This window comes from Blastomonas sp. CCH9-A1 (assembly GCF_001557175.1).
Taxonomy (GTDB): domain Bacteria; phylum Pseudomonadota; class Alphaproteobacteria; order Sphingomonadales; family Sphingomonadaceae; genus Blastomonas; species Blastomonas delafieldii_A.
The window spans coordinates 1-115343 of sequence record NZ_LSHM01000030.1 but is presented as its reverse complement, the minus strand read 5'-3'; the positions used below and the strand labels follow the sequence as shown (position 1 = coordinate 115343).

The window sequence follows — 115343 nt, the reverse complement described above, 5'->3', positions numbered from 1 at the left end:
ATATTGCGGACGACCCGCGCACTCCGTGGATTGAAGACGATAATTTCAACCCCGGCTATCTGATGCGCGATATTGCCAAGCTGCCCAAGCGCCTGGGCGATCGGCCCGAATGGCGGCACTCGCAGGACTACTGGACCGAGGCCGAGGACATTCCCTCGATCGATCTGGACGGGCCGGAATTCGTCTATTCGTGACGATCGCGATGCCCGGTGCCGCTACCAGCGGCGGGCACCGGGCAGGGATCGTTCAGTTGGTCCTGGGCATCTGGCCGGCCATGTTCCTGCGATATTCGAGTGCACCCATGCCCGACCAGCGCTTGAATGCGCGCGAAAAGCTGGAAGGCTCGGCAAAACCGATCGCGAAGGCGATGCCTTCCACCGACATCCTGGGGTCGGCCAGCAGCTGGCAGGCGCGGTCATAGCGCGCCTTGTCGACAATCGCGGAAAACCGGGTGCCTTCATCAGCCAGGCGGCGATGGAGCGTGCGCTCGGACAGGGCCAGCCTGCGCGCCGCATCGCCGGCCTGCAACATGGTCGCATCGGAACAGGCGCTCAGCAGAATGGACAGCCGGTGCGAAATCGGCGCATCCGATCGCGCCTTGCCCAGCGTCTGGTCGCAGCGGGTGAGATACAGCGTCTGCAATTCCAGATCGCCTAGCGGCAGGGCCCGGTTGACCGCGTTCGGCAGGAAGATCCACCGGGTCCGGTCGGCATTGAACTCGACCGGGCAATGGAAGCTGCGCCGCAGCTCGCTCCAGTTGCGCGGCGGCGGCGCGGCCACCGTCACCCGCTCGAGCACCTGGTCGCTGCCCATGAGGTCGCGGATCAGCGTATGCACCGCCCCCAGATCGCGCTGTTGGGTGAAATCGTACAAATCCGGCGCTATTCCCTCGTGATCCGCGATCAGCGCGGCAGCGCCGTTTTCCTGCGCCACGAAACGATAGTGCATCAGCGAAAAGGTGAGCGCCTGATATTTGCAGGCGATCTGCAAGGCCTGCCCCAGCGTGCCTGCGGTCATCATAGCGAGTCCCAGCGCGCCATATTTGATCGAGCGATAGCGCTGGCCCATATCGAACCACAAATCGGTCTGGCCCGCGGTCAGCTGGACAAAACCCTGCTGGATGACCAGCTCTTCCTTGGCCAGAACTTCTTTGGGATCATCGTCCAGTTTCAAGGACTTGAGCTGATTGTACTGACAAAAGGAATCCCAGTTCGCGTTGAGCGTCTTGACCACGACCGACTGCATGATGCGCGCGCTGAGATCGGGCAGTGCCGCATAAAGGGCTTGAGGATTCATGGCATCCGGTCTCCCGCCTGGCCGATAATCACATATCGGTCGTTTTCTTTGCACGATAGGACCGCGTGGCGGATTGCGTCAATAACTTGGCGCGCCACGCCATGGCCGACTTTGGCAGATAAAGACACATTCGCCCCAATCATAAAGGGGAGAGACCGTGTCGAAATTCGCACGAATGACCGCTCTGGCGGTCACCACTGTCGCCATTTCCGCCGGCGCGATAGTGTATTTCGGTTCAAAGTCGTCGCCTTCGAACGATGCCGCCTGGCAGACGTTGCTGGCAAGCTCGCACGAGGCCGGAGACTGGGTGACCTATGGCGGCACGTTCGATGAGCAGCGTTTCAGCGGTCTGACCCAGATCAACGCCAAGAGCGTCGCGGATCTGGGACTCGCCTGGTCGTTCGAACTGGACACCAACCGTGCGCAGGAAGGAACGCCGCTGGAAAAGGACGGCGTGCTCTATGTCACGACGGCCTGGTCCAAGGTTTATGCATTCGACGCCGTCACCGGAAAGGAGCTGTGGCGCTTCGACCCGCAGGTGCCCGGCGAATATGCCGCCAAGGGGTGCTGCGATGTCGGCAATCGCGGGGCCGCGCTGTACGATGGCAAGCTGTATTTCGGCACGTTCGACGGGCGCCTGATCGCACTCGATGCGAAGACCGGAAAGCCCGTCTGGTCGGTGGTCACCGTAGACCAATCCAAGACCTATACCATCACCGGAGCGCCGCGCATCGTCAAGGGACGCGTCGTCATCGGCAACGGCGGTGCGGAGCTGGGTGCGCGCGGCTATGTGACCGCCTATGATGCGCAGACCGGTAAGCAGGCCTGGCGCTTCTACACCGTGCCCGGCAACCCGGCCAATGGTCCGGATGGTGCCGCGTCCGACAGCATCCTTGCGCAAAAGGCGCAAGCGACCTGGTCGGGCGAATACTGGAAACAGGGCGGCGGCGGCACGGTCTGGGATTCGATCGTCTATGACGAGGAACTGGACCAGCTCTATATCGGCGTGGGCAATGGCAGCCCCTGGAACTATCGCATCCGCAGCCAGGGCAAGGGCGACAATCTGTTCCTCTCGTCGATCGTCGCGCTCGATCCCGATACCGGCAGCTATCGCTGGCATTATCAGGCGAACCCCGGTGAGACCTGGGACTATACCAACACCCAGCAGATCACGCTGGCCGATCTGACGATCGACGGCAAGCCGCGCAAGGTGCTGATGCAGGCGCCGAAAAACGGTTTCTTCTTCGTCATCGACCGCACCAACGGCAAGCTGCTTTCGGCCAGGAACTTTGTCGATGTGAACTGGGCCACAGGGTATGACATGGCCACCGGCAGGCCGATAGAAATCCCCGCCGCCCGGTTCGAAAAGGCACCCGCCGTGGTCATGCCGGGCGCTCTTGGGGCGCATAACTGGCAGCCGATGGCATTCAACCCTGAGACCGGGCTGACCTATATTCCCGGCAACAAGGCCCTGTTCGCCTATGAACAGCCGTCCGACTATTCGTTCCGTCCGGGCCGGTGGAACCTGGGCCTTGAAACCCAGCGCACCTCCCCGCCGGACGATCCCGCAACGGTAGCCGCGACGCGCGCGCTTCTCGGCGGCCGGCTGATCGCCTGGGACCCCGTGCGCCAGAAGGAGGCCTGGGGATTTGACTATCCCGAACCCTGGAACAGCGGCGTGCTGACGACCGCGGGCGGCCTGGTCTTTCAGGGCGACACGCGCGGCAATTTCCGGGCCTTTGCAGCAAGCGACGGCAAGGTCCTGTGGAATGTGAACCTGGGCATGGCCATCATGGCCGCGCCGATGACCTTCGAGGCGGGCGGCAACCAGTATATCGCCGTGCTGGCCGGCTATGGCGGTGCCTATGCCTTGACCTCCTATTTCAACGACAATCCCGGACCCCGCCCGAATGGCCGTGTCTACGTTTTCCGCATCGGCGGCAAGGCGCCCATGCCCAAGGTCGAAAAGCTCTTCAAGGCACCGGCCAACCCTTCGAGCGAACCGTTCCCGGCATCGCTGGTAGCGCGGGGCGAGGCGCTGTTCCAGAAGGACTGCTGGGCCTGCCACGGTCCTGGCGCGGTATCGAGCGGCGTGGTGCCCGATCTGCGCCGCTCCGGCGTGCTGCCAAGCGCGGATGGGTGGAAGGAAGTGGTCATCGGCGGCGCGCTCAAGGACCGCGGCATGATCAGTTTCGCCAAGACCCTGACCAGCGCCGATGCGGAAGCCCTGCGCGCCTATGTGTCCTCAAGGGCGCTCCTGCTGAAGATTCAGGAACAGGGACGGGGAGCGGGCAAATGACCGAGCCGCTTGTTCTTCCCGAAACCGCCGTCGTGCTGGAGGCCCTGGCCGCCATGGATGGGCCGCATCTGGGCGACCTGCCGGCGGAAGCGGCCCGTGCGGTCTATCACCAACTGGGTGCCGCGTTCGAGGCGGATGCCGACGCTTCCGTTCGCATCGCCGATTTCGTGGGCGATGGCGTGCCGATGCGGGCCTATTTCCCTGGGCAACCCTCAGCTGGACCGGTCATCGTCTTCTTTCACGGCGGCGGCTGGGTCATCGGCGACCTGGACACGCATCATGCGCTCTGCACCCGGCTGGCCGCGGTGGCGGGTCTGCGCGTGGTGGCGGTGGATTACCGGCTTGCGCCAGAACATCCCTATCCGGCCGCGCATGACGATTGCCTGGCGGCGGCGCGCTTCGTGGCCGACGGGCCTGCGGTTCTGGAAGCGCCGGTCGCTGGCATTGCCCTGGCGGGCGACAGTGCCGGAGGTGCCCTGGCGCTTGCCGTCAGTGCGAGGCTGGAGCCCGCCCAACGGCTGGCCCAGTTGCTGATCTACCCGGTCGGCGACTGCACCGAGCCCGAAACAGGCTCTTATGCCGAGTTTGCCGAGGGCTTCCTGCTCGACCGCAAGCTCATGCATCGCTTCATCACCGATTATCTGCCGGTCGCGAACGATCGTCGGAATGTCGATGTCTCGCCCGTCCTGCACGATCTGTCCGCGGACCTGCCGCCGACCGTCATTCTGACAGCCGGGCTTGACCCGCTGCGCGATCAGGGGCGCGCGCTGGCTGCCGCACTCATCCGGCGCGGGATCGAGTGCCATTATCTGGAGGCGGCAGGCCTGATCCACGGGATGGCGACCATGCGCCGTGGCCTGCCCGGCGGCGATGCCCTTATCGCGCGTGCAGCGCGGCTGCTCGCCGCAGTGCTGCGTGAAAACGATCCAGTCCTTGCAGGAGAATTCTGATGCGCAACTATCTCGACTTCTACATCGACGGTGCCTGGGTGCCGCCTGCAGAACCCAGGACCCTGGAGGTGTTCGACCCCGCCACCGAAGGGGTTGCCGGCCGGATCAGCATGGGCGGTGCAGCGGACGTGGACCGTGCCGTGCAGGCGGCGCGGCGCGCTTTCGAAAGCTATGGACGTACGAGCCGGGCCGAGCGCCTTGACCTGCTGGACGCAGTGCTGGCGCAACTGGTTGCGCGCAAGGATGATCTGGCGGCGGCAATCACCGAGGAAATGGGCGCGCCAGCGGGTCTCGCCGCCGCCGCCCATGTGCCTTTCGGTCTCGGTCACTTCCAGCTGGCGCGGCAGATTCTGGCAGGTCTCGAGACCGATCGGACCGTGGGAACCACGCTGATCACCGCCGAGCCCATCGGGGTCGTGGGAATGATCACGCCCTGGAACTGGCCGCTCAACCAGATTGCCTGCAAGGTTGCACCGGCGCTCGCCGTCGGGTGCACGATGGTGCTCAAGCCTTCGGAAGTGGCACCCTTCAGCGCGCAGATCTTTGCCGAGGCGCTTCATGCGGCGGGCGTGCCGCACGGCGTCTTCAACCTCGTCAACGGCGATGGGCCTTCGGTCGGGGCGGCGATTTCATCGCATCCCGGTGTCGACATGGTGTCGTTCACCGGATCGACGCGGGCGGGAGTGCAGGTCGCTTGCGATGCCGCCCCCACCGTCAAGCGGGTGCATCAGGAGCTGGGCGGCAAGTCGGCCAATATCATCCTGCCCGATGCCGATCTTGCCGATGCCGTGGCGCGCGGTGTCGAAGCGATGATGGTGAACAGCGGTCAGAGCTGCAACGCGCCGTCGCGTATGCTGGTCCCGATCAGCCGGATGGAGGAAGCAAAGGCGGTTGCGGCGCAGACCATCGCGCAGCAGTCCGTGGGTTCGCCGCAGGAAGCGGTCGCGCTGGGCCCGGTCGTCTCCCAGACGCAATGGGATCGCATCCAGGCGCTGATCGCTCAAGGCATTGCCGAAGGCGCAACCCTGGTCGCCGGTGGCACCGGTCGGCCCGATGGTCTCGACCTTGGCTATTATGTCAAGCCCACCGTCTTTGCGGATGTGACCAACGACATGGCCATTGCACGCGAGGAGATCTTCGGCCCCGTGGTTGTCCTGATCGGATATTGCAATGTCGATGAAGCGGTCGCGATTGCCAACGACAGCGTCTATGGCCTGGCCGCCTATGTGCAATCGGCCAGCATCGAACAGGCCCGCGCCGTCGCGTCGCGGCTCCGCGCAGGGCAGGTCCTGCTCAATTATGCCGCGCTGGATCTGAACGCGCCGTTCGGCGGCTTCAAGCAGTCCGGCAACGGCCGCGAATGGGGCGAGCTGGCATTTCACGAGTTCATGGAGGTCAAGGCGGTGCTTGGATACGAGGCAGCCTGAACCGTGCCATGGCCAAGTCAATCTGGCACGTGAGGCCAAGAACTTGGCAAGACGTGTCATGGTCGGCTGCCTCCGCCTGGCGCAATATAATCTTCAAAGAACAATCGGCTGTCCACCAGCTCATGAAGAGCGGGGAGCAGCAATAAACGAAAGGGAGAGGCGAACGTGACCCCATACAAGCAGCTGCGAGCATTTTTCTTGTCGGGCGCAACAGGAATCGTACTGTGCACGGCACCAGCTTTTGCGCAAGAGGCGAGCGAGCCTGCAGACGAGGGGGCAATAACGGATATTGTCGTGGTTGCGCAGAAGCGCGCGCAGATCCTGCAGGACGTGCCCCTGGCCGTCTCTGCGCTGACCGGTGACGAACTGCAGTCCCGCGGGGTCAGCGAAACGTCCGACCTGCAGGGCTTCGTTCCCAGCCTGCAGATCACGACCCCCTATGGGCGCACCCAGCCGAACTTCGCGCTGCGCGGCGTTTCCGTGGCCAACGAATTCTCCGCATCGACGGCCTCGCCCGTCGGTGTCTATGTCGACGAAGTCTATCAGAGCTTTCGCGCCAGCCATGGGCAGCAACTCTACGATCTGGAACGGATCGAAGTCCTGCGCGGCCCGCAGGGTACGCTTTACGGGCGCAACACCACCGGCGGCGCGATCAGCTTCTTCACCAACAAGCCCAAGCTGGGTGAGAGCGAAGGCTATGTGACGGTTGGCTATGGCAATTACGACACCTGGACCGCCGAGGGGGCGGTGGAGGCCACGCTGGTTCCCGATGTGCTGGGCATCCGCCTTGCCGGGACATTTGCCAAGGGCGATGGCTGGCAGTTCAACCCCGCGCAGAATCGCGATGCAGGCACGACCAATACCTATGCCGGCCGCGCCAGCCTCCGCTGGAAGCCCGCCGAGTCGATCGACATCAACCTGAAGGGCTATTTCGCGCGCGACAATCCGCTTGCGCCCAATCCCTATGCGATCGGCCAGTTGGCCGGCGACAGGGACGTGCTGGGCTATTCCCGGTCGGATCCGGCCCAGAACGGCGGGCGTCCGCTCCGCCGGAACGAGGTGGCGGCCGATACCGGCGGCAATTACTATACCGCGTCGCGCGGATTTTCGCTGAGCGTCGCGGCGGAGCTGAGCGACAGTCTGACGCTGACCTCGATCACCGGATATGACTGGGGCAGATACAGCAATTCGCCGTTCGATTGCGATGGTTCGCCCAACGACGTTTGCGCGCTGCGCTACAATTCGACCAGCAAGAACTTCAACCAGGATCTACGCCTGACCTTCCAGACCGACCGGCTCAACCTCGTCGCCGGGGGATATTACGGCAAGGACAGGATCAAGACCCGCAACGAAATCGACTTTTTCGGTGTGCTTGAGCCGCTGCTCCGCTCCGCAGGCGCACCCGACAGTTTCTTCAACGCACCGGTTTCCGCGCCTCAGGCTGCCGCCATCGTTCCGGCCTTCGCGGTCAACCCTGCTCTCAACCCGACTGTGCCGGCGGGATGCGCGCCGGTCGCGACAGGCAATCCCAACGGCTTTCTCGACGCCCGCTCGCTGATTGCCCTGCTGACCGACATTCAGCTGAACAATTCTGGCGGCGGTGGTTTCGGTGGCGTCGTTTCGGCGGCTTGCCGTGCGGCGGGTGCGCCGCCGTTCGGGCCGATCAACGGCGAGCAGCGCTTTACGATCAGCCGCCCCTCGTTCGCCCTCTATGCCGATGCGAGCTATGATCTGACCGATGCGCTCACGGTCAGCGTCGGCCTGCGATACACCCGCGACAAGGTCAACTATCTCGATGGGCGCACAGTGCTCTACGATCTGGGCGGCCGCCGCATTGTCGCCAGCACCATCCCCTATTCCTTCCCCTATAATGCCAGCCTGCCCGCACTGGAGCAGCGCGAATCGGCCAATCGGCTGACCGGGCGGGTCAATGTCTCCTATGACTTTACCGATGATGTGATGGGCTATCTCAACTATAGCCGCGGCTATCGGGCGGGCAGCTTCAATGGCCTGGCCTATCAGGGGACCAACCAGGTCTATTTCATCAAGCCCGAGACAATCGACGCGTATGAAGGCGGCCTGAAGCTGAGGCTGTTCGACCGCCGCGTGCAGCTGAACCTTGCGGGCTTCTATTATGACTACATGGGCCACCAGGTCACCCAGGTCATCGGGGCCACCAGTTTCACCCGCAGCGCCGATGGCCGTCTCTATGGTGGAGAGGCGGAGCTGACCTGGCAGGTGACGCCCAGCTTCCGGATCGATGGGTCGGCCAGTCTGCTGCGCAGCAAATACAAGGGCAATGTGGTCGATCCTGCCGATCCCTCCAGCCCGACCCGGAACGTCAATGGCAATCCATTTCCCAATGCCCCGCGCGAGACCTTCTCGATCGGCATGGATTGGGATGCCTATAATGCGGGAGACCTGCGCGTGAACCTGCGCAGCGATGCCGCCTATACCGGCCGCTATTTCTTCGACCCGTTCGGCGATTATGGTCTGGATCCATGCGACCGTCCGGGCGCGCCGGGGGCGGTGCGGCCCGCGGGTGTCGCCATTACATGCGGCAACCCCGGCTATTGGCTGGTGAACAGCCGCTTGACGGTCGAAAAGGGCAATTACTCGGCAAGCCTGTGGGTCAAGAACCTGACCAACAAGTTCTATTACAGCTACGGGCTCAATATCGACATCTTCGGGCTGGACTATCTGAACCGGGGGACGCCGCGAACTTATGGCGTGGAGCTGACCGCACGCTTCTGATCATCCCCCCGATCCTGGGGTGGGCATGTCCCACCCCGTTTTTTCGTGCAGCAAAGGAGCTTCGGATGCGCTTGAAGGGAAAGGTGGCGCTGGTCACAGGGGGCGCGCGCGGGATCGGCAGCGCCATCTGCCTGGCGCTGGCCAGAGAAGGTGCCAGCGTCGCGGTTACGGACATCCGGGAGGACGAGGGCATGGCCCTGGCCGATCTCTTGCGTAGCGGGGGGTCACAGGCCCTGTTCCTGCTGCAGGATGTCACACAGGAGCAAGCCTGGAACGAGGTCGTCGAAAAGGTGCAGCAAGCCTTTGGCGGCATCGACATTCTGGTCAACAATGCCGGCATAGCCTTGCCGGGAACAATCGAGACACAGAGTTTCAGCGACTGGCGGCAGACCATGGCGATCAATCTTGACGCTGTGTTCCTGGGCACCCGCGCAGGCGTGCTGGCAATGCGCGAAAAGGGCGGGTCGATCGTCAACATCTCCTCGATCGAAGGGATTGTCGGCAATGCGCACGTCCCGGCCTATAACGCCTCGAAGGGCGGAGTGCGTCTGCTGACGAAATCCGCCGCCATTCACTGCGCGCGGTCAGGCTATCGCGTCCGGGTCAACAGCGTCCACCCCGGCTATGTCGGAACCGCGCTGGTGCAGGACGCGCTCGCACAGCTGCCGCACGACTTTGCCGCCAGGACGCTCGACCGCATTCCGATGCAGCGCTTCGGCGAGGCGGACGAGGTGGCCGCGACCGTGGTGTTCCTAGCCTCGGATGAATCGAGCTACATGACCGGCAGCGAGCTCGTGGTCGATGGCGGATTGCTGGCATGATTGCGGGCACAGGTCAGGGGGCGATGCAGGACTGGAAACTGCGCGTCACGCATTTGATCGACCATGCTGCGCGCGAACACGCAAGTCGCGAGATCGTCACCCGCTGGGCCGACGGCAGCGAGACACGGACCCATTGGGCAGGCATACGCCACGATGCGCTGCGCATGGCACAGGGCTTGCGCAAACTGGGGGTGCGACCGGGGGACCGCGTTGCCACGCTGGCCATGAACCATCACCGGCACCTCGTTTCCTGGTATGGCGCGGTCGGTGCGGGCGCGGTGTTGCACACGCTCAACCCGCGCCTGTTCGACGATCAGCTCGACTATATCGTCAACCATGCCGAAGACCGGGTGATGCTGTTCGACAAGGTCTGGGCACCGATTGTCGAACGGATGAAGCCGCGCTGGCCGACGGTGGAGCATTATATCTGCTTCGACAGCAGCGAACCTGCGTTGCACTTCGAGGCATGGATCGGCGGCGAAGACGGCCAGACAGCCTGGCACGATGGAGACGAGCGCGACCCGTGCATGCTTTGCTACACCAGCGGCACGACCGGCAATCCCAAGGGCGTGCTGTATGAACACCGCTCGACCATGCTCCACGCCATGGCCGCGATTACGCCATCGGTGTTCAGAATGGATTGCCGTTCGGTCATGCTGCCGATCGTGCCGATGTTCCATGCGGCAAGCTGGGGCCTGCCCTGGGCCGGGGCGGCGGCTGGGGCGAAGTTCGTCTATTGCGCCGTCAACGACGGCGCCGTGCTGTGCGATCTCATGAACCGCGAGAAGGTGACCTGTTCGGCAGGAGTGCCAACCGTCTGGCTGGCCCTGTTGCAGCATGTGGATACGCACGACGGCGGCCGAATACCGCCCAGCCTGCAGACCATCGTCACGGGTGGATCGGCCATGCCGCGCGCGATGATCGACCGCTTCATGCGGGCAGGATGCCGTGTCGCCCATGCCTGGGGAATGACGGAGACGTCACCCATCGGCACGATCGGGGCAGAGACCTGGGACTGGGACGATCTGCCGTTTGACGAGCAGGTCGGCATCAAGGCGATGCAGGGTCGGCCACCCTTCGGGGTCGAGATCCGATGCGTCGATCTGGACGATCCGGAAAAGGTCTTGCCGCGCGATGGCCTGACCGCTGGCGCGTTGCAGGTGCGCGGGCCCTGGGTCATCAGGCGCTATTTCAAGGCCGATGACGATGCGGTGGTCGCAGGCCAGTGGTTCGACACGGGCGATGTCGGCGTGATCCATCCTGACGGCACATTGCAGCTGACCGACCGCGCGAAGGACGTGATCAAGTCGGGTGGCGAGTGGATCAGTTCGGTCGAGCTGGAAAACGCGGCGATCGGTCATCCGGCGGTTGCCGAAGCCGCGGCAATCGGCATCCATCACCCCAAATGGGACGAACGGCCCTTGCTGGTCGTGGTCAGGAAGCCCGGCATGGAGTGCAGCGATGCAGACATCCACAGCTTCCTCGTCGGCAAGATCGCCAAATGGTGGTTGCCCGATGCCATAGCCTTTGTCGATGCCATCCCGCATACCGGCACCGGCAAGATCAGCAAGAAGGATCTGCGTGATCGGTTCCGCGGCTTTGTCTGGAACGAGCGCAGCTCGCAGGATGGCAGCACATGACGAAACCCTCGATTTTCATCACCGGGGCCGCCTCGGGAATTGGCAAGGCCACGGCAGAGCTGTTTGCGGCTCAGGGCTGGCGCATAGCCCTGTGCGACATTGATTCCGCCCGGATCGAAAGCCTGGCTGCAGAGCTTGGCGACGCCGCGACCGCTTGTCAGGCTGATGTGTGCGATCCCGAAGCGTTGGCGTCCGCGCTCCAGGCATTTGCGGGCGACGATGGGCTGGACGTTCTGTTCAACTGCGCCGGCATTCTGGAGATGCGCGAATTTGCAGACTGTTCGCTGGCGGCAATGCACAAGCTGATCGACGTCAATGTGAACGGCGTGATCAACGGCATGCATCTCGCCCTGCCGCTCCTGCGCCAGCGCACCGGAGCGCGCATCATCACGATGTCGTCGGTCGCCGCCATTCATGGCATACCCGAAGAGTCGGTCTATTCGGCCAGCAAGTTTGCAGTCCGGGCGTTGACCGAAGCGCTCAATATCGAACTGGAAGCGGCAGGCATCTGGGTTTGCGACATCATGGTCGCCTATGTCGCCACGCCAATGGTCCTGTCGCCGCAGATCAAGGCGAAATCGGTCGATATCCTGGGCGTGAACGTACTGCCGCAACAAGTTGCGCAAACGGTCTGGCAAGCCACCCAAGACCGCAGGGTCCACTGGTTCGTGACACCGGAAGACGAAGCCGTCGCCCTGCAGGTTGATGGCACCCCACGGGAAGACAGAAGAGACCTGATAAAGCAAATTACCGGCTTTGCATGATCAGGCTGTCTGGGTCGTACCCAGCTTTTTGGGCACAACTGAACTCAATGCCCGAGCAAACGACCTGAGGTCAGCTTTTTGTGGGAGCGGTCGTTCGATTGGTGGACCGTTTACGGCAGGTTTGTCCCAAACTCGGCTATTCGGACCAACTGGCAGCGATGTCCGCTTTCAGGCAATTGCATGGGGCCGTAATGGCTGGAAATCGGAGCGCATCGCTGAATGTCGCTTCACGGATTCCTAGACGCCCTTGCATCCCTCAGCATGCGACGGCTGCCTTCCAAGCTGCCCGTTCAATCGCCGACCTCATAGAACATCGGATTTCGCAGCCATTCTTCGATGGCGGATTCCCGCCAACCGCAGCATCGCTCCGCGATCTTGACCTGCTTTGGGAACGTGCCCGCCTGGATTTTGCGGTAGAGCGTCGCTCTGGAAAGCCCGGTGCGATCGAGCACGGTATTGAGCCTTAAGAACCTGTCGGGTGCATGGGAAGCCATGGCCATTGTCTCCATCCGGTGATGTGATCTGCCCCTGCCTGCGATCAGATTGGCGATGTGCCGCTCCGCGTCAATCGAACGTCATGCGGGTGCTTCGCAGGCTTTGGGGCAGGGGAGCGCTGCCCGTCTGATTTGGGATGCTGCGGCGTAAGCAGATTGTTTCTGCTCACAGCGTCTCTTGATGTTTCAGCGCTTTGGCAGCGCGTCTGCGGTCGCCGCTGCGCGGCGGCGTTTGCCCCGCTCGGGCGGGACACTGGGGGCCGTCAATCGCCTCTGGCCACGCCAGGCCAGCGCGCAACCCGCGTTGCGGGTCCTCCTCTTCGTTGCGGTGCCTTTGGCATGCGCGCTGCCCGTTGCAGCGTGGCCGCCCTGCGATCTCTCGCCGCCCCCCAGCGCCCCTCCCGGGCCGGGTTACGGTGGGAAGGAGACAAGGGTCATGGAACACAGCACTATCCGACAGAGCCTCTACAGCGAGGTCACGTCACGCATCATCGCCGAGCTCGAGGAGGGACGGCTTCCCTGGGTGCAGCCCTGGGACACATCGCTATGCGGTTGCACCATGCCGCACAACGCAGCGACCGACCGGCGCTATTCGGGCATCAACGTCCTGATCCTCTGGGCCGAGGTGGTCTGCAAGGGCTATGGCTCACAGCGCTGGTTGACCTATCGTCAGGCACAGGCCGCAGGCGGCAATGTCCGCAAGGGCGAGAAGGGGACGACCGTCTGCTATGCCGACCGCTTCACGCCGAGGGCCGAGGCCGAGCAGGCGAGGGGTGAGGACCGCGAGGCCCGGACCGTTGCTTTTCTCAAGCGGTTCACCGTGTTCAATATCGACCAGTGCGAGGGTCTGCCAGATGACATGACCGCAGCGCCTCTTGCGAGCGATCCGGTGCTCGCCATCACTTCCGCCGATGCGGTCATCAGGAGGAGTGGCGCGACGTTCAACATCGGTGGCGATGCAGCGTTCTACAGCCCCACCAATGACTTTGTGCAGGTACCGCCGCAGGCTGCCTATCACGAACCCATCAACTGGTACCGTACCGCGCTGCACGAGCTGGGCCACTGGACCGGCCATGCGAGCCGTCTGGATCGCGATCAGAAGGGCAGCTTTGGTTCTGCGCCCTATGCCCGCGAAGAGCTGGTCGCCGAGATGGCTGCTGCGTTTACCTGCGCATCGCTCGGCGTTGCACCCACCGTCCGCCACAGCGACTACATCGCATCCTGGCTTTCGGTTCTGCGCGACGATGAAAAAGCGATCTTCCGTGCAGCCAGCGCAGCCAGCAAGGCGGCAGATTATCTGCTTGCTTTCACGGAGGACGCAGCATGAGCGCGCGTCTTTCCCGAGCCGAGCGGCGGCGGCTGCGCCGCGCCGAGCGTGCCGTCGATTGCATGTCGTCCATGCAGCGCGAGATATTTCTCGCCATCCGTGTCGATGAGCTCAGCTATTCCGAGGTTGCCGTATTGCACAGCATCACCGTCACCGAGGTAGAACAACACTTCGCAGGCGCTCTGCACATACTCGACCGGCACATGCACGAACGCCACCACAAAGCGAGCTCATCTCGAGCGGCTGGCAAACCAGGGAGGCGCTGACGGCGAGCAGGATGTTGTCCTTGCGAACGAACATTGGATAGCGCGGCCGAAGGGTCTGGCTCTGCGGCGGCTCATCGATGTGTTGGCGGGGACAGGCGTGCACATCAAAGCGTCGAGTTTCGACGCGCTTGCGGTACCGCCCGATCTGGACGTCAGCGACATTAGTGCGCTTTGCGCGCGCCTCTCCGAGATCACGTTCATTGAAATAAAAACCGCAAACCAGCCGCGGGTGAAAGCAGGCTTCGACGGATTTTTCTTCGCACTGACGGAGAACGAGATTGCCGCAGCTGACGCCCTCGGCGCGAGGCATCGGGTAGCATTGTATAACAAGATCAGCGGCGAGATTCTCCTCACATCTGTGCCCGAAATCGTGGCACGGGCAAAATCATCGACGTGGCAATTATCTGTGCAGCTCTAACTTCAGTACAGCGGATATCCTCCGAGTTTCCTCACAAGGATGCGTCTGCCCGCCGTGCCCTCGCAGATGACGGCGAACTGACTCGGGCTATTCCGGATCCACGCGGGCGATCCAGTCCGACTGGGCGTGCGCCTTTGCGATCTCGATCCCGGCGCGTAATGGCCTGATCACGCGAAATTGGCCTACCTGCTCCGTCACAACAAGCCCGTCGGCCTCCAGCCGATCGAGGAGGTCGGCCAGATCGCGATGCGAGGGACCGAGCCCAATCTCTCCCAGCCATTGATAGAAGAGTGCATCATTGCTGGGGCCGTGCTCTTCCAGCGCAACGAGAATCTCGCGAGCCTGGAGCGAGCGACGGATGTCGAGGTATGCTTTGGGTGTATTCTGCCGATTGGCGGCGGCCATGGTCACAGCCCTATCGTTCAGCGCCGAGCGCGCGATTCTTGGGGCGATGAACTCCGAACAGCAGCCAGAAGGCTTCGGCGATCGGCATCAACGCTTCATTGTCGATCCGCTCGACGATATGCTGGCCCAGCAGCACATTGTTCCGGAACGCCAGAGCGGTCTGATAGCCGTCGCCCAGGATCATCCGGAAGCCCTTCGCGCCATAGACGCTGACCAGGATCACCCAAGGGCCTTCGATGCCGTGCTGGCGAAGCTGCATCTGCGTGGCATTCGTCATTGCTTGCAGGCCATGCTCGAAGGTGGCTGGCCAGCATGTGCGCCAATCCTCTCCATTATTCCGGCGCACGCCGCCGATGACAAAGGCTGAGTCCGTTCGTCCCGTGCGATAGGTCAGCGCATAAGAGCCGACCCTTCCCGCGTCGTTGAGCGGTGCATGGACCAACACACCGTCGATCGTGTCGAGCGACGAAAAAGCGCCGACCCGGACGGGCACGACAGCATTCTCGCGCGCGACCTCGATCCGCCGCTCCTCGCGGAACAGACCGAGCGGTGCGACCGAAATGACCGCGACCGGTGCCTTCTCGACCGCGAAAGGCATTTCGACTCCCTGCGATGCAGCTATCGCCTCGGCATGGAGCTGGCGGAATTGCTGGGGTAGTTGGGCTGCGTCGGTGAAGGCATGGCGCAGGTCGTGGACGTCGAGCTCATATTTGCCCCGGCTGTTGCGGCCGAAGAAGCGCGCGCCGCCCTTGTAAGTGACGCGGTGCGGGGCATTGAGGCTGCCGGGAATGCGCAGCACCAGTGCACTGCGCCCATTGGCGAGCGGCACCCATTGCGTTCGCGCTCCGATTAGGCGCGGATTGACACCGGTCTGGAGTTTGCCTTCGAGCCGCAGGATGGCGGCATCGTGGTCGTCCGCCTCTACGCCAGGCAGATTGGCCGCAACGCCGTTGGCCTCGTCCAAGCCGTAGATGATATCGCCACCTTGGGCGTTCGCAAAGGCGGTAACATCGGCGAGAAACTCGCGGGTCGCCTCATCATTGCCGCCTGGCAGTTCGCGCTTGAATTCCAGATCGCGGCCTTCCGAGACTTGATTGTCGATCAACCGCTGCAGGGCGGCTTCGTCAATCATCTCGATGGGCTGTTCGATCATATTTGCATGTATCCTTCTTGGGTCGATACGGTTTAGCGATTGATCGGCAGCGCGCCGCCTGGGAGCGGTGTTTGCGACCATTTAGGACCGCCCGTGATTGTGTCGAAGCTTATTCGGTAGGCCTTGGCGGTGGTGATATGGCTACGATCGATGCGCTTAGGCTGCAAGAGCTCCATCAGATCGGTCAAATATACGACGAGCATACGCATCCGGATCAGCCTGAAATCCTGATCGCGCTTCAGGCATTCGAAAAATTGCGCGGCTTGGACGAACCAGCGCGCCGCCTCGGTGCCGTCGGGGTCATGTTCTAGCACTGATGTAAAGCTACCGAAATCTAGGATGCAGAGGTTATCGCTGGGCGGCAACATCGCATGGCCGATCGCGCGCAACTCCTCGCGAAAAATGAGGCAATCGCTCCAATCCTGCCAATCTTTATGCTGATTGATCCAACCATCGGCCAACACGCTCTGGATGTTGCGCAGGCACGCATCAAGCCGCCGGTTGCGGTCCAGCTCGTCAACGTTGAGCGACCCGATATCGCGCCGATAGAGCTCGACCCAGCCGAGAAAGCTGCAAAGCCGATAGACGTTGCTGACGAACCGATAGCGGAGATAATGGTCATTCACCGCCGCGCTCGGTTCGCGCACGATCGGCTTTTTCAGCACCGCGAGCCCGACCTCTAGTTGCTCTCGATCATTATTGTCGCGTGACAGCCCGTAGAGGCGGTTCGACAGTTCCTCTGCGGCGAGGAAGATCGGCATTTGGTAGCGACGATAGGCGCCAAGCAACGTCTGCCGGGCCTTCCAGCGCTCCAGCCAAGTTGCGGCCACGAAATCCTTCAAAAAGAGTGCGATGAGGCTGCCGATCGTTGTGACTAGCGCTCCGAGCACGCTCAGCCCCAGTAGTGTTTGCAATGCCATGATGAATCCCCCCAATCCTTGATCGATTATTTCACAGCCGACGCGTCTTCTCAACAATCGTAAACTGTGGATTGAATTGAGGCGCTGCCGAGGAGAGCTATTGACCTATGGTGGCTGTTTTCCATTCGGGGCCAGAAGAGGGTGCGCGCCGGTCATTTGCCGTCCGTTTTTCACACAACTTGTCATCCCCCTCGCATTGCTTCGACCGCGCTGAAGCGCAAAAGAGCCGCCCGGCTCTCATCCTAGCCGGGGGGCGCGTCACAAGCCGCCGACGCTCAAGTCGATTTGATGAAAAGCCGAGGGTACCATTGCGGTGAGGGCCGCTTTGCGCTGATTTTGCGACATATCGACCAGGCACTGGCGCAGGCGCGGGTGCTTGCACCGGTGTTAGAGACGGTGCGATGGGTCTGGTTTCGGTATTTTCTGGCGTTCAGCGCCGTCGGTACTGGTCGGATGAGCAAAAGCATGCGCTGGTGTCGGCGAATTCAGCGTCTGGGGTGTCCTGACTGACCCGCGCTGTCCAGAAACCCGGCGATGCCTCGACCCGGTGGAGCGAGAGGCCATTGCCGCTTTCATCCTGCGCCAGATCGAACGCAGTGATCTTCACCTGCTTCTGCTCGGCAACGGTGAGGCGATCCAGCGCCTTGGTGAAGGTGGCGGCGTAGAGGAGGGTCATTCCTCTTCCTGGATCGGTTTGCGCTGAAGATACCGCTCGGCGTCCCCAAATCGGCCTCCTTGTTTGTTTAAGGGCGGCTCGCAGGCGGCAATCAGAATTCCCTCGATATGATTGAGCACCGAAGAAAGATCGGTCGAAAAATCTTCGTCGCCGAGAAACCAGCCCTTTTTTTCTGATCCGTCTACGGGGCGCGTGCCGAACCACGAGAAGATCGACCAACGCTCCGCGAGGTGATCCTTTCGGTGTTGTTTCAGCCTGTTGAAAAGCCTGGAGTTTTTGTGCCCGGCTTGGCCTATGTAGATGATCTTGTAGCTGGAGTCATAAAGCACATAGATGCCGCTCTGCTCCCTGAAATCCACCTCACACCATTTGCCGCCGTTCCAATAACCTAACAGCTTTCCACGCCGACTTCCTGCGCCCCAATCGACCCGGTCCTCTCTCCAGAATAGGCCATAGTTCTGGATGAGCATCGCCTAAACCCCCACAACCTTCATCACTTCATCGCCCAGGTGGTTGATGACCTTCACCGCCACCTTGCCGCCCGCAGGCCTCGGGAAGGGGCGTGAGCGGGTGCGTTTGAGGCTTTCCCAGGCGTCGGCGTCGATCTCGGCCTTCAGGGTCGTTTTCAGCGCCTTGTAGGGATCGTTCGCGCCCGGAAAATAGGCGTGGCGGACGAAGAAGCTCTCGTAATTATAATCGGTGTCGATGAACCATACCGCGATGTCGTCGGCATCGCCGCTGACGATCTCGCCGCCCTTGTACATGTCGACGCCCGCCACCTCGATGCTGATGCAGCCGTCGTCCTCCTCGTGCACCTGGATATCGGGTTCGCCGAACACGGTGAACAGATTGCCCGCGCCGGTATTGGCAAGATCGGGCATGTGCAGGTCCGGGTTGATGCGCGCCTGTAGCACGGTGAGCGCGCCCATGCGGTCGAATTCGGAGGCGTGCGCATCGAAGTTGAACGAGGCGGCGATCAGCAGGTCGAAGCCCGCTTCCATCGCCTCGCGCGCGGCGGCGGTCAGGTCGGCGCGGGCGACGGTGCCATATTCGGGGCCGATGAAGATCGCGGCGCGGCGCGTCGGGCTATCGGCCAGGGTGTCGCTTTCCCCCTCACTCGCCTGGCGGACCGCACCCTCGGCGCAGATGAAGCGGCCCGGCCAGGGCTTGAGCGAGGCGAAGACCAGCCGGTCGGCCTTGTGCGCTTGCTGCACGCCCGATCGCTTGAGATTGTCGAGCACCATCGCCGCAAAATCGGCGGTGTCGCTTGCTGCGCCCGGCTGACGCCTGCCGCCTGCTGCCTCCATCTCGTCGAACAGGCTGTCGTCGACATCGATTGCGGGCACGCGGTGGGGCGAAAGGCTTTCCACCGTGAACGGCCCGGCGACGCGGACGCGGGTCTTGTCCTCATAGGGCTGGTCATAGAGATATTCGGTTTCCGCCTTGGCTGCGATCGATGCGTCGATCTCCTTCTGCCGGGCGATGCGCTGCTCCCACCACGCGGCATGCGCGGCGGAGGCGGCGGATTGCTGCGCGGTCAGCTCGCGCGGAATCTGCCATTCCTGCCAGTCGGTGCCCAGCGCCGCGTTGATCTGGGCGCGCAGTGGCTCCAGCCGCTCCTGATATGCCTCCCAGATCGTGTCGATCTCGGCATTGTTGGCGATGGATTTGAGCGTGATGTGCGGCACGCGCTTGTAGACAAAGCCCTGGCGGATGCGGCCATAGGTCGGCGTGTCGGCGGGCAGCGAGCGGGTCACCTCCGCCTCCCTCATCTGTCCTTCTCGGCTGTCGGCGAGCAGATAGGTGAGATAGCTGTGGATACCGTCGGCCCAAACGTCGGTGAACTCGGCAAAGCCCCAGCGGCCGAATTCGCCCAAGGCGTTGACGCCCGGAACCCAAAGGGTGCGCATGGTCTCGGCCTTGTCCTTGTCGTCCTCGTCGCGCGCGCCCTTGATTTCGACGACCAGGTGCAGCGGGTCCTCGGGGCCGCGCCCGTCATTGATGCGCAGGATGAAATCGGGGCGATAGCGCCGCGCCTCTCCGCCGGCGCTATAGGGCACCTCGAAGCCCAGATTGTGGTTCTTCACCCATGCAAGGACGCTGGCGTGCTTGTCGGCGACGCGGCAGAATTCCGCCTCCCAGTCGCTGTCGAGCACGGCATAGTTGATATGGCAGCGGTCACTGGTGGCGTAGCGATCCTTGCTGGTCATGAAGCTGACATGCCGGGTGCTGCCGACCTTGTTATACGGATCGAGCATGGCGAGCACGCGGCCGCCGCCTTCCTGCCCGCGCGTGATCGCCGCCATGATGCGATCGGCGACGCGATCGGCGATGTTGTAATAGAGCAGCTGGGCGGGCTGGGTGCCTCCGGCCAGCACGAGATGCTCGGCCATCCATTGCCGCACGATGGTCTTGGTTTGCAGGATCAGGCCGATATTGGGCCGCTCCCCGGCATTGGTCATCCTGCGCTTCACGATCCATTCGGCGAGCTTGAGGTGAATGGTTGCGGCACGCGTATCGGCCAGATGCTCGATGGTGAGGTCTGCCGTCTCGCCGATAATGCCCGAGTTGATGGTTTCGGTCGCGCCGACCAGCTCGGGCGTCAGTTCCAGCGTCGAATCGGGCGAGAAGCTGGCGGTCAGCCGTTCGCTGGGCAACTCGGTGCGATAACCCTCGACCCTTGGATAGCGGATTTCGGCCTGGTCGCGCGCTGGGCTGATCGCGTGCACACGCTCCATGTTGTCCGGCGGTGACGGCTTGGAGATGACCGGCTGCGCGGTGAAATCGAACGGAATGCCGAGTACGTCGGCATATTCCACGCGGAACTTGCCGTCAGCCTGCAATTGATAGGACTGGCGGCGCAGCGCGCGGCCGATCACCTGCTCGCACAGCAACTGGGTGCCAAAAGCCCTGATGCCGAGGACATGGGTGACGGTGTTGGCGTCCCATCCTTCGGTCAGCATCGACACCGAAACAACGCAGCGAATGCCTTCGCCGAGCTGGCCCTTGCGGCCGACCGTGTTCATCACCTCGCGCAATATGGTGGCATCGTCGATCTTGTCCGCAGCAGCGCGATCTCCGGTGCGCTGGATCAGCTCGTCCTTGAACCGCGTGATCTCGTCCTTGGCCGCGTCACGGAATTCGGCACTGATGGCCTCGCCGCTTTCAAGCTGCTGGCTGTCGATCAGGAGCGTGCGCATGCGGGGCAGGGCAGTGCCGTCAGGATCGAAATTGCGGAACAGCGCACACTTGCCCTTGATCGGGGTCACATTGCCGTCGTCGTCGGTGATCTCATACCCGGCGATGTAATCGTGCACGAGCTTGGAGGTCGCGGTGTTGTTGCACACGACGATGAACACCGGATCGACCCCGATCCCGGCCTCACGCCACAGCGCGTGCGTCTTCTCGTAATGGCCGTACAGCGCATCGATGGCGGTGAGCAGTTCGTTGGGCAGCTTCTGGGGATCCAGTCCCTTGGCGCTGCCGCGTCCCTTTTTGGGGAGCTGCTTGCCAACATGCTCCCAAAGGTTGCGGAACATCGGTGTATCGCCGCCGGTCACATTGTCCATCACCGGCACGCGAGGAAGCTTTACGATCCCGCATTCGATCGCGTCCATCAGGCTGAAATCGCTCATTACCCAGCCGAACAGCGATCCCTCGCGATAACCGGAGCCGCGCAGGAAAAATGGCGTAGCAGACAGGTCGTAGACCATCGAGACGCCCAGTTCGCGCTTCACCGCCTCAATGCCCGAAATCCAGAGGCGAGCCGCTTCATTGGCCTGCTTTGCCTCGGCCAGTTCATCGCCCTTGAGCGCCTTCATTTCCTCATCGGAAAGCGGGCGCTCACGGTAGCAGTGGTGCGCCTCGTCGTTGAGCACCACGATATTCTTGAGGCCCATGAGTTCGCCTGCGACGCGGCGGATCATGGCGCCGTCGCTTTCGGGCTTTGGCGCGGTCCGCAACGCTGCCTGCTGCACCTTGTTGAGAGCGACCTCGTCCTTCTTCTTGAAGGCGTGGAAATTGGTTATCACGATCTTTGCGCGCCCAAGATCGAGCAGCATGTCATCGGGCACGATCTCGCGGCTCTTGTAATAGCTCTCTGGATCGTTGGGTTGCAGCACCCGAAGCCGATCCTTGATCGTGATGCCGGGCGCGATGACCAGAAAGCCCTTGGAGAACCGCTTGGCATTGGGATGGCGGACTGCGTTCAGCGTCTGCCATGCGATCAGCATAGCCATGACCGTGGTCTTGCCCGCACCAGTGGCAAGCTTAAGGGCCATGCGCATCAGCTCGGGGTTGGAGGCTGCATTGGCAGCTTCAAGATGTGTCCAGAATCGCCGACCTTGCGAGGAGGATCTTGGTGCAACTTCGGTCAGCCAGATGACGGTCTCGACAGCTTCGACCTGACAGAAGAAGGGGCGCTGATTGGCAAATTCATGCATGCGCCAATGGCGAAGCAGCCGAGCCGTAGTTGCAGTCACCTGCCATTGGCTTTCCGGCAATCGCCGCCAGCTGTCGACCGCTGAGCGAATGCCGTTGATGACTTCGGTCGGGTTATATTCCTGTCCCGATTCGTCAGCCAGAAGGTCCGGCTGGACGGCCTTGCCACGAACCTTCTTGGCCTTTGGAATAGGCGAAACCAGAGCGCTTTGGCGGCGGCGCGGCACAATTATGCTTGTCGGTTGGCCAGTGTCATCCAGCTCCCAATGCAGAACTGGTTCCTCGTAGGGGCTGTTGAGGATCGGACTATTGAAAAATGCGTCGCTCACTCTGCGTTACCCCGGGAAACGATCATGGACTGGATCGATCTGTGATGGGACGCGATTGATGAGTGCGTCAAGTCTCTTGGCAATCACCAGCGCCTCAACAAGCTCAGAATTACTTCATATTGGGGAGATACTAGGCGCCCTCCTCGTAGGCTTTGGGATGTGCTGAGAATAGAGGTTTGGAAGCCTGCCCCGCCGGGAATGCTTGCTCTGCTGCGGTCGCAGCCAAGCGTTGGTGTTGAATCCATCGATATGGCGAGCGGTTGGCTCGCCTTGATGCGCTATTTGCCCTGCGTCGGCTTTCGATCCTTTAAATCCTCTGGCCACAGGCGCTGTACATGGCGTTTGAGCGCCCTTTGCGCGGTGGCCAGTTTCTCCTGCGGAATGCCCAGATGGTCTGCCAGGGCCTTGCCGCGCAGCCCCATTCCAATGCCGTCGATCAAGGCTGCCTGCAATGGCTGGTCGGCAGCCAGTTGCTTGAGAAGGTCGGCAAAATAGGTGCGAGCCTTTTCGGTCTCGATCACGTCTTCCGGCGTCGGAACGACATAGCCGACCAGCGCCATGCGCTCTGCAACATCGTCGACGGGCAAGTGGACGAAATCCTCTTCGCGACGCTCGGCTCTTTTGCGTGCGCTGGACGCAATGCTGCGCATTACGCCGGAAAAGAACATCGAGAAGGTGAGTTCTTCCCGGCATCGGCGGGTGGTCAGCGCGCGGCATGCCGCCTCGCTCATGAGGTCATCGGCCTCTAGCCGCAGGCCGTCGGTAAAGTGCCTGGCGATCAGCACGGCTTGGTCGATATCGAGCTTTGCCAGCTCTTTCTTGACCTCTTCGCGCGTGAGCGCACGGTATGGCATGGCCTTGGGCCCAGTCTCAGCCGACACCGGGTTCTACCTATCCATGCGCCAAACTGGTTTTTTTCAGACAGCCTGTCCGAATTTTTCTGATTTGGCGCATGAATGTGTAGAACCCCGCTTGAGCTGAAATTGGCGTGATTCGCAGCGTAGGTCGTGATCCTTAAGTATCTCTGAAAGACGAGGGCGCGATAGAGAGTATCCGTGACGACCGTGTCCAACGGTGCTGAAGTCAATCAGCAATATCGTGGTGCAGTTACGGTTAGCAGGCATTTACCATGCAACAGAATGGCGTGAGGCCGCGCCCTGCTCACTGATGGAAGCAGCGACCGGTCCCACGCCACGCATATTTTTATGTCGGAATTTCCAACATGAAAATATATAATAATGCCTCTCGATGGCAGGCTGAACTGGCTGTTCAGGCCGCCAGCGGCTGCTCGTCACCGATCATGAGTTCAAGCCCTGCGCAGGTCCGCCTGAGCTTGTTCTGCATGTCATCGGTCAGATTGGCACTGCGCCGCAGCCATTCCAGCACTGCGAGCGCCGCCGTCCAGGAATCGATGCCCGGATGGCCCTGACTGCGCAGCCATGCCAGATGCGCAATGGAGAGCAACGCGCAGTCCAGCTGGACATGGGCGCAGACATCGTCCCAGCCCTGATCGTTGTGCGGAAATCGCACGTGTTTCTTGCCCGACATGAGAAAGGCGGGCAGCCCGATGCGAACCAGGATTTCGGACATATGGTGCCATGTCTTGCTGCGGCCTTTCATGGCAAGGCCGAGGTCGAAATGGCGGCCCGGACTATCGACGCGTTCGTGCCTTGGGCGCTCGGCCTTGAAGTGCAGCGGCAGCGGCAGCGAATATTCCTGGGCAGCGAGCTGGAGCAGCTGCGCATCGGTGGCGATGCTGCCATAGCCCACGACCGTGCGGTCTGTCCGCGCGTGCAGGTGGCAGAACAGGTCGCGGACCACCTGGCGCTCGTCGCCGTCTTTGTCCGCAGCCCAGCGGGTGATGGACTCGCAGGTAATTGCACCCTCGTCCGAAACGCCGACGTCGAATGCGGCTGCGGCAAAGATGCGGCGACTGGCGATGCGGTGGAAAGGCATGAGGTGCGGATTGATGCGGAGCGAGGCGGCATGCAGCCGTTCGTCCCAAGCGGATTCGGTGTCGATATAGGTAAATTTACGCATGTTGATGTTCCTTGATGCGCCAAAGGCCGCCCTGATCGGACGGCCTTCGGCATGAGTTCAGATGGGTTTGATTGAGTGATGGCCGCGATCGGCCTGCGCGTCAGCGCATGCAGATCACCGGATTGCGGGGTCCCGTCTCGGCCAGGACTGCCGCGTCCGTTTCCATCAAGCCGCAACCTGGGATCGACGCATCGCCCATGGTTGCGACGATCTTGCGCATCCGGGACAACGCCCGCCTGTTGCCCGTGCCAATCTGATCCGGCAGGCCCGGGATTCGCTGCAGGCTGCCGCGCGCATCGATGAAGAACTGCTCCTTCTCGTTGACGCTGACCAGCACGACCGGCGCATCCTCCGATGCCGCATAGGGCAGGCAGCGACGGAAGATGTTCACCTCGCAAAGCTCGCGATAGACAACCGCATAGCCGCCGGGTCGCTTGGCTCCGGCATGGGCAAAGCCGACATGGATACAGTCCTTCTGCACCTCGGCGGCATAGCGTCCGAGCTCGACGCCATATTGCAGGTCCATCATCTTGCCGATGCTGAACGCGATGGCATCGTTGACGGTGCGGTGGAGCGGCAGGCCCATTGCCTGACGCAGGGCGTGCAGCTGGTTTTGCTGACGCTGGTTGGGTGTAGTCATGGAATTTCTGCTTTCTTTTCTGTGGAGTTGGATGAGCTTTTCCCCTCTTTGAGAAGGCTCACCTTCCAAATGTCCGAAGGGTCTGACCGCACCGCCGTTGCGGCGTGGTCGATATGTCCACCGGCTCAGCGATGGCGCTGATGCCAGTTCATGCTGATCAGCCGTGGACTGGGGCCATGCGGGACGACATGGCGAAACAGCCACATTTCCTCATTTTCGACCTGACCGTCGGCAACCTCGGTCCACCAGACCTTGGCAGCAGGGTCCCAGCTGTAACCACGGTCCTTCAGGATGTTGCGCGCCGAGTACGGTGCCCGCGTCGCCTCGACGCGCCAGGTCTCCCGGCTGGCATTATCCAGGAGCGTTCCGAGCACCGGTCTGCCGTCCGGCAGCGGATAGGCCAGCAGATGGATGAGGCTGATGACATCGGCCAGCGCGCGGTGACCGTCATTGTAGAAACCAGCCTGAGCCAGCAGATGGCCGAGCGCCCGTCCATCAAGGCCAGCGTCCATCAGCCAGTCAAAATCGTTCAGGGAGCATGCCCAGGCGGCGTCGGCCGTGGAAGGTAGCAACTGGCGGATGAACGACGCATCGAACCGGGCGTTGTGCGCCACGAACACATCGACCCCACTGAAATCAGCCTCGACCAGATCGAGATCAATGGCCTTGCTCCGCAGGTCAGCGTCTGTCAGCCCGGTCAGCCGGGAGATGCGCTCTGGCAGAGGCGCGCCGGGATCAGCCAGCGCCTCGCGCACGGTCAGGATATCGACAATATCCCCTTCGGCATCGACGAGCAGGATCACATAGCCGAGGTCGATGATCTGATCGCACAGCGCATCCGTGCCGGTGGTCTCCACGTCGATGACCGCGACCTGCAGCAGCGGCTCGACAGGCTGCTTGCTGACGATGAAATGCTCCAGCTTGGCAGCCGGCAGCAGGATACGGATTGCGATTTCGTCATTGGTTGCCGCAGGTGCGGCGGTACTCATATTTTCTGGTCTTCTGTCCATTTTCAGACTCCGTGACCGAGCCTGAAGAAATCCTTTTCCTCCATCCCAACTCGATCACAGGCCCTGCCGACGAGAGATTTTCCTCTTGCCGCCTCATGCGAGGGCGGACTGCGCCCGGGGCGCAGAGCTATGGCTCCGGACAAGCAGCATTGCGCAATATGTTCGCTTTATGTTCTATTACGCGCCCATGCGAATCGACGCCTCCCAAACCACCCGTCAGGATGTGAGCCAGACTGCGTTGCGCACGCTCGAGGATGCGGTTGCGCAGGCCCAGGCAGGCGAAGTTGAACGAACCTGGGGGCAGCGGCTTGCGCTCAAATGGCTGATGCACACAGGTGCTGCGCAATCGTGGCAATGCGGGGCATTCTGGGATGCACTGGTCGATTCCAATGCATGGGCGTGCACGGCCGCGAGCGGTCAGGACCACCGGATCAATACGCTGATGGGCATGCTCGATAGCTGGTATCTCAAGATGGGCCTCAAGCCGCCTGCCCTGAAATTGCGCCAGCGCTGGGCGCGGCGCTATGCCGCTGACATTGACATGGAAGCAGGGACATCTCAGCTTCCCTGCATGTGCAACCGCTATCAGCCCGGTGAACGCCAGCGGATCGAGGATCATTTCAGCGCGAGGGTGCTGAGGGCCTATAACGAGGGGCCGGCAACGGTGCACCCCAAAGAGCCTGGCTGGGTGGTCCGGCAGCGCGATGGCCAGATGGTGCTGGAGCAAATGACATGGGGCTTTCCCGTCGTCCTCAGGGGCAAGCAGGGCCAGCCGCTCAAGCCAAGGCCGGTCAACAATGCGCGGTTCGACAAGCTGGGCGCGTTCTGGAAACGCTGGGCAGCGCAGCCTGAACATCGTTGCCTGATCCCGGCGTCGCGCTATGCCGAAGCCGTCGGCACGCCGGGCAAGATGACCGAGACCTGGCTGTGGGTGCGCAGCGAACCGGTATTTGCCTGGGCAGGGCTTTGGCGGACATCGGACGAATGGGGAGATTGCTATACCGGCGTGATGACCGACAATGCGCCCGAATTTGAGCACATTCACGATCGTTCACCGGTGATCTTGCGCGCCGATCAATGGCAGACCTGGCTGAACGCGCCGCTTGCTGATCTGTACGTGTTCGACAAGCCGTATCCTGCCGATGCCATGGCCGTCGAGGCCACCACGCGCCTCTGGGCGCGGTCCAGCAACAAGGAATAGATCGCATGCCTCCCAGGCCCGATCCGGTGCAGCCCGGCCAGCTCAGCGTCTGGGATTTCCCGCGCCCTGCGATCGCGCAAGCCTCAGATGCGCACATCCGCATCGAGCATCGCGGCATGATCATTGCCGAGACCCGCAATGCGATCTGCACCTATGAGACAAGCCATCCGCCGAGCTATTACATCCCGCCGCAGGACGTTGCGCCGGGATTGTTGCGCAGGGTCAGCGGCAGCTCCTTCTGCGAATGGAAAGGCGCTGCCAGCTATTGGGATGTCGTCATCGGCGATGAGGTCTTGCAGCGCGTCGGCTGGAGCTATGCAAGCCCCACCGCCAGTTTCGCGATACTGCGCAACCACATCGCCTTCTACGCCGGTCCCTTCGACAAATGCACGGTCAATGGCGAAACCGTCATCCCGCAACCCGGCGCGTTTTATGGCGGCTGGATCACGTCCAGCTTTGCAGGGCCATTCAAGGGCGGCCCGGGCACCATGGGTTGGTAGATCGGCGGGTCCGAGGCAGCAGAACGATCGTAAATCCTGCCTGAGACAGCACGCGGCGAATGTCCTCGTCGCGGCCAAACGCGGAAAGAGGCCGCGCCCTGTTCGATGCGAGATGTGTGAAGACCACCACCATCGCTTCACGCAGGGCAGCGCCTGCTTTCGGCAAAGATTCGACGCGCAGACCAACCAGGCCGGTCAGGCCCTCGCAGCTTTGCAAAAAGTCCAGCGCGCAGGCTCCGTCGTCCGAAACCTGCTGTGCAGTGCGAATGATATAATCCAGCGCAGCATCGACGGCGTAATAGGGATATTTTGGAACAGAATAGGCGGGCATAAGTCTGAGGCTCCCTGCGGGCACCACAAAGGGTTTTGGGGTTGTCGATGAAGCGACCTGCAGGGGCGGTCGCTCAGCGGGGCATTTCCTCCCCACGGGTCCAGCCTATGGTCATCGACCATCGACTTGCCGGTGGTCTGTCCCAACCACCGGCAACGGCATCCCAGCGTCAGCCATCCACTCGAAACCGGCTCCACGACGCGGCGTGCGGACTGCCGATCCGACTCGCCAATTCAAGGCGGGGACGATCTGTACTTGATGCAATATTCAAAAGTATGCAAGATATATTGAGCAAATATTATAGTTAACGCAAAGCTGGTGTCTTCAGATTGAGGTGCGCTCAAGTCAAATCCGAGCGCAGGGCCCTCGATCGAGCAAGTCGCCAGAGACGGCTTTGATGCCTTCTCCTGCTGATGTTCTATTCCAGGACATCAACGGCAGCCAATCGGGGCAGTTAGTCTTATCGCCTTGAATATCCGTGCCCCAATCTCAAGATCAGAATCTGATCTCAGGGAGGCTCATATTCTGGTCGAACAAATAAGGGAGGCGAGGTGCCAGTGCGGATGGACCCAGCGTGTGCTGGCTGACCGCGCTGGCGTCTCGCCGCAGGCCATCAAGCGGATGGAGCGCGGCGTTGGTTCGGTCCAGACGCTCGTTGCGGTCATGCAGGCTCTCGATTTCAGGATCACCGGACTTGGCACCGGCAATACCATCGGCGAGCAATTGCGCGCCCGGCGACAGGCGCGGGCATGGTCGATGGATCGGCTCTCCGAACGAACCGGCCTGTCGCGGACCACGATTGCGCAACTTGAACGGGACCAGGGCACAGTCGCCAGCCTCGAACGGCTGCTGGTCGTCCTTGCGCCAAAGGCCAGGCGCAGAGCGCCGGAACGGGCGTATTGGGGTGAAGGGCAGAAAGACGATCGTGACAGCCGCTTCACGCCGCCGGAGTTCATGGCGCACATCTACGAGGCGTTCGGCCCTGTCGATCTCGATCCTTGCGCCCATGAAGCCAGTCAAGTGGTTGCGAGCCGCTATATCAGGCTCAGCGACGGCGGTGACGGTCTTGCCGAACCCTGGACAGGCAATCTCGTCTATGTGAACCCGCCCTATTCCAGGCTGCTCGTATGGCTGCGACGCGCGCACGATCAGTGGCGGGTCGGTAACTCTCGAACCGTTGTGTGCCTGGTGCCTGTACGGACCGATTCGGCGTTGTTTCAGGAGGTTCTCAGCCTTGATGCCGATATCTACCTGCTCAAAGGCCGGGTGCCGTTTCTCGACACGACGGGCAGGGCGCAGCACACGCCATTTTCGTTGATGCTGGTGGCTCTGGGATCAGCACCGGAGCAAAGGGCGAGCTTTGCGCAAATGGTGCCCGGGATCTGGATGGCAAGGTCAGCAGTGGGCAACCTGCATTCCAAGCAGGCGGGGCTAGAAGGCGATGGGTTGTAGCTGAAGAACTGCAGGCAATGGGCTGATTAGGATGACCGGTGGCGACCTAGATTACGCATTGCAAAGCGGTCGCTTGAATGTCGGAACTGGCCGAAACTCGACATTGGAATATGTCAGGCCAACCCGGCAGCAGTTGCCTGAAGAGCGGTCGTTCCCGTTTCAAAATCGATTTAGGGGAAACGGACATTAATTCACTTCCAGATTCCATTTCAATTCGATACCTTTTTTAGATGGCACTACCTGCAAGGGTTGCGCGTCACGTAAATGGCTTGAAACTGATTCGGACAATTGCGCAGGATTACCGCAAGCTTCGGGGGTAACAGTCCGGATGGAATGTCACGCGGTTAATCCGCGAAGCAAGGGCCAGAGTTTCAATCTGGATGACAGACCGAAGCTGAGCGTTGAGCGAGGCGGTTTTCCTGCGGAGGGGTCTCAAGCTACCGAGGTCAGCACCTCTGTACATGTCCGTCGGACAAATTCACTGACATCGCGAAATCCACCCGCCTGTAGCGGCCAATGCGCAGCCAATCTTGATCGGCCAAGGCTATATTGGGTAACATGGTGCGTTGGTTATGCTGCGAGCTTCGTAGACTCATTGGCTGTCGGATCATCAGGCTCTAGGGCCGCGCTCTGCACCAAATGTTTGGCGACCGCCCCGGCTATGGCCCACGCCACCGGCACTGGCACGGCGTTCCCAACCTGCTCATAATGTTTACCCAGACAATTGCCCGCAAATTGAAATGCGTCAGGAAAACCCTGCAACCGCGCAGCCTCGCGCACCGAAATGGTCCTGTGCTCAGTGGGGTGTACATAAGCGCCCCAATGGGGATCACACTTCGTCAGCAGGGTGGAAGCTAAGCCATTTCGAGACAGGCGACCGTAACGTTTGGTATGATCGGACAACTTCGCCCGCTGCATTCCTGCAGGGAGCAGATCCCGTGGGATATCCCGCCAGTTTCCGCCTTCCGGGACATGAACAATACGGTTCAGATTCACCTCGGTCAGCTTGTGGCAGACATGATTGAATACCGTCTGCGTTCCGCTCCGCGCCATGCGCTGAAATTCTGAAAAGGCCCGCGAACCGCCCCGCGGCACTGCACGTTCACCACCGCCATTAGGTATTTGAGGTAAGTCGCCGATCGCTTTATGCACTGTCACCAAATGCTTAAGGCCCTTGCGCTGCCCCGCCTTAATCTTGCGCGGGTCAGCCGACAAGTGGGTCGGCTGGGGAAGCAGCTGAGCCGGTGCACCAATTCGGCTGGCAACGATGAACACCCTACGGCGCACTTGCGGTGTGCCGAATTCCTCCGCCGATAGGATTTTGACAACGGTTTCATAGCCGAGCGACTCGAGCTCGAATTGGATCGTTTTGATCACGCTGCCGTCGCCGATCGTCAGAATGCCCGGCACATTTTCCATGATGAGCGCTTTTGGACGAAGGCCTCGCACAATGCGGAGGTATTGCTCGAACAGCCGGGCGCGTGTGCCGATCTCTGTTCGCTGATGGTTGTTGTAGCTGAAGGATTGGCAGGGCGGGCCACCGATTAGGCAATCCAGCTCTCCTTCCTTCAGGCCGCACTCCCGCAACACCGTTTCGGCGGTAAGCAGAGAAACTGGGCCTTCGAAAAAGACCGACTCCGGAAAGTTCAGCCGGAAGGTTGCGCCGGCATCCTTGTCAATGTCATTTGCGCCGACAACGGCCCATCCGGCATTGCGGAAGCCGACCGCCAGGCCGCCTGCGCCGGCAAAAAGATCCACGCACCTTGGAGCACCGCCACGAGGAGCTTTCGAAGGGGGATAGACCTTTAGTTGTTCAGATTCTTGCACTTTTTTAAATACCACACAGCCCCCGGGAGCCTCTTAATCCGCCAATACCGACGGGCAGGGCGGAGGAACAAACATTGAACATCAGCGCCTAGATACTAGCGCCTGGTGCGCGGCCGTCGAGCAAAATCGTTCGCGCGCTTGACACGCCGTCTGCGATTTGCAATCAGTAATACCAAGATTGCTACAACTTGCTGTAGCAAGTGAACGGTCGGAGGCTGGCATGAGTGATGCACCTAAGAATTTGAAACCGCGTCCACGCAAATATGTCGAGAAGATCGGCGGGCGGGATTGGGAACTGGAAGAGGCCGAACTCGACATTTATGATGGCGTCACGCTGTGGTCCGACAATCCGCGGCTCCAGACCCTGCTGCCAGCCAGCGGCGTCAAATCCGAAGCGCAGCTTGAGGCCGCACTTCAAAATTCGCGTGGCTACGATACACTGCTCAAGTCGATCGACGATATCGGTCAGATGGAGCCCATCTATGTTCAGCGCTTCGACGACACTGCAAAGGCTTTGGTGCTGGAGGGCGCAACACGCCTCACCATCTTCCGCCAACTCGACCGCAAGCACACCAAAGGGCTGAAGGAAGGCAAGTTCCGCCGCATCAAGGTCAAGCTGCTGCCGCCGGAATTCAGCGAGCGCGAACGTACCATTTTGCTCGCCCGCATCCATGTCCGCGGCACGGGCGTCAGGGACTGGGGGCGCTATGTTGAAGCGAAGTTCATCCACGATGCAGTCGTCGGCAACGGCCAGGACGCCGCGATGATGAACGTCACCGAGATGGCCCAGCACATGGAAAAATCGGTGTCCTGGGTCCAGAGGCTTCGCGACGCTTATGCCTTCGCGCATGCCTATGTCGACTATGTCGATGAAGCCGATGGTCAGGGTGAAAAGATCGCAGCCGAAAAGTTTAGTGTGCTCGAGGAGGCCAGCAAAGCACGCGTCATCGGTTCCATGCTACGCGATTATGATAATCCGAATTTCGACGCATTGCGCGCCGATGTCTTCGACATGGTGCGCAACGAAGCCTTCAAGGAATACCGCGACGCCCGCTTTCTGAAAGAATTCTATGATGACCCGGAAAAGTGGGAACAGCTCAAGTCCGGCGAGAAACATGTCGCGAGCCGGCTCGCGCTCGAGATCAAGTCGAACTCGAGCAGCGTCAAGGCGAAAATCGCCGCCCTCGGGCAGCAGATCAGCCGGTCGCTCGATCGGGATGAAGGCGACCTATGCGAGGAGGATGTGGCACTCCTCTATCAGGCCGCGGTTCAGATCGAGCACCGCATCCTGCCCGACGTGCGCCCTTTCCGGGTTGCTTTGCGTAAATTCACGGCATCGCTAAGCGAGGCCAGCATGGCCGATATGAAGGCCCTCGATCCGGGCGAAGTCGCAGAATTCCGCGAAGCGCTGGAGTATTTCGACCAGCTGTACGCGAAGCATGGCAAGGCCGCCTAAGCCATGGATGTAGAACTCATGGAGCATCAGCGCGAAGGCGTTGCCTTTCTAATCAAGGGGCGCCAAGGCCTGCTCGCGTTCGAACAGGGCCTCGGCAAGACCCTTGTGGCGATCGACGCGTTCCGTCAGCTCTTGGAGCAAGGCGGAGCCGACCGGATGCTAGTCATCTGCCCCAATTCGCTCAAGCGCAACTGGGTGGCGGAGATCGAAAAGTTCGCGCCCGGTATTGCCGTCGAGATCGCCGAGGGCACGCCGAAGGAGCGGCGCCGGACGTTCACCAACTCCACCGCTGCCGTCGTCGTGACCAGCTATGAAACGGCGAGGGTCGAGGTTACCGCGGTGCTCTCGTTGGTGGACCGCAGCCGGACCGTTCTCGTGCTCGATGAGTCCCACGCCGCCAAGAACTGGCAGTCGCTGACCTCGACGTCAATGCGCCATTTTTCGCCGCGCTGCGAGTACCGCTGGCTGCTCTCTGGAACCCCTGTGACGAACACGCCGGCCGATCTGCACACGCAGATCGAAATCATAGCGCCAGGCGAACATGCTTTGGGGTCGCTTGAGTCCTTTCTTGCCCGCGCTGAAGAAGATCCATCGGCGGCGTTCGCAAAGCCTGTTCTGGACCGGCTTGTGCTCCGGCGGACGAAGGAGGAATGTCTCGATCTCCCGGACAAGATGTTCACCGATGTCGTAGTCGAGCTGCCAAGCTGGCAGCGTCGCCTATATAACGAAATGCGCACCCAGATGGTCTGTTCCATCGAAGGTATGTCCGGCGATGAGTATCGGGCGTTCGCTTCGACGGCGCTCGCGCAGCTCACGCGGCTTAGCCAGCTCGCGAGCAACCCGGGCCTGCTGTTCCCGGATTCTGCGCAAACGCCGGCCAAATTTGAGGTTCTCGACGGCCTCGTAAGCGACATCCTGTCGGTGCCTGGGCGCAAGATCATCATTTGGTCGACGTATGTGCGTAATATCGAAGCGCTGGTTGCGCGCTTCGCGCAATATGGGGCTGTCGCGATTTACGGCGGCATCGAGACCGGAGAGCGGCAGGATGTCGCCGCAGCGTTTCAGGGTGACCCAAATACACGCGTCCTCATCGCCAACCCGGCGGCCGCTGGGACGGGGTTCACGCTCACGGCAGCAAGCTTCACGATCTATGAATCGATGTCGTGGCGATATGACCACTACGCACAAAGCCAGGACCGGAACCACCGCATCGGGCAGCAACAGGCCGTCAGCTATCTTCGGCTGATAGCATCCGACACGATCGACGAAGCGGTAGCGGGCGCGCTCGAGCGGAAGTCAGGTATGGCCCGCAGCCTGCTTTCTGATCCACAGGCCCAGCACTTGCTTAGCCAGCTCAGCCCTCAGCAGATGTGCAGCCTCATCGCCAGCAACGAGCTGCCGGAGTGACCAGATGGCAGACCGGCTCTCTCCCGCGCAACGTGGCGCGGCACGGCGTCAATAAGCGGTCTGCCAGAAATCAGTCAGAAGCGGGCATACAGGATCGGAAACTGGTCGGTCCGCACCCAGAGGAATTAATTTGGAGGCTGAAGGTCCGAGAAATGTCGGATCCATCTGACATTCACCGTGGGTCAACGGCACTATTCCCTAGTGGACTGCGCGCGGAAATAAAGGGCGCCACGATCGGGTTGCTTCAGCGTGTGATGGCGAGTGCAGGATCGGCAGCGTGTTGTTTGGACAGTTCACGGGGAAGCTGACAAGCAAGCCTTGAGAGCCAAAGCCGAGCGGATTGTGTGGGTAAATTAAGGTGCCGAGATCTTGGCATAGCGCCTTGGCCCGTTCCTTCTCGTCCTGGTTAGTCCAGATGCCGAGTTCGCCGGTAAAGGCTTGATCGCGCGGCCCAACCACATTGACGTACCGCAAGTCGAAATGAAGCCAGTTAAATGCGCTCATGGCTTCCCGGACCATCTCGTCACCCTCAGGCGTGACCACGACAGCCATCGCTATAACGGGTATGCTAAGCTCGCGCAGCAAGGCCTCATTGGCACTTATGAAGCGGCTCAAGTTCTTGGCAAGCGAGCGACCGGTCGCGACCAGGTCGTCTAAAAAGAGCAAGCTCGCAGGCTTAAGCCCGGCACTCATCTTTTCTCGCACTTGTTCGGAGAAATGGTAGGGAGATATAATGCTCTTCGCGGAGAGCCCATTCGTCTCGGCATAGCGGGACGAGTAGAACTGACCGCTCTTGCCTTCACCATCTGCATAGGTAAGCAGCACGTCCGACCGTCGATCAGTTCGTTTGCGAATCACAAAAGTCGGAAGCGATGGCCGAATGAAGCTGTGCAACGTCTTGAGCGCTTCGCGGATCTCTACGTCGCCATAGAAGCGCAGGTGCTGTAGGAGCTTAAACAGCAGGCGCTGCTGGCGATGGCCTTCGACCTGCTCGAACCAGGCGCGTACCTCATCGCTCGTGATCTCCCGCCCCTGATAGGTCGGCCAATTTCTCACCAACGCTGTGATCTCGCTTGACTGGACAAATGCTTCGTCCTCGGCGGCCTGCACGTGGTGTGCTAGCTCCTCGCCAAGCGCGTCTGCAATCAGCCGACTTCCCCCGACCTCGACCAGCCAAGCGCGAAAGATCGGCAGCACAAAGGCATATTGGCCCTGATTCTCGCGCAGTACCGATCGACCAACAAAGTTGTGTAGCACGGGCACGATCTCGGAATCTGGCAGCATCAACCCGTGCTTTTGAGCAAGCAGGTTCTCAATCGTGATTGGCAGGTTGCGCCGTGCAGCACGCGCCACAAGCACCAAGGTTCGGCAACGGCGTAAGATGTCCGGTTCGCGTTCATTCACCGGCTTATGGATGCCGTCTTGCCAGAGATGAGCGAAGGCGTTGGTGTCGAAGGCTGGCACTTGGGCGGCAATGGCCGAACGGACCTCCTGACCAGTGACGTCTGAGTCACGCTCGCGCACGCAGTCCTCGAATACGGCGGCGCACACGATTTTGGCGAAGAAGGGATTGCCATTTGTGACGTTGAATACTTCGGCAATCGCGTCTTCATGCCATTCGAGCACGTCGGTGCTAGGCTTCCGAACGAGAAGCTGAAAGTCCTCCCACTCAGCATCGCGCGAAAAATAATCGAGCGGAACACGGACGAACTTATTCAGCTTCTGACCTTGCCGATCCATTACGAACGGCATGTTTTCGCCGCCGACAAGGATTACGCAGACGTTGTCGCAGGTGGTGAGGGCGCGTATATTGGCGAAAAACGTCTCTGCAAGGTTGCCATGTTGGTAGAGTTCAGGGTGGATCTCGTCGAACTCGTCGATGACAATCACATATTTCAGTCCGGGACGGACTTTTGCCGCGATGTCGGCGAGGCGGGTGAGCGCGGCGATGCTTCCATCAAAACTGAGCGCCGGCGTCTGGACACCTGCGGGGAAACTGTCGATCATGAATTCGGCGATCTGTGTTCCCAATTCGCGTAGTGAGGCCGCCGGATCGGCATTTGCGATGGTACCCCACAGCAGATATTTTGACTCAATCCCGGGCTCTGGAGAGTGCTCTTTGGCGAACGCGACCGCCGCAAGGGCAAGGGATGTTTTCCCGACCCGCTTCTGGCCGGTGACATAGAAAGACTCCATCGGAGTCCGGAGCATCTTGTTGCCGAGCGCCTGGACCTTGTCGACGCGCCCGACGAACGTGTCGCCTTTGGCGACGTCGGTGCTGTAGGGACGCCGGTACGTCTGTGCTTGCCAGTCGATATCACAGCGCTGCGCGCTAGCCGTCACGATGACTTCGACTTGTTGTCGGCCTGCACCTCCCATCTCATCCCATTCAACGGACAGCAGAAACTCGACGGCATCGGCTTCCGTCATCACCTCACCATTGAACACTGCCGAGAAGTCGCCTGCGGCGACGCTTCCGAGCAACAGTTCCTCGGTGGCGAGCAAAAAACGTTCGGGATCAGTTTCGATCCGGACCGTTACGTTCGAGGCGATCCCCGGGCCAAGATTCCGCAGGGGAATCGCGAGCCTGATCTGGCGACCCGTCTCGCGGAAAGGGTAGCGCTTCTGCAATGCGCCGCCTTCGCTTACGCGAGGTACGATCTGAGCCTTGAAGCGCCCGCGCACGGAAGTGAGGAACATCTCAAGTGCCGCATCTGCGATAGCGAGATATTTTGAGAAATAACGCTTGGTCAAAAAGTTGGAATGTGAGGTGCAATAAGCCATCTGATCCGCGATTGCCTGCTTGCAGTCCGTCATGTTCGTCGGCAGGCCAGCGGTGTCCTTGAGCAGGCGCGCCAGCTTGTTGTTAACGACCTCAAAGCCGGCTCGGATCTGAGCTAAGTGTGATGGCGCACAGTAGGTCTTCAACAACGGATCGTTGAGCGTTCGGGCCAGGAGCTGTCGAGCGCCCACAATCGCATCTAAATCGGTCGCCAACGTAACGAAAGGCGCCAGCTTCTCCTCAACTCGCCCGTGAACGGTCCTTAAGACCTCGTACTTCTCAAAGGTCTGCCTTTTCTGCGAGGCTCCAATAAAGTTGGCGAGCTCAGGAAGGGTGCGCTCCACGATCGTCACCACAGGGCGCTCGATGGAACCCTTGCGCGTGCTGCTAACCATTGAATCGCGAGCCAGGCAGCGCAGCAGAGTCGCGGCCTCAAGCGACTGTTGGGCGTCACCTTGCTCTGCCAAGGCCTCTATCGCGTCGGCCAAGCTGCCACTTTCTGGAGGGTTTGGCAACCGCGCGAGCAGAGCCTGTCGAAGGATCGTGCGAGCGTCCTTCTCTTTACCCTCGATGTCGAGCGCATCCTCAAGTTGCGCGACTAGCCGTTCAACCTTTTCCAGCCCTGAACTTACCGCCACAAGCGCTTCCAATCACGTCCGTCAATTACGTTAAACCGCAAAGGTGGCATCGGGTCCAGATAAAACTGTCGCTGATTCATTGTGGACCTGATTATAGCGCTTTTGCTTTTACCTCGACTATTCGACGCACAATAGAGCGCTTGGCGCTGATCGGCATTGGCACCAATCGTTTTGTTTTGTTGCTGGGGCCGTGGGCGATCAAGTTCGCGAGGTCTGCCAAGGGACGCAGAGAGTGCCGACATGAACGAACCGTTTGGAAACGATACGGGGGCAAGCCTGTCAATGGCGATTTGCTCTGCCCGATCATCGCCAGTGACCCTTTCGGCCTCGTCGTAATCATGCGCAAAGCTCAGCGGACACCATGGCCATTTTTGTCGACATGGAATGAGCGGCAACCTCAGTGGGAATACTGGCCGGGATAGGGCGACATGCCGGACCCGGGCGAACCCAAACCGAAAGACTGGGGAGTGATCGACGAGCGTTTCGTTATGGTCGATTACGGCAACGTTCCATGACCCTGTTTCCCGCATAGACCTTGGTGTTGCGCAGGGCCATTTGCCAGCGGGTTCACGCGAGCGTCGATCTGCAAGTCGAAGGTCGCGAGCGCCTGCTCGGAAGAGCATGGCAAGACCCAAGGATGGCTGAGCCATCCGCCCAGAGCAGCCGGAGCGCGACAAGGCGAGGGACGAGCCCGAAGGCATCGGTCCGATGCCGCCATGCCCGGACGCGCAATTGCGTCCGGGGCGCAGCAAAGATTACGTGCGAAGCGCGTAATCTTTGCGGTATTGCGCCTAGAATTATATCCCCTATTTGATGTTCGGGATCGGGTTGTGTTGCGCTTATTTCTCTTTTTTTTATGCCTCAACCACGGATTTTACTCCTGATTAAATGCCAACAAATTTTCGGAAAATTGTTTGTTGGATTTTCGTCAAATTCATTTTGAGGTTCGAAGCAAGGTATCTTGGCAATTGTTGGCATTTCGTAGAATCGTTGTTGTGCAATTGTTGGATTTTTGTAACAATATGGGTTTGCCGATCCATTTGTCACTAGGAGGTAATAGAAAAATCGAGTAAAAACAAATTGTTATGACGGAAAGTCGTGGGTTCGATTTGGTCGTCTTCGGTCGACTATCACCTAAAAAACGACGTCAATTGCCTCATGCGGTAGCAAAAATTTGGACAGACACACGACTGGAATATTTCTAAGAAGGATCGCCAAATATTTTGTGACGAAAATCCGTGAGAAATTTCGTCGAAGATTAAATTCGGTCAAATTCTGTGATGAGATCCAAAGCAGAAGATTTATCGATCACTCTTCAATGTGAGCCCCTTGGCAGGCGTAAACTCGAAAATTGTACAAAAATCCGGAATTTCCAAAAAAATGATTTGATGAAATTCCAACATTTGCAAAAAATGTTTTAATTCAATGGCTTGGGCTAATTATATTTGGCGAGCCTTAAAGCCCGATTCAAAAAGCCCGTTACGTGGCCAAATGTCGTGTAATTTCGCAGGTGAGCATGCGGATCGAGGCGATGTTGGGCAGGCGTGATCAACGTTGGCACCAAGGGAAGCCTTCTGTCTCCAATTCGGCATCGTCCAGTCCCCGTTCCATTAACTGCCTTATCACCTTCTTACGCCAGCCATAAATCTGCCAAGGCTCCAGTGCATGGCGCCGAGCGACAGAACTGACCGGCTCTCCGTCGTCTCGACAGCCGCTCTGAATCACAGCCTACTGATATCGCTTAACCACTTTTCTCTCGGGCTCTGATTAGCGGCGGCTCGTTCGCATCTGGAGACGCGGAGCGTTTTGGCTCGCCACAAACCCGCAATCGAGAAGGTCGAAGACGTGTCGTGCACGTGCTCGACAATGGCATGAAAACTGTCTCGATTGGCGATCATGGAGATCTATGCGGCGGCAAAAATCCGACGCGGGGCGAATATAGTAGACATCGCGGTCATCTGCCAAAGGCGTCCCTCAAACAAGGACTTAAATAAGGGCGAGTTTGCAGCCTTTGGGAATAGCGAAGGGCCTCTAAATCGGGGCATTGACCTTCTCACACAGCCGGCTAAACTGAATTCCGTCATCGAAGAAAACCCAAGGTTTTCTGATGCTTTCGAGGGCGGCAGATTGTGGAGCGGATTCCCGCTACCCGCTCCAGGGCCGCAAGTTTTGGAATGCTTGCGCTACGACGCGCTCATCAGCGTTTTTGATCCTGTCCTTGCGCACCTTCCATCAGCGTAAATCTAAAGCATCATCGTCGCTGCTATGCTCAGCATGGAAGCAGCAACGATGAAATGAGCAAACGCCTGCCCTTCAGAAAGCGGCTCATGGGGCGATGTGTTGCGGCGGCGGCTTCTAACGCTGTCGCGTGCCGGGGGAACGATCTGCCGAGTCCTGCTTATTGCTGCAAGTGCCCGCCGATTTGGCGCAGCAATAAAACAGGATGGAGACAGATATGGAAGCGACCCGCAGCACCTTGAAATCGCTGGTCGAGACGACCTTTGATTCGGTCGAAGGTTATCGCAAGGCGGCTGAGACCGCGAAGTCGCCGCAGCTCAAGGCTGTCCTGACCCAGCAGGCGCAGAAGCGTCAGTCGACGCTCGATACGCTCAACCAGGAGCTAGTGCGGCTCGGTGGTGATCGCGTGACGAGCGGGACGACCGCTGGCGGCCTGCATCGGCTTTGGGTGGACATCACGTCGATGTTCGAAAAAGGCGATGAAGCTGCGGCCGAGCGAGCCGAAGAGGGCGAGGATTATCTCGTCAAGAAGTTCGAGGCAGCCCTGGAGGTGCGCGATCTCGATCCGGCCTCACGGGCCGTGATCGAGAAGGCGTCTCTTGAAGTAAGGGAAGGCGAGCGCCTGACCGATCAGCTGGCGCACCAGTACGACTGATCCCAACCGCCCTTCTACCATCGCACACCCGGCGGTGCCCCGAGCGGGACCGCGGGGTGTGTCGTGTTCTCCCCTGACTGGAGTGCTCACAATGTCGGCACCTGACGCAAAAGACCTTCCTTCGCCCGCTACCCACAATGCTCTTGCCGACCATCAGCCCGGGGCAGGGGCCTCGCCCATTTCCGAAGCCGAGGGCAATGCCGGCGAGCTCCACCAGAATGTTCCCGCAGAGGCTGACCACTCTGCCGGGCAGGCCCATCTGACCGATAATTTCGGCCACCGGATTGCAGACAACCAGAATTCGTTGAAGGCCGGCGAACGCGGGCCGACCTTGCTCGAAGATTTCGTGCTCCGCGAAAAGATATTTCACTTCGATCATGAGCGGATTCCCGAACGTATCGTGCATGCGCGCGGTTCGGGCGCGCACGGTACGTTCGAGGTGACCAAGGCGATTCCCGAATGGACCAAGGCGGCGCTGTTTCAGAAGAAGGGGAATAGCTGCCCTGTTTTTGTACGCTTTTCGACCGTAGCGGGCGGCTCGGGCAGCGTCGACACGCCGCGCGACGTACGCGGATTTGCCGTCAAGCTGTACACCGAAGAAGGCAATTGGGACCTGGTCGGCAACAATATCCCCGTCTTCTTCATCCAGGATGCGATGAAATTTCCCGATCTGGTCCATAGCGTGAAGATGGAGGCCGACCGGGGCTATCCGCAGGCCGCCAGCGCCCATGATACGTTCTGGGACTTTATCAGCCTGATGCCCGAGGCCATGCACATGATCATGTGGGCCATGTCGGACCGGGGCATTCCGCGATCGTTGCGCATGATCGAAGGCTTCGGCGTCCACACCTTCCGCTTCGTCAATGCCAAGGGCGAAGGTAAGTTCGTGAAGTTCCATTGGAAGCCCGTGCTGGGGCTGGAGAGCACCACCTGGGACGAGGCGGTCAAGATTGCGGGCGCCGATCCCGACTTTCATCGTCGCGACCTGTGGGAGGCGATCGATTCCGGCAATTTCCCGCAATGGGACCTCGGCGTTCAGGTGTTCGACGAAGCCTGGGCCTCGCAACAGCCCTATGACGTGCTCGATGCGACCAAGTTGATCCCCGAGGAGGAAATCCCGGTCGAGGTCATCGGTCGGATGACACTGAACCGCAATGTCGACAATTTCTTCGCGGAAACCGAGCAGGCGGCATTCCTGCCGACCAACATTCTGCCGGGAATCGACTTTTCCAACGATCCGCTGCTTCAGGGGCGGCTGTTCAGCTATCTCGACACGCAGAAGTCGCGGCTGGGGACGACCAATTTCCACCAGATTCCGATCAACGCGCCCAAATGCCCGTTCCATAATTTTCAGCGCGATGGCCTGATGCAGACCCTCGTCCCGACCGGCCGCGCCAATTACGAGCCCAACAGCCTTGCCGAGGCAGGCGAGCATGGCGGTCCGCGTGCATGCCCCGAAACCGGGTTCACCTCCTTCAGGGAGAATGCGGAGCGCAACGATCCCACCGAGAAGCTGCGGGTACGCGCGGAAGCCTTTGCCGATCACTACAGCCAGGCGAGGTTGTTCTACCGGTCGCAGACCGAAAACGAGCAGGCGCATATTGCATCCGCGCTCGTTTTCGAGCTCTCGAAGGTGGAGATCGAACATGTTCCGCCGCGGGTGATCGCGCGGCTTCGGAATGTCGACGAGGACCTCGCCAAGCGGGTCGCCGACGGGTTGGGTATCGAGCTTCCCGGACGGGCGGCTGCAGCCAAGGCGCCGGTCGATCTTGGCACTTCCGATGCCCTGTCGATCCAGAAACAGGCCAAGCAGACCTTCAAGGGCCGCAAGATTGGTATCCTGTTCGACGAGGGATCGGATCGCCAGGCGATCACGCAGCTGGTGTCCGACATCCAAACCGCTGGCGGCACGGCGTTTCTGGTGGCGCCGAAAATCGGTCCGCTAAAGTTGAAGGGTGGGGAACTCAAAGCCAATGGCCAGCTCGCAGGTTCCCCTTCGGTGCTCTTTGACGCAGTGGTTGCCATGCTGTTGCCGGAGCGCGCCGAGAAACTGGCGAAGGATGTCGGTGCGGTGGCCTGGTTCGCCGATGCCTGGTATCACTGCAAGACCATCGGTGCCTGTGCAGGTACACGTGCGCACCTGCTGCCCAAGGCCAATATCGAGCCCGATGACGGGGTCGTGGATCCTGAAGGCTTTATGGCGATCGGGCCCGTCCGACACTGGGCGCGAGAGCCGAAGGTTCGCGACCTCGCCTGACTTTCGCTGATGCTGGCGGCAACCTGACGGCCATGGCGGGCTGGAGATCGTCTGGCAGCAGGTCGCCGCAGGAGAAATTTGGCGCATGAGCCCAGCAATGGTTTCATGCGCCAGGCTCTGCCGATTGCGCGTTGCGGCGCAGCCTGAGGGCAAGCGGATTTCCAGAAGAACTGCGCTTGCCCTGTATGTTCTCTCGGCAGCTGCGCAGCACTGTTCCTGCGTACGCATCAGCTTTGCAGGCCGCGCCTTTTGATCGAGTATTATCGAATATCCGCAGATACGTGGATATTAAATTGCACAATAATTGTGGGACTGCAGTCACCTGATAGGTTTTTTCTATGCAGGCCATGGAATGATTTCTAATTTCTTTTTGCCAATTATCATGGAATATAATCCGGTTCCTGCGTGCCGGGAGGGATATCGTGTAGCTTGATATGGCAGCACAGGATCCCGGAGCGCGAATTGGAGCAGATCCATGGTGATGCCCCGGTGTTGCCGGGTCGCAGCTGGAGCAATCCGGGGCATTATCCATCCCTCAGATGCACCTGTCTGCGCCGCATGATTTGGGTCTTCACCGCCGATCACGCCGCCAGGTCGGGGCGAGCGAGGCCGGACACCAGACGTGCCAGGAAAAAGCAAAGGCTGACATGCACATCGAACCAGGCCTGTTCCCCGCTTTTGCCCGCAAACGCCAGATTGCCATCCTGGCCGCCGATTGCTGAGCGGACGCGACATCATGCAGCATCGCATCCTGCTCGTTGCGGGTTTTTTTCCGCCTTATTCTCCGCTGGGTGCGGTGCGTGCCCCCATGCTTGCGCGCTGGTGGTCGCAGCAGGGCCATGACGTGCGGGTCATTGCGCTCGAGAATCCGGCGGTTGCCGGACAGCTTGAGCACTGTCTGGCGCCCGAGGCGGTTCGCTACATTCCGTTCAGCCCCCCCGCGCCGGTGCTGCGCCAGGCTGCAGACAGTGCCAAGGTCCTGCTCGCGAAGCCAGATAGCCGCTTCAAGCCCCATATAGAGAGCTGCAAGACGCTGTATCGTCAGGTGGTCCACTTCCCCGACCGGTACCGCAAATGGATCAAGCCTGCCGTCGAGCACGCGGTGGCGATGGCAGGGCAATGGCAGCCGGACCTGATCTATTCCACTGCTCCGCCCCATTCCGGCCATGTCGTTGCCTGCCAGATTGCCCGGCGGTTGCGGTGCCCATGGGTGGCCGAGCTTCGCGACCTCTGGGCGGACAACCCGTATAATGACGGCCACCCGCTGTTCGAGCCGATCGCGCGTCGCTATGCCTGGACCACGCTGGCGAAGGCGGCAGGGCATGTGGTGCTCACTCGCGGCTCGGCCAAGCGTGTTGGCCGCGCGCTCGGTCGGCCGGTGACGCTCAGCTATAACGGTTTCGGTGCAGACGATTTCGCCTCGCTCGACAGTGTATCTGCGCATGATCCGCACCGGCTGACCCTGGTCCATGCCGGGATAATCTATGCCGGGCAGCGCGAACCGACGATGTTGCTGGCCGCACTTGCAAAGCTTGACGCTTCGGCCCGGGCGCGAATTCGGGTGATCTTCTTTCACGACGAGGAATCGGCCGTGCTGTCGGGCGCTGCGCATCACGGCGTTTCGGACTGTATCGAAATGCGAGACCCCGTTCCGCGGCCCGAAATCCTGAAGCTGGAGCGCGAGGCCGATGCGCTGCTGCTGTGTCGCTGGAACGACCCCGCCGAGGATGCGATCATCCCGGGCAAGCTGTTCGAATATATCGGTGCCCGCCGGCCGATCCTTTCGATCGGCTCGCTCACCGGCGAGGCCGCGGACATCGTGCGTGCAGGTCCCTTTGGCGTGGTGATGACCGATCCGGACGACATCGCGCGCCAACTTCTCGCCTGGCTGGCGCAGAAGGACGCCCATGGCGGCCGACTGCCGGATCTGCTGGAGGAGCCGACCCGCGCCTATCTTCGCGAAACCCAGTTCCAGCAGGTCGACGCGGCCATAGCCGACATCCTGCGTTAGCCCGGCTTTAAGTCGCCCGCCTTATGGACAGGACCATGCTTGCCTCGGTGAAGATCGCTGCCCGTCACGCTCTGGATTGCCGGCCCTGGATGGCCGGGCATGGCGCCTATCTGCTGCATCAGGTGAGCGGCAGAGGTCCGCTCGACGAGGCCGGAGCACTGGACGATGCGGCGCTGCGCGCTGCCGCCGGCTGGCTCGCCGTCGCGCAGGACAGCCAGAGCGATGGTGGCTTTTCCGGGCGGTACAAGCTGGCGAGCGGATGGTCGTCCAGCTATCCCGAAACCACGGGCTATATCATCCCCACGCTGCTCAAGCTGGCAGACCATTGGGGCGAGCCGCAATGGCGTGATCGTGCTGCGCGCGCGATCGATTTTCTGCTCGGCCTGCAACTGGCCGATGGTGCCTTTCCCGGAGGCGAGGTGCTGGAGAACCGTACCAGGCCATCGCCCTTCAACAGCGCGCAGATCCTGCATGGCCTCACCCATTGGGCGCGCAGCACAGGCGACGGCCGGGCTGCTGCCGCCGCTGCCCGCTGCGCGGCGTGGCTGATATCGGTGCAGGATGCGGATGGTGCCTATCGCCGCCATTTCTATCTCGATGTCGCTGCAACCTATGCCGCGCACCTCAGCTGCTGGCTCGCCGAATATGGCGATGCCTTTGGCGACAGCGCGGCGCTGGCCAGCGCGGAACGGCACCTGGACTGGGTGCTCGCACGGCAGGACAAGGCGACCGGCTGGTTCGATCTGGCGGGCTTTACCGAGGACCAGCATCGCGACCGCAACGCCTATACCCACACCATCGCCTATACGGTGGCTGGCGTGCTGACGACCAGCCTGATCCTGAAGCGCCAAGACGGCATCGCCGCGGCGCGACAGGCCGCCGAAGGGATCATGCGCCGGCTGGAACTGTCGCGGCGGCTGCCCGGCGTGCTCGACTGGCGCTGGCGCGAGGTCGAACATCCGCAATGCCTGACCGGCAACGCCCAGATGGCGCTGATCTGGTTTGCGCTGACAAGGGCTGACGGCGACTGGCGCTTTGCCAATGCCGGGTTCAAGGCGCTCGACCTGGTCAAGCATGCGCAGCTTCGCGACAATGTAAACCCTGGCCTTGCCGGTGGGATCGGCGGATCGGACCCGGTCTGGGGCAGCTATATTCCCAAGGCGCTGCCCAATTGGGCCGCGAAATATTTCATCGACGGCCTGCTCGAAAAGCGCAGGCTTCTTCAGGAGGCCGCTTCGAACCCGTGAGGATCGCGCTGCTCACCCACCGGCACTCGCGCAAGGGCGCGGTGGTCGCCTCGGCGCTGGCGGCGCGCGGAATTCGGCCAGCGCTGATCGTCTGCGAGCAGCCCCAGATTGCGCCAGCCACGGCGCGGCTGCGCGCGCTGATCCTGGAGCGCGGGCCCGGGGCGCTGACCGACAAGCTGCTCTCCAGGCTGTGCGGCAAGCCCCAAGCAGAGCAGCCGCAGGCGAGCGCATCGGGCCTAATGCGCGATGCCGCAGGCTATGCGGCGCAGCACGGAATCGTGTGTCTCGACCTGCCCGATCTGGTTTCCGCCGCCTCGCTCGACCGGCTGCGCAGCGAAGCCATCGACCTGATGATCCATGCTGGCGCTGGCATCTTGCGCGCGCCGCTGCTCGGCATCCCGCGCCTCGGCGTGCTCAATGCGCATATGGGGGTGCTGCCGCGCTATCGCGGGATGAATGTCGCCGAATGGGCGGCCTGGGAGGGCGGCCCGCTGGGGGCGACATTGCACTGGATCGACCCGGGCATCGATACCGGGCGGATCATCCGCATCGTTCCGGTCGCGCGCCAGGGCATCGGCAATATTGCTGCCCTGCGCAAGGCAGTGGACGAGGTCCAGATAGCCGCGCTGGCCCAACTGGTCGCGGAGATGGTGGCGAGCGGTCAGGCACCGACGGCCGAACCGCAGCGGCGCGAGGATGGCCGCCAGTATTTCACCATGCACCCGCAAATCGCACAGCTGCTCGAGCAGCGGCTCGCTCAATCGGCATAGACCGCGCACCAGCGGTCGAACATCGCGATGCCCCAGAGCTGCTCCAGCGCGCGCCGCTCGTTCCTGCAGGCGCGCGCGACGATCGGCTGCAGGCCTTCCAGCGATATCCAGTTGTGGAATTCGCGGCTGACCGGAACATAACCGCCTGCATCGCGCAGCCGCTCGGCAAACCAGGGGAAGATCGGCAGCGGGAAGCCCCGCTTGGGCGCCTTCAGCACCGCATCGGGCAGGCGGGTGGCGACAAAATCGCGCAGCACCGCCTTGGTGCGGAACTGTCCCGGCAGGCCGATCCGGGCCTCGATCGGGGTCGACTGGCACCATTCGACCAGTGGCAGGTGCAGAAAGGGCACGCGCGTTTCCAGCGACGCTGCCATCGCCATCTTGTCGGCCTTCATCAGCAGGTCCTCGACCAGCCAGGTGCCGAAATCGGCCTGCTGGCTCTGCGCCAGCGGGTTGACGGAGTCGGCAAGCGTGTACCAGCCCTGCACCAGATCGAAGCTGGGTACCATGTCCGGCCCGCGCCAGAACGCAGCCTTTTCTGCGTCGCTGATCGTCCAGCCGATATGCGCGGCCATGCCCCGGCGATAGGCGCCCGGTCCGCCTTCGGCCATGGCGCGAAAGATCGAGGCGCGATCGGACGAAACGAGCCGCGCGGCCAGCCGCAGCAGCGGACGGGGCACATGACCATAACGGCGCGCGACCTTGGCCAGGGTCGCTAGATCGGCTGGCCGGGTATAGCCTAGCAGCAGCTCGTCCGACCCTTCGCCCGACATCGCGACCTTCACATGGTCGCTGGCCTTGCGCGACATCACATACAGCGCAGCGCCGGTCGCATCGCCATAGGGCTCGTCAAAGGCGCGTACCACATCGTCCAGCGCGTCGAAATAATCGGCCTGCGCCATGCGGATTTCATGATGCCGGGTGCCGAAGCGCTCGGCCACGGCGCGCGCCAGCGGCAGTTCGTCATCGGCGCCGGCGCCATCGCCGCTGATCGAGAAGCTGTGCAGATCGCGATGGCCAAGCTCGCTCGCCGCGGCCACGATCGCCCCGGAATCGAGCCCGCCCGAAAGAAACGCGCCAACGGGCACGTCGGCGGCCACGATATGGCTGTCGACCGCCGCGAGGAACTGGTCGGCAAATTCGCGCGCATAATCGCGCGATGGATCGAAGACGCCAGGGGTCAGGTCGGCACGCCAGTAGGTCTCGATGGTCTGGTGGCCATCGCTAAGCTTGCGGCGCAGCAGCTGCCCCGGCCCCAGCTTGCCGATGCCGGCCCAGATCGTGCGGTCGGGCGCCATGAAGCGCATCGAGAGATAATCCCACAGCGCCTGCGGGTCGATTGCGGGGCGGCCGGGCAGGGCGGCCAGGATCGCCTTGATCTCGCTGGCAAACAGGAATTCGCCCTGATGCTCCGCGATATAGAGCGGCTTGATGCCGATCTGGTCGCGCGCGAGGATGAGCTCGTCGCTGCGCGCATCGTGGATGGCCACCGCGAACATGCCGTTAAGGCGCGCAAAGGCCGCGGTGCCTTCGGCATGATAGAGGTTCAGGATCACCTCGGTGTCCGAACGCGTGTGGAAGGCATAGCCTTTGGCTTCAAGCTCGGCGCGCAATGCCCGGTAATTGTAGATCTCGCCGTTGAACACGATGGTGACGCCATCGGGGGTCTTCATCGGCTGGTGCCCGGTGCTCAGATCGATGATCGCCAGCCGCCGCATCGCGAGCGCCAGCCCGGGCGCGAGATGCACACCATCATCGTCGGGACCGCGATGCAGGATCGCTCCGTTCATGGCTGCCACGCGCCGCGCCAGTTGCTCGGGAGGGTCAGCGCAAATCAGTCCAACAATGCCGCACATCGTCCGGAAAATACCACAGAAAGAGTTAGCAAAGCGCTATTCCATCGATGTCCCGCGCGGCTCAAATAGGAATGTGCACCTGGCAATGATAGCCGATCCGTTATCTCGCAGCCGCGACGCAGTTGGCTGTCGTTGGCAAGTCAGACGCCTTTGGACGACGGTTCGCCCGGCAAAGCATGCGCCGGATCAGAACAGTTTCCGCAGGCTGAAGCTGAATGTCCGGCCCAGAGGATCGAGATAGGCCGGCTGGTAGCTGAGCGGCACTGTCCCGGCGTCATCGCGGACTTGCGGCCGGGTGTTGAACAGGTTGGTTATCCCGATCGACGCCCGCATCCCCTTGAGCCAGCGCGGTGCGGTTTCGCCTCCGAAGCGCTCGGCAAGGTTGGCGAACAGGGCGAGATTGACCACCGCCAGATCATTGAAGCGCAGATCGCCCGCTGCCGAGCCCTGTTGGGCAATGCGGGTGCCGCTTCGCCAGCTTGCGGTCAGGCGTGCGCCGAGCCCGCGCTTGAAGACACCCGCCTGAAGATCGATCTCATGACGACGGCGACCACCCAGAAAGTCGACCGCGCCATCCTCCAGCAGGTTGAGGACCGGGACACCCGGCCGCAGCGCGATTTCGTCCTCGAGATACCAGTTGTGATAGAGGCTGACAAAGAAGCGGCTGGTAAGGTTGGAGGCGCCCTGAAACGTGGCGCTTCCCGGCTGCGCGCGCACCATTTCGGCATTGGGGAACAGGCGCCGCGCCTCCGCCTCGCTGGTGACGACGCGGACCTGGGCATCGCGCATGAAGTCGGGCACCTCGCCGAGCGGACGGGTGAAGTTCACCCCCCAGCGCAGCTGCTGCTGGCGCGCGGCGGCAAAGTTGATAGGCCGTGAGTCGATCCGCAGCAATTGTCCGGTCGCGCTGCGTGCAAAGCGTTCGGGAAATGCAGCCTCGACCTGCGGGGTGACGATGGGGAAGGCGGCAATCGGATCGTCGGTGCGGGTGCGGACATAATCGATGCTGAACGTCAGATCGGTTCTGGCGAGCGGGTGCAGATTGAGGCCGAGCCGAACAAGCCGCCGGTCGTCGTTGCGCAGTGCCGCGTTGCCACCCGTAATCCGGGTGAGATCGACGACCTCGCGGCGGGCAAAGTCGAAGGTGCGGACATTCGGCGTCACCAGAACCGGGCCGCCCAGCTGTTCAAGACTGGGCGCGCCCTGTTCGTGCGTCACCGATGCAACCAGGTCTATCCCCTTCGCGGGCGACCAGTTCAGGCCGAACCCATAGGTCCATAGCGACCCGGCGTCGGACAGGCGCTCGAACGCGGCATTGCCGCTCAGGGCGAGATGGCCGAGCGGCGAGGCCTTGCCACCGGCATCGCCGAGCAAGGGCAGGCCAAGATTGATCTGCGCTGCCCCCCGATCGCGCGCAAGGTCGGATCGAACCTCGTTTGCCGCGAATTCTGCCCGGCTCGAAAACTCCCTGAATTCGGCCCCCAGACGCAGACTGGCGGTGAACGGCCCGGCAGGCAGGGTTGCAAGCGGACCGGTGGCGAGCAGATCGACATTGGCCAGCGTATCGGTCGATCGTGCGGCATCGCGGCGGGAGCCGATGCCGCTCCTGTCGGTCACTATCTCGCTCTCGATGCGGTCGAAATTGCCGAGCGCCGACCATTGCCAGCGGCCGCTCTTGCCACTGAACGTGGTGCCGAAATGCACGAGTGAACGGTCGCTGTCGCGCTGCAGCACCCGGGTGCCGTCTGCGCCGAGCAGGCTGTCGTTGCGGCTGATATCGATGCGGCCATTGAGAGTCGCCGCCACATCGGAAAGCACATGCCCGCTCAGAACGCCCGTCAGGGCAAGGCTCTCGCTCTCGGGCAGCAGGGTGCGCGCTGTTCCCAGGTCCGGCGCGGCGGCAAACTGGCGGATATCGCGCTGGCTTTCGAGCAGTTGCTCGGCGTGACTGTATGTTGCGCCCAGCGCGATCCGCGTGTCGCCAGCAAGCTTCAGGTAATCGGCATTCGCGATCCAGCTGTCCCGTCCGCCTTCGCCTGGGACCAGCGCGCTGGCCTGGCCGACGCGCGACTGGAAATTCGCGAAGGTGACGATGTTGACGACCTTCTGATCGGCCCGAAAGCCATATTGCAGCGCCACTTCCTCCGGAAAGATCTCCATGCGCTCGATGGCTTCGGCCGGGATGCGTGCGATTTCCGCAAAGTCTGCAACCCTGCGCCCGTTCAGCAAGGTCACCGGCGCGCTGTCCCCGCGACCCCGGTTGCTGGCCGTTTGCGATCCGATCGTGTCGAGCACGGCGGCGATGTTCTCCGCGCCGAGCGCCCGGATATCCAGCTGGTTGAAGGTCCGTTCCGCCGGAACATCGCTTTCGATGGCACCGCGAGGCCGCTGAGAGGAGACGACGATCGGCTGCTTGTCGACCGGTTCTCTCGGAGAAAGCTGATCCGACCCGCTGTCCTTGTCAGGCGCCGGCGGGACCAGGTCCTTGAATTGCTCCTGCAACCGGCGCGCAACCTCGGGAGGGACCGGCTTGCCATCGGCACCGAGAATCCTGATCTGAGGTGCCGGTGGCTTCGCGCCGTCCGGCCTCTTTTCTGCTTCCGCTTTCAGTTGCTCCTCGATCTGGCGCAGCAACTCTGGTGGAAGCGACTTGCCGTCACCACCCATGATGACAGGTTTGGATGGAGCCCCATCGCTAGGCGGCGCGTTGCCGTCCGATGCTGTCAGTGGCGCGCTGATCGGTTGCGCAGCGAGCGCGCCTGCGAGGGTACAGACCCATAGGCCGAGAAGGGCAGTTGCGGGTGCTTTCATGTTGGTTCTCCGGCTTGCCAAAGCAGGAGCGAGGAGAAGCACCTCCGGGTAACGCGATGATGGCTCGCGCGTAGCCGGTGCTGATACGCGAATGCTACAAAGCCGTGCTAGGAGCGCGGAGATGGAGCCACTGACCGATCCCATGAGCAGCATCCTGGTCGTCGACGACGACGCCAGTATTCGCGACGCGATTGCCGATTTTCTCGGTGCGCACGGCTATGCGGTGCGTGCCGCTGCGAATGCCGCTGCCTGCGATCGCGCGCTGTGCGAGGCACCGGCCGATCTCATCATCCTGGATGTCATGATGCCGGGCGAGGACGGGCTTTCGCTGTGCCGCCGCCTGGGCGGTGGGGACACGCCGATCCTCATGCTGAGCGCGCTCGATGCCGTGACCGATCGGATCGTCGGGCTGGAAGTCGGCGCATGGGATTACATGACCAAGCCTTTCGAACCGCGCGAATTGCTGGCGCGGGTGCGGGCATTGTTGCGCCGGCCGTCTGCCGATCGGTCGGACCAGCCCCAAACGGCCCAGGGGCTGACCTTTGCCGGCTGGTGGCTCGATATCGAGCAGCGGCGTCTGCGCGACCCGGCAGGACGGGCCCTGATGCTGACCGAAGGCGAGCATGCGCTGCTCGCGGCGTTCGTGCGCCGCCCGGGGCGCATCCTCAGCCGCGATACGCTGCTCGACCTTACACGGGGAATTGATTCGGCGCCTTATGACCGCGCGATCGATATTGCTGTCAGCCGCCTGCGCCGCAAGCTGGCCGAGGCCGACAAGACGGTGCTGATCGAAACCGTGCGCGGTGTGGGATACCGGTTCGTTCCGGCGGTGCGTCCGGCATGAAGCGGGCACCCAGCGCGCTGGTGGCCATCGGCGGCTTCGGGGTTGCCGTCGCCGCGCTGAGCGTGGCCACCACGGCCGCGATCGTGCTGGCGGCTCCGCCACCACCATCGATACGCATGACGGCGATCGATGCGATCTCGGCGCTGCGCCAGCCGGTCGACGGCTTCGAACGCAGGGTCGATTCCGCCCCGCCGACAGGCACCCGCATCTCCATGTTCGAGCTGCTGATCGCGTCTCGCCTGGGCAAGCCCGCCCACGATGTGCGCGTGACGCGCCTCGACAGTGCCGAGCCGGTATCGATCCGGTTTCAGATGGTGCCTCGACCCTCCAAGGCGCCGAATGCGACAACCAATCTGCCTTCCCCTTTCATTCTGCGCCAGAGCCGGACGGGAAAGATCGAGATCGTCGATCCCGGTGCGATCGATGGCGCCTTGAGTGCGGCCCTGCTGGCCATGCCGCTGCCGGCCTATACCGCCAGCGTGCGGCAGGCAGATGGACGCTGGCTCGTGGTCGAGCCGGTCCAGCCCTTTCTGGGCGGCTGGCAGCGCAGCATCCTCATCGCGCTTGCGGTCAGCCTGCTTTTGCTTGCGCCGCTGGCATGGATCTTCGCGCGGCGGCTGACGCGCCCGTTCCGCGCGCTGGCAGGCGCGCTTGAGGATCATGCGGCGCAGATACCCAAGGAGGGGCCCCGCGAATTGCGCGAAGCGGCGGCGGCGATCGCGGCGATGCAGAACCGCCTCGCCATCGAGGCTGCGGAGCGCGCCAGGATGCTGACTGCCATCGCGCATGACCTGCGCACGCCGCTCACCGGTCTGCGCCTCCGCATCGAGTCCGCGCCAGAGCCGCAGCGCGCGCGCATGGTGGCGGATGTCGAGCGGATGCAGGCGATGATCGACGAAGTCCTCAGCTTTGCGCGCGACGCTGCTGCACCTGCCGAGATCGTGGATGTCCGCCCGCTGCTCGCCAGCATCGCGGCGGAAATGTCGCAGCCGGATGCCCCGATACGGCTTCTGGCGAGCGACACTCCGACCGTCCGGGTGCCTGAGCCCGCCTTCCGGCGCGCGATCGAGAATCTGGTCCGCAATGCGATCGACTATGCTGGCGGCGGCGTGATCGCGCTGGAGCAGGACGAGCGCCAAGTGCGGATATCGGTCAGCGACAATGGCCCGGGCATCCCTGCGACCGATCGCGAGCGGCTGATGCGCCCGTTCGAGCGCGGCGATGCATCGCGCAACCGGGGGACAGGCGGGGCAGGCCTGGGCCTCAGCATCGTGCGCGACTTCGTGGCGCAAAATCGCGGCGATTTCACCCTGTCCGATGCGCCCGGCGGCGGCGTGATCGCAATCCTGCGCCTGCCGCGCGTCTGAGCCGCTTCGGGTAGATTGCAGTTCGTCGATGAATCATGCCCTTTGCGACTTTCGGAATTGCCTTCGCAAACCGGGTTGTTAACCTCTGCCAAAAGGGTGTTTTGGGGGGAGTCGTCGGATGATCAAGCTTCGGTCCGCAGCCGTCATGCTGGGCATTCTGTCTTTGGCCGGGATACCGGCAATCGCGCAGACGGCCGACGAACTGGTGGCGCAGAATCTCGCCGCGCGGGGCGGGGCCGCCGCGATCGATGCGATCCAATCGGTCAAGTTCGACGGCACGGTCATCTTTCCCGGTGATTTTCAGCTGACCTATGAAGAGGTCCGCACCAGGGCAGGAGACGTTCGCGTCGATATGGCGCTGCAGGGGCTGACGCTGGTGCAGGGCTAGGACGGCACGACCGGCTGGCGGATCAATCCGTTCGAAGGGCGCAAGGACGCCGAGCGGATGAGCGATGATGAAGCGCGCTCGCTGGCCGATACCGGTTCGATCCGCGGGCCGCTGCAGCGCGCGGCGGCGCAGGGCTCGACCGTCACCTATCTGGGGCGCGAGGATTTCGACGGGACCGATACCTACAAGCTCAAGGTGACCGAAAAGGATGGCGACGAGTTCGTCTATCTGCTCGACCCCGATACCATGCTCGAGGTGAAGATGGTCGAGACGCGCCGGATCCGGGGCGCGCAGCAAGTCTTCGAATATGAATTCGGCGACTATGAAAAGGTGGCCGGGGTCTATTTCCCTATGTCGGTCGAAAGCTGGGCGGCGGGGCAGGGCAACAACCGGCAACGCACGATCATCGCATCGGGCACCGCCAACGTGCCTGCGCCTGCCAGCCTTTTCGCTCTGCCCGCCAGCCCGGCCGCCGCGCCGAAGGGGAACTGATCCGATGCGCCGCACCCTCCTTCTCGCCGGCACCATGCTGGCAATCGCCGCCCCTGCCTTCGCCAAGGACGCCGCCACCCCTCCCGCCGCGTCGGGAATTTCGGGCCTTGGCATCCGCAATATCGGATCGGCCGAAATGTCGGGCCGCATTGCCGCGATCGATGCCGTGCAAGGCAAGGATGGCAAGGTCACCATGTATATCGGGGCTGCATCCGGCGGCGTCTGGAAGTCCGAAGACGGCGGCACCACGTTCCGTCCGATCTTCGACAAGCAACCGGTCCAGTCGATCGGCGCGGTGGCGATCGATCCGTCGAACCCCAGCACGATCTGGGTCGGCACCGGCGAGAGCTGGACGCGCAATTCGGTGTCGATCGGCGACGGCGTCTACAAGTCGACCGATGGTGGCGACAACTGGACGCGCATGGGCCTTCCCAAGACCGAGCGGATCACCAAGATCGTCGTCCATCCGACGAACAGCGACATCGTCTATGTCTGCGCGCCCGGCGCGCTCTGGTCGGACAGCCCGGACCGCGGCCTCTACAAGACCACCGATGGCGGCGTCACCTGGACGCAGATCCTGAAAGGCAGCAACCTTTCGACGGGCTGCTCGTCGGTCGCGCTCGATCCGGCCAATCCCGATCGGGTGATGGCCGGCCTGTGGGATTTTCGCCGCAAGGGCTGGACCTTCCGCTCGGGCGGAGAGGGGCCGGATGCGGCCTCGGGCAGCGCCATGAAGATCTCGAACGATGGCGGTCGGACCTGGGCAGCGATGGATGCCAGCACCACCAAGGGGCTGCCCAAGGGGCCCTGGGGTCGGATCGAGGCGGTGTTCTCGCCTGCTGATCCCAACCGGGTCTATGCCTTTATCGAAAGCGAGCGTTCCGCGCTGTACGTGTCCGAAGATGGCGGCAAGAGCTTCGAGGAGCGCGACCGCAGCCGCAACATGGTCTGGCGGCCGTTTTATTTCAGCAAGATCGTGCCCGATCCCAAGGACGCCAACCGGCTGTTCAAGATGAACCTCAACATGATCGTGTCCGATGACGGCGGCAAGAGCTTTGCCAATGCATCGGGCGGCAGCCATGGCGACTGGCACGACATCTGGATCAACCCGGCCAATACCAAGCATATCGTCGGCGGCGACGATGGCGGCCTGTGGATCAGCCATGATGGCGGCAGCAAATGGGTGAAGAGCTTCAACCTGCCGATCAGTCAGTTCTATCATGTCAGCATCGATGACAAGGACCCCTATCAGGTCTATGGCGGCCTGCAGGACAATTCGAGCTGGGTGGGCGACAGCGAATATCCTGGCGGCATCACCAACAGCCGCTGGGAGAATCTCTACGGTGGCGATGGCTTCTGGGTGTTCCCGGACCCGGCCGACCCGGATTATGTCTACGCCGAATATCAGGGCGGCAACATTGCCCGGATCAACCGCAAGACACTGGAATCGCGCGATATCCAGCCCAAGGGCGGCTACAAGGAAAAGCTGCGGTTCAACTGGAACACCCCGATCGCATTGTCGCCGCACGAAAAGGGCACGATCTATATCGGCAGCCAGTATCTGTTCCGCACGCGCGATCACGGCACGACCTGGGACCGGATATCGCCTGACCTGACCACCAACAATCCGGCGCGTCAGCAGCAGGAGAAATCGGGCGGCATTACCGTCGACAATTCTTCGGCGGAAATGCACACGACCATCTATTCGATCTCGGAAAGCCCGTTGATGGCCGGGCAGATCTGGGTCGGCACCGATGACGGCAATGTCCAGCTGACGAGCGACGGCGGCCAAAGCTGGACCAACGTCGGCAAGGCGATGAAGCTCGGCCCCGATGTCAGCATCGCCTGGGTCGAAGCCAGCCGGCATGATCCGGCGGTGGCCTATGTCGCGGTCGATCGGCACAGCTTCGGCGACATGGCGCCCTATATCCTGAAGACCGCCGATTACGGCAAGAGCTGGACCCGGCTGGTCGGTCCGGCCACGCCGGGCGTGCGCGGCTATGCCCATGTCGTCAAGGAAGACCGGCTGAGCCCCGACATCCTGTTCGTCGGCACCGAATTCGGCCTGTTCATCTCGCGCGACAAGGGAGCGAACTGGGAGGAATTCCGGCCCGGCAACTTCCCCGCGGTCGCGGTGCGCGATATCGCCGTGGCGTCGCAGGGCGATGACCTTGTGCTGGCCACGCACGGCCGCGGCATCTGGATCATCGACGATATTAGCCCGGTGCGGGCTCTGAGCCCCGAGGTCGTGGCCAGCGACGTCACACTGATCCGGTCCGAACCCGTGCAGCAGCGGATCCGCGGCAGTGGCGGCTGGCCAGAGGGCGATGCGACCTATGTCGGCCAGAACCCGGTCGATGGGGCGGTCATCACCTATTACCAGAAGGCCCGGCACGTGCTGGGGCGGATGAAGCTGGAAATCATCGATCCCAATGGAAAGGTGATCGACGAACTGCCGACATCGAAGCGCAAGGGGCTGAACCGCGTGGTCTGGTCGATGCGGACCAAGCCGCCGCAGGTTCCGCCTGCAGCCTCGCTCGCGTTCGCCTCTACCCAGGGCCAGCGGGTGATGCCGGGCACCTATACGGTGCGGCTCACCAAGGCCGGCAAGGTCACCGAGATGCCGCTGGTGGTCGGGCTGGACAAGCGCGCGAAGTTCACGGTGGCCGATCGTCAGGCGCAATATGATGCGGCCGAACGCGTGAAGGGCCTGTTCGTGCGGATGAGCGCGCTGACGGCGGGGCTGAACGCAGTGAAATCGCAGGCCCAGGCGGTGGCCGACAATGAATCGACGTCGCCTGCGAACAAGGCCAAAGCGCTGGCGCTGGTCGGCAAGGCCGATGCGCTGCGCAAGCAGGTCGTCGCCACCACCGAAGGCGGGGCGATCACCGGTGAGGAGCGGCTGCGCGAGAATATGGACATGGCCTATGGCGCGATCACGGCGACCGAGGCACGGCCGACCACCTATGCGCTGGCGCGGGTCGATGCGCTGGAGAAGGAGCTGGCCGAGGTCGAAACCGGCTTTGCCGCGCTGAAGGCAGGCGATGCGGCGGTGCTGAACCTGGCACTGCAGGCAGACGGTGTGCCCGCGATCGACCTGGCTGCTGTCCTGCCACGCGCCGATGATGCTCGTGGTGGGCCGGCGGCGGCTGTGGGCAGCTTCATGCTCGGCACCCGCTATACCGGTTCGATGAGCGCCTTGCGCACCAGCCGCAAGCGCAATTGAGCGCAGCCTGTTCCGACCGTTGCCCCGCTGGCGCAGCGGTCGGCAGCGGCATGGAATAATGCTGCTTGCGGCGTGGAAACGGACCAGTGCGGCCGAGGGCCGGGCGGTGCCATTGCGTGCACCAAAAGCTGTCAATTGACCCGCTGTGTGCGTGGCGGTGGCAACCAAAACCGCAGCTGCGATTAATCCATGTTATAATTTTTCTGCGCGCTCGGAACCCGACCTCATCGGCGACGTATTCAACAGACGTTGAATTAGCTCGGCCGCGTCGTGCCGAACGCAGGGATGGCACATGGCAGATCGCAAGAATCCCGGACGCCCGAAAGACAATGGGCGAGAAGTCGGCGCGGCCCTGCTCGAGGCGGCGAGGACGCACTTTGCCGCCAAGGGCTATGAGGCCACGCCGCTGCGCCTGATCGCGGCCGATGCCGGGGTGGATGTCGCGCTGATATCCTATCATTTCGGCGGAAAGCTGGGGCTTTGGAAGGCGCTGGTCGCCAGCGCGGCGGCCCAATTGCTCGATGCGCTGAGCGCGGCCGAAAGCGGGGAGAGCAGTTCCTCACCTGCCGCGCGGCTGCGCAGGATCATGGCCGCCTATATCGCCCATCTGCTGGCCCATCCGGAAGTCCCGCGTCTCATTCTGCGCGATATCACGGTCGACTCCGATCGATCGGACTGGTTGCTGCGCGAATTGTCCGCCCCGCTCCATCAGCGCTTTTACGATCTGGCGCGGAAAGCGGCGCAGCATCTGGAGACAGCTCCCCACCATCTTGAGTTCAGGGTCGCCAATTTCATCTATGCGGCAGCCAGCAGCGTTGCCCGGCGCGAACGGCTGACCAGACTGGTCGAGGGCATGGATGACGACCAGAGGTTCGGCGACGCGCTCGAGATGGTGCTGATCGACGAGGTGCTCGACTGTGGCTGAGCCCCCGCGCCTCCTGATCGACAAGGCCGACGGCTATGCGTTCAAGCCGCACGAGATGCCGATCCTGCCCGGATCGCCTGCCAATCCCGATCATCCGCCGCGAAGAAAGGCCGCCTATCTGGCGATCGGCGTGTTCATCGGCCTGGTCGGCGGCGCGCAGAACGGCTTTCTGCTGGCGAACACGCCCGCGCTGCAGGCCGAGTTCGCGCTGACCCCGGTCGAGGCGGGCTGGATGACGGTGGCCTTCTACGCGACCTATGCCACGATGAGCATGCTGCTGTTCCGCGTCCGGCAGGAATTTGGCATCCAGCTTTTCGTCCGCTGGGCGATGGCGGGGCTGGTGCTCGCCAATTTCGTGCAGCTTATCGGACCGGGCTATCACGCCGAGCTGGCCGCGCGCGCCGTGGCGGGTATCGCCGCGAGCGGGTTGTCGGCGCTCACCATCTATTATCTCATGCAGGGGCTTCCTGCGGCGATGCGCACCGTCGGCCTCGTGCTGTCGCTCGGCCTCACCCAGATCGCCTTTGCGCTCACCCGGGCGCTCTCGCCAGCGCTGCTGGTCGATGGCGATATGGCGCGTGTCTTCCAGTTCCAGTTCGCGCTCTCGCTGCTGGGGCTCGCCTTTGTCTATCTGCTGCGCCTGCCACCGGGGGTTCGCAAGCTGACCTTCGAGAAGCTCGACATTCCGAGCATGGCGCTGTTCGTGCTGGGGGTCGCCTCGCTCTGCGCATTCCTGATCCTTGGCCGCATCGTGTGGTGGGACGCGCCCTGGCTCGGCTATGCGGTGGCGCTGGCAGTCATCGGCCTGGGCGGCTGCCTGCTGATCGAGGCCAATCGCAAGAGCCCGATGCTCGATCTCAGCTGGCTGTCGAGCCGCGCGATCCTGAGCATCGCGGCGATCGGCGCGACCGTGCGCATCCTCGTGGCCGAGCAGGGTTTCGGCGCGAGCGGCATGTTCACTGCGCTCGGCTATGGCAACGAGCAGCTGACTGGCTATTTCTGGGTGCTCACCGGCGCGACGGTCGCGGGCATGGTGCTGTCGGTGATCCGGCTCGACCCCAAGGACCTGACCCGTCCGGTGCTGTTTGCCGTGCTGGTCATCGGCGTCGCCGGCTTTGCCGATACCCGCACCGGCGTCATGAGCCGCCCGCAGGACCTTTACCTGTCGCAAGCGGCGATCGCCTTTGCGGCCGTGTTCGCCATGGGCCCGGTGCTCATGGAGGGGATGCTGCGCGCGCTGGCGGCGGGGCAGAACTATATCATCAGCTTCATCGCCATCTTCTCGCTGTCGCAATCGGTCGGCGGCCTAGCGGGGATCGCGCTGCTGTCGGCCTTTCACACGGTCCGGTTGAAGACGCATCTGATCGATGCCGGCACGACGCTGGCGATGAGCAACGCCCAGCTTTCGCAGGCCTTCTCGAACGCGGCACAGCGCACCGCTCCGCTGCAGCAGGATCCGGCGCTGGTGCAGCAGGCGACCTCGGCCAGCATCTCGGCGCAGATCGGGCGCGAGGCCGCGGTCCTCGCCTTCAACGACGTCTTCTTCCTCATCGGCACGCTCGCGGCGATCACCTTCGTCGCGCTGTTCGTGCCTTGGGTGATCAACAAGATTCGCGGGCGCAATCCGCTCGCCAAGGAACTCGCCTTTATCGAGGCCATGCGCGCAAGGAACGAGCCATGACATCCACCAACCCGCAAGCCGCCACCACCGAAGCATCGGGCAGCACCGCCGAGCCTGCGGCGCCCGAAAAGGGCTGGTCGCCGCAACTGTCGCGCCAGCGCGTGCTGGTCGCCGGCGTGCTGATCGTGATCGGCGTGCTCGTCGCGCTGTTTGCCTGGGGACTGCCGCCCTTTGCCGGAGGCGACCAGACCACCAACAACGCCTATGTGCGCGGGCGCACGACCATCGTCAGCCCGCAGGTCGCAGGCTATCTGGTCGAGGTCCGCGTCGCCGATTTCCAGAAGGTGGAACAGGGCCAGCTGCTTGCGCGCATCGATGCAACGCCCTTCCGCGAAAAGGTGCAGCAGGGCGCGGCCAACATAGCGGCGCAAAAGGCCAATCTCGCCAATAGCGAGCAGAGCCTGCGCTCGGCCCAGGCCCAGCTGCAGCTTCAGGACGCCGCCGTGGCGAGCGCGCAGGCCGGCTATCAGAAGGCGCAGGCCGACATGAACCGCATCAACGAGCTGGTCGACGAGGGCTCGGTCTCGCTGCGCGAGCGCGACCAGGCACTGGCGGCGCTTCGCCAGTCGCAGGCCGGCGTGCGCCAGGCCCAGGCGCAGCGCGCGATCGCGGCGGAAAACGTCCGCTCGGTCCGCGTGGGGCGCGGCGCGCTCGAGGCGCAGGTGCAGGGCGCCGAAGCCTCGCGCGATCTGGCCGCGTTCGAGCTGTCGCGCACCGAAATCCGCGCACCGCGGTCGGGTCGGCTGAGCGAGATCACCGCGCGCGAAGGCCAGCTGGTCAGTGCGGGCACGCAGCTGATGTACATCGTCCCCGACGAACTGTGGGTCGTCGCCAACTTCAAGGAGGCGCAGACCGAGGCCATGGCGGTCGGCCAGCGCGCGACGCTCGAGGTCGATGCGCTGGGCGGGGCAAAGCTTACCGGTCGGGTCCAGAGCATCGCGCCCGCCGCCAGCAGCGAGTTCAGCATCGTCAAGCCCGACACCGGCGCAGGCAATTTCGTCAAGGTACCGCAGCGCATTGCGGTGCGCATCGTGCTCGACCCCGGCCAGAAGCTCGCCCGAAGGCTCGGTCCCGGCATGTCCGTGGTCGCCACCGTGCACACCGGGGAGTGAGGCCGATGCGCAGCCCTCTCATCGCCGTGCTTACTGGTGCGCTGCTGCTCTCCGCCTGCGCCCCAGCGCTGCAGGACGCGCCGCAGGGTGCATCGGTCGCCGCGCCGGTCGCGTGGCGCACCGATCTTGGCATGACCGCTCCGGTCGAGGCGCAATGGTGGCAGGCCTTTGGCGATCCGCAGCTGTCCGCGCTGGTCGAGAAGGCCCGCGCCAACAATCCCGATGTCCAGATCGCCGCAGCGCGGGTGGAGGAGGCGCGTGCTACCGAGCGCGGCTCGCGCGGGCTGCTGCTCCCCTCGCTGGGCCTGAGCGTCGATGGCGCTGCGCGGCGCGAAGTCTCGCCCTTCGGGCAGGGATTGAACTCGCTCGCGGCGCAACCGGCGTTCCGGGCGAGCTACGAGCTCGACCTGTTCGGCAAGAATGCGGCAAGGGTCGATGCGGCGAGCGCCAATGTCGCAGCAAGCGAGGCCAGCGAGGAAGCGGCGCGGCTTTCGGTCACTGCTGCCACGGCGACAGGCTATATCACGCTGCTTGCACTCGATGCGCGCCTGGTGGTGCTCGACGAGACGGTGGCAGCGCGGCAGCAGGCGCTCAAGTTCGCACGCGACCGCGCCGAGGTCGGCTATACCTCGCAGCTCGAACTGCGCCAGGCCGAGGCTGAATATCAGGCTGCGGTCCAGCTGGTGCCGCAGCTCAAGGCGCAGATCGCGCGGCAAGAAAATGCGCTGGCGGTGCTGACGGGCGAGCTTCCGGGGGCGATCGTGCGCGGCGGGACGCTCGATGCCCTGCGCCAGCCGGCCGCGCCCGCGACCCTGCCGTCCGAGCTTCTTCGCCGCCGCCCCGATATTGCGGCCGCCGAATATCGCATTGCCGCAGCGGACGCGCAGATGCGGGCCGCGCGTGCGCAGTTCATGCCCTCGATCAATCTGGGTGCGAGCGCAGGCCTCGCGATCTCGGACCTGCTCGCCGACCCGATCAGCCTGTGGTCGCTCGGCGGCAGCATTCTTGCGCCGATCTTCCAGGGTGGCCGGCTGACCGCGCAGCTCGACGGCGCGGCCGCGCAGCGCGATCAGGCCGCCTGGGCTTATCGCTCGGCGGCGCTCAACGCGTTTCGCGAGGTCGAGGACCGGATGGCGGTGCTCGCCAATCTGACCGAACAGGAAACGTCCCTGCGCGCCCAACGGGTCGCCGTGGCTGATGCGCTGCGCCACGCGTCCAACCGATACCGGGCCGGCTATACCGCCTATATCGAGCAGGTGGACGCGCAGCGCGCGCTGCTGGGAGTCGATCTCTCGCTGATCCAGACCAGGGCCGACGAATTGACGACACTGGTCGGCCTGTATCAGGCAGTAGGGGGTGCACCGGGCTGACCATCCCGTATCCATCTTCCCTTGTCCCAGAGCTTGAAGCCGATGACAGGAGCATGGGCATGGCGTAGGGCAGGGGCGAGCCTCTTGCGAGGGCAAGGGCGATCGATCAACGCTGGACGTCAGACAGCGACAATTGGGATGGAGCAGAACGATGCACGCACGCCAGGCGATAATCCGGTCCAATGGTGGCCCCGAGGTGATCGAGTGGCAGACGGTCGAGCTTTCCGCTCCAGGACCCGGCGAGGTGACGCTGCGCCAGACCGCGGTCGGGCTCAACTACATCGATACCTATCACCGGCGCGGGATCTACCCCGTCGATCTGCCCGGCGGCCTGGGCCTTGAAGCCTCAGGCATCGTCGAGGCGGTCGGCGAGGGGGTCGAGGGACTGAGCGTCGGCGATCGCGTGGCGACCTTCGGCCCCGCGCGCGGCGCCTATGCCGATATCCGCAACCTTCCCGCCGCCAGCCTGTTCAGATTGCCCGAGGATATTTCGGACGATGTCGCCGCCGCCGCGCTGCTCAAGGGGTGCACCACCGAATTCCTGGTCGAACGTTGCGCACGGGTCGAGCCGGGTCAGGCGGTGCTGGTCCATGCCGCAGCGGGCGGGGTCGGGCTGCTGCTGGTGCAGTGGCTCAAGGCTGTCGGCGCGACCGTCATCGGCACCGTCAGCAGCGAGGAAAAGGCCGCGCTCGCGCGCGGGGCGGGCGCCGACCATATCGTCATCTATACCCGCGAGGATACGGCGCGCCGCGTGCGCGAGCTCACTGGCGGCGCGGGCGTGCGCGTGGTCTTTGACGGGGTGGGGCTCGATACCTGGGAAGCCTCGCTGGACAGCACGGGACGGCGCGGACTGATCGTGTCCTATGGCAATGCGAGCGCGCCGGTGACCGGCGTCAATCTCGGTATCCTCGCGAGCAAGGGATCGCTCTATAGCACCCGGCCGACGCTGTTCGATTATTATGCCGATCCGGCCGAGCGCGAGGCGGGTGCGGCGCGGCTGTGGCAGATGATCCGTGCGGGCAAGGTCAAGGTGACCATCGGCCAGACCTATCCGCTCGACCAGGCCGAGCAGGCGCATCGCGACCTGGAAAGCCGCGCCACCACGGGCTCGACGCTGCTGCTCCCGTAAATTGCCAGTCTTGTGCCGTCAGATCGGCGGCTGCCAAACCGGCCGGCTCAATCCACCGGCGGGACGCCTTCGGGATACCAGGACACCTCGACGCGCAGACCATCAGGATCGGGCATGAACAGCGCGACGATGCCGTCGCCGAACCGCTGCAACCGCGCCTCGTGGCCCAGATTGGTCATGTGCGCGGCGAGGGCCTCGACGAAACCGGGATCGGGCGCGGTGAAGCCCAGATGGTTGAGCCCCGCTCCGTAGCGTTCATAGGGGCGCGTTTCGGCCTTGGCGGTGCGGAACTGCAGGTACAAGCCATTGGCATTGTGCCAGATGTCAGGCTTGGCGCGCTCGAAACCGAGCCAGGGCAGCAGCGCGCCATACCAGGCCGCGCTTGCTTCGGCATCGCGGCTCAAGATGGTGAGGTGATCGAGCGGCAGCGGGGACATCACATCATGCGTCCTTCGCGGGTAACCAGAGCGGGCCGACCAGGATCAGCAGTACGGCCACGTTGAAAAGCGCGTTGATCGGCTGACCCGAGGCAATCGAGCCTGTGCTGTCGAGTAGGAACCAGCCGAGCAGTCCCGCCAGCACCGCTTGGCGGACCGGCTCCGGAGCGTGCCGGTGGACGCGCGTGGCGAGGAACCAGATCATCACGCCCCAGCCGAGGAGAAATCCGCCGGTCAGTGCGGAGAGAAAGCGCGTGGTCGGCGCGGCAAAATCCTGCGCGCCGTCGATTGGCCAGGCCAGAATGTCGAGCGACCAGCGCGCAGGGGCGGCGAGACCTTCGATCGTACCGGTGGCAAAGATCGGGCCGAAGATTGCGACGGAAATGGCGGTGAATTTCAACCAGCGGCGGTGCTGGGCCTCGGTCATGGAGTCGTTCTCTCGAAAGGCGGGTAGGATGTCCGTAATGGATGCTACACGCAATTCGCCGCAGCAGAAAGGGCAGTTACAGCGATGCTTCAAGTCAGCAGAATGTCGCTCAGCGCCTGTTCGACAGCGTCGGCTTCGGCTTCGCCGCCGGTCATGTCGAAAATCGCGATCCCATCGATCAGGGCGAGCAGGAATGCGGCGCGCTGGCGTCTGGCCGGTCCCGGCGGACCTTCCAGCCTGGCTTCGATCCAGGCCATCAGCTGGTGCAGGATCGCCGTGGCGATGGCGGGGAATGGCTGCTCCTGCCGTGCTGCTGCCGCTACCATGTCCAGCCACAATCGCATGGTGGGGCGCATGGCGGGCGTGCGCACCAGCGCGCTTGCCTGTTGCAGCAGAGTCTGCGGCGGGAGCCGGTCGGGCGGCAGCGCCAGGTCGAGCGCGCTCGAAAACTGCTCGGCGACTCGCCCAAGCACCAGGGTCATGATTTCTGCCTTGTCGGCAAAATAATAGAGTAGCATCCGGTCGCTTGTGCCGCACGCCGCCGCCAGCTGCCTGAGGCTGGTTTGCGCCAGACCGGCTGTCAGCAGATGATCCGCCAGCATCTGGATCACTTTCTCGCGTTGGTCCTGACGATTGGCCATGGCGATCCTTGTAATAACTGCTACAATCCCGTAAATTTAGGGGGTCGCGGTTGATGACGTGCCGCTGACTATCGTGACGATTTGGGGGGCGATATGCAAATGCGCCGTGCTGCCGAAGACATGATCGGTGCTTTCCGGCCCAGGGCTATCAGCCTCTCGCTGCCAGAGTCACTTTGAACATGCGGGCGTCAGGCACGACCAATGGCATCGCCTGGATTGCTGCGGGGCGCATGCAAGCCGAAACGCCCAGCCTGTTGTTCATCCACGGGGCGGGCGGCAACAGCGCAGGCTGGTGGCAGCAGTTCGATCATTTTGCGCCGCACCGGCATGTGGTTGCGATCGATCTGCCGGGCTTCGGCCGATCCGATCCGCCATCGCCTCACAGCGATCCGGTCGAGGCGATGGTACAGGGCGCCGCCGGTGTGTGCGAAGCGCTCGGGCTGATGCGCATCGATCTGGTGTGCCAGTCGCTCGGCGGCTGGGCGGGCCTCCGCCTGGCGCTGTCGCGGCCCGATCTGGTGAACGCGCTGGTCCTGTGCTGCACTTTGGCGGGGATTGCCCATCCGCCCGGGCTTGCGGCCTTTCGCGAGGCGACCGCGCGGATGGACGAGCGGGGCCCGGCAGCGCTGGGTTTGCAGCCGCAGTTCGAAACCGACGAACCGGCCAAGGCCTTGCTCTATCGTCATATCGCGGCGGCCAATGCGCCGCTGGATCCGGCCTGGGGGCAGCGCCTGTTCGCGCCCGAGGTGCTGATCGCGCCTGGCCAGCTTGCTGAACTCGCTGTGCCGGTAACGCTGATCATGGGTGCCTGCGATCCGATCTGGCCACCCGACAGCCTCACCGGCATGCTGGCAGCGGCGGAGGCGCGTGAAGTTGTCCTGCCCGGAGCGGGCCATTCGCCCTATTTCGAGCAGCCGGGTGCGTTCAATGCCGTGCTGGCGGACGCGCTGAGCGCTGCGTCATGAAAGGCGGAACCTGCCTGGTCGAGGACGGGCTAGGATATTCCTCAGCCCGCAGGCTAGGCTGGAGAATCGGGGGCAAGCAAGGGGTCCGCTGCAAAGGCGCGGCTCAGGAAATCGATCAGGCTGCGCGTCCGCGCCGGGACATAGCGGCCCGGCGGCAGCACGATATGGATCGGCATGCGCACCGGTTCATGCTCGACCAGGATATGTTCGAGCTGGCCTGCCGCAATCGCATCCTCGAACAGCCAGCGCGCATTCACCGCGACACCCAGTCCGGCGACAGCGGCAGCGCGCACGAGATGCGGGCTGTCGGCGCGAAAGCTGCCATGGATCTCGACCGACGATCCATCCTCGAAGGCCCAGCGCGATCCGGTGCCCAGCAGCGAATAGACGATGCACTGGTGCTGCGCGAGATCGGCCGGGGCTTGCGGGCGGCCAGCCCGCGCGAGATAGCCGGGCGCGGCGACCGCGATGCGCCGCGCCACGCCAATCCGACGGGCGATGAGACGGCTATCGGCGAGCTGGCCGACGCGCACCGCCAGGTCGAGATTGTCCGCAACCAGATTGAGCGCATGGTCCGAGGCGGTGAAATCGATCTCGATCCTGGGATTTTCCGCCATGAACCGCGTCAGCATCGCGATCAGGCGGCTCTCGGCCAGCGTCAGCGGTGCGGTCACGCGGACGATGCCCTCCGCTTCGCCCTCGAGCCCGACCGATGCTTCGGCCGCTTCGATCGTATCGAGCGCGCTCATCGCCTTTTCGTAGAAGCGCGCGCCATCGGTGGTCAGCGTCAGCGATCGCGTGGTCCGGTTGAACAGCCGTGTCTTCAGATGCGCCTCAAGCGCGGCGACGTGTTTCGACAGGGTCGACTGGCTGCTGCCGATCCGCGCCGCAGCGGCGGAAAAGCTGCCCGCATCGGTCACGGCGGCAAAGCTTTTCATCCAGATTGCGATATCGGCCATCGGGTCTCGCCAAGCGGAAAGCGCAGGTAAGGGCTTGGAGGCAGATTAATTCGATTGCGGACTAAATGATAGTCAGATCGTCACAGTTGACGCCTGTTTATCGTTAGATCACTGTGCCACTTGCTGCGAAAGTCAGGGGTTGTCCGGCGGAAAACGGTGATTTTCTGGCTGTACCGCCCGGAGCGCCTTTGATGGAAATGCATCAGGTCCGATATTTTCTGGCGGCGGCGCGGACGCTCAATTTCACGCGCGCGGCGGAGGAGTGCAATGTCACTCAGCCTTCGCTCACGCGTGCCATCCAGAAGCTGGAAGAGGAATTCGGCGGGCAGCTTTTCCGGCGCGAACGGTCGCTGACGCATCTGACCGAACTGGGGCGGCAGATGGTGCCGCATCTGCAGCGCACCTATGACGCGGCGCAGGCGGCCAAGCTGCTCGCGCGGGGCATCGGCAGGCAGGTACATGCCCCGGTGACGCTCGGGGTGTCCGGGGCGGTTTCCGAACAGCTCGGCATGGCGCTGGCGCAGGTGATGGAGGGGCTGCCCGGCTTTCAGCTGTCGCTGCTCAAGGCGGACGCCGCCAGCCTGTTGCAGAGCCTGTTGAAGGGCGAGGTCGATGCTGCTGTGCTGCCCGAGCCCGGCGATCCGCCCGAGCGGCTGGACACCATCGTGCTGTCGCGCCAGGAACTGATAGCGGTTGCCCCGATCGATTGCCGGGTGGCGCAGCAGCCCTCCGTCGATCTGCCCGAACTGGCGCGGCTCGCCTGGATCGACGGCGACGCGCATGTCGCGGCAGAATTCACCGCCTTGTGCGCGGAGGCCGGGTTGCGTCCGGAATTCCGGCATAGCGCCAATCTCGAGGGCGATGTTGTCGATCTGGTCGCCAACGGGCTGGGCTGCGCCTGGGTGCCGGCAGGCCTGGCCTTGCCCGATCGGGTCAGGCCGGTCGCCGTCCAGGGCATTACCATCGCGCGCACCACGGTTTTCGCGACCGTATCGGGCCGCAAGCGATCGGTGGCGACCAATGCGCTGGTGCGGGCGATCCGCGCCCGGGCCTGGGGCTGAGCGCGCTTACCCGCCCGACCGGCTCAAGGCCTCGACGACCGCAATCACGGCATTGGGGTCGGCGCGCCGGCGGAAATCGGGATCGATATTGGCGAAGCGAACGATGCCGCTGCGATCGATGACATAGGTCGCGGTGATCGGCAGCAGCTGGCCGGAATTACCATAGATCGCGCCGAGATCGAGCCCGGCATCGGCATAGCGCCGGTTCAGATCCGCGCCGATCGGAAAGGCCAGCCCCAGCAACAGGGCAAGGCCGTGATCGACATCGCACAGCATCGTTGCCCCGGGCGCGATCTCCCGCCGGAAATCCTCTGCCCGGCCGCCGGTCTCGGCGCTGATAGCGACGAACCTGCCGCCTGCTGCTTCCAGCCGGGGCATCGCATCGTGCCAGATGCTGAGTTCTCGGGCACAGAACGGACACCATCGTCCGCGCAAAAAGCTCAGCACCACGGGCCCCCGATCAAGCAACTGGGGCAGCGTGACATGATGTCCGTGCGAATCGGGCAGGGCGAAATCGGGGAAGCGATCGCCAATCCGCGGGGCCCGCGAACCGGCGCCCGACTGGCACAGCCGCGCGACAAGATCATTGGTCGGCTGTTCCCATGGGTCATGCGCGGCAGGGCAGGGATCGCGGTCGGGCTGAGGAGTGAGGGTCATCCGCAGGATCATGCACCCTGCCGCCGCGTTTGCAAATGGTGGCAGCGTGCATGGGTTTCATGCCCTGCGGTCATGGCGGGCAGGCGCATCACGCCAGCGCGACGAGCACCGCCTCGGAAATCCAGCGTTGCAGCATCGCACCTGCCTGTGCCGCTGCCGCTTCGCTCCCTGCGGAGCTCTTGGCGAGCATGGCACAGATCGCGCCGAAGCTCTCGCCCCGCATGGCCAATGCGAGCGCATCGAGCTCGACAAATTCGATCGTCTGGAAGCGCGGCATCAGGCCCTGCCGCCAGACGGTCAGCACCGCTTCGCTCGGCAGCCGATCGGCCGGTGGCGGGTCGGCCTCGCCATCTTCGAGCGCCTGCCAGATCAGCGCGACATTGGTGATGATCGGGCGGCTCGCCAGCGTCGGGTTGATCACCAGCCGCGCGCGGTCCCAGTCGACCTCGGCCAGCCCGGCAAGGTCCAGCTCCGGGCTGTCGGGGCCGTTGAACGCCGCGCGCAACGTCCAGTCGAGCCAGGCGAGCTCGGCGACTTCGGGATGGCCGGGATAAAGCGCGGACAGCGTCTCGTCGAAGCCCTCGCCATAATCGGCCAGCGTCCAGCTCGAGGGCGGATGAAGCGCGATATGGCGGTCGGCCGCCTGTTCGAAGCGCGCATCGCCGAGCCATGCGTGCGTGCGCTCGAAAACGTCGCGCAGCGCCGCGCCCAGTGTTGCGCGATGTGCGAAATGATAGACGCCGAGACCCCGTTGGGCGGCCGGAGCGACGCTTGCGAGCGGGACCGCCCTGTCGCTGCGCAGGAAGGCACAGAACTCGCTCTGAAGATCGTGCAGGGTCATGCCGCCAGGCTTTCGCCGGGTTTCGCCAGCCGCCGCGCCAGGGCCAGTTCGCCCATCAGCGTTTCCAGCGGCGGAATATCGTCGTCGCGCTCGATCATCACGGCCACATCGCCAAGCCTGGGCATAGCCTCAGCGTAAAGCGCCCAGACCGGATCGGGAACGGGATGGTCATGCGTGTCGATCAGCAGGCCGTCCTGCCCGGCGCTGTGCCCGGCGAGATGGATCTGGCGCACGCGATCAAGCGGGATGCCGGCCAGATAGGCGAGCGGATCAAAGCCGTGATTGGTGGCGCTGACGTAGATGTTGTTGATGTCGAGCAGCAGATAGCAGCCGGTTCGGCGTGTGAGCTCGGCTAGGAACTCCCATTCTGCCATCATGTCAGCGGCAAAATGGATATAGCTCGACGGGTTCTCGATCAGCAGCGGGCGATCAAGCAGGTCCTGTGCCAGCGCGATATTGCGGGCGGCGATGTCGAGCGCCTCGCGGGTATAGGGCAGGGGCAGCAGGTCGTGCGAATTGAAGCCATCGACGCCGGTCCAGCACAGGTGATCCGACACCCAGAGCGGCTCTATGCGGTCGGCCAATCGCTTCAGCCGAACGAGATAATCGGCCCTCAGGCCGTCGGCAGACCCGATCGACATCGAGACGCCATGCATCGCGACGGGATAGTTCTGGCGCGCCCGTTCGAGCAGGTGCAGCGGGCGGCCGCCTTCGCCCATGAAATTTTCCGAGATGATCTCGACGAAATCGACCGGCGCGGTGCCGCTCAGATAGGCGTCGTAATGCTCGGTGCGCATGCCCAGGCCATAGCCTGCAAATCGGGGAAGCGAGGGCTGGGGCATGAATGGGGCTTTCCGTCGGGGGGCCTGGCTTGCCGCGCACGCCTGAGCAGACAATGCCCGGCCTCGCCTTTGCGGAGCCGGGCCTGCCTCAGTCGAGCGGGGCGATCACTTGGGTTCGGTCAGGCTGCCACCCTTGGCGGCGCATTCCTTGGCCGTGGTCGAGATGAAGCCGCTGCCCTTGCACGAGTTCTGGCCCTTGCAAGAGGTCTTGGCGGTGGCGCAGTCCGATGTGCCCTTGCAGGTGTTGATGCCATAGCAGTGCACCAGATCCTTGGGCTTGGCCTTTTCGGCGGCATGGGCGCTGATGCTGAGGCCGGTCACGGCCAGCATCGCGGCGGTGGCGGCAAGGCTGATGGTCTTTTGAGCGCTATTCATGACGGTATCTCCGGGAATGGGTCGGTTGCGGTGCCTGTCTGGCACTGATCCGTTCGCAGGGGCGCCCTGATCGGTTACAGTCCAAACCCGGTCACCATCGCAAAAGTCGCGGAGCGCTGACCGCGCCGAGCAACGTCGCCAGAGCGATGCCGAGGCCATACCAGCACAGCACGAATGCGGCCGACTGCTCGGTGCAGGCCAGCGCATAGAGCGTGGCGGCGATCGACCCCGAAAGCAGCCCGGCGATCGCGCCCGTCCGTCGCAGATGCACCGGTGCCTGCTGGCGCAGCGACCGGAATATGCCGGCGAGCAGCGGCAGCGAGAGGGCGGCTATCCGCCACGGGCAGGCTTGCCAGCTCTCGCCGAACATCAGTTGTTCTGCGCCCGATTCATGCGCGACGAGCATCTGGCCCAGCGCGACGAACCCCAGCGCGGCGGTGATGACCGCCAGTCCGGGCCACAATGCGACGGGCATGGCAGCCGGTCGCGCGAGTGCCGCCAGGCTGCGCAATGCGATGGCCGCGAGCGCCATCATCGCGCCAGCCTTCAGCAGGAATGCGCAGAGCGTCCAGCCATGATCGATGCCGGGCTGCACGCCCCAGATCGCGAGCACGGCAAGCAGCGCCGCGCTGCCGCCGATCAGCGCGCCCCTGGCGATTGTCTCGCTCGGGCTTGCGGGGGTCACCGGAGTCAGGTCGTCGCAAAGCGCCTGGATGAGTGCGGCCTGGTTCATGAGATAATGCTGGGTCCAAAAGGCATCGCTGAAATGCGGATGCGCGCCACGGCAGTTGCCATGCGGCCTGTTTCGCAATTGGGGCCGAAGCGGTTACAATTTTGATGATCCGATTTGCTGTACCGGTCGGCTATTCGCGTAACCTTGTTCGCGACATCAACGAAAACAGCGGCATGGCCCGTTGGCAAGTTACGGACCATCATGCGGCAGCTTCGGCCACACCGTTCCCCCCGAAACCCCGGTGGCCAGGCTGCCGCATGCGTGTTCTTGCCCAAGGGATGTTCGGATGAAGCGATCTGGTTACTGGAAATCCGCGCTCCTGGGCGCAGCCTGTCTGCTGGCCGTGCCGCAAGCAGACGCTGCGTGCAACAGCACGGTCGCCATGCAGATCCTCGGGTCTGGCGGCCCGATTGCCGAAGGCTCGCGCGCCGGATCGTCCGCGCTGCTCTGGCTCGATGGCAAGGCAGTGCTGCTGATCGATGCCGGCAGCGGCGCCTTCGTGCGCTATGGCGAGGCAGGGGCGCGCTTCGAGGACCATCTTGCCATCGCGATCACGCATTTCCATGCCGATCATGCCGCCGATCTCGACGCGATCCTCAATAGCGGCGGCTTTTCCGACCGGACGGCCGATCTGCCGGTCATCGGTCCGATAGGCAGCGACTATTTTCCGGGCATGCGCGATCACTTGCGCGCGCTGTTCGATCCGCAGGCGGGGGCCTTTCGCTACCTGTCGGGCTATCTCGACGGGAGCGAGGGCAAGGCGAGACTGCTGCCCGTCGAGGCGTCACCCGATGGCGCGACGCTTGTGTTCGAGGATGCCGCGCGGCAGGTGAAGGTCACCGCCATTCCGGTCGAGCACGGCGTGGTCCCGGCGCTCGCCTATCTGGTCGAGATACGCGGGCGGACCATCGTCTTTGCAGGCGACCAGAATGCGATGAGCCAGAGTTTTGTCGACGCGCTCGCGGGGCGCAGACCCGACATTCTCGTCGCGCACAATGTTATCCCCGAAGGCGAGGGGCAGCCGCGCGGGCTGCACCGTCCGCCTGCATCAATTGGCGAGATGGCGGCGGCGATCGATCCGAAGCTGCTGGTCCTGTCGCACAACATGCAGCGCGCGCTGGTGCGCCAGCAGGAGGGCGAGGCGGCGATCCGTCAGCATTATGAGGGACCGATGGTGGTCGCGGACGATCTCGCCTGCTTCGCGCTGTGAGCGGATGATCGTCACGACCCTTCACTCTGCCGGCGCGGCGGCATAACCCGCAAGCTTCGCAAGACCGCGATGGATGTTGACCTTGACCAGCGATTCCGACTGGCCGGTCATCGCGGCGGCTTCCTCGATGCTGTAGCCCTTGAGCTTGACAAGGCGGATGACCGCGGTCTGGGCCGGACGCAGGCGGGAGAGCAGTTCCTCCAGCACGATCGCGCTGGTGACGCTGAACTCGTGATCGTCGACCTGCGGCTCGACCAGCTCCTCCTCGATCGATATGGTCGGCCTGCGTCCCATGGCGCGCAGCCGGTCGATCCACTTGTAGCGCGCGATCGTCGCCAGCCAGGGGCGGAACGGGCGACCGGGCTCGTAGGTGTGGCGCTTCTGGTGCACCGCGATGAGGCATTCCTGGGCCAGATCCTCGGCGATGCTCATCGGCAGGCGCCGCATGAAATAGCGCTCGAGCCAGGGTTGGATCTCGCCGAGCAGCCGGTTGTACGCGCCCCTGTGCCCCGCCAGCGCCGCCGCCATCAATCGACCCCATTCGTCCGGAGCGCAAGCGAGCGAGCGTTCGGCAACGGTGAGGCTTTCAGGGGCCATGATCGGTCTCCGGCCCGACGCGGAGGATGCCGCGTTCGGATGACCGTTTATCGCCGGAGGCCTTGTCGCCGTGAACGTATCAGGCGGGTATGGATTCGATACGCGTTGTGCATGAAGCGGCGGAATCCCGCCACAAACGGGGCTTCAGAGCTGCGTCAGCGCGGCCACCATCGCAGCGGGGTCGGCGCGGACGCGGAAGTCTGGATCGACGCATGCCTCTCGCACCAGACCGCGGGAATCGATCAGGAAGGTCGCGGGTATGGGGAGAATGCCGCTGGCCGTGCCATAAACATCGGTAAGGTCGAGCCCGGCGTCGTGGTAGCGCTGCAGCAGATCGGCCCCGGCATGATATGCCAGGCCTAGGTCGAGCGCCGCGCCATGGTCGATATCGCACAGCACGACCGCTTCGCCGCCGAGCATCGCATGGATGCGGTCTGCGCCACCTGCGATTTCACCGACCACGACGACCAGCCTGCCGCCCGCCGCCGCCAGTGCCGGCATCTGCTCGCGCCATTGTTCCAGCTCGCCCCGGCAATAGGGGCACCAGCCGCCGCGCACGAAGCTGACGATCATCGGGCGATTACCCTGCAGGGCCTGCAGGCTTTGATACTGCCCGTGATGGTCGGGAAGCTGCAGATCGGGAAAGGGTGCGCCTGCGCTCGGCGCGGAGCGGCCTGCCTCGAGTGCAGTCAGCCGGGCGACGAACCGGTCGTAGATTTCGCTCCAGCCGCTATCGCCGTTGGGGCGGCGCTGCAGGTCAGCATAAAGTCGGGTGGTCTGTTCCATCGCCAGCCTATGGACCCTGATCGTGCGCAAGAGAAGAGAGAGGGGTGTATCAAGTCGATACGCGCTGCGCATGGCGAAGGATGCGCATATGCTGTCCAACCGACTGCCTGCTTGACGCGGCGCGTGCACATGGCAAGCTGCCCGCTCCCTTGGGGTGCAGGCGATGATCGCATATTTCGAACGGCCGCCGGATCGGGCGCTCAGCTGGGCGGTCAAGGCGTTCTGGCATCTGGAGGGGCATTTGCTGGGCGAGGCCGCCGCCATTCCCAAGCCTTATGTCGAACTGGTGATCAGCCTGGGCGACGGCCATGAATGGAGCGCCGGCGAGCGCGCGACGGGCTTTGCGGGCGGATGGATCACGCCGATCCAGACCGGCCCACGCTTTTCTCGCTCGCTGGGGGTGACGCGGTTTGTTGCCGCGCGCCTGCACCCAGATGCCGCCATCCTGCTCTTCGGGCCGCTGCCGCTGGGCGATGGCGCGCCGCCGGTTCTGGCCGAGGACGTGATCGGTCGGGACTTCCGGGACCTGCGCGACCGGCTTGGCGAGCAGAGCCACCCTGCTGCGCGGATCGATCTGTTGCAAGCCTGGGTGGCCCGTCGCTTGCCGCCGCCGCCTGCCGGGCTGCGCGTCGCGCCTGCCGAACCCTGGCGCGCCGAGCAGCTCTGCCAGCTGCTCGGCTGGACCGACCGCGACCTGCGCCGCCGATTTGCCCGGACGATCGGCTGCTCGCAGGCATGCCGCCCTCGGCCTATCAGAAGCGGCGCGAGGCCGAAGGGCTCAACACCGCGCCGACCATGGCGCCGCGCGCGCCGGTTTTTCCAAGCCAGGCCGGGCGGGGCGTGGCAGACTCGGGGCTTGAGGAGGTGATGGCATGATCGTTTCGCGTTTTCCGTTCCGCTTCGTACTTGCGAGCGCGCTCGCCGCTGCCACGCTCCCATTCCATGCCACAGCACAGGAGGCACCGAAGCGCATGCCCGCCCCTATCGTCTATTTCGATATCGCAGGCCCTGCTGATGCCGGGCAGACCGCGTTCTATGAGAAGGTCTTCGGCTGGACCGCAGGGCCCGGGGGTGTCGTCGCGGTGCCGGTGAGCGGCCCGGTGCTGCCCGGAACGCTCCGCACCGATCCCATGCAGAAGGTGATCTATATCGGCGTGCCCGATGTCGCTGCCACCTTGACCGAAATCGAAGCGAATGGCGGCAAGACCGTCGCGCCGCGTTTCGAGGTGCCCGGCGTGGTGGTGCTCGGCCTGTTCACCGACCCTGCGGGCAATGCCATGGGTCTGGTCGAGCTGACCGCCGACGGACAGACGAAAATCCCCTGAATTTTTCGCGATCGGGCCGCGGATACCCGCGCGTTTCGTTTGCCGTTCTCCGGGCTTTGCTGCTATGCAACATCGCAGCAATAATCGGGGGAGCACGCGCGTGGCGATCGACTTCAAGGTGAATGGCAAACCGGTCAGCGTCGAGGCGGAGGCCGATACGCCTCTGCTCTGGGTGCTGCGCGAAGAGCTCGAGCTCACTGGCACCAAATTCGGCTGCGGCATCGCCGCCTGCGGCGCGTGCTCGGTGCATGTCGATGGAGAGCTGACCCGCTCGTGCAGCGTCCCGCTTGCCGATATGGCGGGCAAGTCGGTCACCACGATCGAGGGGCTGAAAGGGGCCGACGGCACGCTGCATGCGGTGCAGCAGGCCTGGATCGAGGCGCAGGTGCCGCAATGCGGATACTGCCAGTCGGGCCAGATCATGGCGGCGGTGGCGCTGATCGAGCGTACCGGCAGCCCCAGCGACGAACAGATCGACGAGGCGATGACCAATATCTGCCGTTGCGGCACCTATCCGCGCATCCGCAAGGCGATCCTCGCCGCGACCGGCAAGGCGGCAGCCGCGAGTGCGCCTGCGACTGCACCGGCGATGGGAGAGGCATGATGGCGGACAATCCCAATCCCGACATGGATGTGATGGAGCCTGCGACCCCGGTGAAGAAGAAGCGCGGCATCGTGCGCCGCGCGTTCCTGGTCGGCGGCGCGCTGCTCGTCGGCGGCGGCGTGTTCGGCGTCTACTGGTCCGACCGTTCGGCCAATGCGCGCGCCAAGGCGCTGACCGAGACGGGCAACGACCATAATTTCCTCAGCTGGATGAAGATCGCCGAGGACGACACAGTCACCGTCTATTCGCCCCATATCGATTTCGGCCAGGGCACGCACACGGCGATGGGGCAGATGCTCGCCGACGAGCTCGATGCCGACTGGTCGAAAGTGAAGGTCGAGCAGGCCCCGGCAGACCTGTCCTTTGCCAATGCCGCGCTGGGCCGCGGTTTCCTGCTCAGCGACTCCTCGATGCCGGGCGTGATCAACGCGCTGCCCAATGCAGTCATGGCAATGCTCGCGCGATCGATGCCGTTGCAGATCACCGGCGGCTCGTCGGCGGTGCGCTTTACCGGCCAGGTCGGCATGCGCGTGGTCGGGGCCTCGGTGCGCCTTGCGCTGATCGAGGAAGCCGCCGACCGGCTCGGCGTTCCGGCGAGCGAGCTGACCACGGCGGACAGCAAGGTGATCCATGCCAAATCGGGCAAGTCGCTGCGCTATGGCGAACTCGCCGCCGGTGCGGCGGAGCGCTCGCTGACCGGATCGCCCGAGCTCAAGTCGGCCAAGGACTACAAGCTGATCGGCAAGCCGGTCCCGCGCATCGACATCCCCGCCAAGGTGGATGGCAGCGCCAAATACGGCATCGATCTGGTGCTGCCCGATATGCGCGTGGCGACGATTGCGGCTGCGCCCGTGCGCGGTGGCAAGCTGGTTTCGGTCGATGAAAAGCCCGCGCTGGCCGTGGCCGGCGTCGAGAAGGTGATCAAGCTCGATGACGCCGTGGTGGTCGTCGCCAAGCGCTACTGGCAGGCGCTCAAGGGCCTGCAGGCGCTGACCCCCAAATTCTCCGATGGCGGGCATGGCGCGCTCACCAGCGAGACGATCCATGCCGCACAGGTCAAGCTGCGCCAGACCGGCGAGCCCGAGGGCGAGGCGGGCGATGGCGATGTCGCGGCGGCGTTCAAGGCCCCGGGCGCAAAGCTCGTCACCGCCGATTATCGCGTGCCGTTCCTGCACCATGCGATGATGGAGCCGTTCGCGCTCACCGGCCATTACAAGAACGGCAAGCTGACGCTTTGGGGCGGATTGCAGGACCCGCTCACCACCCGCGATCGCGCTGCCAAGGCGGCGGGGCTGGGCATCGACGATGTCGCGTTCAACCCGATGATCATGGGTGGCGGCTTCGGTCGGCGCTTCCCCAATGTCACCGAGATTATCGACCAGGTGGCGGTGATCGCCAAGCAGGTGCCCTATCCGGTCAAGCTGGTGTGGAGCCGCGAGGAAGAGGTGCGCCACGGCACCTATCGCCCACAATCGTCGAGCCAGTTCAAGGCCTCGCTGAGCAACGACGGCAAGATTACCGGCTGGCAGGCCGATTATGTGCAGAGCGACACCGCCGAGGGCGAGGTGACGTTCATCTACGACATTCCCGCCGTCTCGCGCCGCCATTTCAAGTACCAGTCGAACCAGAATGACGGGCCGTGGCGCTCGGTCAATTCGACCCAGTTCGGCTTCTACAACGAAAGCTTCATGGACGAGCTCGCCAAGGCGGCGGGCGAGGACCCGTATCAATTCCGCCGCAAGCACCTGGCCGAAGGTTCGCGCCACCGCGCGGTGCTCGATATGGTCGCCAAGCGATCGGGCTGGGGCACGCCGCTGCCCGAAGGCACCGGGCGCGGCATCGCGATCGTCGAGAGCTTCGGCACGATCGTTGCCGAAGTGGTCGAGGCGACGGTCAAGGAAGACGGCCGTCCCAAGGTGCTGAAAGCCTGGGCGGTGGTCGATTGCGGCACAACGGTGAACCCGCTCAACGCCGAAGCGCAGATTGCCGGCGGGCTGATCATGGGGCTGTCTTCGGCGATCGGTGAAGAGATCACGCTCGACAAGGGCGCGGTGGTGCAGAGCAATTTCAACGATTACGAGCTGATCAGGCTGGCCGATGCGCCGCCGCAGATCGACGTGCACTTCATCGAAAGCGGCGCGAAGATCGGTGGCATCGGCGAGCCCGGGTTGCCGCCGGCGACGCCTGCGCTGGCAAACGCGCTGTTCGCCGCGACCGGCAAGCGCATCCGTACCCTGCCACTGCGCGACCAGGCCAAGGCCTGATCGCCGCGCGTTCAATGGCGCTGCCCGGCTGGTGCGCCGTCATCCTGGCGGCAGGCGCGGGGCGGCGGTTCGGCGGGGGCAAGCTGCTCGCGCCGCTCGATGGTGTGCCGATGATCCGTCGCACTGCCCAGGCGGTGACAGCCGGGGGCTTTGATGAGGTGCTGGTCGTCGTCGGCGAGCATGGTCGTTCGATCGGTGACGCGCTGGCCGGGCTGGACTGCCATCTGGTCGAGGCTGCAGACTGGCAGCAGGGCATATCCGCTTCGATCCGCGCGGGTGTTGCCAGCCTGCCGGACGAGAGCGAAGGGGCATTCCTGTTCCTGGGCGACATGCCGCTGGTGCCGGTCGCCTTGTGCGGCGAACTGGCGCGGCTCGCCCAGCGCTCGGGCTATGCCGCGCGGCCCAGGGTCGATGGCAAGCCCGGCCATCCGGTCTGCTTCGTGCGTTCCGCCTTGCCTGATCTGATGCAGCTTTCGGGCGACCGCGGGGCAGGGGATGCGCTCAAGGACAGGGCGCTCGCCTATCTCGATACCGACGATAGCGGCGCGCTGCTCGATATCGATGATGCGGCCTCGCTGGCGCTGGCCGAGCGTGCGTGGAACTCGCGCGCGACATCGGCGACCACCGACAGCGCGATATCGCGCGGAGCCTTGCCGAAGCCCTGAAGCCCGATCGGTGCGCGCAGCCGCGCGATCTCTGCCTCACTCACGCCCTGGCGGCGCAACTGGTCGATGCGTCCGTCGAGCCGAATGCGCGCGCCGATCGCGCCGACATAGAAGGCAGGCGAGATGAGCGCGGCGGCGAGCCCGGCTTCGTCATCCTCGCGATCGTGCGACAGCACCGCCACCGCCGTCCACCGGTCGAGCCCAATCGCCTTGAGCGCGTCGGCGGGCGAGGCGCGATGATAGGACAGTCCCGGCCATGGCGTGGCTTCGGGGCCGTTGGGGGTGACCAGCGCCACCTCCATTCCCATCGCCTGGCCGAGCGTCGCGCAGGCGAGCGCCGTCGCATCCTCGCCGATCAGCACCAGCCGCAGGACAGGATCGTAGCGCTTCGAGTAGCGGCGAGCATTCCAGGCGAAGCGCGGTACATCGTCGGAGGAAAGCGCCTCGCGCGCTGTTCCATCGCTGGACCACAGAACCGGATGTCGCGACTGAAAGCCATCCAGCAGCGCAGACACTGCCGGGTCATCGCCGCGCAGCGGCTCGACCAGCACCGAGATGCCGGTGCCGCAGGCGAGCCGAATGTCGATCCACGGGCTGCCCTCGCCATAGCGCAGCAGTCTCGGCTTGCCCTCGGCCATCGCTTCGCGGGCGTGCCGCGCGACATCGGCCTCGATACAGCCGCCCGAGAGATAGCCCCAATGCTGATCGCCGGTGATCAGCATCTGTGCCCCGATCTCGCGCGGGGCAGGGCCCGAGGTCTCGACCAGCGTGGCGATGGCGAACGGTTCGCCTGCGCTGTGCAATTGCATCAGCAGCGGGCGGATATCATCGGTCTGCGCGTCGAAGGGCCATCTGCTCATGCTGGACCAATTAGGGTGCGCCGGCGCAAACGGCAATCGCGTCGCGATCGGGAAAGCTTAGTCTCCCGCCAGGCTGCGCAGGAAGCGCCTGCGGATCAGCCGATCTTCTAGAATGCGACCGATCACGTAGAGCAGCGCGAACAGCCCGGCGAACACATAGGCAGAGGTCGGCGAGAAGCGGTCCTTGCCGCCTTCTTCCTTCTTCTTGTCCTTCTCATCCTTCTTGGGCTTTTCGGGCGCGGGGGCACCAAGCATCTGGTCGATCCAGTGCAGTTCGCGGACCTTGTCCTTTTCCTGGTCCTTCTTCTTGTCCGCCTGCTCGGTGTCGGGCTTGGCCAATATGCCGACCCCGACGATGATCTGGCCGAAGGCGACAAACAGCAAGGGCGCGAGGAAGCAGAACAGCAGCGACTTGCTGGTCATCCAGAAGTGCAGCACGCCGCCACCGGGCTGGCTCTCGACGCGCAGCTCGCCCCGATCATAGATCGACATGCGGTCCTGCGCGAGCGGGTCCTTCTTGGTGAAGGTCAGGCGCCCCTCGGCCCGATCGAAGCTGGTGCCGGGTTCACGGAAGAACGGTTCGAGCCTCGCAAAGGCCTCGTCCGCGCTCTGGCCCTGGGGCAGCGGCAATTCACCGCGTACCGTCCAAATCCAGTCGATCAGTCGCATCCAGCTGCGCCTGTCGCTGGCTGCGGCCATGCCGGGAAGCGTGTCGCTCACGCTGTGCGCCTGACCGGTCATTCTGCGGGCACTGCCGTGGTATCATGGCCTTTGCCGAACTTTTCCTTCATCGTCTTCCAGCCTTCGGTGAAGGGATAGGTCATCTGTTCGCGGATCGACATGCGACGACCGCCTTCCATGCCGAGCAATTCGGCCTCGCCATCGACACAGGTGCCGAACATGCGGTCGATGAAGATGAAATTGCTGGCATAGTTGCTGCGCGTCGCCTCGAAATCGAGCGAATGGTGCAGGCTGTGATGCTCGGTGGTGTTGAACAGGAAGCGCCACCAGGCGGGCGTGTTGAAGCGCACGTTGATATGCTGGTACACGCCGATCGACATGCCGATGGCCCCGGCGAGCAGCGCGGCCCGCGGCAGGAAGTCGAACAGGCCGCCGATGCCCAGCCCGATCAGGAACAGCTCGACCGGATTGCCGACCGCGCCTTTGTTGATGTTGAGCTGGGTAATGTAATGGTGCACCGAATGGGTGAGCCAGAGCGGGTACCAGTTGTGCATCCCGCGATGCATCCAGTACTGGCCGAAATCGAAGATGAACAGGATCAGGAATGCCTGGACCAGCAGCGGCAGGCCGGTGAACCAGGCGAACTTGTCCCAGTCGAAGCTGCTCAGCAGGTTCTCGATCAGCACGTCGCTGCCGATGAAATTGTCGACCAGATTGAGGATGGTATAGCCCAGGCCCACATAGAACAGGTCGGTGACGCATTCCTTCCAGGTCAGCTCCCAGCTCTTGTAGCGCGGGTTGACCCATTCGAGCGCGAGCAGCAGCGCGCGAAACGCGATGCCGATGCCGATCGCGGTCGAGGCCTTGGCGATCGAATTGGGCGCATAATACCAGAACGCGATCATCGAAAAGAGCACGGCAGGCTGGAACCAGGTGAAGAACAGCCGCTTGAACGGGCCGCCTTCGACCTTGGGCACGTTCTCCCAGCCGATGGTGACGGGCGAATCTGCCCCGATGATGCGGTTGCCGACGCGGACTCCGTTCATGTGCCTGTACTCACGTTGCGGTCCCGGGCTGCCGGCATAGGGCAGCGCTGAAGGCGGGACGGTTGAGGTTCGCAGTGGAAAGAGCGTTGTAAAATCCGGGCCATCACGCCAGACGGCATTGGCCAATAGTTCCCATAGACCTCATCTATGCGGTCATTCGTCACGGGGCGGCACCGGTACGATGATGAAGCGGTCATGGACCTGCGACTGGCCCGGTGTGTCGAGCTTCGCCCTGAGCCCCTGGCGTAGCTTGGCGATCTCGCTTGCTGGCAGCTCGAGCGGATGCTCGTTCGGATGTTCCAGCGCCTCGTGCGCATAATCGCGCCCCGGCGCGCGCGTCATCTCGATATGCGCGCCGAGCACGGCGCGGATCGGATGCGTGCGCACGAAAGCGCTCAGCCGGTCGATGCTGGCGCGGTTGTCGCCGAGGAAATTGACCGGCACGTAGAGCCGCCCGGGATAGAGCGTGTCGCCCGAGAGCAGGATCTTGAGGCGCGGGTCATAGACCATCATCGCTGCGGCCTGATGCCCCGGCGTCGGGATGATCGACAGCGCCCGGCCGCCGAGATCGAAGGTCGCGATATCGCCGGGCCAGCGCTTGATGCCGAAAAAGGCTGCGACATCCGCCGGTTTCAGCCCGACCAGCACGGTATCGGGCCGGTCGCGAAAGGCGGCATCGCCTGCGATATGGTCGCCATGCGCATGGCTGTGCGCGACGACCAGCGGGATGGCCTGGCGGCCATGCGCGGCGAGCCATTCGGCGATCACCCGGTCGACCACCGGGCGGATGACTCCGCCTTCCGCGCCGGTATCGATCAGCAGCGCCTTGTCGCGCCCGAACAGCAGATAGAGAAACGGCGCCTCGAAATTGGTCTTGACCGACTGGCGGATGACGAACGTGTCGGCGTCGAGCGACTGCACTTGCGCGACCGGTTCGGCGCCGTTGGTGCCGTCGATCCAGCGTTCGGCGAACAGCCGGGGCAGGGGGGCAGCGGGTTCGGCGGCAAGCCCGCCCGAGGTCGCCAGCACCACGGCGAGCCCCGCAAATCCCGGAATTCGGCTTTTGGCTGTCATCACCTGGCCCCCTTGCTGGCGGGTCGCATGGGGCGGGACCGGCCTTGCCCAACCGGCCCCGCGCCCAAGCCTGCGATCAGAACCTGAACCGAGCCTCCAGACCCAGGGTCATCGGGTTGATGACGCTGTTGCGCAGATAGCGCAGCCGGACGCCGTCGTTCAGACCGACGCGCGAGCGATCGTTCGACACCGCGTTGACCGCATATTTGTCGAAGATGTTGTTGGCCCAGACGCCAAGGCTGTAGCGGTCGGTCTCGTAGAAGACCGAGGCGCGGTGGGTGGTGAAGCCGGGCAGCTTGTCGCCGAACGCGCGATCCCAGCCCAGCCGGGTGACGTCATTGCCGCGATAGGTCGCGGTCCAGTCGGCGACGATGTTGCCGTCCATGAACGGCGCGGTATAGGTCGCGCCTAGTGCGCCGCTGGTCCTGGCCGAACCCGGCAGCCGGTCGCCCGACAGCGCGTCGAGCTGGATCGGACGGCTGGGATAGATTCCTGCCGGGCTGTTGACCGCGATGATCCCCGGCACGTCCTGGGTCAGCCGCGCGTCGAGATAGGAGAAATTGCCCTGGATGGTGAAGCGGGGCAGCGGGCGCAGCTGGAACGAGGTTTCGAAGCCCTCGGACTTGCCGGTGCCGCCATTGACGGTGATCCCGACCACGCCGTTGACCGTCGCCGAGGCGACCTGAATGCCGTTCCACTTGATCTGGAACACGTTGAAGTTGAACGTCAGCATGTTGTCGAACAGCTCGGTACGGATGCCGAGTTCCAGGTTCTTGGTGGTATCCGGGCCGAACTGCTGCTCGTTGGGCAGCGCACAGACATTCTGCTGGTTCGGATTGAGCGGCAGCACGCATGGTGCCACGGTATTCGGCCCGCCCAGGCGATAGCCCTTCGAATAGGTCGCATAGACCATGATATCGTCGGTGATGTTGTACGAGCTGTTGAACTTCCATACCCAGCCGCTCTTCTTGGCGACGCCGCCCGCCGAGGGCAGGTCATAGGGGCTCAGGGGTTCGCCAAGCAGCGGCAGCACCGCGCGGCCCGCGACTTCGGAGCGATAGCCGAAATAGCGCGCACCCGCCGTGACCTGCCATTCGGGCGTGACGCGGAAGGTGCCTTCGCCGAAGATCGCGCGCTCGGTCACCCGCGAGCGGTTGAACGAGACATATTCGAGCTCGAGCGGGTTGGGCAACGTGCCGAAGGCAACGAACGGGTGGCCCGGCAGCCGCTCGCGATAGTCGTTCTGCAGCGTGCGGCGGTTGTAGAATGCGCCCAGTACCCAGTTGAACGGCCCGCCATGGCGCGAGACGAAGCGCACTTCCTGGTTGAACTGCTTGCGCCGGTTGGTGCTTTCGTTGAAGCTCGAAAAGGCCGGGAAGGATTCATAGCCATAATCGAGGTCGAGCAGCAGATCGGTATTGTCGCCCACCTGCTCGTTCTTGACATCGGTATGCGCGGTGGTCGCCACCAGATCGGCGATATTGCCGATATTGGCGTTGATTTCCGCGCTGATCAGATGCGCGCGGCGATTGACCGGCTCGAGAAAGCGCGCCGCGCTTTCATACCGCCCGGTGCCGAACACGAAATCGCTGTTCGACTGGCGGCCATCGGTCTTGGTGCGCTGAAACGCATAGGTGATGTTGAGCTTGAAGTCCTCGCTTGCCTGATAGAGCAGCTGGTTGCGCGTGCTGATCGTCTTCTCGAAATTGACGTCGTTCTCGCGGCGCAGGTTGGCGGCATAACCCGCCGCGCTGATGAAATTGGGGCCGTTGGGCTGGGGCAGCGAAACGCCCGGCCGCTGCAGAAGCAGCGTATAGTCGATAAAGCCGGGATCGTAGAAATAGCCGGTGGAACTGCGGAAGGCGAGGTGATCCTTGATGATCGGGATGTTGATCACGCCATCGGCCTGATAGCCCAGCTTGCTGCTGTGCTGCTTGGCGTAGAAACGGCCGTGCACCTCGCCTTCGAAGCTTTCGAGATTGGGGCGGTTGGGGATGTTGCGGATCGCGCCGGCCAGCGTTCCCAGCCCGTAGAGCGTGCCTTGCGGGCCGAGCAGAACCTCGACACGGGCGATATCGAGCAGCTTGAAATCGTAATAGAGCGGTACTTCGCCCAGATACAGGCCGAGCGCGTCATCGAATGAGGCGCCGTTTGCGCTGGTGTCCGAAGCGTTGAGGCCGCGCAGCACGATGGCGCCGGTCGATCCGGGGCCGGTGTCGGAGATGGTCAGGCCCGGGGTGAAATCGGCAATGTCGCGCACATCGTCGATGCGCTGGCGGGCGAGCTGCTCGTCGCCGATCGCGCTGATGTTGATCGGCACGTCCTGGATCGAGGTCGCGCGGCGGGTCGCGGTCACGACGATGACGTTGCTGCCGCCTTCCTGTTCGGTATCCTGCGCGTCATCACCCGCAATGTCCTGCGCAAAGGCAGGCGCGGTGCCCATGCCCATCAACATGGTAGCGCCCAGCAAGGTGGCGCGGAACAGCTTGTTCGTCATCTTCAGACCCCCAATTCTTGGTGAGCCTTTTCAAATGACACCCGTCTCCCCTGGGGTTCTGGCGATGCCGACCCCTTGATCGCCGGTTTTCCGGCCTGTTCTCCCTGAAACTCCCCACACGCGCCGCCTTGTCTGCGCGCGCGCCATTGCACGTCGCGCGGCGGTCTTGCCTGCGGGGGTAGATATCGCTTTGCGTAGGGTGATCGTGCCGTCTGCGCGGTGCGCAGCGCCTTGTCTGATATCCGAACAGGCCGGCTTTCGATCCACGGACCCTCGCTTGCGAACAGTCGATAGTGCCGCTGGCGGACTGCCAGCGACATCCAATACGGTATGGATATTACGGAATGCGTCAAGCGTAATAATTTTGCACTTGCTCAGTATGAACGGCATTTCGTGCTGCACTGCAAAAAATGACGGGATTGACGCGGTTTGATGGCCGATCGCACAGCCCGCCCCTAACGCAGAAACGCTTCGCGGATGAGGCGCGAATCATACCGGCGAATCACATGCTGCGGAAGGTCGGCGCCTGGCCGAGCGAATCACCGTCCGCTGAACTGGCGCGGTTTTTCGGGCTTTGCAGGGCTATCAGTTGCGCAAAGCGAACCCTGACAGCTGGGCGCCGCGGACCAGCGGAGGAAGTGTGCGCTGTCCGACGGTTATTACGTTTTTCACTCATGGTAATATTTTCTGCTGGACAAGCCTGTCTGCGCTCGTGATGCTGCACTGCGAAAGGGGACCGAATCATGACGAGGCTGTTGCGCAGGCTTTCCACCCTTCTGGCGATGCTGGGGGCTTTCGCGCTCGCCGCCTGTTCCGGTTCCCCCGGGCCCGCCAAGCCAAAGACCGAATTCAATATCGGCTGGTCGATCTATGCCGGATGGATGCCCTGGCCTTATGCGCAGCAAGCGGGCATCGTGAAGAAATGGGCCGACAAATACGGCATCAAGATCAACTTCGTGCAGGTCAACGACTATGTCGAGTCGGTCAACCAGTACACGGCGGGCAAGTTCGATGGCGTCACCGTCGCCAATATGGACGCGCTGACCATTCCCGCGGCGGGCGGCAAGGATACCACCGCGGTCATTATCGGCGACTATTCGAACGGCAATGATGGTGTGCTGCTGAAAGGCGCGAACAGCCTGGCGGCGATCAAGGGCCGCCAGGTCTATCTGGTCGAGCTTTCGGTTTCGCATTATCTGCTCACCCGCGCGCTCGAAAAGGCGGGGCTCAAGTCGACCGACGTCAAGACGGTGAACACGTCCGATGCGGACATCGTCGCGGCCTTTGGCGCGGCGGATGTCAACGCTGCGGTGGCGTGGAACCCGCAGCTTTCGGTGATGAAGGGTGAGCCCGGCGTTACCCAGGTGTTCAGTTCCGCCGATATTCCGGGCGAGATTCTCGACCTGATGGTGGTCGACACTGCGACGCTCAAGGCCAATCCGAACCTGGGCAAGGCGCTCGCGGGCATCTGGTACGAGACGGTGGCGCTGATGCAGCGCGACGATGCGGAAGGCAAGGCCGCGCGCGCCGCGATGGCCAAGCTTTCGGGCGCGACACCCGAAATGTTCGACAGCCAGCTCAAGACGACGTTCCTTTACGCCGATCCCAAGGCGGCGGTCGCGGCGGCGACCTCTCCGGCGCTGGTCAACACGATGACGCAGGTGCGCGATTTCAGCTTCTCCAAGGGCCTGTTCAAGGGCGCGGCGAGCGCTGACGCAGTGGGTATCGCGTTCCCCGGCGGCAAGGTGCTGGGCGATCCGGCGCGGGTGACGCTGCGCTTCGACGATGCGTTCATGAAGCTCGCCGCCGACGGCAAGCTGTAAGCGCGGATCGGGGCAGGGGAACGGCGATGCGCTGGGTCAACCGACATCCGAAAAAGGGCGAACGCATTTTGCTCGGCGCACTGCCGGTCGCGGTGCTGCTGATCGCCTATCTGATCGTCGCGGCGCAGCGCCATGCCGACAATCCGTTCGATAAAATCCTGCCGCTGCCCGGGGCGATGGGGCAGGCGATGTCGGCGCTGATGTTTCAGGCGGATCAACTTACCGGGCAGGTCACCTTCTGGGCCGATACGCTCGCCAGCCTGCAGCGCCTCGGTCTGGGCCTGGGCATTGCGACACTGACCGCGCTGGTCGTCAGCCTGGTGCTGGGGGTGCTGCCGCCGGTTCGCGCCACCTTCGGGCCTTTGGTCACCGGTATCGCGGTCATCCCGCCGATCGCGCTGCTGCCGATCCTGTTCATCGCGCTGGGCCTGGGGGAAACCGCCAAGGTCGCGCTGATCGCCATCGGCGTCGCGCCGGTGATGATCCGCGATATCGCCGCCTATATCGCCGCGCTCCCCGCCGAACAGGTGATCAAGGCGCAGACCCTGGGGGCAAACTCCTGGCAGATCATGATCCGCGTCGCGCTGCCCCAGGCGATGCCACGCCTGATCCACGCTGTCCGGCTGGCGCTCGGCCCGGCCTGGGTGTTCCTGATCTCGGCCGAGGCGATCGCGGCGGATGTGGGGCTGGGCTACCGCATCTTCCTCGTCCGCCGTTACCTCTCGATGGACGTGATCCTGCCCTATGTCGCGTGGATCGCGCTGCTCGCGATCGTGATGGACTGGGCGCTCGCGCTGACCAGCCGCAAGGCCTTTCCCTGGGCGGAAGGGCAGGGCCGATGAGCGCCGCGCCGATCCTCAGCCTCCAGAACGTCTGGGTCGAATATGGCGACAAGATTGTGCTGGAAAAGGTCGATCTGGACATCCAGCCCGGCTCGTTCGTGTCGATCGTCGGCCCCTCGGGCGCTGGCAAGTCGAGCCTGCTGCGCGTCGTCCTGGGCCAGGAGCGCCCGACGCGCGGGGTGATCGAACTCGACGGCCAGCCGCTTGCGCCCGAATGCGGGCCCGATCGCGGGGTAGTGTTCCAGCGCTATTCGGTGTTCCCACACCTTTCCGCGCTGGGCAATGTGATGTTCGGGCTCGAATGCGAACAGGCGCCGCTCAGCGCCCGGCTGTTCGGATCGGCGCGCAAGGCGGCGCGAGCGCGGGCCGAGGAGATGCTCGTCGCGGTCGGCCTTGGCGACAGCATGCACCAATATCCTGCGCAGCTTTCCGGGGGGATGCAGCAGCGGCTCGCTATCGCACAGGCGCTGATCAAGCGGCCGCGCATCCTGCTGCTCGACGAACCCTTCGGCGCGCTCGATCCCGGCATCCGCGCCGACATGCACGCGCTGATCAGCCAACTGTGGAGCGATTATGCGCTGACCATCATCATGGTCACGCACGACATTCGCGAGGCGTTCACGCTCGGCACGCGCGTGCTCGCGCTCGACAAGCGTCGGCACGATCCGCACGCGCCACACCGCTTCGGCGCGACCGCTGTCTATGACCTGACTCTCAACAAGAAGAGCAACCCGGAAGAGCCTGAAAAACCGGCGGTTCTGGAGATTGCCAAGACCCAGGAGAACGCATGATGGGAACCGAGCCGACCAGTGTCGCGCGGTTATCGATGAGCCTGCCGAGCGAGCTGTTCCGTCAGCTCGACATGATGGTCGAGGAACGCGGGCTGCCCTCGCGCTCGCAGCTGATTGCAGAGCTGATCCGCCATGCGCTCGCCGCGCACGAGGCGACGACGCGGCCCGACGAGATGCTCGCGGGCACGCTGACCATCGTCTATCGCGGCGACCGGGGCCGGGTGCGCCATCAACTCGCGCAGACCCAGGCCGAATATCTGAAGGAGGTCATCTCCTCGCAGCACGTGTTTCTCGAGGACGACCAGTCGCTTGAGGTGTTGCTGGTCCAGGGCCCCGCCGTCCGCCTCAACGAGCTGTGCGATGCGCTGCGCCGGGTGCGCGGCGTGCACCAGCTGCAACTCGTCACCACCACCGCCCTGCTGCCCCCGCTCTACGAGCCGGACGCGGGCGAACATGCCAAGGGAGCCGCTGCATGACCGCCGTTTTGAGCGATCCGTCCGCCGCCCGCGCCCATGCGCGGAGCATGGCCGGGACCAAAGTGGAATCGATGCCGGTGCTGCCGCCAATTGCCGACGACCTGCCCGAGGGCGTCGCGAGTGAAGACCTGCTCTGGGAAGAGACGATCGCGCCGGGCGGCTATGCGACGCGCAAGCTCGCGCGGAGCACCCGGCTCAGGCTGATCGACCTCAAGGGCGATGCCTGTGCCGGGCTGCAGCTGTTCAACGCCGAGATGCCGACCGAGCGGCTGAATGTCGCGGACACGGTCAAGGTGCAGTGGAACGCCTATCTGGGCGCAGGCAAGCTTCTGCTGTCGGACATGGGCCGCGTGCTGATGAGCATCGTCGAGGACGGAGCCGGCACGCACGACGCGTTCTGCGGCACGTCCAACGCTCAGACCAATGCCGCGAAATATGGTGAGGGTGCCAATTACAGCCCCTGTCCCAATGGCCGCGAACGGTTTCTGCTCGGCGCGGCCAAGCACGGGCTGGGGCGGCGCGACGTGCATCCGTGCATCAACCTGTTCAAGGGCGCGATCATCGCCGAGGATGGCAGCATCGTGCCGGATGTCGGCCCGTTCGAGGGCGGGCGCAGCGTGCTGCTGCGCGCCGAGATGGACGTGATCGTGGTGATCGCCAACGTGCCGCATGTGCTCGATGCCCGCCCGGCATATAGCGTCACACCGCTGCGCGTCACCGCCTGGCGCGGGGAGGTGACTCCGGAAACCGACCCTATCCGTAACGCGACGCCGGAGGGCCACCGCGCCTTCTTGAACGTCGAAGACTATTTCCGTCGCTGATCGCAGGAGTTTCACCCGAATGAGCGCCGATCCCCATATCGCTGGCCTTTCCGGCCCCATCGTCCACGACGAGATCGTGCCTGCGCGCGCGCCCTGGCTGCACCATATCGCCGCCGGGCAGACGCTGCGCATCGTCGATCTGGAAGGCAACCAAGCGGTCGACTTCCTGCTCTATGCCACCGCCGACGATGCAGAACGATATAGCGCGCAGGATACGGTCGCTGCACAAGGCAATCTGTTCCTGCGCGAAGGCACTGTGCTGCGCTCCAATGAGGGGCGCGCGATGATGACGATCGTCGGCACGGCGGTCGATTATCACGACACGATCGGCGGCGCGTGCTCCTGCGAATCCAATACCTTGCGCTATGGTCATCACACCAAGTCCGAACATGCCTGTGTCGAGAATTTCCTCGAGGCCAACCTGATCGAGGGGCGCGGCAAGCGCGACATCGTCTCAAACATCAACTTCTTCATGAACGTACCGGTCGAGGCCGATGGCTCGCTGGGCATTGTCGACGGCATTTCCGCGCCGGGCCTGACGGTCGATCTGCGCGCCGAGATGGACGTGACCGTGGTCGTCTCCAACTGCCCGCAGATCAACAATCCCTGCAACGGCTTCAACCCCACGCCTGTTCGCATGATCGTCACCGCATGAGCTACGATACCGTTCTCATCGCCAATCGCGGCGCGATCGCCACGCGCATCATCCGCACGCTGCGCAAGATGGGGCTGCGTTCGGTCGCGGTCTATTCGGAGGCCGACGAGGATTCGCTGCATGTCGCGCTGGCCGACGAGGCGGTGTGCATCGGCCCTGCGCGCGCGAGCGAGAGCTATCTCAATGTCTCGGCAATCCTCGATGCGGCGCGGGCAACCGGCGCAGGGGCGATCCATCCGGGCTATGGCTTTCTTGCCGAAAATGCGGAGTTTGCGGAGGCCTGCGCGGCGGCGGGGATCGTGTTCATCGGCCCCGATCCCGACAATATCCGCACCTTCGGGCTGAAGCACAGCGCGCGCGCGCTGGCAGCGGCGCATGACGTACCGCTGGCGCCGGGCACCGATCTGCTCACCGACGAGGCCGAGGCGGTCGAGGCGGCCGAGCGCATCGGCTTTCCCGTCATGCTCAAGGCGACGGCGGGCGGCGGCGGTATCGGCATGCGCGTGTGCGAGAATGCCGAAGACGTGCGCGAGGGCTTTGCTACCGTGGCGCGGCTCGGCCAGGGCAATTTCGGCGATTCCGGGGTGTTCCTCGAACGCTTCATCCGCCGCGCCCGGCATATCGAGGTGCAGATTTTCGGCGATGGCGAGGGACGGGTCGTGGCCTTGGGTGAGCGCGACTGCTCCCTGCAACGCCGCAACCAGAAGGTGGTCGAAGAAGCCCCTGCGCCGCTGCTTCCCGATACGATTCGCGCCGAGCTTTATGCCGCCGCGATCCGTCTGGGCGAGGCGGCGCGCTATCGCTCCGCCGGAACGGTCGAATTCCTCTACGATGCCGAGCGCAAGGAGTTCTTTTTCCTCGAGATGAACACCCGGCTTCAGGTCGAGCATGGCGTGACCGAAGAGGTGTTCGGTATCGATCTGGTCGAATGGATGGTGCGCGGCGGGCAGGGCGATTTCGCGTTTCTGGGCAGCGCGCCGACCGCGCCCAGCGGCCATTCGGTGCAGGTGCGCCTCTATGCCGAGGACCCCGCGCAGGACTATCGCCCGACCTCGGGCACGCTGACCTCGGTGCGCTTTCCCGAGGACATTCGCACCGAGACCTGGGTCATGGCGGGCAGCACGGTAAGCAGCTGGTACGACCCGATGCTCGCCAAGCTGATCGTGCATGCCGAGACGCGCGAGCTCGCGGTTGCCGCGATGCAGGCCGCGCTCGACCAGTCACGCGTCGACGGTATCGAGAGCAATCTGCGCTGGCTGCGCGAGGTGGTGCGCGCGCCGGCCTTCGTTACCGGCGAGGTTTCGACCCGCGCGCTCGAAAGCGTGGTCTATCATCCGCAGAGCATTCAGGTGGTGAGCGGCGGCACGGCGACCACGGTGCAGGACTGGCCGGGGCGTCAGAAGCTCTGGGCAATTGGCGTTCCGCCTTCGGGGCCGATGGACGATCAGTCGTTCCGGCTCGGCAACCGGCTGCTCGGCAATCCCGAAGGTACGTCCGGGCTCGAACTGACGCTGACCGGCCCGACGCTCCTGTTCAACGCCGATGCGCGCATTTGCCTGATGGGCGCGGATTTTGGCGCGACGATTGATGGCGCACCGGTGGCACGCGGTGCGCCGGTGGATGTCGCGGCGGGCCAGACGCTGAGCCTCGGCCGCGCGACCGGCGGCGGCCTGCGCGGCTATATCCTGTTCGCAGGCGGGCTCGACATCGCGCCCTATCTCGGCAGTACCAGCACCTTCGAGCTCGGTCAGTTCGGCGGCCATGCCGCGCGGCGGCTGCTCGCGGGCGATACGCTGCATCTCGCCGGTGCCGCGACCGATGCGCCATTGTCGCACGTCGCGCTGCCCGAGATCGGCAGCGAATGGACGCTGCGCGTGCTTTATGGCCCGCACGGCGCGCCTGATTTCTTCACGCCTGCCGATATCGACACGCTGATCACCGCCGACTGGCAGGTGCATTACAACTCGAACCGCACCGGCGTCCGCCTGGTCGGCCCCAAGCCGCAATGGGCGCGCAAGGACGGCGGCGAGGCGGGTCTACACCCGTCGAACATCCACGACAATCCCTATGCCATTGGCGCGGTCGATTTCACCGGCGACATGCCGATCATCCTGGGACCGGACGGTCCTTCGCTCGGCGGCTTCGTCTGCCCGTTCGTGGTGATCGCGGCGGACCGCTGGAAGATCGGTCAGCTCGCTCCCGGCGACCGGCTGCGCTTCGTGCCGGTCAACGCCCACGACGCGTTCGCGGCAGACAGCCTGCAGCGGCGGCTGGTCGCGACCGGTGAGGGGCATATGCAGAGCCCTGCGCGCCCGATCGAGACCTTGTCGCCGATCCTGGGCATCATCGCCGAAGGGCCGCAGCGCCCGCGCACCGTCTATCGCCAGCAGGGCGACCGCAACATCCTGGTCGAATATGGCCCGATCGTGCTCGATATCGAGCTGCGCATCCGCGTACAGGCGCTGATGACCGAGCTTGAGCGCATGGCGCTGCCCGGTGTGATCGATATCGTGCCGGGCATCCGCTCGCTGCAATTCCATTTCGATGGCAGCACGATGAACCAGGCCGCCGCGCTCGCCGCGCTGATGGCGGCGGAGGAGCGGCTCGGCGATCTGGAAGATTTCACCATCCCCTCGCGCATCGTGCATCTGCCCTTGAGCTGGCGCGATCCGGCGACGATCGAGACGATCGAGAAATATATGGGCACCGTGCGTGACGATGCGCCCTGGTGCCCGGACAATATCGAATTCATTCGCCGCATCAACGGCCTGCCCGATGCGGCGGCGGTCGAGAATCTGATCTTCGAGACCAATTATCTCGTGCTCGGCCTGGGCGATGTCTATCTCGGCGCGCCGGTCGCCACCCCGGTCGATCCGCGCCACCGGCTGGTGACCACCAAGTACAACCCGGCGCGCACCTGGACCCCGCCCAATGTCGTCGGCATCGGCGGCGCGTATATGTGCATCTACGGTATGGAGGGGCCGGGCGGCTATCAGCTGTTCGGGCGGACGATCCAGGTGTGGAACACCTATCGCCAGACCGAGGCGTTTACCGAGGGCAAGCCCTGGCTGCTGCGCTTTTTCGACCAGATCCGCTTCTATCCGGTCAGTGCCGAGGAACTGGCCGAATGGCGGCGCGATTTCCCGAGTGGCAGGCGGTCGATCCGCATCGAGCCCTCCGAATTCCGCCTCGCCGATTATCGCGCATTCCTCGCCGACAATGCCGAATCCATCGCCGCTTATGAATCCAATCGCCAAGCCGCGTTCGATGCCGAGCGCGCCGAATGGCAGCGCTTGGGCGAGTTCGACCGGGCCGATCCGGCAGATGCTCCGGTCAGCCAGAGCGCGGCGGTCGAGGTGCCCGAGGGCGCGGACCTGATAGAGACGCCCTTTGGCGGCAGCGTGTGGAAGATGCTGGTCAATGTCGGCGACGAGGTCGCGGCGGGCGATGCCATCGCGATCATCGAAGCGATGAAGATGGAATGTCGCGTCGACAGTCCCGGCGCGGGCACGGTCGCGGCGCTCTATGCCAAGGAACGGCAATCGGTGCAGCCCGGCGAGCCGATCCTGGCGCTGACGAGGCACGGATGAGCGCGCCGTTTCGCCTCAGCGCGGCCGGCATCGCCCAAGCGGTCAGGAGCGGCCAGAGCAGCGCGGTCGCCGAGGCGGAAGCGGCGCTCGAGCGAATCTCGGCCTACGATGCGGTGCAGCCGCAGATCTGGATCAGCCGCGCGTCGTCCGAGGCCCTGCTCGAGGCTGCGCGGGCGATCGATGCGCGGGTGGCGGCGGGCGAGCATCTGCCGCTGGCGGGGGTGCCGTTCGCGGTGAAGGACAATATCGATGTCGCGGGCTTTCAGACCACGGCGGCATGCCCGGCCTTCGCCTATGCGCCGCAAGCCTCGGCCAGCGTGGTCGAGAAACTGCTCGCGGCTGGTGCCTTGTGCGTCGGCAAGACCAATCTCGACCAGTTCGCTACCGGCCTCAACGGCACGCGCAGCCCCTATGGCGCGCCGCGCAACGCGCACAATCTCGCCTATGTCAGTGGCGGATCGAGCTCGGGATCGGCGAGCGCGGTCGCGGCGGGGCTGGTCGCCTTTGCGCTGGGCACCGATACCGCAGGCTCGGGCCGCGTGCCCGCAGCGTTCCAGCATCTGATCGGGTTCAAGCCGAGCAAGGGCCGCTGGAGCAACAGGGGGCTGGTCCCGGCATGCCGCTCGATCGACTGCATCACCGTGTTCACCGATGACACGAACGACGCGCGGCTGATCGACGGGATCGTCGCGGGCTTTGACGCGGCCGATGCCTGGTCGCGGCCGCTTGCCGATATGCCGCGCGGCCACCGCACCATCGGCGTGCCGCGCCGCGACCAGCGGATGTTCTTCGGCGATGTCGAGGCGGAATATCTCTATGACCAGGCTCTCGAAGTGCTCGCGGGCCTGGGTACGATCGTCGAGATCGATTACGCGCCGCTGCAGGAGGCCGCGCAGCTGCTCTATGGCGGGCCGTGGGTGGCGGAACGGACGGCCGCTTTGGGTGACCTGCTCGTCAGCAACCCGGATGCTATCGACCCGACCGTGCGCGAGATCGTCTCGGCGGGACTGGAGACCAGGGCGGTTGATCTGTTCAATGGCATCTATCGCCTCGCCGAGCTCAAGCGCCATTCCGATCAGCTCTGGGAGAGCATCGACGTGATGGCCTTCCCGACCGCCGGGACGACCTATCGCGTCAAGGAAATGCTCGCCGCGCCGATCGCGCTCAACAGCGCGCTCGGCTTCTACACCAATTTCGCCAACCTGCTCGACATGGCCGCGCTTGCCGTGCCCGCAGGAGCGCGCGGCAACGGCACCGGTTTCGGCATCACGCTGATCGGCCCGGCGCATAGCGACCGCGCGCTGCTCGACATCGCCGACGCCTATCTCGCCAAGGCTTCGCTTCCATCTCCACCCCCGCTCGATCTGGAGGGCAAAATGCAGACCGTGAAACTCGCCGTTGTCGGCGCGCATCTGAAGGACATGCCGCTGCACTGGCAGCTCACATCGCGCGACGCGAAATTCGTCGGCGCGTTCGAGACTGCGCCCGAATATCGGCTCTACGCGATTGCCAACAGCGTCCCGCCCAAGCCGGCGCTGGTGCATTCCGGCGAGGGGGCCTCGATTGCGGTCGAGGTGTACGAGCTGGGCGTCGCCGAGTTCGGCAGCTTCACCGTCGAGGTGCCGCCGCCGCTCGCGATCGGAACCGTGACGCTGGCCGATGGCTCGAGCGTCAAGGGCTTCGTCGCCGAACCGCGCGCGCTCGATGGCGCCGAGGACATCACGCATCTCGGGGGCTGGCGCGCCTTTATCGCGCAAATGGCTTGAGCAGATTTTCAGAAGGGAAGGGCTGATGATGACCAAGTTCCGCAAGGCTGCCGCCGCGATGGCCACCGGATTATCTGTACTGATCGTCACCCCCGCCTCGGCCGAACAGGTGATCGACGTGCCAGGCTTTGCCGATTTTCTGGCGGTCGACGGTGACAGCGTCTGGGCCACCAATGATGGGCGGGTCGAGCGCTGGTCGCGTTCGGGCAAGCTGGCTGCGGTGGCGATGGGACGGCCCTGCGGCGCGATGGCGATCCATGCGGGCAGCCTGTGGGTGGCCGATTGCAAGGAAAACGTCGTTGTCCGCATCGACACCGCCAAGGCCGAGAAGGTCGCGACGATTGCGACCGGCATAGCCAATCCCAAGGGCGAGCTGAACGTGGTTGCGGGCGCAGGATCGATCTGGGTGGCGAGCGACAACAAGGGCGTGGTCTCGCGCATCGATCCGGCGACAAATACGGTGGTCGCGACGATCACGGTGACCCCGGGCACGCATTATCTGGTCTTCGGCTTCGATGCCCTCTGGGCGATCAGCAGCGAGGGCAAGACCTTGCAGCGGATCGACCCTGCCACCAATGCGGTGACCAAGACCACGGCTATGGGCGATTCACCAGCCTTTTCGGCCGCGGGCGAGGGCGCCGTCTGGGTGCAGGAACAGGGCGACGGCACCGTCGCGCGCCTCGATCCTGCTACCGGCGAGGTGACCGGCAGGGTCAAGGTCGGCAAGGAGCTGAAATGGGGCGATATCGATACCGGCGCGGGGATGGTCTGGCTGCGCACCACCGAGGACCAGACGTTCGTCGCGATCGATCCCAAGGCGCTGACCGTGGTCGCGCGGCTGGGCAAGGCAGAAGGCAGCGGTGCGCTGCGCTATGCCAGCGGCGGCCTGTGGACCTCGGCGCATGACGTGCACACGCTGACCTGGTGGCCCGAGCCGATCCTGGTTCCAGCAAATTGACATGCCCGCGACCGGGGGTTCCGGTCGCGGATCACGACAGAAAGATCAGCGCAGCGAGGCGAGCTTTGCGCCCGATGCGGTGCTGGCCCGGGCCAGACGCTGTTCGATCTGCGCGCGGACATCGGCAGCAACCGACGCGCGGCATTCCTGCGTCTTGGCTTCGGCGGCCAGATGCACGTTCGACAGGCGATCGCCGCACACGGCGCGCGCAGCCTGATCGACGCGGATGGCGAGGCGTTGCTGGCCGTCGGCGGTCGACAGGTCGAGATCTGCGAGGTTGAGGATCGCCTTGTCCTTGGCGAAGGGATTGGTGGCGGTTTCGTTCGCGGCGGCACCAGTGGCCGTCAGGGCAAACGCGACGGTGGCGAGCGCCACGAGCCGGGTCTTCATGGGTTTTTCTCCTGCGTCAGACAAATGCAGCTCTGCGGCCGCTGGCGGCTGATATAGCCGCGCGGGAGAAAACTTTCAATATATAACCCGGTTTTGTACTTTTATTACTTTCGTTGGACCCCGTTATTACTTGACCGACACGACCAGCATGGCGAGATCGCCGCGCGTGCCGAGCAGGCCTATCGGCAACTGGGCGCTATGCTCTTCATTTGCCACGGAAAGCTGGATGCTGCGGGCATAGGGTGCGGACCAGTTCCGCACCTTCGCGACCGGGACCCGCGCCGTCCAGCGATGCCGGCCAGTGACCGCGATCTCATGCCCGTTGATGAGGACCGGCGCGGCGCTGTCATCGCGATGGCCGGTGATTCTGAGGCAGCTTTCCGCGCCGCATTCGACCACGCGCAGCTTTGGTGCATGTCCGGCCTGAGCCTGGGCCGGGGAGATGATGCCGAGCGCGGCCAACGCCAGGGTGGCAGATACGAGCAGGCGGGACATGGGCAGAGATCTCCCGGTCATGTGGCGGAAATGCCGTGCTGTTCGAAGAAGCGCGATACCGGCGCCAGCACATCGGCATGGCGCTTCCAGCGCGCGACGGAGTCGGAGTAGATGGGGCGGCGAACCTGCGCGGCGCTCGGCGTGGAAACCGGCGCGGCATTGGTGTGGAAGGATAGGCAATCGTCCGACCAGTCGAGCCCGGCATGATCGAGCAGCCGACGGGTCTGCCCCTCCTGATCGGCGATCAGGTCCTCATATTGCACTTCCAGCACGCGGCTTGGAAGCTGCTCGGTCCAAAAGCGCATCAGCCGGTCGAACCGTGCGTAATAGGCGGCAATGTCGAGCAGGTCGTAGCTGTAATCATAATAGCGCGAGCTGACCGCGAACAGGTTGCGGAAGTTGCTCAGCACCGTGTCCATCGGATGGCGGCGCAGGCAGATGATCCGTGCATTCGGCAGCGCGCGGGCGATGAAGCCGACATATTGGAAATTGCCGGGAAACTTGTCGATGAAGCGCCTGTCCGCATCGCGGCGGTGATGCTGCGCGCGCTCGAGATAGTCGCGGCCGATCGCGGCCATGTTCGCGCGGGCCGCGAACGCGATCGTCTCGGGATCGAGCACGTTGCGGCTGCGCGTGCCCGCAGCGCGCTTCACCGCCAGCGGCATCGCCTGCAACTCGCCCGCGCTCTCGACCTCAGGGTGCGAAGACAGGATGCGGTCGACCAAAGTCGTGCCGGTGCGCGGCATGCCGATGATGAAGATCGGCGGGTCCGCTTCGGCCCGAGCGGGGGGCGCGGCCTTCAGATCGGCCCAGCTCGCTTCGATCGCATCGAAATTGGCCGCATCGCGCGCGAAATCATAGTCGAGCGCGCGGCGATGCTCGCCATTGGCCTCGCACAATATGTCGAGCGCGCGTTCGGGCTCGCCGATATCCTCGAGCTCCTTGGCCAGCGCATAGCCGAGCAGCAGCCGGTCGCGGCCCTCGCGTGCCCGCGCATAGGTCTGGCCGAGCCGGGCGACATGGTTCTTCTCGGCACTCTGCTTGCGCAGGCTGGCGAGCAGATGGTGCGCGCGGGCATGATCGCCCGCCATCCCGATCAGCGCTTCGAGCGCCGCTTCGGCCTCGTCGACCCGGCCGAGAAAGTTGAGCGTCACAGCAAGATTGTAGCGATATTCGCTGGCATATGGCTGCAGCCGCACCGCCTCGCGGAAATGGCCGAGCGCGGCGGAATGATTGCCCAGGCGCGCATAGACGCAGCCCATGGTGTCGCGGCTCAACGCGTCGCTGGGCAAGGCGCTTTCGGCTTGCTCGAGCACGAATGCCGCATCGCCCTCGCGCCGCACCATCGCATAGAGCTTGGCGAGCTGCGCGCGATATTCGCCCTGCGGGTCGAGCGCGACCGCGCGCTCGAGGCTCGCGATGCCCTGCGCAATCTGTCCCGCGTCGGCGAGCGTGACGCCGAGCAGGAAATGCCCCTCGGCATCGCGCGGATCGTCGTGGATGAGCGAGGCCGCGAGCTTGTGCGTCGCCTGCAGGTCGCCCTGGCCCAGCGCGTCGCGCGCCGCGTCGATCCGCCGGGCGCGCAGGTCGATCATGCCGGGGCGCTGCTCCCGCCATTATCGCTGCGCCGTGCCTTCCAGCGGTCGATCAGCGGCACGAAAGGGAAGATCGTCTGCTCCCAGATCGACAGTCGTTTGCGATCGTCCTGACCGACCAGCACGCCTTCGCCCTCCTTGTAGGTGCCGAATATGCGGTCGAGCAGGATCAGCGAATTGCCGTAATTGCAGCGCGTCGCCTCATAATCGGTCGAATGGTGCAGGCTGTGGTGACGGATGGTCGTGAAGACGAACGAATACCAGATCGGCGGATCGGCCTTCACATTGGCATGCGCGAAGGTGGAAACGACATTGAGCACGTTGAGCCCGGCGAACAATGCGGTCAGGTCGAAGTCGAAAAAGGCGAGGACGCTGAGGCTGATCAGGAACAGCTCGATCGGGTTGCCGACATAGCCCTTGGCGGCATTGAGCTGGGTGATGTGATGATGCGGCGCATGCGTCAGCCAGAAGGGCGTCACATTGTGCATCAGCCGGTGCATCCAGTACTGGCCAAATTCGAGGATCAAGACGACCATGATCACCTGCACCAGCCACGGCACCTCGGCCATCCAGGTGGTGCTGATGCCCAGCCAGTCCTTGAGCGCGAGCAGCGGGTCTTCGGCCAGCGTCTTGCTCAGCCAGGCGATGACGGTCGAGCTGAGCACGACATAGAACAGGTCGGTGCGGAATTCCTGCCAGTTCATCCGCCAGCCCGCATGCCGCTCGTGCACGAATTCGAGCAGCAGCACGGTGAGCGTGATCAGCGACGAGGTGACGATCAGCATCCACGGAATACTCGTCACCGCCTTGGGCGCATAGGCCCAGAACAGCACGACCAGCGCCACCATGGCAGGCGGGACAAGGTTGAACAGTCTGTCCTTCAGGGAAATCGTCATTACGCAACTCCGCAACCGTCCGGAAGTCTGCGCTGCACCGCATCATGAAGGCAGGGGCAAAAATGCGATGAAAGTCATAGGCTGCATCTATGCCTCGCGCATGGCGCGGACCCTGCGGAAGACCTCGTCCCAGAAAAGCTGCGTCGCGGTATCGCGCGCAGGATCGGTGCGCGCGAGCAGATAGATGTCATAGGCGGGCTCGATATCGGCATAGAGCATTGGCCAGAGCCGACCCTTGGCAACATCCTCCTCTGCTGCGGGAACGGGCAGGAAGCCGATGCCGACGCCCAGCCGCACCAGCCGCTGCGCCTCGTTGATATCCTCGGCCAGGCCGCTGACCTTGGTGCCGAGGCCATTGCGGCGGCGCAGATTGGTGATGAGCTCGATCTCGTCATCGCCGGTCAGCACGAAATGTTCAGCCCTCAGATCGGTGAGGCGGCTGTAGCGATGGCCGTAATGCGGGCTGGAGCGCGCGCAATAGAGTTGCTGCCGCTCGACCAGCAGCGGCTCGTACATCAGGCCCCCGCGCACCGCGCTGTCATAGCTGACCCCGATCTCGACCTCGCCCTGTTCGAGCGCGTCGAGCACCTGCCGCCAGGGCGAGACGCGGATCTCGATATGGATATCGGGGTTGCGGCGGTGGAAGCTGGCGATTGCCTCGTCGAATTCGGGCGAGATCAGGCCCGAGACGATCTGAATGCGGACAAAACCCTCGACCCGCTTGGTCGCCTGCGCGATCTGGTGCGGCATCATCCGCGCGGATTCGAGCATGTCCTCGCACAGCGCCATCATCGCCTTGCCCGCGGGCGTCATCTCCACCCCGGTCGCGGTGCGGATCAGCAGCACGGTGCCGACATGATCCTCCAACCGCTTCAATGCCGCGCTGATGCTGGGCTGCTGGCGGTTGAGCTTGCGCGCTGCCGCTCCGATCCCGCCTGCGCGCACGATATCGACAAAGGTGCGCAACAGGTTCCAGTCGACCCTGCTCGCAAATTTGCGGTCAATCAGCGGTTCGCGATCGGGCATTCGGCAATCCCCCTTGGCCGATATCATAGACCAGATTGATGCGGTAAGGGCAACATGCTCTTGCAAGCCTATGACCCTGTCGCGACTGAAAGTGTCAGAAAAATTAGACAGATTATCGCAGACATCGGGCACGCAACCGGTTAGCATCGCGCGCAAGGCTGGTGCGCCAGCGATCCAGGGCGGGGCGATGACGGCTTTTTCGATTTACAAGTTCGCGCACGTGCTGGGGGTCATCCTGCTGCTGGGCAACATCACGGTGACCGCCGTGTGGAAGGTGTTTGCCGACCGCACCCGTAGCGCCGGAATCATCGGCTTCGGCCAGCGCATGGTCACCGGCACCGATTTCGGGCTGACGGTGCCAGGCATCGTCCTGACGATCGTCGGCGGCTATGGCGCGATGTACGAGGCGCGCTATGATTTCCCGGGGCCCGCCTGGCTGCTGTGGAGCCAGATCAGCTTTGTTGCTGCTGGCGTGATCTGGCTGGGGCTGCTGATCCCGATCCAGATCAGGCAGGCGCGGATGGCGCGCGCCTTTCAGAATGGCGGCGAGGTGCCCGAAGCCTATCGCACGCTGGCACGGCGCTGGCTGTTCTGGGGGTTGGTCGCCACCGTTCCGCTGGTCGCTGCGCTCTATTTCATGCTCGACAAACCTGGCTAATATGCCTCGGGGCACAGGGCCCGGGGAGATTTGCCGATGCCTTTGAAGCAGGGCCAGGATCTGCGGCAATTGGTCGGGTACCAACTGCAGCGGGCGAGCCTGATCGCCGAACAGGATGCGCGCCGGGCGCTTGAGCCCTTCGGCCTGTCTCCGGCCAAGATGACGGCTCTGCTGCTGATCCGTGACAATCCCGGTTGCGATCAGACCGCGCTCGGCCACGCGCTGGGCATCAACCGGTCGAGCGCGATGCGGCAGGTGAACATTCTCGAGCAGCGCGGCCTGATCGAGCGCCGCGCCGGGCGCGATGCGCGCACCAATGCCCTGCATCTGACCGCCAGCGGGGAAGAGCGGATGGCTGCGATGCTGGCCGCGATCAACGCGGCGGACAGAGCGCTGGTCGAGACGCTGACCGGCGAAGAGGCCGCGCTGCTGGGCGCGATGCTCGAACGGATCGCGAGGCCAAGTCCACGCCCCCGGGCGCGCATACGCACTGCGGAAGCCTGACCTTTTGCGACATGCCAGATCGCGTTTTCGATTGCGCAGATTGTACGCATGGCATACAATTTACTCCGATGTCGAGCGCCAGAAACTGAGAGGGGAGATAGCATGTCCGAAGATCAGGTCGTTTCGGTCCGTGTCGAGGATCGCATCGCCTGGGTGAAATTTGCCCGGCCCGAAAAGCGCAACGCGATGAACCCCGCGCTCAACCGGCAGATGCTGGAGGTGCTCGACGATCTCGAATATCGCGACGATGTCGGCGTGCTGGTGCTGGGCGGGGAGGGCAACAGCTGGTCTGCGGGCATGGACCTCAAGGAATATTTCCGCGAGACCGAGGCTCAAGGGCTGCGCGGCGTGCGAAAGTCGCAGCGCGAGAGCTATGGCTGGTTCCGCCGGCTGCGTTGGTTCCAGAAGCCGACCATCGCGATGGTCAACGGCTGGTGCTTCGGCGGCGGTTTCGGCCCGCTGTTTGCCTGCGATCTGGCGATCTGCGCGGACGAGGCGCAATTCGGCCTGTCGGAGATCAACTGGGGCATCTTACCGGGCGGCGGGGTGACCAAGGTGGTGGTCGATCTGCTGCCGATGCGCGACGCGATGTGGCTGACGCTGACCGGCGAGCTGATCGACGGCAAGCAGGCGAGCGCGATGCGGCTGGTCAACGAAAGCGTGCCGCTCGACCGGCTCGAGGCGCGCACCACCGAGGTGGCACAGCTGCTGCTCAAGAAGAACCCGGTCGCGCTGAAGTTCGCCAAGGATGCGGTGCGCCGGGTCGGCGTGATGACCTATGACGAGGCCGAGGACTATCTGGTCCGCATGCAGGAAGCGGCCAATTTCCACGACAAGACCGACGGGCGCAAGGAAGGCATCCGCCAGTTCATCGACGAGAAGAGCTACAAGCCGGGGCTTGGGGCCTATGACCTCGACAAGGCGGCGCGCAAGCTCGAGCAGGGCTGAGTCCAGCCTGAGAGACGCCAAGTCGGGGCGGCCCGTTGTCGCCCTGCGCATTCGTGCAAGGCTTCGTCTGGCACCGCGAGGGTGGCAGCCGCTCCTGCGAGAACCCAAGCCGCTAAGCATTGGATGCCGTCAAACAGACTTAGATTTTTCTTATGAGCAAGCAGCAAATCTGATTAGAGCCGCCAGGGTCTATCTGCAATGTTCTCTCACATAGCATTTCCGGACGAGAAATGCACCATGGGGAGAATGCCATGAGCCTGATTCGCAAGATCCGCATCCGCGCCGCGACCAGCACTGCATTGGGGCTGCTCGCGCTTTCCGCTCCGCCGCAAGCGGCATGGGCCCAAGCCACCAGCCCGGATAGCCAGACAGGGGCGGACAGTTCGCAACCGCAGGAAATCATCGTCAGCGCCCGCCGCCGCGAGGAATCGCTGCAGGAAACGCCGGTGGCGGTCACCGTGTTCAGCGGCGAGGCGCTGGAGGATCGCCAGATCACCCAGACCCAGGATCTGGAGCGGTTCACGCCTAGCCTGCAGTTCAAGCCGGCCGGTCAGCTTTCGGGCAACAGCGCGGCAGCCGTGGTGTTCATCCGCGGCATTGGCCAGCTCGATCCGACGGCTGCGGTCGATCCGGGCGTCGGCGTCTATATCGACGATGTCTATGTCGGCCGCTCGGTCGGCGGCACGATCGAGCTCGGCGATATCGCAAGCGTGCAGGTGTTGCGCGGTCCGCAGGGCACATTGTTCGGCCGCAACACCATCGGCGGCGCGATCCTGGTCAACACGCGCGAGCCCGATTTCGACGGTTTTTCGGGGCGCAGCCGCCTTCGTACCGGCGAAGACAATCTCATTGAAGGCTCGACCGCGCTCAACCTGCCGATCGCCAGCAACCTTGCTGCGCGCGTTTCCGGCGGTTTCCGCAGCCGCGACGGCTATGTCCGGCGTGAATTCGATGGGCTGCGGCTGGGCAATGACAATGTCTACACGCTCAACGCGTCGCTCAAATGGGAGGCATCGCCGAGCTTCACCCTGCTGCTGCGCGGCGACTATACCGAGCGCAACGAGAATGGTGCGCCCTTCGTGTTCGCCGGGATCAACGAGCAGGCCCCCGTTCCGGCCATTGCCAGTGTCGGTGCCGGTTGTCCCGGCGCGACGATCCCGTTTGCGCCGCTGACGCCCGGAAACCCGCGCTTCGGCGCGCCCAATGTGCCGCTGATCAACGACCCGCGCTGCGCGAATGATTTCTACAACCGTGGTCCCTTCACCAATGGCGGCACCGCGCCGGTGCAAAGCACGTCCAAGGTCTGGGGTCTTTCTGCCACCGCGAGCCTGGAGCTGTCCGAGGCGCTGACGGTCAAGAGCATCACGGCCTATCGTGACACCGACTCGCGCGGCATTCGCGACGCCGACAACACGCCGTTCGTGATCCTGACCACCGATGTCGGGGCGCAGTCGAAGCAGTTCAGCCAGGAGGTCCAGCTCCAGCTCGATGCCGGCCCGGTCAACGGCATTCTCGGCGCCTATTATTTCGACGAGGACACCAACGAGCGCGCCTCGGTGCCGATTTCGTTCCCGCCTTCACCGCCGGTGATCGCGTCGATCCTCGCCGGCGGACCGGGAAGCCGCGACCTTCAGCTGTCCGATCTCGAGACCAAGTCCTTCGCGGTGTTCGGCGAGTTGAGCTGGGAGGTTGCAAGCGGCCTCGAGCTCACCGGCGGGCTGCGCTATACCGAGGACCGCAAGACCTATCAGGGCACGGTGCTCAACCTGTTCCCCTCGACCCGTCCCGATCCCAATCCGCTGCCGACCCTGGCCATCCCGCAGGGCGGTCCGCTGTTCATCTTCCCGAACCCGAACCGCGAGACCTTCTCGGCGCTGACCGGGTCGGCGAGCGTGCGCTACCAGGTTTCCGACTGGCTGAGCACCTATATCTCCTATGCGCGCAGCTTCAAATCGGGCGGCTTCAACACCCGGTACAACGCCGCACCGGCGGGCAATGTGCCGATCCCGTTCGATGAGGAAACGGTCGACAGCTACGAGCTCGGCGCGAAGATGGATTTCGGTGCGCTTCGCCTGAACCTCGCGGCCTTCCAGGCGGATTACCAGGATATCCAGCTGATCTTTCGCGCCGGGCCCGTGCCGCTGCTGTTCAACGCCGGCAAGGCGCGCATTCGCGGGTTCGAGGCCGAAGCCTCGTATCGCGCCGGCGGCTTCGTGTTCGATGCGTCGGTGAGCCTGCTCGATGACGACATCCTGTCGATCACCGCCATCCCGGGTGCGACCGCGACCGTGCTTCCCGGCGACGACCTGCCGCTGACGCCCTCGTTCCAGGGCAGTTTCGGGATCGCTTATGATTTCCAGCTGACCGATGCGATGAAGCTGACGCCGCGCTTCGACGGGTCATACACTTCGTCGCTGGTGTTCATCACCGGCAGCGTGCCGGAGATCGAGCAGGACGGCTATTTTGTCGGCAATGCGTCGCTCACGCTGTCGCACGAGGATGGGTGGAAGCTGCAGGGCGGCCTTACCAACCTGTTCGACGAGCGTTACCTGATCCAGGGCAACGCATCGCTGGCGACGCTGGGCTATGCCGAGCGGATCTTTGCCCGTCCGCGGCAATGGTTCCTCCAGGCGAGCTTCGAATTCTGATGCCGGACGGACTTCCGGACAAACCAAGCTACGGCCAGATTTAGATTTTTCTTATGCGGTGCGGCTGGGTGACGCGTCAGCGCGATACCAGCCGCAGCTCCGCGAGAAAGGCGGCTTGCACCCTGGTCGGGCGCCAGCCGCTGCGGGTGGTAATGCCGATCGTTCGGCTCAATTCGGCGGGGACTTCACCAATGATCGCGAGCAATCCGGTGGAAAGCTCCAGCCCGACCTGGTCGGGGGAAAGCATGGCGAGAAAGTCGCTGCTGGCCAGGATATGGCGGATGGCGATAACCGATCCGCATTCGATCGGAACTCTGGGCAGCTCCAGCCCTGCATTCTCGAACATCGCGCGCCAGCGGGCATGCAGCGGGGTGCCCTGGGGCGAGGCGATCCAAGGATATCCGGCAAACTGCGCCAGGCTGGCATGGCCGCCGGCCAGCGGATGATCGCTGCGTCCGATGATCGCCGGTCGGTCAAGAAACAGAGGTTGCTGCTCGAGATCGTCTCCTGGGGGAGGATCGCGCAAGGCGCCGACGATGACATCCAGATCGCCGTCGCGCAGCGGCTCGATCAGATCGGCGAACGCGCCTTCGGTCACCAGGATGCGTGCTTCGGGATGCCGGGCATGAAAGGCCGCCACCGCTTCGGGCAGAATCCGCGCGCGAGAAAGCGGCATCGCACCGACCGCAATCCGGCCGATTTCGCGTCCCTTCAGCGTCTCGACCTCGGCCAGACCCGCACGCAACTCGGCGCGGGCGAGGCGGAAGGCGCGCACCGTCCGGCGACCGCTTTCGGTGAATGCGATGCCCTTGCCGCGCCGTTCCACCATCGATCGCTTGAGCACGATGGCAAGATCGGCCAGCGCGCGGTGCAGCGCGGGCTGCGACAGGCCGGTGATGGCGCTGGCGCGGGCATAGCTGCCACCCTCGGCCAGGGTCAGCAGCGCGCGCATCTGCGCCATCGTCACCAGCGGGCTGCCGATATGGTCGAGCGCACGCTCGATGCGCGGGGCCAGCAGTTCCGCAGCTTCGGTCGGCTGCATGCCCTCGGGCAGCCGGTGGAACAGCGCGATGCCGAGCTGCGCTTCCAGTTTCGACAGGCCCTGGGTGACCGCAGGCTGCGAGATGTTCACCTGGCTCGCGGCGGCAGACAGGCTGCCGAGCCGTGCGATCGCCGCCACCGATCGCAGATGGCGCAGATTGAGGCTCTCCATCATGCGCTTTCGCCCCTATCGCGACGACGGGTGGATGGCGTGCCGCATAGCCTGCTGCGCCTAGCCGTGCTTGCGGATCAGCCGCAGCCCGTCGAGCAGAGCTGCAACCTGGCTGTCCTCGAACAGCACCTGGAACCGCTGCTCGTGGGTGTCGATCGCCTTGCGCGCGTCCCGGGCCATGGTCTCACCAGCAGGGGAGAGAAACAACGCCTGCGAGCGGCCATCGACCGGCGCGCGATAGATCAGGTCGCGTTTGAAAAGCCCTGCAATCAGCGGCACCATGTTGGCGCGCTTGATCGCGAGCAGACGTCCCACATCGCTCTGCGTGCAGCCGGGGGACGATTCGATCACCAGCAGGATCGACGCTTCGACCGGGCGCAGCCCCGTCTCGCGCAGCGCTGCGGCCAGGTCCGCCATCATCACGCTCGACGCGCGGCGCAGCTGGTAGCCCAGCAGGGCATCGAGGGGATCATGCAGCGCGGCGGGCGGATCGTTTCTGGCCATAAGCGGCTTTACCCCGATTGCATCGCTTGGCCAACATTGATATGCGGCATATCAATCAACGAGAGGATGGTTCCGATGTTCAAGACGGATTTGCTGATCGGTGGAAAGGCAATCGAGGCCGCTGACCGGTTCGACCGGATCAACCCGTTGACGGGCGATGTGGCCACGCGTGCAGCAGCGGCAACAGTGGCCGATGCGGCTGCGGCGGCCGATGCGGCGGCAGCAGCGCTGCCCGGCTGGGCGGCGCTCGGGCCGGGTGCTCGTCGCGCGGCGCTGACCCGTGCGGCCGATGCAATGGTCGCGCGGCAGGCCGATTTCATCGCCGCTATGCAGGCCGAGACCGGCGCGACGGCCGCCTGGGCCGGGTTCAACCATATGCTCGCGGTCAATATGGTGCGCGAGGCGGCGGCGATGACGACGCAGATCGGCGGCGAGGTGATCCCGTCCGACAAGCCGGGTTGCATCGCGATGGCGGTGCGCGAGCCGGCGGGCGTGGTGCTGGGCATCGCACCGTGGAACGCGCCGATCATCTTGGGTGTGCGCGCAATCGCGATGCCGCTCGCCTGCGGCAATACGGTCGTGCTCAAGGCTTCCGAGCAGTGCCCGGAAACGCACGCGCTGATCGCGCGCTGCTTCGTCGAGGCGGGGCTGGGTGATGGAGTCGTCAATCTGGTCACCAATGCGCCGCAGGATGCGGGCGAGGTGGTCGGTGCGATGATCGACCATCCGGCGGTGCGGCGCATCAACTTCACCGGATCGACCGCAGTCGGGCGCATCATCGCGAGGCGCGCGGCCGAGCATCTCAAGCCCTGTCTGCTCGAACTGGGCGGCAAGGCACCGCTGCTCGTGCTCGAGGATGCCGATCTCGACGAGGCGGTGAAGGCGGCGGCATTCGGCGCGTTCATGAACCAGGGGCAGATCTGCATGTCGACCGAGCGGATCATCGTGGTCGATGCGGTTGCCGACGCCTTTGTCGAGAAATTCGCCGCAAAGGTCGCGACGCTCGGCGTGGGCGATCCGCGCGAAGGCAAGGCGGCGCTCGGCGCGGTGATCGATCGCAAGACCGTGGATCATGTCGGCACGCTGGTGCACGATGCGCTGAACGCCGGCGGCGTCCTGGTCAGCGGCGGGGCATCCGAGGGCGTGCTGATGCCCGCGCATGTCGTCGATCGGGTCACGCCTGACATGCGCCTGTTTCGTGAAGAGAGTTTCGGCCCGGTGGTCGCGGTCATCCGCGCACGCGACGAGGCCGATGCGATCGCGCTCGCCAACGATACCGAATACGGCCTGTCCGCATCGGTGTTCACCCGCGACATTGCACGCGGGCTCAAGGTCGCGCGGGCGATCAAGTCCGGCATCTGCCATGTCAACGGCCCGACCGTGCATGACGAGGCGCAGATGCCTTTCGGCGGCGTAAAGGCCTCGGGCTATGGCCGTTTCGGCGGCAAGGCGGGGATCGATGCCTTTACCGAACTGCGCTGGATCACGGTCGAGACCGAGCCCGGCCACTACCCGATCTGAGCGACACCCATGAATTGCAGAACGGCATTCTGAAGAAAGGTAATGAACCGATGACCGAACGTACCGAAGAAGACACCGTCGCCTATACCGTGACAGACCGCATCGCATGGGTGAAGTTCAACCGCCCCGAAAAGCGCAACTGCATGAGCCCCAAGCTCAACCGGCAGATGGGCCGGGTGCTCGACGAACTCGAATTCCGCGAAGATGTCGGCGTCGTCGTGCTCACCGGGGAAGGCACCAGCTGGTCGGCAGGCATGGATCTCAAGGAATATTTCCGCGAGACCGAGGCGCAGGGCCTCGGCGCGACGCGCCAGGCGCAGCGCGAGGCCTATGGCTGGTGGCGGCGCCTGCGCTGGTATCAGAAGCCGACCATCGCCATGGTCAACGGCTGGTGCTTCGGCGGTGGTTACGGCCCGCTGTTCGGCTGCGACCTGGCCTTTGCTGCGGACGAGGCGACCTTCGGCCTGTCCGAGATCAACTGGGGCATCCTGCCCGGCGGCGGCGCTTCCAAGGTGGCGGTGGAACTGATGCCCTTCCGCAAGGCCATGTACCACGCGATGATGGGCGAGAATATCGACGGCAAGACCGCCGCCGAATGGGGTCTGGTCAATGAATCGCTGCCGCTCGCCCAGCTTCAGGCGCGGGTCGAGCAGGTGGCGAAGGTGCTGCTGGAGAAGAATCCGGTAGCGCTCAAGGCGACGAAGGACGCCATCCGCCGCGTGCGCGAGATGACCTATGACAATGCCGAGGATTTCCTGATCCGCGCGCAGGAGGCCGCGAACAGCTTCGACAATCACGGTCGCAAGGAAGGCATCAAGCAGTTCATCGACGACAAGACCTATAAGCCGGGTCTTGGCGCTTATGACGTGAACAAGCAGCCTGCCTGAAGCCGGGAGCGCCGACACCATGATCGATCTGGAAACCCCGCCTGTGGCCGCATCGTCGCAGCGTGATCTTCGCCGCCTGCTCTCGCCCCGATCGGTGGTGGTGGTGGGCGCGTCGGACAAGCCCGGTGCGCTCGGCGCGTCGGTCGTGTCCAATCTCGACCGCAACGGTTTTGCGGGGCCGGTTTACCTGATCAATCCCAAACGCAGCGAGATCGCAGGCCGGGCGTGCCTGGCCTCGATCGACGACCTGCCGCTGGATGTCGATGTCGCCGTGCTCGCGATCCCGCGTGCGGGCGTGCTCGATGCGGTGCGTGCGCTGGCGGCGCGGCGGTGCGGCGCGGCGATCATCTTTTCCGCGGGCTTTGCCGAAGGCGGTGAGCAGGGTCTGGCCGATCAGCGCGAGCTGGCGCGGATCGCGGACGAGGCGGGCATGGTCATCGAAGGGCCCAATTGCCTGGGGCTGGTCAACTATGCCGATCGCATTCCGTTGACCTTTGTCGAGACGCTGGTGCCGTCCCCTGGCCCGGGGGGCGGCATCGGCATCGTGTCGCAATCGGGCGCGATGGCGGCGGTGCTGGCGACGACCTTCCTGTCGCGTGCCATGAACGTCACCTTGTCGGTCTCGACCGGCAACGAGGCAGGCTCGGGCGTCGAGGATTATGTCGAGCATCTGATCGCCGATCCGGCGACGCAGGTCATCGCGATGATCGTCGAGCAGTTCCGCCAGCCGCAGCGCTTTCTGGCGGCGGCGCGGGCGGCGCGCACGGCGGGCAAGCCGATCGTGCTACTGCATCCCGGCAAGTCGAGCGCGGCACGCGAGAGCGCGGCGACGCATACCGGCGCGATGGCGGGCGATTATGTGCTGATGCGCGCGATGGTCGAGCGCGCGGGCGTGGTCTTTGCGGAAACGCTGGAAGAGTTGGGCGACATTGCCGAGATCGCCTCGCGCTGCCCCGCGCTGCCGAGCGGCGGCCTGGCGGTCGTAGGAGAGTCGGGCGCGTTCAAGGCGCTGACGCTCGACCTGTGCGAAGAACTGGGGCTCGACCTGCCGGTGCTGACCGATGCGAACGCGCCGACGGTGCGTGCGGCGATGCCCGATTTCGTCGCGGTCAGCAATCCGCTCGACATCACCGCTCAGGGGCTGGTCGAACCGGCCATCTATGCGCGGCTGGTCACCGCGTTGCAGGGCGATGATCGGTTCGGCTGCATCGTCACCGGCATCATCCAGACCGATGCGACGACCATCGGCATCAAGCTGCCCCCGCTGCTGAGCGCGGTCGAAGGCGGTGATCGTGCCAAGCCGGTGATCTATGCCAGTCTCGACGAAGGCACATTGCTGCCGCCAGACATTCTCGACCGGCTGCGTGCGGCCGGCGTGCCGGTCTTCCCCAGCACCGAACGCGCCTTTCGCGCGATCGCGCGATTGGTCGCGCTGGGCCAGCGCGACCTGACCGAGCGCGCGCCGGAGCCGCTGGCGCTCGACCTGCCGACCTGGCGCGGGGTCATCCCCGAATATCAGGCCAAGGCGCTGCTCGACCCTGCCGGCATTTCGTTCCCGCAGGGCGGCTTTGCCGCAACGCCCGAAGAGGCGACACAGGTCGCCGCGCGCATCGGCTATCCGGTGGTCATCAAGGCACAGGCGGCGGCGCTGGGGCACAAGAGCGACGCGGGTGGCGTGATCCTCAACCTGGCCGACGAGGCTGCGCTGCTGTCCGCCTGGGACCGGCTCCATGCGAATGTCGCAGCCTACGATGCCAGCCTGGCGCTCGATGGCGTGCTGGTCGAGGCGATGGGCCAGCGCGGGCTTGAGCTGATCGTCGGCGCGAAGCGCGATGCGCAATGGGGGCCGGTGGTGCTGGTCGGCTTTGGCGGCGTGACCGCGGAATTGCAGCACGATGCGCGGCTGATCACGCCCGACATGACCGAGGCAGCGATCATCGCCGAACTGGGCCGGCTGAAAAGTGCCGCGCTGCTGCACGGCTATCGCGGCTCGCCCGCGCTCGACGTCGCGGCGGTCGCCCGGCTGGCGATGCGGATGATCGACGTGATGGTCGGCACGCCTGCCATCGCCGAGGTCGATCTCAATCCGGTGATCGTCTACCCGGATGGCCAAGGTCTCGTCGCGCTCGATGCATTGATCTACACGCACTGAGCGGTCCACCGGTCTTCACAACCGGGGGCAGGCGATGACGCAAGGGAGAGGAACATGGCTGCATCGCAGCAGGGCATGACATCGGGCGATCCGGCGGCGATCATCGATACCGGGCCGATGTCGGGCTATCAGTGGTCGATCGTCGCGACGATGGTGGCGCTCAACGCGCTCGACGGATTCGACGTCATGTCGATCAGCTTTGCCTCGCCGGGCATTTCTGCCGCCTGGGGCATCGATCGCGGCGTGCTGGGGCTGGTGCTGTCGATGGAGCTGGTGGGCATGGCGCTGGGATCGCTGACGCTGGGGCGGCTCGCCGATACCGCCGGGCGGCGCAACACCATCTTGCTGTGCCTGGCGCTGATGACCGTCGGCATGCTCGGCGCGGCCAGTGCGGGCGGCGTGATCGCGCTTTCGGCCTGGCGCGTTCTCACCGGGCTGGGCATCGGCGGCATGCTCGCGGCGATCAACGCGGCGGCGGCCGAGGCCGCGAATGCGCGCTACAGGCCGCTCGCGGTGGTCATCATGGCGGGCGGCTATCCCGTCGGCACGGTGCTGGGCGGGCTGGCGGCAACCCAGTTGCTCCAGCATTTCGATTGGCAATCGGTCTTTCTGTTTGGCGCGGCCTGGTCCGCGCTGATGATCCTCGTCACCTGGTGGCGCGTTCCCGAATCGATCGCCTATCTCGCCAGCCGTCAGCCCCAGGGCGCGCTGGAGCGGATCAACCGCACATTGCAGACGATGGGGCACCGGACCGTCGACAGCTTGCCAGCAGGCGGCGCGCAGACGGGCAGGGTCCCATTGTCGCGGCTGTTCGCGCCCGAATGGATCAAGGTCACCGCGGCGATGACGCTGGCTTATCTCGGTCATATCATGACCTTCTATTTCGTGATGAAATGGATCCCCAAGATCGTTGCCGATCTCGGCTATCCCCCGGCAGAGGCGGCAGGCGTGCTCGTCTGGGCGAGCATCGGCGGGGCCAGCGGATCGCTGGTGCTCGGCCTGCTGACGCTGCGCCTGCCGGTACGCAGCCTGACCATCGCCGCGATGCTGGTATCGTGCGTGCTGGTAGTCATCTTCGGCATGGGCCAGGGCGATCTGGCGCGGCTGTCAATGGTCGCTGCCGCCGCCGGTTTCATGACCAATGCCGGGGTCGTCGGGCTCTATGCTCTGGTGGCGACCGGCTTCCCGGTCGCGCTGCGTGCTTCGGCGACAGGGTTCGTCATCGGCGTGGGGCGCGGCGGATCGGCGCTCGCTCCTTCGCTTGCGGGCCTGCTGTTCGCGCTGGGCTATGGCCTGCCGGTGGTCGCGCTGCTGATGAGCCTCGGCTCCGTCCTCGCCGCCTGTGCACTGCTGATCGGAAGGAAGCGCGCGGCCTGATACCGGCGCGTCCTTACCCGACCTAGAAATCGTAGGTCAGGGACGCCTTGAAGGTCCGCGGTGCACCCAGTTGCAGGTCGGGCCTGAAGCTGTCGAAGGCCGAGGCCCAATAGTCGGCATCGGCAATATTATCCACATTGAAGCGGAAGGTCAGCGGCTTGCCAGCAAGCACCGTGACATAGCGCGCGCCTAGATCGACACGGGTCCAATCCTGCAGGAACAGGGTATTGCCGATATTGGCCGCCTGTTCGCCAGTATGCACCACACGGCCGGTCAGGGTCAGAGCGGGGATGAAGGGCACATCCCATTCGACATTGGCGTTAAGCGTATATTCGGGCACGCCCACCGCCTGTGCGCCATCGCTGACGCCGTTCTGCGTCCGGCGCAGCTTGGCGTCGATCACCGATCCGCCGCCGATCAGACGCAGCCCCTTGGTCAGCTCGCCCGCGACGGTGAATTCGATGCCGCGATGACGCTGGATGCCAAAGGGGCCGAATTCGAGCGTACCGGCATTGTCCGGGTCGGGGCGCAGGATCGCGCTTTCGCGGTCGATCTGGAACAGCGCCAGCGACAGATCGATCGCGCCAAGCCTGAGCTTTCCGCCGACTTCATATTGTTCGGAGACGAACGGCGGGAGGATTTCGCCCGCATTGCTGACCGGCAGAGCCGCGCCGCCCGAGGGGTTCGCACCGGTCAGCGGTGCCGCAGCGCCCTGAACCAGCCCCTCGATGCGGTTGGCATAAAGCGACAGGTTTTCGGTCGGCTTGATCACCAGCCCGAAGACGGGCGTTACTTTGTCCTCGTCATATTCGCTGACCAATGCGCCTGTGGCATTGGAATAGGATTTGGCGTTGATCACCTGCAGGCGAAGGCCCGCAGTAACGAGGATACGGTCGTCCCAGAAACCGATCGTATCCGAGAAGAAGGCGCTGGCCAGCCGCGTGCGCGAGATCGGGAAGGGATCGTCCAGATTGCCACCGACAAAGGTCACCCGGGTCGAGGGCGTGACTTCCACCGGAGCGTAGAGATTGTTGCGCTGCGCAGATATGTCGAAGAACCGGAAAGCGTTGCGGTTGACCAGCCAGTTCATCGACCCGCCGAAATTGAATTCGTGGCTGATGCCGCCGCCGCTCAGCTTCGCGCGCGCGCCGATGGTCGCGGCCTCGTTATTGTCGGTGCGCGGGATGAACGAGCTGCTGACCGTGATGTCGCCGTTCA

95 protein-coding genes and 2 pseudogenes (1 of these 97 running past the window's edge) are annotated in these 115343 nt (G+C 63.8%); 56 read left to right on the top strand and 41 right to left on the bottom strand.

Annotation, left to right across the window (positions count from 1 at the left end):
- Window positions 1-194, top strand: partial view of a flavin-containing monooxygenase gene (locus tag AX725_RS08485; RefSeq protein ID WP_230962360.1) — the final stretch only. Its footprint begins 1315 nt before the window's first position; the window shows 194 of its 1509 coding nt (coding positions 1316-1509); its start codon lies off the left edge, out of view; it ends in the stop codon at window positions 192-194.
- Window positions 195-246: 52 nt separating this feature from the next.
- On the opposite strand, the gene AX725_RS08480 is transcribed toward AX725_RS08485, so the two are convergent.
- The gene (locus AX725_RS08480; RefSeq protein WP_066114130.1) at window positions 247-1296 is read right to left on the bottom strand and encodes an AraC family transcriptional regulator; all 1050 of its coding nucleotides are present in this window, start codon (window positions 1294-1296) and stop codon (window positions 247-249) included.
- A gap of 157 nt (window positions 1297-1453) precedes the next feature.
- Between AX725_RS08480 and AX725_RS08475 the strand changes: the two genes are divergently transcribed.
- The 7 genes from AX725_RS08475 to AX725_RS08445 all read left to right on the top strand — a co-directional run bounded on the left by AX725_RS08475 (window position 1454) and on the right by AX725_RS08445 (window position 11951).
- On the top strand, window positions 1454-3595 hold the full coding sequence (locus tag AX725_RS08475; protein WP_155645725.1) for a PQQ-dependent dehydrogenase, methanol/ethanol family: 2142 nt from the start codon (window positions 1454-1456) through the stop codon (window positions 3593-3595).
- Window positions 3592-4545 carry an alpha/beta hydrolase gene (locus tag AX725_RS08470; protein WP_066114120.1) on the top strand — a complete coding sequence of 318 codons (954 nt, stop codon included), beginning with the start codon at window positions 3592-3594 and terminating at the stop codon, window positions 4543-4545. The genes AX725_RS08475 and AX725_RS08470 overlap by 4 nt, the downstream gene beginning before the upstream one ends.
- The gene (locus AX725_RS08465) at window positions 4545-5972 is read left to right on the top strand and encodes an aldehyde dehydrogenase family protein (RefSeq protein ID WP_066114117.1); all 1428 of its coding nucleotides are present in this window, start codon (window positions 4545-4547) and stop codon (window positions 5970-5972) included. Before AX725_RS08470 ends, AX725_RS08465 begins: the two co-directional genes overlap by 1 nt.
- 294 nt (window positions 5973-6266) lie before the next feature.
- Window positions 6267-8726: a TonB-dependent receptor gene (locus tag AX725_RS08460; protein ID WP_230962361.1), complete on the top strand. Its 2460-nt coding sequence runs from the start codon at window positions 6267-6269 to the stop codon at window positions 8724-8726.
- A 65-nt stretch (window positions 8727-8791) separates the two neighbouring features.
- The gene (locus AX725_RS08455; protein WP_066114112.1) at window positions 8792-9547 is read left to right on the top strand and encodes a glucose 1-dehydrogenase; all 756 of its coding nucleotides are present in this window, start codon (window positions 8792-8794) and stop codon (window positions 9545-9547) included.
- Complete coding sequence (locus tag AX725_RS08450; RefSeq protein WP_066114109.1) at window positions 9544-11187, top strand: long-chain fatty acid--CoA ligase; 1644 nt, start codon at window positions 9544-9546, stop codon at window positions 11185-11187. The genes AX725_RS08455 and AX725_RS08450 overlap by 4 nt, the downstream gene beginning before the upstream one ends.
- Window positions 11184-11951 carry an SDR family oxidoreductase gene (locus AX725_RS08445; protein WP_066114107.1) on the top strand — a complete coding sequence of 256 codons (768 nt, stop codon included), beginning with the start codon at window positions 11184-11186 and terminating at the stop codon, window positions 11949-11951. Before AX725_RS08450 ends, AX725_RS08445 begins: the two co-directional genes overlap by 4 nt.
- A 290-nt stretch (window positions 11952-12241) precedes the next feature.
- Here AX725_RS08445 and AX725_RS08440 read toward each other — a convergent pair whose 3' ends face one another.
- Window positions 12242-12445 (bottom strand): helix-turn-helix transcriptional regulator, encoded by a 204-nt coding sequence (locus AX725_RS08440; RefSeq protein WP_066114143.1) that lies wholly within the window; start codon window positions 12443-12445, stop codon window positions 12242-12244.
- Between the two features lie 436 nt (window positions 12446-12881).
- Here AX725_RS08440 and AX725_RS08435 point away from each other — a divergent pair, with 436 nt between their 5' ends.
- From AX725_RS08435 to AX725_RS08425, 3 genes are all read left to right on the top strand, one after another.
- Window positions 12882-13772: an ArdC family protein gene (locus AX725_RS08435; RefSeq protein WP_066114103.1), complete on the top strand. Its 891-nt coding sequence runs from the start codon at window positions 12882-12884 to the stop codon at window positions 13770-13772.
- Window positions 13769-14038, top strand: a complete 270-nt coding sequence (locus AX725_RS08430; protein ID WP_066119110.1) for a sigma factor-like helix-turn-helix DNA-binding protein — start codon at window positions 13769-13771, stop codon at window positions 14036-14038. Before AX725_RS08435 ends, AX725_RS08430 begins: the two co-directional genes overlap by 4 nt.
- 97 nt (window positions 14039-14135) lie before the next feature.
- The gene (locus AX725_RS08425) at window positions 14136-14456 is read left to right on the top strand and encodes a hypothetical protein (protein ID WP_155645726.1); all 321 of its coding nucleotides are present in this window, start codon (window positions 14136-14138) and stop codon (window positions 14454-14456) included.
- A gap of 87 nt (window positions 14457-14543) precedes the next feature.
- Here the strand turns inward: AX725_RS08425 and AX725_RS08420 are convergent, their stop codons facing one another.
- From AX725_RS08420 to AX725_RS08375, 10 genes and pseudogenes are all read right to left on the bottom strand, one after another.
- Window positions 14544-14861, bottom strand: coding sequence for a hypothetical protein (locus AX725_RS08420; protein ID WP_066114094.1), 318 nt, complete (start codon window positions 14859-14861; stop codon window positions 14544-14546).
- Between the two features lie 10 nt (window positions 14862-14871).
- On the bottom strand, window positions 14872-16014 hold the full coding sequence (locus AX725_RS08415; protein ID WP_066114092.1) for an AlbA family DNA-binding domain-containing protein: 1143 nt from the start codon (window positions 16012-16014) through the stop codon (window positions 14872-14874).
- 32 nt (window positions 16015-16046) lie between these two features.
- Window positions 16047-16934 carry a PLP-dependent aminotransferase family protein gene (locus AX725_RS08410; RefSeq protein ID WP_155645727.1) on the bottom strand — a complete coding sequence of 296 codons (888 nt, stop codon included), beginning with the start codon at window positions 16932-16934 and terminating at the stop codon, window positions 16047-16049.
- A 430-nt stretch (window positions 16935-17364) separates the two neighbouring features.
- Window positions 17365-17610: a hypothetical protein gene (locus AX725_RS20895; RefSeq protein ID WP_066114161.1), complete on the bottom strand. Its 246-nt coding sequence runs from the start codon at window positions 17608-17610 to the stop codon at window positions 17365-17367.
- Window positions 17607-18080, bottom strand: coding sequence for a GIY-YIG nuclease family protein (locus AX725_RS08400; RefSeq protein WP_066114164.1), 474 nt, complete (start codon window positions 18078-18080; stop codon window positions 17607-17609). Before AX725_RS08400 ends, AX725_RS20895 begins: the two co-directional genes overlap by 4 nt.
- Window positions 18081-19439: 1359 nt before the next feature.
- Window positions 19440-22379: pseudogene (locus AX725_RS08395) on the bottom strand (BPTD_3080 family restriction endonuclease); the annotation flags it as partial.
- Between the two features lie 278 nt (window positions 22380-22657).
- On the bottom strand, window positions 22658-23233 hold the full coding sequence (locus AX725_RS08390) for a sigma-70 RNA polymerase sigma factor region 4 domain-containing protein (protein WP_066119100.1): 576 nt from the start codon (window positions 23231-23233) through the stop codon (window positions 22658-22660).
- Window positions 23234-23648: 415 nt separating this feature from the next.
- A complete protein-coding gene (locus AX725_RS08385; protein WP_066114172.1) occupies window positions 23649-24419 on the bottom strand; it encodes a hypothetical protein in 771 nt (256 codons plus the stop codon).
- A gap of 100 nt (window positions 24420-24519) precedes the next feature.
- A complete protein-coding gene (locus tag AX725_RS08380; protein WP_066114175.1) occupies window positions 24520-25059 on the bottom strand; it encodes a hypothetical protein in 540 nt (179 codons plus the stop codon).
- A 125-nt stretch (window positions 25060-25184) separates the two neighbouring features.
- Window positions 25185-26048: a 3'-5' exonuclease gene (locus AX725_RS08375; RefSeq protein ID WP_230962363.1), complete on the bottom strand. Its 864-nt coding sequence runs from the start codon at window positions 26046-26048 to the stop codon at window positions 25185-25187.
- A 208-nt stretch (window positions 26049-26256) separates the two neighbouring features.
- On the opposite strand from AX725_RS08375, the gene AX725_RS21500 reads away from it, so the two are divergent.
- On the top strand, window positions 26257-27270 hold the full coding sequence (locus AX725_RS21500) for an SOS response-associated peptidase (RefSeq protein WP_231733287.1): 1014 nt from the start codon (window positions 26257-26259) through the stop codon (window positions 27268-27270).
- Window positions 27271-27275: 5 nt separating this feature from the next.
- A complete protein-coding gene (locus AX725_RS08365; protein WP_066114181.1) occupies window positions 27276-27770 on the top strand; it encodes a DUF427 domain-containing protein in 495 nt (164 codons plus the stop codon).
- Here the strand turns inward: AX725_RS08365 and AX725_RS08360 are convergent.
- Complete coding sequence (locus AX725_RS08360; RefSeq protein WP_066114184.1) at window positions 27739-28101, bottom strand: hypothetical protein; 363 nt, start codon at window positions 28099-28101, stop codon at window positions 27739-27741. The genes AX725_RS08365 and AX725_RS08360 overlap by 32 nt on opposite strands.
- A gap of 468 nt (window positions 28102-28569) precedes the next feature.
- Between AX725_RS08360 and AX725_RS08355 the strand changes: the two genes are divergently transcribed.
- Entirely contained in the window at window positions 28570-29553 is a 984-nt protein-coding gene (locus AX725_RS08355; RefSeq protein WP_081097023.1) for a DNA N-6-adenine-methyltransferase, read from the top strand.
- Window positions 29554-30123: 570 nt separating this feature from the next.
- Here the strand turns inward: AX725_RS08355 and AX725_RS08350 are convergent.
- Entirely contained in the window at window positions 30124-31311 is a 1188-nt protein-coding gene (locus AX725_RS08350; protein ID WP_196490515.1) for a DNA cytosine methyltransferase, read from the bottom strand.
- A gap of 289 nt (window positions 31312-31600) precedes the next feature.
- On the opposite strand from AX725_RS08350, the gene AX725_RS08345 reads away from it, so the two are divergent.
- Both AX725_RS08345 and AX725_RS08340 read left to right on the top strand, forming a co-directional pair.
- Complete coding sequence (locus AX725_RS08345; RefSeq protein WP_155645848.1) at window positions 31601-32836, top strand: hypothetical protein; 1236 nt, start codon at window positions 31601-31603, stop codon at window positions 32834-32836.
- Between the two features lie 3 nt (window positions 32837-32839).
- On the top strand, window positions 32840-34243 hold the full coding sequence (locus AX725_RS08340; RefSeq protein WP_081097022.1) for a DEAD/DEAH box helicase: 1404 nt from the start codon (window positions 32840-32842) through the stop codon (window positions 34241-34243).
- A gap of 198 nt (window positions 34244-34441) precedes the next feature.
- Here AX725_RS08340 and AX725_RS08335 read toward each other — a convergent pair whose 3' ends face one another.
- Window positions 34442-37663 carry a phosphoribosyltransferase-like protein gene (locus AX725_RS08335; protein WP_202185043.1) on the bottom strand — a complete coding sequence of 1074 codons (3222 nt, stop codon included), beginning with the start codon at window positions 37661-37663 and terminating at the stop codon, window positions 34442-34444.
- Window positions 37664-40118: 2455 nt separating this feature from the next.
- Here AX725_RS08335 and AX725_RS08330 point away from each other — a divergent pair.
- The 5 genes from AX725_RS08330 to AX725_RS08305 all read left to right on the top strand — a co-directional run bounded on the left by AX725_RS08330 (window position 40119) and on the right by AX725_RS08305 (window position 46841).
- The gene (locus AX725_RS08330; protein WP_060979918.1) at window positions 40119-40556 is read left to right on the top strand and encodes a ferritin-like domain-containing protein; all 438 of its coding nucleotides are present in this window, start codon (window positions 40119-40121) and stop codon (window positions 40554-40556) included.
- Between the two features lie 91 nt (window positions 40557-40647).
- Complete coding sequence (locus AX725_RS08325; RefSeq protein WP_060979917.1) at window positions 40648-42813, top strand: catalase; 2166 nt, start codon at window positions 40648-40650, stop codon at window positions 42811-42813.
- A 736-nt stretch (window positions 42814-43549) separates the two neighbouring features.
- The gene (locus tag AX725_RS08315; RefSeq protein ID WP_066112454.1) at window positions 43550-44824 is read left to right on the top strand and encodes a glycosyltransferase; all 1275 of its coding nucleotides are present in this window, start codon (window positions 43550-43552) and stop codon (window positions 44822-44824) included.
- 23 nt (window positions 44825-44847) lie between these two features.
- Window positions 44848-46071 carry a prenyltransferase/squalene oxidase repeat-containing protein gene (locus AX725_RS08310; RefSeq protein ID WP_060979914.1) on the top strand — a complete coding sequence of 408 codons (1224 nt, stop codon included), beginning with the start codon at window positions 44848-44850 and terminating at the stop codon, window positions 46069-46071.
- Window positions 46068-46841: a formyltransferase family protein gene (locus AX725_RS08305; protein WP_060979913.1), complete on the top strand. Its 774-nt coding sequence runs from the start codon at window positions 46068-46070 to the stop codon at window positions 46839-46841. The genes AX725_RS08310 and AX725_RS08305 overlap by 4 nt, the downstream gene beginning before the upstream one ends.
- Here the strand turns inward: AX725_RS08305 and asnB are convergent.
- A complete protein-coding gene (asnB, locus tag AX725_RS08300) occupies window positions 46829-48697 on the bottom strand; it encodes an asparagine synthase (glutamine-hydrolyzing) (protein ID WP_066045796.1) in 1869 nt (622 codons plus the stop codon). The genes AX725_RS08305 and asnB overlap by 13 nt on opposite strands.
- A gap of 186 nt (window positions 48698-48883) precedes the next feature.
- The gene (locus AX725_RS08295) at window positions 48884-51508 is read right to left on the bottom strand and encodes a TonB-dependent receptor (RefSeq protein WP_156443976.1); all 2625 of its coding nucleotides are present in this window, start codon (window positions 51506-51508) and stop codon (window positions 48884-48886) included.
- 121 nt (window positions 51509-51629) lie between these two features.
- Between AX725_RS08295 and AX725_RS08290 the strand changes: the two genes are divergently transcribed.
- The 10 genes from AX725_RS08290 (at window position 51630) to AX725_RS08245 (ending at window position 64042) form a co-directional block, all read left to right on the top strand.
- Window positions 51630-52352 (top strand): response regulator, encoded by a 723-nt coding sequence (locus tag AX725_RS08290; RefSeq protein WP_066044159.1) that lies wholly within the window; start codon window positions 51630-51632, stop codon window positions 52350-52352.
- Window positions 52349-53719, top strand: a complete 1371-nt coding sequence (locus tag AX725_RS08285; RefSeq protein WP_066044161.1) for a sensor histidine kinase — start codon at window positions 52349-52351, stop codon at window positions 53717-53719. Before AX725_RS08290 ends, AX725_RS08285 begins: the two co-directional genes overlap by 4 nt.
- 118 nt (window positions 53720-53837) lie before the next feature.
- Window positions 53838-54107 carry a hypothetical protein gene (locus tag AX725_RS08280; RefSeq protein ID WP_066044163.1) on the top strand — a complete coding sequence of 90 codons (270 nt, stop codon included), beginning with the start codon at window positions 53838-53840 and terminating at the stop codon, window positions 54105-54107.
- 57 nt (window positions 54108-54164) lie between these two features.
- Window positions 54165-54599: a LolA-like protein gene (locus tag AX725_RS08275; protein ID WP_066044166.1), complete on the top strand. Its 435-nt coding sequence runs from the start codon at window positions 54165-54167 to the stop codon at window positions 54597-54599.
- 4 nt (window positions 54600-54603) lie between these two features.
- Window positions 54604-57825: a VPS10 domain-containing protein gene (locus AX725_RS08270; protein WP_066044167.1), complete on the top strand. Its 3222-nt coding sequence runs from the start codon at window positions 54604-54606 to the stop codon at window positions 57823-57825.
- A 292-nt stretch (window positions 57826-58117) separates the two neighbouring features.
- On the top strand, window positions 58118-58750 hold the full coding sequence (locus AX725_RS08265) for a TetR family transcriptional regulator (RefSeq protein ID WP_066044169.1): 633 nt from the start codon (window positions 58118-58120) through the stop codon (window positions 58748-58750).
- Entirely contained in the window at window positions 58743-60431 is a 1689-nt protein-coding gene (locus AX725_RS08260) for an MFS transporter (RefSeq protein WP_230962487.1), read from the top strand. The genes AX725_RS08265 and AX725_RS08260 overlap by 8 nt, the downstream gene beginning before the upstream one ends.
- Complete coding sequence (locus AX725_RS08255) at window positions 60428-61543, top strand: HlyD family secretion protein (RefSeq protein WP_066044171.1); 1116 nt, start codon at window positions 60428-60430, stop codon at window positions 61541-61543. Before AX725_RS08260 ends, AX725_RS08255 begins: the two co-directional genes overlap by 4 nt.
- A gap of 5 nt (window positions 61544-61548) precedes the next feature.
- Window positions 61549-62913, top strand: a complete 1365-nt coding sequence (locus AX725_RS08250) for an efflux transporter outer membrane subunit (protein WP_066044187.1) — start codon at window positions 61549-61551, stop codon at window positions 62911-62913.
- Window positions 62914-63064: 151 nt separating this feature from the next.
- Window positions 63065-64042 (top strand): quinone oxidoreductase family protein, encoded by a 978-nt coding sequence (locus AX725_RS08245; protein ID WP_066044172.1) that lies wholly within the window; start codon window positions 63065-63067, stop codon window positions 64040-64042.
- A gap of 47 nt (window positions 64043-64089) precedes the next feature.
- Here AX725_RS08245 and AX725_RS08240 read toward each other — a convergent pair whose 3' ends face one another.
- The 3 genes from AX725_RS08240 to AX725_RS08230 all read right to left on the bottom strand — a co-directional run bounded on the left by AX725_RS08240 (window position 64090) and on the right by AX725_RS08230 (window position 65547).
- Complete coding sequence (locus tag AX725_RS08240; protein ID WP_066044174.1) at window positions 64090-64479, bottom strand: VOC family protein; 390 nt, start codon at window positions 64477-64479, stop codon at window positions 64090-64092.
- Between the two features lie 4 nt (window positions 64480-64483).
- Window positions 64484-64906 (bottom strand): hypothetical protein, encoded by a 423-nt coding sequence (locus tag AX725_RS08235; protein ID WP_066044176.1) that lies wholly within the window; start codon window positions 64904-64906, stop codon window positions 64484-64486.
- 89 nt (window positions 64907-64995) lie between these two features.
- Complete coding sequence (locus AX725_RS08230; protein WP_066044177.1) at window positions 64996-65547, bottom strand: TetR family transcriptional regulator; 552 nt, start codon at window positions 65545-65547, stop codon at window positions 64996-64998.
- A gap of 179 nt (window positions 65548-65726) precedes the next feature.
- On the opposite strand from AX725_RS08230, the gene AX725_RS08225 reads away from it, so the two are divergent.
- Window positions 65727-66512, top strand: a complete 786-nt coding sequence (locus AX725_RS08225) for an alpha/beta fold hydrolase (protein WP_066044179.1) — start codon at window positions 65727-65729, stop codon at window positions 66510-66512.
- Between the two features lie 53 nt (window positions 66513-66565).
- Here AX725_RS08225 and AX725_RS08220 read toward each other — a convergent pair whose 3' ends face one another.
- Window positions 66566-67471, bottom strand: coding sequence for a LysR family transcriptional regulator (locus AX725_RS08220; protein ID WP_066044182.1), 906 nt, complete (start codon window positions 67469-67471; stop codon window positions 66566-66568).
- Window positions 67472-67662: 191 nt separating this feature from the next.
- Between AX725_RS08220 and AX725_RS08215 the strand changes: the two genes are divergently transcribed.
- A complete protein-coding gene (locus tag AX725_RS08215; RefSeq protein WP_066119092.1) occupies window positions 67663-68532 on the top strand; it encodes a LysR family transcriptional regulator in 870 nt (289 codons plus the stop codon).
- A 6-nt stretch (window positions 68533-68538) separates the two neighbouring features.
- Here the strand turns inward: AX725_RS08215 and AX725_RS08210 are convergent, their stop codons facing one another.
- The 5 genes from AX725_RS08210 to AX725_RS08190 all read right to left on the bottom strand — a co-directional run bounded on the left by AX725_RS08210 (window position 68539) and on the right by AX725_RS08190 (window position 71980).
- Window positions 68539-69189, bottom strand: coding sequence for a peroxiredoxin-like family protein (locus AX725_RS08210; protein ID WP_196490641.1), 651 nt, complete (start codon window positions 69187-69189; stop codon window positions 68539-68541).
- A gap of 88 nt (window positions 69190-69277) precedes the next feature.
- Window positions 69278-70030, bottom strand: a complete 753-nt coding sequence (locus tag AX725_RS08205) for an HvfC/BufC N-terminal domain-containing protein (protein ID WP_060980071.1) — start codon at window positions 70028-70030, stop codon at window positions 69278-69280.
- Window positions 70027-70872 carry an MNIO family bufferin maturase gene (bufB, locus tag AX725_RS08200; protein WP_060980070.1) on the bottom strand — a complete coding sequence of 282 codons (846 nt, stop codon included), beginning with the start codon at window positions 70870-70872 and terminating at the stop codon, window positions 70027-70029. The genes AX725_RS08205 and bufB overlap by 4 nt, the downstream gene beginning before the upstream one ends.
- 105 nt (window positions 70873-70977) lie before the next feature.
- On the bottom strand, window positions 70978-71247 hold the full coding sequence (gene bufA2, locus AX725_RS08195; protein ID WP_060980069.1) for a BufA2 family periplasmic bufferin-type metallophore: 270 nt from the start codon (window positions 71245-71247) through the stop codon (window positions 70978-70980).
- A 91-nt stretch (window positions 71248-71338) separates the two neighbouring features.
- Entirely contained in the window at window positions 71339-71980 is a 642-nt protein-coding gene (locus AX725_RS08190; RefSeq protein WP_066110789.1) for a DUF1109 domain-containing protein, read from the bottom strand.
- 286 nt (window positions 71981-72266) lie between these two features.
- Here AX725_RS08190 and AX725_RS08185 point away from each other — a divergent pair, with 286 nt between their 5' ends.
- On the top strand, window positions 72267-73190 hold the full coding sequence (locus AX725_RS08185) for an MBL fold metallo-hydrolase (RefSeq protein ID WP_060980067.1): 924 nt from the start codon (window positions 72267-72269) through the stop codon (window positions 73188-73190).
- A gap of 21 nt (window positions 73191-73211) precedes the next feature.
- On the opposite strand, the gene AX725_RS08180 is transcribed toward AX725_RS08185, so the two are convergent.
- Together AX725_RS08180 and AX725_RS08175 are read right to left on the bottom strand one after the other, a co-directional pair.
- Window positions 73212-73787, bottom strand: coding sequence for a sigma-70 family RNA polymerase sigma factor (locus AX725_RS08180; protein WP_060980066.1), 576 nt, complete (start codon window positions 73785-73787; stop codon window positions 73212-73214).
- Window positions 73788-73931: 144 nt separating this feature from the next.
- The gene (locus AX725_RS08175) at window positions 73932-74573 is read right to left on the bottom strand and encodes a peroxiredoxin-like family protein (protein WP_060980065.1); all 642 of its coding nucleotides are present in this window, start codon (window positions 74571-74573) and stop codon (window positions 73932-73934) included.
- A 163-nt stretch (window positions 74574-74736) separates the two neighbouring features.
- On the opposite strand from AX725_RS08175, the gene AX725_RS08170 reads away from it, so the two are divergent.
- From AX725_RS08170 to AX725_RS21495, 5 genes and pseudogenes are all read left to right on the top strand, one after another.
- Complete coding sequence (locus AX725_RS08170; RefSeq protein ID WP_066045799.1) at window positions 74737-75441, top strand: DUF6597 domain-containing transcriptional factor; 705 nt, start codon at window positions 74737-74739, stop codon at window positions 75439-75441.
- 4 nt (window positions 75442-75445) lie between these two features.
- Window positions 75446-75898, top strand: coding sequence for a VOC family protein (locus tag AX725_RS08165; RefSeq protein ID WP_060980063.1), 453 nt, complete (start codon window positions 75446-75448; stop codon window positions 75896-75898).
- Between the two features lie 64 nt (window positions 75899-75962).
- Window positions 75963-76502, top strand: coding sequence for a (2Fe-2S)-binding protein (locus AX725_RS08160; protein ID WP_067512079.1), 540 nt, complete (start codon window positions 75963-75965; stop codon window positions 76500-76502).
- The gene (locus AX725_RS08155) at window positions 76502-78766 is read left to right on the top strand and encodes a xanthine dehydrogenase family protein molybdopterin-binding subunit (protein WP_208598107.1); all 2265 of its coding nucleotides are present in this window, start codon (window positions 76502-76504) and stop codon (window positions 78764-78766) included. Before AX725_RS08160 ends, AX725_RS08155 begins: the two co-directional genes overlap by 1 nt.
- Window positions 78767-78780: 14 nt before the next feature.
- Window positions 78781-79263: pseudogene (locus tag AX725_RS21495) on the top strand (nucleotidyltransferase family protein); the annotation flags it as partial.
- A gap of 23 nt (window positions 79264-79286) precedes the next feature.
- On the opposite strand, the gene AX725_RS08145 reads toward AX725_RS21495, so the two are convergent.
- From AX725_RS08145 to AX725_RS08125, 5 genes are all read right to left on the bottom strand, one after another.
- On the bottom strand, window positions 79287-80291 hold the full coding sequence (locus tag AX725_RS08145; protein WP_060980060.1) for an XdhC family protein: 1005 nt from the start codon (window positions 80289-80291) through the stop codon (window positions 79287-79289).
- 57 nt (window positions 80292-80348) lie between these two features.
- Entirely contained in the window at window positions 80349-81011 is a 663-nt protein-coding gene (locus AX725_RS08140) for a hypothetical protein (RefSeq protein WP_208598106.1), read from the bottom strand.
- 17 nt (window positions 81012-81028) lie between these two features.
- Window positions 81029-82018 carry a sterol desaturase family protein gene (locus AX725_RS08135; RefSeq protein ID WP_060980059.1) on the bottom strand — a complete coding sequence of 330 codons (990 nt, stop codon included), beginning with the start codon at window positions 82016-82018 and terminating at the stop codon, window positions 81029-81031.
- Between the two features lie 153 nt (window positions 82019-82171).
- Window positions 82172-83092: an MBL fold metallo-hydrolase gene (locus AX725_RS08130; protein ID WP_082730713.1), complete on the bottom strand. Its 921-nt coding sequence runs from the start codon at window positions 83090-83092 to the stop codon at window positions 82172-82174.
- 76 nt (window positions 83093-83168) lie between these two features.
- A complete protein-coding gene (locus AX725_RS08125; protein ID WP_066114203.1) occupies window positions 83169-85589 on the bottom strand; it encodes a TonB-dependent receptor in 2421 nt (806 codons plus the stop codon).
- A gap of 743 nt (window positions 85590-86332) precedes the next feature.
- Between AX725_RS08125 and AX725_RS08120 the strand changes: the two genes are divergently transcribed.
- Genes AX725_RS08120 through AX725_RS08080 form a run of 9 tightly spaced genes read left to right on the top strand, consistent with a single transcriptional unit; the run spans window position 86333 to window position 97311 of the window.
- Entirely contained in the window at window positions 86333-87412 is a 1080-nt protein-coding gene (locus tag AX725_RS08120) for a putative urea ABC transporter substrate-binding protein (protein ID WP_060980057.1), read from the top strand.
- Window positions 87413-87438: 26 nt separating this feature from the next.
- Window positions 87439-88254, top strand: a complete 816-nt coding sequence (locus AX725_RS08115) for an ABC transporter permease (protein WP_060980056.1) — start codon at window positions 87439-87441, stop codon at window positions 88252-88254.
- A complete protein-coding gene (locus AX725_RS08110) occupies window positions 88251-89045 on the top strand; it encodes an ATP-binding cassette domain-containing protein (protein ID WP_060980055.1) in 795 nt (264 codons plus the stop codon). The genes AX725_RS08115 and AX725_RS08110 overlap by 4 nt, the downstream gene beginning before the upstream one ends.
- Complete coding sequence (locus AX725_RS08105) at window positions 89045-89521, top strand: CopG family ribbon-helix-helix protein (RefSeq protein WP_060980054.1); 477 nt, start codon at window positions 89045-89047, stop codon at window positions 89519-89521. Before AX725_RS08110 ends, AX725_RS08105 begins: the two co-directional genes overlap by 1 nt.
- Window positions 89518-90342: an urea amidolyase associated protein UAAP1 gene (locus AX725_RS08100; RefSeq protein WP_060980053.1), complete on the top strand. Its 825-nt coding sequence runs from the start codon at window positions 89518-89520 to the stop codon at window positions 90340-90342. The genes AX725_RS08105 and AX725_RS08100 overlap by 4 nt, the downstream gene beginning before the upstream one ends.
- Window positions 90343-90361: 19 nt before the next feature.
- The gene (locus AX725_RS08095) at window positions 90362-90997 is read left to right on the top strand and encodes an urea amidolyase associated protein UAAP2 (protein WP_060980052.1); all 636 of its coding nucleotides are present in this window, start codon (window positions 90362-90364) and stop codon (window positions 90995-90997) included.
- Complete coding sequence (uca, locus tag AX725_RS08090; protein ID WP_060980051.1) at window positions 90994-94587, top strand: urea carboxylase; 3594 nt, start codon at window positions 90994-90996, stop codon at window positions 94585-94587. The genes AX725_RS08095 and uca overlap by 4 nt, the downstream gene beginning before the upstream one ends.
- On the top strand, window positions 94584-96353 hold the full coding sequence (gene atzF / locus AX725_RS08085) for an allophanate hydrolase (RefSeq protein WP_066114207.1): 1770 nt from the start codon (window positions 94584-94586) through the stop codon (window positions 96351-96353). Before uca ends, atzF begins: the two co-directional genes overlap by 4 nt.
- 28 nt (window positions 96354-96381) lie before the next feature.
- Window positions 96382-97311: a Vgb family protein gene (locus tag AX725_RS08080; protein ID WP_060980080.1), complete on the top strand. Its 930-nt coding sequence runs from the start codon at window positions 96382-96384 to the stop codon at window positions 97309-97311.
- A 45-nt stretch (window positions 97312-97356) separates the two neighbouring features.
- Here AX725_RS08080 and AX725_RS08075 read toward each other — a convergent pair whose 3' ends face one another.
- The 5 genes from AX725_RS08075 to AX725_RS08055 form a co-directional block, all read right to left on the bottom strand.
- The gene (locus AX725_RS08075) at window positions 97357-97701 is read right to left on the bottom strand and encodes a UrcA family protein (protein ID WP_060980049.1); all 345 of its coding nucleotides are present in this window, start codon (window positions 97699-97701) and stop codon (window positions 97357-97359) included.
- A 126-nt stretch (window positions 97702-97827) separates the two neighbouring features.
- On the bottom strand, window positions 97828-98196 hold the full coding sequence (locus AX725_RS08070) for a hypothetical protein (RefSeq protein ID WP_066044183.1): 369 nt from the start codon (window positions 98194-98196) through the stop codon (window positions 97828-97830).
- A gap of 17 nt (window positions 98197-98213) precedes the next feature.
- Complete coding sequence (locus AX725_RS08065; RefSeq protein WP_060980047.1) at window positions 98214-99791, bottom strand: tetratricopeptide repeat-containing sulfotransferase family protein; 1578 nt, start codon at window positions 99789-99791, stop codon at window positions 98214-98216.
- The gene (locus tag AX725_RS08060; RefSeq protein WP_060980046.1) at window positions 99788-100687 is read right to left on the bottom strand and encodes a sterol desaturase family protein; all 900 of its coding nucleotides are present in this window, start codon (window positions 100685-100687) and stop codon (window positions 99788-99790) included. The genes AX725_RS08065 and AX725_RS08060 overlap by 4 nt, the downstream gene beginning before the upstream one ends.
- An 87-nt stretch (window positions 100688-100774) precedes the next feature.
- On the bottom strand, window positions 100775-101713 hold the full coding sequence (locus AX725_RS08055; RefSeq protein ID WP_060980045.1) for a LysR family transcriptional regulator: 939 nt from the start codon (window positions 101711-101713) through the stop codon (window positions 100775-100777).
- A 187-nt stretch (window positions 101714-101900) separates the two neighbouring features.
- On the opposite strand from AX725_RS08055, the gene AX725_RS08050 reads away from it, so the two are divergent.
- The 4 genes from AX725_RS08050 to AX725_RS08035 all read left to right on the top strand — a co-directional run bounded on the left by AX725_RS08050 (window position 101901) and on the right by AX725_RS08035 (window position 106471).
- Window positions 101901-102371: a DUF2269 family protein gene (locus AX725_RS08050; protein WP_060980044.1), complete on the top strand. Its 471-nt coding sequence runs from the start codon at window positions 101901-101903 to the stop codon at window positions 102369-102371.
- Between the two features lie 36 nt (window positions 102372-102407).
- On the top strand, window positions 102408-102875 hold the full coding sequence (locus AX725_RS08045) for a MarR family winged helix-turn-helix transcriptional regulator (RefSeq protein WP_208598102.1): 468 nt from the start codon (window positions 102408-102410) through the stop codon (window positions 102873-102875).
- 102 nt (window positions 102876-102977) lie between these two features.
- Complete coding sequence (locus AX725_RS08040) at window positions 102978-103823, top strand: p-hydroxycinnamoyl CoA hydratase/lyase (protein ID WP_060980043.1); 846 nt, start codon at window positions 102978-102980, stop codon at window positions 103821-103823.
- 251 nt (window positions 103824-104074) lie between these two features.
- On the top strand, window positions 104075-106471 hold the full coding sequence (locus AX725_RS08035) for a TonB-dependent receptor (protein WP_060980042.1): 2397 nt from the start codon (window positions 104075-104077) through the stop codon (window positions 106469-106471).
- A gap of 76 nt (window positions 106472-106547) precedes the next feature.
- Here the strand turns inward: AX725_RS08035 and AX725_RS08030 are convergent, their stop codons facing one another.
- Window positions 106548-107687, bottom strand: coding sequence for a LysR family transcriptional regulator (locus AX725_RS08030; protein ID WP_208598101.1), 1140 nt, complete (start codon window positions 107685-107687; stop codon window positions 106548-106550).
- A gap of 57 nt (window positions 107688-107744) precedes the next feature.
- Window positions 107745-108188, bottom strand: coding sequence for a MarR family winged helix-turn-helix transcriptional regulator (locus AX725_RS08025; RefSeq protein ID WP_060980041.1), 444 nt, complete (start codon window positions 108186-108188; stop codon window positions 107745-107747).
- Between the two features lie 75 nt (window positions 108189-108263).
- Between AX725_RS08025 and AX725_RS08020 the strand changes: the two genes are divergently transcribed.
- From AX725_RS08020 to AX725_RS08005, 4 genes are read left to right on the top strand one after another with little or no spacing between them, the layout of a single operon-like run.
- Window positions 108264-109709 carry an aldehyde dehydrogenase gene (locus AX725_RS08020; RefSeq protein ID WP_060980077.1) on the top strand — a complete coding sequence of 482 codons (1446 nt, stop codon included), beginning with the start codon at window positions 108264-108266 and terminating at the stop codon, window positions 109707-109709.
- A 50-nt stretch (window positions 109710-109759) separates the two neighbouring features.
- Window positions 109760-110596 carry a p-hydroxycinnamoyl CoA hydratase/lyase gene (locus tag AX725_RS08015; RefSeq protein ID WP_060980040.1) on the top strand — a complete coding sequence of 279 codons (837 nt, stop codon included), beginning with the start codon at window positions 109760-109762 and terminating at the stop codon, window positions 110594-110596.
- Window positions 110597-110615: 19 nt separating this feature from the next.
- Window positions 110616-112748, top strand: coding sequence for an acetate--CoA ligase family protein (locus AX725_RS08010; protein ID WP_196490663.1), 2133 nt, complete (start codon window positions 110616-110618; stop codon window positions 112746-112748).
- A gap of 54 nt (window positions 112749-112802) precedes the next feature.
- On the top strand, window positions 112803-114125 hold the full coding sequence (locus tag AX725_RS08005) for an MFS transporter (protein ID WP_208598100.1): 1323 nt from the start codon (window positions 112803-112805) through the stop codon (window positions 114123-114125).
- A 22-nt stretch (window positions 114126-114147) separates the two neighbouring features.
- Here AX725_RS08005 and AX725_RS08000 read toward each other — a convergent pair.
- A partial coding sequence (locus AX725_RS08000; protein WP_156458494.1) for a TonB-dependent receptor occupies window positions 114148-115343 on the bottom strand: 1196 nt, incomplete at its 5' end.

Excerpts from the sequence above, each read along its gene's own strand:
- AX725_RS08185 (WP_060980067.1), top strand. The coding sequence starts at position 72,267 with ATGAAGCGATCTGGTTACTGGAAATCCGCGCTCCTGGGCGCAGCCTGT.
- uca (WP_060980051.1), top strand. The coding sequence starts at position 90,994 with ATGAGCTACGATACCGTTCTCATCGCCAATCGCGGCGCGATCGCCACG.
- AX725_RS08225 (WP_066044179.1), top strand. The coding sequence starts at position 65,727 with ATGCGGGCGTCAGGCACGACCAATGGCATCGCCTGGATTGCTGCGGGG.
- AX725_RS08430 (WP_066119110.1), top strand. The coding sequence starts at position 13,769 with ATGAGCGCGCGTCTTTCCCGAGCCGAGCGGCGGCGGCTGCGCCGCGCC.
- AX725_RS08065 (WP_060980047.1), bottom strand. The coding sequence starts at position 99,791 with ATGATCGACCTGCGCGCCCGGCGGATCGACGCGGCGCGCGACGCGCTG.
- AX725_RS08325 (WP_060979917.1), top strand. The coding sequence starts at position 40,648 with ATGTCGGCACCTGACGCAAAAGACCTTCCTTCGCCCGCTACCCACAAT.
- AX725_RS08280 (WP_066044163.1), top strand. The coding sequence starts at position 53,838 with ATGATCAAGCTTCGGTCCGCAGCCGTCATGCTGGGCATTCTGTCTTTG.
- AX725_RS08385 (WP_066114172.1), bottom strand. The coding sequence starts at position 24,419 with ATGCGTAAATTTACCTATATCGACACCGAATCCGCTTGGGACGAACGG.
- AX725_RS08040 (WP_060980043.1), top strand. The coding sequence starts at position 102,978 with ATGTCCGAAGATCAGGTCGTTTCGGTCCGTGTCGAGGATCGCATCGCC.
- AX725_RS08220 (WP_066044182.1), bottom strand. The coding sequence starts at position 67,471 with ATGGCCGATATCGCAATCTGGATGAAAAGCTTTGCCGCCGTGACCGAT.
- AX725_RS08400 (WP_066114164.1), bottom strand. The coding sequence starts at position 18,080 with ATGCTCATCCAGAACTATGGCCTATTCTGGAGAGAGGACCGGGTCGAT.
- AX725_RS08155 (WP_208598107.1), top strand. The coding sequence starts at position 76,502 with ATGGCGGACAATCCCAATCCCGACATGGATGTGATGGAGCCTGCGACC.
- AX725_RS21500 (WP_231733287.1), top strand. The coding sequence starts at position 26,257 with ATGCGAATCGACGCCTCCCAAACCACCCGTCAGGATGTGAGCCAGACT.
- AX725_RS08420 (WP_066114094.1), bottom strand. The coding sequence starts at position 14,861 with ATGGCCGCCGCCAATCGGCAGAATACACCCAAAGCATACCTCGACATC.
- AX725_RS08060 (WP_060980046.1), bottom strand. The coding sequence starts at position 100,687 with ATGACGATTTCCCTGAAGGACAGACTGTTCAACCTTGTCCCGCCTGCC.
- AX725_RS08100 (WP_060980053.1), top strand. The coding sequence starts at position 89,518 with ATGACCGCCGTTTTGAGCGATCCGTCCGCCGCCCGCGCCCATGCGCGG.
- AX725_RS08190 (WP_066110789.1), bottom strand. The coding sequence starts at position 71,980 with ATGAACCAGGCCGCACTCATCCAGGCGCTTTGCGACGACCTGACTCCG.
- AX725_RS08270 (WP_066044167.1), top strand. The coding sequence starts at position 54,604 with ATGCGCCGCACCCTCCTTCTCGCCGGCACCATGCTGGCAATCGCCGCC.
- AX725_RS08340 (WP_081097022.1), top strand. The coding sequence starts at position 32,840 with ATGGATGTAGAACTCATGGAGCATCAGCGCGAAGGCGTTGCCTTTCTA.
- AX725_RS08440 (WP_066114143.1), bottom strand. The coding sequence starts at position 12,445 with ATGGCTTCCCATGCACCCGACAGGTTCTTAAGGCTCAATACCGTGCTC.
- AX725_RS08115 (WP_060980056.1), top strand. The coding sequence starts at position 87,439 with ATGCGCTGGGTCAACCGACATCCGAAAAAGGGCGAACGCATTTTGCTC.
- AX725_RS08345 (WP_155645848.1), top strand. The coding sequence starts at position 31,601 with ATGAGTGATGCACCTAAGAATTTGAAACCGCGTCCACGCAAATATGTC.
- AX725_RS08080 (WP_060980080.1), top strand. The coding sequence starts at position 96,382 with ATGACCAAGTTCCGCAAGGCTGCCGCCGCGATGGCCACCGGATTATCT.
- AX725_RS08210 (WP_196490641.1), bottom strand. The coding sequence starts at position 69,189 with ATGACCCTCACTCCTCAGCCCGACCGCGATCCCTGCCCTGCCGCGCAT.
- AX725_RS08025 (WP_060980041.1), bottom strand. The coding sequence starts at position 108,188 with ATGGCCAGAAACGATCCGCCCGCCGCGCTGCATGATCCCCTCGATGCC.
- AX725_RS08160 (WP_067512079.1), top strand. The coding sequence starts at position 75,963 with ATGCAACATCGCAGCAATAATCGGGGGAGCACGCGCGTGGCGATCGAC.
- AX725_RS08450 (WP_066114109.1), top strand. The coding sequence starts at position 9,544 with ATGATTGCGGGCACAGGTCAGGGGGCGATGCAGGACTGGAAACTGCGC.
- AX725_RS08275 (WP_066044166.1), top strand. The coding sequence starts at position 54,165 with ATGAGCGATGATGAAGCGCGCTCGCTGGCCGATACCGGTTCGATCCGC.
- atzF (WP_066114207.1), top strand. The coding sequence starts at position 94,584 with ATGAGCGCGCCGTTTCGCCTCAGCGCGGCCGGCATCGCCCAAGCGGTC.
- AX725_RS08010 (WP_196490663.1), top strand. The coding sequence starts at position 110,616 with ATGATCGATCTGGAAACCCCGCCTGTGGCCGCATCGTCGCAGCGTGAT.
- AX725_RS08290 (WP_066044159.1), top strand. The coding sequence starts at position 51,630 with ATGGAGCCACTGACCGATCCCATGAGCAGCATCCTGGTCGTCGACGAC.
- bufB (WP_060980070.1), bottom strand. The coding sequence starts at position 70,872 with ATGCCCCAGCCCTCGCTTCCCCGATTTGCAGGCTATGGCCTGGGCATG.
- AX725_RS08465 (WP_066114117.1), top strand. The coding sequence starts at position 4,545 with ATGCGCAACTATCTCGACTTCTACATCGACGGTGCCTGGGTGCCGCCT.
- AX725_RS08365 (WP_066114181.1), top strand. The coding sequence starts at position 27,276 with ATGCCTCCCAGGCCCGATCCGGTGCAGCCCGGCCAGCTCAGCGTCTGG.
- AX725_RS08445 (WP_066114107.1), top strand. The coding sequence starts at position 11,184 with ATGACGAAACCCTCGATTTTCATCACCGGGGCCGCCTCGGGAATTGGC.
- AX725_RS08035 (WP_060980042.1), top strand. The coding sequence starts at position 104,075 with ATGAGCCTGATTCGCAAGATCCGCATCCGCGCCGCGACCAGCACTGCA.
- AX725_RS08375 (WP_230962363.1), bottom strand. The coding sequence starts at position 26,048 with ATGAGTACCGCCGCACCTGCGGCAACCAATGACGAAATCGCAATCCGT.
- AX725_RS08245 (WP_066044172.1), top strand. The coding sequence starts at position 63,065 with ATGCACGCACGCCAGGCGATAATCCGGTCCAATGGTGGCCCCGAGGTG.
- AX725_RS08310 (WP_060979914.1), top strand. The coding sequence starts at position 44,848 with ATGGACAGGACCATGCTTGCCTCGGTGAAGATCGCTGCCCGTCACGCT.
- AX725_RS08390 (WP_066119100.1), bottom strand. The coding sequence starts at position 23,233 with ATGCCATACCGTGCGCTCACGCGCGAAGAGGTCAAGAAAGAGCTGGCA.
- AX725_RS08455 (WP_066114112.1), top strand. The coding sequence starts at position 8,792 with ATGCGCTTGAAGGGAAAGGTGGCGCTGGTCACAGGGGGCGCGCGCGGG.
- AX725_RS08480 (WP_066114130.1), bottom strand. The coding sequence starts at position 1,296 with ATGAATCCTCAAGCCCTTTATGCGGCACTGCCCGATCTCAGCGCGCGC.
- AX725_RS08240 (WP_066044174.1), bottom strand. The coding sequence starts at position 64,479 with ATGTCCCCGCTGCCGCTCGATCACCTCACCATCTTGAGCCGCGATGCC.
- AX725_RS08250 (WP_066044187.1), top strand. The coding sequence starts at position 61,549 with ATGCGCAGCCCTCTCATCGCCGTGCTTACTGGTGCGCTGCTGCTCTCC.
- AX725_RS08005 (WP_208598100.1), top strand. The coding sequence starts at position 112,803 with ATGGCTGCATCGCAGCAGGGCATGACATCGGGCGATCCGGCGGCGATC.
- AX725_RS08410 (WP_155645727.1), bottom strand. The coding sequence starts at position 16,934 with ATGGCATTGCAAACACTACTGGGGCTGAGCGTGCTCGGAGCGCTAGTC.
- AX725_RS08435 (WP_066114103.1), top strand. The coding sequence starts at position 12,882 with ATGGAACACAGCACTATCCGACAGAGCCTCTACAGCGAGGTCACGTCA.
- AX725_RS08265 (WP_066044169.1), top strand. The coding sequence starts at position 58,118 with ATGGCAGATCGCAAGAATCCCGGACGCCCGAAAGACAATGGGCGAGAA.
- AX725_RS08075 (WP_060980049.1), bottom strand. The coding sequence starts at position 97,701 with ATGAAGACCCGGCTCGTGGCGCTCGCCACCGTCGCGTTTGCCCTGACG.
- AX725_RS08110 (WP_060980055.1), top strand. The coding sequence starts at position 88,251 with ATGAGCGCCGCGCCGATCCTCAGCCTCCAGAACGTCTGGGTCGAATAT.
- AX725_RS08295 (WP_156443976.1), bottom strand. The coding sequence starts at position 51,508 with ATGAAAGCACCCGCAACTGCCCTTCTCGGCCTATGGGTCTGTACCCTC.
- AX725_RS08120 (WP_060980057.1), top strand. The coding sequence starts at position 86,333 with ATGACGAGGCTGTTGCGCAGGCTTTCCACCCTTCTGGCGATGCTGGGG.
- AX725_RS08070 (WP_066044183.1), bottom strand. The coding sequence starts at position 98,196 with ATGTCCCGCCTGCTCGTATCTGCCACCCTGGCGTTGGCCGCGCTCGGC.
- AX725_RS08145 (WP_060980060.1), bottom strand. The coding sequence starts at position 80,291 with ATGAGCAGATGGCCCTTCGACGCGCAGACCGATGATATCCGCCCGCTG.
- AX725_RS08165 (WP_060980063.1), top strand. The coding sequence starts at position 75,446 with ATGATCGTTTCGCGTTTTCCGTTCCGCTTCGTACTTGCGAGCGCGCTC.
- AX725_RS08020 (WP_060980077.1), top strand. The coding sequence starts at position 108,264 with ATGTTCAAGACGGATTTGCTGATCGGTGGAAAGGCAATCGAGGCCGCT.
- AX725_RS08205 (WP_060980071.1), bottom strand. The coding sequence starts at position 70,030 with ATGACCCTGCACGATCTTCAGAGCGAGTTCTGTGCCTTCCTGCGCAGC.
- AX725_RS08470 (WP_066114120.1), top strand. The coding sequence starts at position 3,592 with ATGACCGAGCCGCTTGTTCTTCCCGAAACCGCCGTCGTGCTGGAGGCC.
- AX725_RS08255 (WP_066044171.1), top strand. The coding sequence starts at position 60,428 with ATGACATCCACCAACCCGCAAGCCGCCACCACCGAAGCATCGGGCAGC.
- AX725_RS08030 (WP_208598101.1), bottom strand. The coding sequence starts at position 107,687 with ATGATGGAGAGCCTCAATCTGCGCCATCTGCGATCGGTGGCGGCGATC.
- AX725_RS08180 (WP_060980066.1), bottom strand. The coding sequence starts at position 73,787 with ATGGCCCCTGAAAGCCTCACCGTTGCCGAACGCTCGCTCGCTTGCGCT.
- AX725_RS08415 (WP_066114092.1), bottom strand. The coding sequence starts at position 16,014 with ATGATCGAACAGCCCATCGAGATGATTGACGAAGCCGCCCTGCAGCGG.
- bufA2 (WP_060980069.1), bottom strand. The coding sequence starts at position 71,247 with ATGAATAGCGCTCAAAAGACCATCAGCCTTGCCGCCACCGCCGCGATG.
- AX725_RS08360 (WP_066114184.1), bottom strand. The coding sequence starts at position 28,101 with ATGCCCGCCTATTCTGTTCCAAAATATCCCTATTACGCCGTCGATGCT.
- asnB (WP_066045796.1), bottom strand. The coding sequence starts at position 48,697 with ATGTGCGGCATTGTTGGACTGATTTGCGCTGACCCTCCCGAGCAACTG.
- AX725_RS08285 (WP_066044161.1), top strand. The coding sequence starts at position 52,349 with ATGAAGCGGGCACCCAGCGCGCTGGTGGCCATCGGCGGCTTCGGGGTT.
- AX725_RS08235 (WP_066044176.1), bottom strand. The coding sequence starts at position 64,906 with ATGACCGAGGCCCAGCACCGCCGCTGGTTGAAATTCACCGCCATTTCC.
- AX725_RS08105 (WP_060980054.1), top strand. The coding sequence starts at position 89,045 with ATGGGAACCGAGCCGACCAGTGTCGCGCGGTTATCGATGAGCCTGCCG.
- AX725_RS08130 (WP_082730713.1), bottom strand. The coding sequence starts at position 83,092 with ATGACAGCCAAAAGCCGAATTCCGGGATTTGCGGGGCTCGCCGTGGTG.
- AX725_RS20895 (WP_066114161.1), bottom strand. The coding sequence starts at position 17,610 with ATGACCCTCCTCTACGCCGCCACCTTCACCAAGGCGCTGGATCGCCTC.
- AX725_RS08315 (WP_066112454.1), top strand. The coding sequence starts at position 43,550 with ATGCAGCATCGCATCCTGCTCGTTGCGGGTTTTTTTCCGCCTTATTCT.
- AX725_RS08230 (WP_066044177.1), bottom strand. The coding sequence starts at position 65,547 with ATGGCCAATCGTCAGGACCAACGCGAGAAAGTGATCCAGATGCTGGCG.
- AX725_RS08015 (WP_060980040.1), top strand. The coding sequence starts at position 109,760 with ATGACCGAACGTACCGAAGAAGACACCGTCGCCTATACCGTGACAGAC.
- AX725_RS08330 (WP_060979918.1), top strand. The coding sequence starts at position 40,119 with ATGGAAGCGACCCGCAGCACCTTGAAATCGCTGGTCGAGACGACCTTT.
- AX725_RS08055 (WP_060980045.1), bottom strand. The coding sequence starts at position 101,713 with ATGCCCGATCGCGAACCGCTGATTGACCGCAAATTTGCGAGCAGGGTC.
- AX725_RS08170 (WP_066045799.1), top strand. The coding sequence starts at position 74,737 with ATGATCGCATATTTCGAACGGCCGCCGGATCGGGCGCTCAGCTGGGCG.
- AX725_RS08050 (WP_060980044.1), top strand. The coding sequence starts at position 101,901 with ATGACGGCTTTTTCGATTTACAAGTTCGCGCACGTGCTGGGGGTCATC.
- AX725_RS08175 (WP_060980065.1), bottom strand. The coding sequence starts at position 74,573 with ATGGAACAGACCACCCGACTTTATGCTGACCTGCAGCGCCGCCCCAAC.
- AX725_RS08125 (WP_066114203.1), bottom strand. The coding sequence starts at position 85,589 with ATGACGAACAAGCTGTTCCGCGCCACCTTGCTGGGCGCTACCATGTTG.
- AX725_RS08045 (WP_208598102.1), top strand. The coding sequence starts at position 102,408 with ATGCCTTTGAAGCAGGGCCAGGATCTGCGGCAATTGGTCGGGTACCAA.
- AX725_RS08135 (WP_060980059.1), bottom strand. The coding sequence starts at position 82,018 with ATGAACGGAGTCCGCGTCGGCAACCGCATCATCGGGGCAGATTCGCCC.
- AX725_RS08095 (WP_060980052.1), top strand. The coding sequence starts at position 90,362 with ATGAGCGCCGATCCCCATATCGCTGGCCTTTCCGGCCCCATCGTCCAC.
- AX725_RS08215 (WP_066119092.1), top strand. The coding sequence starts at position 67,663 with ATGGAAATGCATCAGGTCCGATATTTTCTGGCGGCGGCGCGGACGCTC.
- AX725_RS08380 (WP_066114175.1), bottom strand. The coding sequence starts at position 25,059 with ATGACTACACCCAACCAGCGTCAGCAAAACCAGCTGCACGCCCTGCGT.